Consider the following 115,343-nt stretch of genomic DNA (forward strand, 5'->3'; position numbering starts at 1 on the left):
GGCTCCCAGTAGACGACTGGGTTGATAGGCCGGATGTGGAAGCCCTGTAAGGGGTGGAGCTGACCGGTACTAATAGGCCGAGGGCTTGTCCTCAGACGCTCGCGTTCACTGTGTGGTTCCCGGGTAGCGAACAGCTATCGCCGGTGACGGACCGATGTATCGGTCCAACCACGATAAAGAGACACCTCTTAACTAAAAAGTGTGTTTCGCTGAATACCCGATAGGGTTTCGGTGGTCATAGCACGAGGGAAACGCCCGGTTACATTCCGAACCCGGAAGCTAAGCCTCGTTGCGCCGATGGTACTGCAGGGGGGACCCTGTGGGAGAGTAGGACGCCGCCGAACAATCATTCAAAGGCCGTGGCCCCAGCGATTCGCTGGGGCCACGGCCTTTTTGTTTTTCTCGAACGCAGGTAATCCGGTCTCTCGGGACCTCCGCCCAGACGCGGTGCTGTCCCGGATGCCGGACAATGGAGATGGTGCGCGGCCACGAGGCCGGCATCGAACCGCTCCGGGCGCTGGTGTCGCCCGAGGTAGCGGTGGAGCTGAAGTAGCAGAAGGAGTCACCACGATGCCGAACCCGCCCCAGGACCGACCCGAGCGCCGACCGGAAGACGGCCGCGGCTACGAGCCCCGGTCCCGCGGTGGTTTCAACCGTGACGACCGTGGCCCGCGCCGCGACGACCGCCCGAGCAGTGGCGGCGGCTACGACCGTGGCCCGCGTCGCGATGACCGTCCGTCCGGTGGTGGCTTCAACCGTGACGACCGTGGCCCGCGCCGCGACGACCGCCCGAGCAGTGGCGGCGGCTACGACCGTGGTCCCCGTCGTGACGACCGTCCCTCCGGTGGCGGTTTCAACCGCGATGACCGTGGCCCGCGCCGCGACGACCGCCCGTCCAGTGGTGGGTTCCGTCGTGACGACCGCCCCTCCGGTGGCGGCTTCAACCGTGACGACCGTGGCCCGCGCCGCGACGACCGTCCCTCCGGCGGTGGCTTCAACCGTGACGACCGTGGCCCGCGCCGCGATGACCGCCCCTCTGGTGGTGGGTTCCGTCGTGACGACCGCCCCTCCGGTGGCGGCTTCAACCGCGATGACCGCGGCCCGCGCCGTGACGACCGTCCGTCCGGTGGTGGGTTCCGTCGTGACGACCGCCCCTCCGGTGGCGGCTTCCGTCGCGATGACCGCCCCTCCGGTGGCGGTTTCAACCGTGACGACCGTCCGTCGGGCTTCAACCGTGACGACCGTGGTCCCCGTCGTGACGACCGTCCGTCCGGTGGCGGTTTCAACCGTGACGACCGCGGCCCGCGCCGTGACGACCGTCCCTCCGGTGGTGGCTTCAACCGCGATGACCGCGGCGGCCGGCCGTACGAGAACCGCGGTGAGAGCCGTGGCGGTGGGCGCTTCGAGGGGCGTCGTGACGAGTACCGTCGCGACGACCGCGGCGGCTACGACGACCGTCGGGGCAACTACGAGCCCGTCAAGCGGCTGCCGATCCCCGAGGACGTCACCGGCTTCGAGATCGATGCCGACGTGCGCCAGGAGCTCAAGAGCCTTCCGAAGACCCTCGCGGACGACGTCGCCCGCAACCTGGTGATGGTGGCCCGACTGCTCGACACCGAGCCGGAGGAGGCCTACCAGTACTCGCGGGTCGCGCTGCGACTGGCCTCCCGCGTGGCCGCCGTGCGTGAGGCGGCCGGCTTCGCCTCGTACGTGACGCAGCGTTACTCCGAGGCGCTCACCGAGTTCCGTGCCTCCCGTCGGATGACCGGCCGGGTGGACCTGTGGCCCGTGATGGCCGACTGCGAGCGCGGCCTCGGCCGTCCCGAGCGCGCGCTGGCGATGGCCGGCGAGCCCGAGGTGAAGCAGCTGGACAAGGCCGGTCAGGTCGAGATGCGTCTGGTCGCCGCGGGTGCCCGTGGTGACATGGAGCAGTTCGACGCCGCCGTGGTGACGCTGCAGAGCGCCGAGCTGGCCTCCAACGCGGTTCACCCGTGGAGCGCACGGCTGCGGTACGCCTACGCCGACGCCCTGATCGCTGCCGGCCGGGCCGACGAGGCCCGCGACTGGTTCGCCAAGGCGGCCGACGCGGACACCGACGGTTCGACCAACGCCTCGGAGCGGCTGGCCGAGATCGACGGCCTGGAGTTCGTCGACGCGCTCGACCCCGAGCTGGCCGGCGAGGAGGACGCGGCCTCCGAGGACGAGGGCGACCGCGAGGTCCGGGCGAAGTCGAAGGCTCCGGCCGGCGGCGTGCCGGACGAGCGGGAGATGTTCGAGGACGAGGAAGACGTCGAGGAGTACTACGACGAGGACGACCTCGAGATCGACGAGGACTACGACGGCGAGGCGCCCAAGCGCGCCGCGTCCGCCGACGAGCGCGACGAGCGCTGAGCGTCCCGCTGATCGGCGGTCCTGATCGGTCCTGACCGGTCCTGACGAAGGCCCTGCCGTACCCCTCCCGGGTGCGGCAGGGCCTTCGTCGTTTCCGCCGTGCCGCCGAACGCCTGCGGACGGCCCGGCGGCCCGGGCTCAGCCCAGTTCGAGGTTGCGGATGACCAGGCCGGTGGCCGGCTTCGGGCCGAAGGAGGTCGACTTCCGGGGCATCGTGACGCCCTGCTCGGCCAGCCGCCGCACGACGCTCTCCTTGACCGGGTGCAGCAGCACGGCGGTGCCGCCGGTCCGGGCGGCCTCCCGCTCGGCGCCCGCGGCGGTGTGCAGGTAACCGATGTCGTCGGGGCCGTCCGGGACGTGCCAGGTGTGGTCGAGCAGGGTGGAGTGCAGGACGGTCGCGTCCAGGTGGCGCCACTCCTCGGGCCGGTCGTGCGCCACGGTCGCGTCCAGCAGGGCCTCGTCCGGCTCCCCGACCAGCCAGAACCGGCCGTCCCCGCCGGTCAGCAGGAAGGCGTTGCCGCCGTGCCGCTTGAGCTCGGCGAGGGCCTCCAGGGCGGCGGACAGCGGCCCCGCGACCTCCTTGACCTGCCACTGGTCGCGCAGCCGCTCCACGGCCTCGGCGATCGGCAGGCGGTACAGCACGCGGTGGATGGCGCGGACCCGCAGCGGGTAGCGGGCGGTGTCGACCAGCAGCACCAGCCCGCGGTCCCAGGGGCTGCGCGGCAGGTGCCGGTGCTCGCGCTGGAGCCGCAGGTACATCTCCCAGCGGTGGTGGCCGTCGGCGATCAGCGCGCGGCAGGTCGCCAGGTCGCGGGAGATCTCGGCGATGTCGGCCGGCGAGGTGACCGCCCACAGCCGGTGGTGGGTCCCGTCGGTGGTGGTCGTGGTGAGCAGCGGCTCGCCCTGCACCGTGCGTTCGATCACGCCGGCCGCCCCGCCGTTGCCGCGGTAGGTGAGCAGCAGCGGTTCGAGGTTGGCGCGGGTGGTGCGCATCAGGCCCACCCGGTCGGCGACCGGTTTGGGCATCACGTCCTCGTGCGGGAGCACCACACCGCCCTCCGGGCCGCTGACCGCGAGGGCGCCGATCAGGCCGCGCTGCAGTCGGCCCCGGTCGGGGCCGTCCTCGGCGGAGCGCTGCTCGTAGACGTACAGCGCGGGCACCGGGTCGGGGGCGAGGACCCCTTCGCGCTGCCAGTCGCGCAGCAGTCGGGCCGCGTGGCGGTAGCGGGTGTCGCGGTCGGGACGGTCCCCCGCGTCCTCGGGTTCGGGGCGCGGCAGGATCAGCCGGACGACGTTGTGCGGGTCGGCCGTCTCCAGGTCGAGGCGGCGGCCGGGGTCGACCACGTCGTACGGGGGCGAGGTGACGGCGGCCAGCGCGCCGACCCGGTCGGGGTCGTACCGCAGGCCGCGGAAGGGGGACAGGGACAGCCCTGCGGTGGCGACGTGCCCGGGATCGCCGGGGCCGCCCTGCGGAGACTCCGCTCCGCTTTCTGCACTGGGTGCACTCATTCTGGGCATCGTAATCGGGTACACGTTGTTCAGAGATCAGAACACCCGGCCGACCGGCAGGTCGGGGCATGGGATGGACCGGGAGCGAGGTAGGGCATGAGCGGCGGGCAGGAGCGGGTGGGCGGCGGCGGACCCACCGAGGGCGGTGGTGTGCCCGAGCAGGGGCGGCCGGGCGAGCCGTCGGGGGACGTCTACGAGTGGTACCGGCGCGGTGCCCGACTGCTGGCCGAGGGGCACCCCGCGGCCGCGGAGCAGTTGCTGGCCCGGGCGGCGGCCGCGGAGCCGCAGTCGCACAGCATCCGCGAGGCGCTGGCCAGGGCGCAGTACGACGCGGGTTCGTACGCAGCCGCGCTGGAGAACTTCCGGGCCGTGGCGATGGCCGACCCGTCGGACGACTACGCTCGGTTCGGCTGGGGCATCTCGGCGGCGCGGCTCGGCGACTTCGAGACCTCCGTCAAGCACCTGGCGCTGGCGGTGGCGATGAGCCCGGACACCGCGCACTACCGGGCGGCGCTCCGGCAGAGCAGGGCCACCCTGGCGGCCCGCGCCGGCGCGTACGGGCCGCTGCTGCCCGGTGCCCCCGGTTACCAGGAGCCGCCGGCCGACGGTGCGGCGCAGCGGGACGGTGGTGGCGGCGTCCCGGCGGACGGGAGCACGACCGGCACGGGCGTGGTTGACACGGGCGTGGACGACACGAGAGCCGCCGGCCACGGCGGTAGGGCCGGCCACGGCGGCGGCGACACAGCGGAGAACGAGGAAGAGCACGAATGAGCGACACGGCAACCACCCCGCGGCGGACCGTACCGGGCGGCAGTGACCGCCCGCTGACCGAGGCGTACGACACCGCGCTGCTGGACCTCGACGGGGTGGTCTACGCCGGCCCGCACGCGATCGAGCACGCGGTCGGGGCGCTGGACGCCGCGCGGGCCGCCGGGATGCGCCTCGCGTACGTGACCAACAACGCCTCGCGTCCGCCGCGGGCGGTGGCCGGGCACCTGACCGAGCTGGGCGTGCCGGCCGAGCCGGAGGACGTGATCAACTCGGCGCAGGCCGCCGCCCGGCTGGTCGCCGAGAAGGTGCCGGCCGGCGCGAAGGTGCTGGTGGTGGGCGGCGCCGGGCTGGTGGAGGCGGTGACCGAGCGCGGGCTGGTGGCCGTCCGCTCGCTCGACGAGGGGCCGGCCGCGGTCGTGCAGGGCTACGACCCGTCGGTGGGCTGGCCGCAGCTGGCGGAGGCCTCCTACGCCGTCCAGCAGGGGCTGCCCTGGGTGGCGTCCAACACGGACCTGACCATCCCGACGGCCCGCGGGATCGCGCCCGGCAACGGGACGCTGGTGGCCGCCGTCCGGGCGGCGACCGGGGTGGAACCCGAGGTCGCGGGCAAGCCGATGCCGCCGATGCACCGCGAGACGGTGCTGCGGACCGGCGCCCGGCGCCCGCTGGTGGTCGGCGACCGCCTGGACACCGACATCGAGGGGGCCCACAACGGCGGGGTGGACAGCCTGCTCGTCTTCACGGGCGTCACCACCCCGGCCCAGGTGCTGACCGCCCCGGTCGAGCACCGGCCCACCTACCTGGCCGCCGACCTGCGCGGGCTGCTGTCCGCCCAGCCGGCCGTGACGGCGACGGCGGACGGCGGATTCGTCTGCGGTGGCTGGACGGCCTCCGTCGAGGGGGGCGTGCTGCGGCTCGCCGGGGTGGGGGAGGACCGCTACGACGGGCTGCGGGCGCTGTGCGCGGCCGCCTGGACGGCGCTGGACGCCGCCGCGGAGAGCGGCGAGGGCAGTGGCGGCGGCGTGCCGGACGGGCGCAAGGCGCTGGCCGAGCTGGGCTTCTGACGGCGTGGGCCGGTGCGGGTGGGGATCCTCCGCACCGGTCGCCGCCCGCACGGGTCGCCTTCCGAAGCCGTCCGCCCCTGCCGGTCGGAGGCCTGCCGGTCGGAGGCCGCGTCGCCGGTCGGGACCGGGACCGGGCCCGGGCCCGAGGCGCGGGGCCGGGTCAGAGCAGGGTGCGCAGCCGGAGCAGGTCGCGGAAGCCCGCCTCCAGCTTCACCCGGCCGCCGGCCCAGGCCGAGGCGAAGTTCAGGCGTCCGCCCACCAGCGCCACCAGGTCGTCACCGGACATCGCGAGCCTGATCTCGGCCCGCTCGGACGGTGCGCCGGGCGCCTGGGTGACGTCCTGGATGCGGCCCTCACGCAGACGGCCGTGGAAGGTGACGTCCAGGTCGGTGATCCAGCAGGTGAGGGAGCGGTCGAGGGCGGCGGCCTTGCGGACGTCGCCGGTGGAGTTCGCCATGTTCCGGCTGAGCTGCTCCAATGCCTCGCGGCACTCCTCGGCGTTTGCCATGACTGCGGTCCACTCCCGGTTCTGCGGTCTTCGGAGCTTCACGCTATCGCAGCCCTGCGGGGGGATCGCCTGCAGCGGGCCGGGGCACCTTGGCGGTAGCGTCGTCAGTGGGCGCCGGGTCCGGTCCGGCGCGCTCGTCCACCACGCAACGATGTACGAAGGAGGCGCCCGGATGCTTCGGGACACGGTGCGGGGATTTGTCACGGTCGCCTCCGGGCTGGCCGAGGAGGTCGGCAAGCGGGTCGTGCTGACCGCCGCCGAGCTGCTGGAACGCAGTGGGATCGACCTCGCCGAGGTCGAGCGGAAGGCCCGTGCGGCCGGTCAGTTCCCGCCCTCGGTCAAGTCCCTGCAGACGCTGGCGGAGGAGGCGGTGACCGCCGGCCGTGCCGGGATCGACCTCGCGACCGGAGTCGCGCGCAGCGAGATGGAGAAGGCCTTCGAGAAGGTCGGCGACCAGGTGACCAAGGTCGGTGTCGTACTGGCCTACCTGGAGAGCCGGCTGCGGGACGTCGAGGAGGAGAGTGCCCCGGCCCAGCGGCCGGCCGACCGCAACGGTGTGGCCGCCGCGCGGGCCGACGGCCTGTTCGGCCACGGCTGGGAGCAGGACGGGCAGGACGGGCAGGACGGGCAGGACGGACAGGACGAGCCGGGCGAGCCGGGCGAGTCCGGTGGCCGTGGCGGCGAGCCGATAGTGGCCGAGCGGGTGCCGGTGGACGAGGACGGGGACGTCGCGCAGGAGCGGTCGCAGGACGAGCGGCAGGACGAGCGCGCGCGCCCGGCCGCCGCCCGGCCGAAGGCCCCGGCGAAGCAGCCGCCGGTCGGGACCGACGCCGCGGCGCCCCCGGCGGAGCCGGCAGCCGGGCGGAAGCCGGCCGCCAAGCGGTCGACCGCCGGGAACGCTCCGGCGAAGCCCTCCGCCGCGAAGCCGACGGCCGCGAAGCCGAGCACGGCCAAGAAGGCCGCGGCGAAGAAGCCCCCCGCCGGGAGGCGGACCGCCGCGGGCGGGGCGGCCGCTCCCCAGGAGCCCGCGCCGCAGAAGTCCCCGCCCCAGAAGTCCGCGCCGCAGAAGTCGGTTCCGCAGAAGTCCGCCAAGAAGGCGGCCGTGAAGAAGACCACGGTGGCCAAGGCCTCCTCGGCCACCCAGCCGGCGCCCAGGAAGGCGGCTCCGGCCGGCGCCGCCGCCAAGCGGGCGGCCACCAAGCGGACGACCGTCCGCCGGAGCACGAGCAGCAAGGGCCCTGATGCCTGACCCCGTGACCGCGCCGCCCGGTGCCCCGGCGCCGCCGCCGGACGCCTCGGAGGCGCCGCCCGGTGTGGCCGGCGCCGTTCCGGCGGCCGGGCGGGGCCCCGAAGCGCTGCCGCTCGGTGTGGAGTTCCAGCCCACCGGCCATCCGGAGGTGGACGGCGCGCTCGGCCGGCTGGTGGCCCTCGACGGGGTGCCCACCGAGGCGCACGTCCCGGTGTACGAAGATGTTCACCGGCGCCTCGGCGAGACCCTGGCCGCGCTCGACCACACCTGAGCCGCCGCGGCGTCCGTACCGGCGACCCCGTACCGGCCACCGGTGACCGGCACATCCAGTACAAGCAATCCGAACAAGCGAGCAGCACCTGGCAGCAGCTCACCGCGGTGGACACCGCGGCGGGTGGTGGCAGGCAGCGGTAGGAGCTGAAACCCAGTGGCAGTGGCACGACGCCGTCTCGACGCGGAGCTGGTCCGTCGCAAGCTGGCCCGGTCGCGTGAGCACGCGTCCGAGCTGATCGCGGCGGGCCGGGTGACCGTCGGCGGCACGACCGCGACCAAGCCCGCGACCCAGGTCGAGACCGCGGCGGCCGTCGTGGTCGCCGCGGACGAGAACGACCCGGACTACGTCTCGCGCGGCGGCCACAAGCTGGCGGGCGCCTTCGCGGCCTTCGTCCCGCAGGGCCTGGTGGTCGCCGGTCGGCGGGCCCTGGACGCCGGGGCGTCCACGGGCGGTTTCACCGACGTGCTGCTGCGTGCGGGCGCCGCGCACGTCCTCGCGGTGGACGTCGGCTACGGGCAGCTCGCCTGGTCGCTGCAGAGCGACGAGCGGGTCACCGTGATGGACCGCACCAACGTGCGCGAACTCGACCTGGAGCGGATCGGCGGCGCCCCGGTCGACCTGGTGGTCGGCGACCTCTCCTTCATCTCGCTCGGACTCGTGCTCCCCGCGCTGGCGGCCTGCGCCGCCGCCGACGCCGACCTGGTGCTGATGGTCAAACCGCAGTTCGAGATCGGCAAGGAGCGGCTGGGCAGCGGCGGGGTGGTCCGCAGCCCCGAACTGCGGGCCGAGATGGTCCGTCAGGTGGCCGGCCAGGCGTGGGCGCTCGGACTCGGGGTGCGGGCGGTCACCGCCAGCCCGCTGCCCGGACCGTCCGGGAACGTCGAGTACTTCCTCTGGCTGCGCCGGGACGCCCCGCAGCTGGACCCGGCCGAGGCGGACCGGGCCGTCGCCGAGGGCCCCCGATAGGGTGCTCTGCGGACGTCCGGTCGTCATGCTGAGTGGCGACCGTACCGGGCCGGGGGCGACCCGAGCCCCCGACCGGCGACCCGGTAGGCGTAGGGAGAGGGCAGCATGAGCGAGGAACGTACGGTCTTCCTGATCGCGCACACCGGTCGGGAGACCGCGCTGCGCAGCGTCGAGGGACTGGTGCACGGCCTGCTGAAGGCGGGGATCCGGATCCGGCTGCTCGCCGCGGAGGCGGTCGACCTGGACCTCCCGGACGGGGTGGAGCGGGTCGTCGGGGGCAAGGGCGCGGCGGACGGCTGCGAGCTGATCCTGGTCGCCGGCGGGGACGGGACGCTGCTGCGCGGTGCGGAGCTGGCCCGCGACCACGGGCTGCCGATGCTCGGCATCAACCTCGGCCGGGTCGGCTTCCTCGCGGAGGCCGAGCGCGACGATCTCGCGGTGGTCGTGGAGCGGGTGGTCGACGCCGACTACGAGGTCGAGGAGCGGATGACCCTCGACGTGCTGGTGCGCACCAACGGTGATGTGATCCACCAGGACTGGGCGCTCAACGAGGCGTCCATCGAGAAGGCCTCGCGGGAGCGGATGCTGGAGGTGGTGACCGAGGTGGACGGCCGTCCGGTGTCCAACTTCGGTTGCGACGGCGTGGTCTGTGCGACGCCGACGGGCTCCACCGCGTACGCGTTCTCGGGCGGCGGCCCGGTGGTGTGGCCGGAGGTCGAGGCGCTGCTGATGGTGCCGATCAGCGCGCACGCGCTGTTCGCCCGGCCGCTGGTGACCTCGCCGCATTCGGTGCTGGCGGTGGAGGTCCAGCCGAAGACGCCGCACGGTGTGCTCTGGTGCGACGGCCGGCGGTCGGTCGAACTCCCCGCCGGGGCGCGGGTGGAGGTCCGCCGGGGCCAGACGCCGGTGCGGCTGGCCCGGCTGCACCGGGCGCCGTTCACGGACCGGCTGGTGGCCAAGTTCGCCCTGCCGGTCACGGGTTGGCGAGGTCGCGCCGGCTCCTGCTGAGTGCGGCGGGCCCGACGTGGGGGCCGGGCAGCGCCCTGCGGCCCGGCCCGGCCCCCGCCCGCGGGTTCGCGGGGTTCGCGCCGGGGCCGGCGGTGGACGAGGTGGACGAGCGGCCCGGCGGGGAGCGCCGGACGCGACGAAGAGGGAGACGTCGATGGGCGGGACGATAGCGGCGGTGAGCCGCAGTGCGGTGCACGGCTTCAGCAAGCCGAACGAGCCGAGCGTCCGGCTGCTGGCCGGACTCGGGGTGGAGGGCGACGCGCACCTGGGCGTGACCGTCCAGCACCGCTCGCGGGTCGCCCAGGACCCGACCCGGCCGAACCTCCGGCAGGTCCACCTGATCCACGCCGAACTGCACGAGGAACTGCGACTGGCCGGGTACGAGGTCGCGGCCGGCGAGCTCGGGGAGAACATCACCACCCGTGGCCTCGACCTGCTCGGCCTGCCCAGGGGCGCCCGGCTGCACCTGGGCGGGCAGGCGGTCGTCGAGGTGACCGGCCTGCGCAACCCCTGCCCGCAGATCAACGCCTTCCGGCCGGGTCTGCTGAAGCAGGTGGTCGGCCGGGACGAGACGGGCGGGCTGGTCCGCAGGGCGGGGATCATGGGCATCGTGCTGGCGGGCGGCGAGGTCCGTCCCGGCGACGCCGTCCGGGTCGAGCTCCCGGCGGGGCCGCACGTGGCGCTGGAGCGCGTGTAGGCCGTGCTGCGGGGCCGCCCCCTCGCCGCCCGCCCCGGCGGGCGTCAGACCGCCAGCGGCTGGCGCCCTTCGGCGGCCGACCAGCGATCGCCGGACTCGGCCGCGGCGGCCACCGCGGCGAGCCGGGCGACGGCGTCCGGGACGGCCGGGGCGGGCACGGTCAGCGGGATCCGGAGGAAGTTCTCGAACGCGCCGTCGGCTCCGAACCGGGTGCCCGCCGCGATCCGTACGTTGCCGCGCTCCCCGGCCTGGGCCAGTGCGGCACCGGAGATCCCGTCCGTGGCCAGCCAGAGGCTGAGGCCGCCGGCCGGCTCGGCGAAGCGCCAGTGCGGCAGCCGTTCGCGCAGCCCGGCGGTCAGGGCGGCGGCGGTGGCGCGCAGCTGCCGCAGCTGGTGCGCGCGGATGGCGGGCAGCTGGTCCCCCAGCATGGCGGTGGCGATCAGCTGGTCCAGGACGGGCGTGCCCAGGTCGGTGTAGACACGGTCGGTGGCGAGCTGGCGCACCAGTGAGGGGGCGGCCCGGACCCAGCCGATCCGCAGGCCGCCCCAGAGGAGCTTGCTCGCCGAGCCGACGGTGACCACCTGGGCGGCGCGGTCCAGGGCGGCCGTCGGCCGCGGCAGCCCGGCCTCGTCCGCGATCCCCCAGCCCAGTTCGGCGGTGGTCTCGTCGGCCACCACGATCGTCCCGGCCGCCCGGGCCGCGGCCAGCAGTTCGCGGCGCTGCTCCTCGTCGATCAGCGCGCCGGTCGGGTTGTGGAAGTCGGGGATGACGTACGCGGCCTTCGGCGCGGCGCCGCGCAGCACCCGGCGCCACTCCGGGAGGTCCCACAGCGGCAGCCGCTCCGGCCCGCCCGGCCAGGCGTGCGGTACGGGGACGAGCCGCGAGCCGTTCAGGCGCAGCGCCTGCAGGGTGTGCGCGTAGCTCGGCGACTCCACCGCGACCCGGTCGCCGCGCCCCAGCAGGGTGCGCTGCACCAGGTGCAGGCCGCTCATCGCGCCGGTGGTGATGAGGATCTGGTCGGGGGAGGTCGGCAGGCCGCGCGCGGTGAACCGGCGGGCGACGGCCTCCTGGAGGACGGGCAGGCCGGTGGGGTAGCAGCCGTGTCCGGCCGCGTAGGCGGGCAGCTGCTCCAGCGCCCGGGCGGCGGCCTCGCCGAGGTAGGGCTGCGGTGCCGGTAGCGCGGCGACCCCGAGGTCGAGCACCCGGCCCTGCTCGTCGGGCGGTACGGGGTGCATGGCGTCGCTCGGCGGCGGCGCGCCCTCGGGCAGGGCCGTCCAGCTGCCGGCGCCCCGGCGGCTGTGCAGGTAGCCCTCGGCGCGCAGCGCCTCGTAGGCGGCGGCGACGGTGGTGCGGCTGACGGACAGCGCGAGGGCCAGCTCGCGTTCGGCGGGGAGCCGGGCGCCGACCGGAAGCCGGCCCGCCGACACCAGGCCGCGGACCTGGTCCGCCAGGGTGCGGTAGGCCGGGCGGTGTCCGGCCGGCTCGGGGAGAGCGGCGCTGCCCAGCAGTCGGGCGAGGGCGGGGGGAGCGACGGTGCTGTGCCATTCGGCCACGGTGATCAGTCCACTTGCTCGTCATTGGCCCTGGAAGTGGACCGGTCGGCCTCCTCATCATGGCACTGCGGCCATCGCGCCCGCCAGTGGACCGGCCGAACCGGCCCCGAGCACCGCAGAACGCCCTCACGCACCACCGCAAGGAGAGCCCCGATGGCCGTCGTCGCCACGCCCGAGCGTGCCCCCGTGACCCTGGCCGGCCGCGCCCTCGGCCGTCGCCTCCCGCAACTGCTGGCCGGCCTGCTGCTCTACGGCTCCAGCATGGGTCTGATGATGCGCGGCGGCCTCGGCGTCAACCCGTGGGACGTCCTGCACCAGGGCCTGCAACACCACCTCGGACTGTCCATCGGCACCTGGGTCACCCTCACCGGCGCCACCGTCCTGCTGCTCTGGATCCCGCTGCGGCAGCGCCCGGGCGTGGGCACCGTCGGGAACGTCCTGCTGCTCGGCGTCGCCATGGACCTCACCCTGCGGGTGGTGGACACGCCCGGGTCGCTGCCCGCCCGGATCGCGCTGCTGGCCGGCGGCATCCTGCTCAACGGCCTGGCGACCGGGCTGTACATCGGCGCGCGGCTCGGCCCCGGCCCGCGGGACGGCCTGATGACCGGCCTGCACCGGCGCACCGGCCGCTCGCTGCGGCTGATCCGCACCTGCATCGAGCTGACCGTCCTGCTCGTCGGCGTCCTGCTCGGCGGCACCGCCGGGATCGGCACCGTCGCGTACGCGCTGGCCATCGGCCCGCTGGCGCAGGCCTTCCTGCGCTGGTGCACCGTGCCCGAGCCGTCGCCCGCGGGGGGTGCGGCGACCGCCGTCGAGGTCAGCGCGGAGCCCCGGAACTGATGAACTTGGGGCCGCGGAGCCGTCGCTCGTCGCGCGGCGGGGCCGGAACCTCGTAAGGTCGTCTCCGTGTTGGACGAGATGCGGATACGAGATCTTGGTGTCATCGACGACGCCGTGGTCGAACTGGCACCGGGGTTCACCGCCGTGACCGGCGAGACCGGCGCGGGGAAGACCATGGTGGTGACCAGCCTCGGCCTGCTGCTCGGCGGACGGGCCGACCCGGGCCTGGTACGCCGCGGCGCGGGCCGGGCCGTGGTCGAGGGCAGGATCGAGCTGCCCGCCGGCTCCCCGGCGGCCGCCCGGGCCCTGGAGGCCGGCGCCGAGCTCGACGACGGCGCGCTGCTGATCAGCCGGACCGTCTCGGCCGAGGGCCGCTCCCGGGCGTTCGTCGGCGGGCGGGCGGTGCCGGTCGGGCTGCTCGCCGAACTCGGCGAGGACCTGATCGCCGTGCACGGCCAGACCGACCAGCAGCGGCTGCTGCGCCCCTCGCGCCAGCGCGGCGCCCTCGACCGCTACGCGGGCGACGCCCTCACCGGGCCGCTCGCCCGCTACCGGGAGGTCCACCGCAGCCTGCGGGAGGTCTCGGCGACCCTGGAGGAGCTGACCACCCAGGCCCGCGAGCGGGCCCAGGAGGCGGACCTGCTGCGCTTCGGCCTGGACGAGGTCGCCGCCGCCGAGCCGGTGGCCGGCGAGGACGTCGACCTCGCGGCGGAGGCGGAGCGCCTCGGCCACGCGGACGCCCTGTCCGCCGCCGCCACGCTGGCCCACGCCGCCCTCGCCGGCGACCCGGCCGAGCCGGACTCGCTGGACGCGGGCACCCTGCTCGCCCAGGCCCGCCGGGCCCTGGACGGCGTGCGCTCGCACGACGAACGCCTCGCGCCGCTCGCGGACCGCCTCAACGAGGTCGGCTACCTGCTGGCCGACGTCGCCGGCGACCTCGCCGGGTACGCGGACGACCTGGACGCCGACCCCGTCCGGCTGGCGGCCGTCGAGGAACGCCGATCCGTCCTGGCCCACCTGCTGCGCAAGTACGGCGGCCCGGACAACAGCCTGGCGGAGGTGCTCGCCTGGGCCGAGGCCGGCGCCGCCCGGCTCGCCGAACTCGACGGCGACGACGAGCGGATCGACGAGCTCGGCGCCCGGCAGGGCGAGCTGCGCACCGAGCTGGCGCTGCTCGCGGCCGAGGTGTCGGCCGCCCGCGCGGCCGCCGCCGGCCGCTTCGCCGAGGCGGTCTCCGCCGAGCTGGCCGAGCTGGCCATGCCGCACGCCCGGGTGACCTTCCAGATCAGCCGGGTGGACGACCCCGCCGGCATCGAGCTGGACGGCCGCACGGTCGCCTACGGCGCGCACGGCGTGGACGAGGTCGAGGTGCTGCTCGCCCCGCACCCCGGCGCCTCGCCGCGTCCGATCGCCAAGGGCGCCTCCGGGGGCGAGCTGTCCCGGGTGATGCTCGCCGTCGAGGTGGTCTTCGCCGGGGCGGACCCGGTACCGACGTACCTCTTCGACGAGGTGGACGCCGGCGTCGGCGGCAAGGCCGCGGTGGAGATCGGCCGCCGGCTGGCCAAGCTGGCGCAGAGCGCGCAGGTGGTCGTGGTGACCCACCTCCCGCAGGTCGCGGCCTTCGCCGACCGCCACCTGGTGGTGGAGAAGACCAACGACGGCACGGTCACCCGGAGCGGCGTCAAGGTGCTGACCGACGAGGAGCGGGTGCGGGAGCTGTCCCGGATGCTGGCCGGCCTGGAGGACTCCGAGCTCGGCCGGGCGCACGCCGAGGAGCTGCTGGCCGCCGCCCGCGCCCCGCGCGGGCACTGACGCCGCCGGCCGCCCGGCCGTCCCGCGGCCGGCCGGGAGGGCGCGCCCGGCTTCGGACGCGCCGCCCGGCCCTCGGCCCGCGGGCGGGCGCGCCGGCCCGCCGCCCGCCCGGCGGCCCCGACGCGCCTCATCGTGGCGCCGACTGTCCAAGAGGGCTGCCGACCTGGCATCGTGGCGCCTGGACACTGGCCTTCCAGTCCCGAGCGCCGCTCGCGGGCCCCACCGGCTCCCCTGCCCGCCACCACGGGCCGGGGCCACCTCCCAGCCACAGCACCGGGAGGACGGGGACCGGAAGCGGCGATCAGTACCTGATCGAGTCGGAGCGAGACGACGTGGACCCATCCGCTGCCCGGACCTCGGCGGCCGCCCCCGAACCCGGGCAGCTGCACGTGGTACTCGTCCTGTCCGCCGGAACCGGCGGCATCGGCGCGCACGTGCGCTCCCTGGCACAGGGCCTGGTCGCGCACGGGGTGACCGTGACCGTCTGCGCGCCCGCCGGGACGGACGCGCTGTTCGGCTTCTCCCGCACGGGCGCCAGGTTCCACCTGGTCGACATCACTCCCACCGCCGGCGCCCGCAGTGACGCGACCGCGATCGGCGAGCTGCGCCGCGCCTTCACCGGCGCCGACGTGGTGCACGCGCACGGCCTGCGGGCCGGGCTGCTCGCCGACCTGGCGCTGCGCACGGCCGGCCGGTTCCCGGGCCTGCGCCCGCAGACGCCGCTGGTCGTCACCTCGCACCAGGCGATACTGGCCACCGGGATGGAGCGCCGGCTCCAGCGACTGATGGAGCGCCGGGTGGCGCGGGCCGCCGACCTGGTGCTCGGAGCCTCCTCGGACCTGGTGGCCCGGGCCCGCGAGCTGGGCGCCACCGACGCCCGGCTGGCCCCGGTCGCGGCCCCGCCGATGCCGCCGGGCGGCCTGGACCGGGCCGGCGCCCGGGCGGCCCTGCTCGGCGGCGGCCCGGAGCGCCCGCTGGTGCTGGCGATCGGGCGGCTCGTCCCGCAGAAGGCCTTCGGGCAGCTGCTGGACGCGGCCCGGGAGCTCTCGGACCTCACCCCGCGGCCGCTGGTGGTGATCGCGGGGGAGGGCGCCGAGGGGCCCGAGCTGCGGGAGCGGGCGGCGGCCGAGGGCCTGCCCGTCGAGCTGCTGGGCTACCGGACGGATGTTCCCGACCTGCTGGCCGCCGCCGACGTGGTCGTGGTCAGCAGCCGCTGGGAGGCGCGCTCGCTGGTCGTCCAGGAGGCGATGCGGGCCGGGGTGCCGGTGGTCTCCACCGCCGTCGGCGGCATCCCCGAACTCGTCGGTGACGCCGCCGTGCTCGTGCCGGCGGGCGACGCCGTCGCGCTGGGCGCGGCGGTGCGCGGGCTGCTCGGCGACCCCGGGCGCCGCGCGCGGCTCGCCGAGGCGGGCCGGCAGCAGGCCGGCACCTGGCCGGACGAGGCGGCCACGGTGGCCCAGGTGCTCAGCACGTACGACGAGCTGGTCCAGCGCGGCTGACCCGGCCCCCGGCGCCCCGGCCCCCAGGCGGCCGGGCCGGCCGGGGGCGGTCGCCCACCCTCCGGCCCGGCCGACGCCGGCGCCGCGTGCAGGGCCTCAGACGGTGGCCTGCTCACCGAGGCCGGCCGCGCTCAGGCCCTCCTCGCGCCCGTCCGGCTGGGCCGACAGGTACGCGCCGCCGCAGGCGGTCAGCCGCAGCGCGGTGTCGATCAGCGGCACGTGGCTGAAGGCCTGCGGGAAGTTCCCGACCTGGCGCTTGAGCCGCGGGTCCCACTCCTCGGCGAGCAGTCCGATGTCGTTGCGCAGCGACAGCAGCTTGCCGAACAGCTCGCGTGCCTCGGTGACCCGCCCGATCATGGCGAGGTCGTCCGCCAGCCAGAAGGAGCAGGCCAGGAACGCGCCCTCGTGCCCGGACAGCCCGTCGACGTTGTTGCCGTCGTCGTCGTGGGTCGGGTAGCGCAGGACGAAGCCGTCCTCGGTGGACAGCTCGCGCTGGATCGCCTCGATGGTGCCGATCACCCGCTTGTCGTCCGGCGGCAGGAAGCCGACCTGGGGGATCAGCAGCAGCGAGGCGTCCAGCTCCCGGCCGCCGTAGTACTGGGTGAAGGTGTTGCGCTCCGGGTCGTAGCCCTTCTCGCAGACGTCCCGGTGGATCGTCTCGCGCAGCTCGCGCCAGCGCTCCAGCGAGCCGTCGTCCGGGGCGTCGGCGGGGGACTGCTCCAGCAGCTTGATGGTGCGGTCGACCGCCACCCAGGCCATCACCTTGGAGTGCACGAAGTGCCGGCGCGGCCCGCGGACCTCCCAGATGCCCTCGTCGGGCTCGGTCCAGTGCTCCTCCAGGTAGCTGATCAGCTTCAGCTGGAGGTGGTGGGCGTGGTCGTTGCGGGTCAGCCCGGTCATGTGGGCCAGGTGCAGCGCCTCGACGACCTCCCCGTAGACGTCCAGCTGGAGCTGGCCGGCGGCGCCGTTGCCGACCCGTACCGGCAGCGAGCCCTCGTAGCCGGGCAGCCAGTCCAGCGAGGACTCGGTGAGCTCGCGCTCGCCGGCGATGCCGTACATGATCTGCAGGTTCTCCGGGTCGCCGGCGACGGCCCGCAGCAGCCACTCGCGCCAGGCGCGGGCCTCGTCGCGGTAGCCGGTGCGCAGCAGCGAGGAGAGGGTGATGGCGGCGTCCCGCAGCCAGGTGTAGCGGTAGTCCCAGTTGCGCTCGCCGCCGATGTCCTCGGGCAGCGAGGTGGTGGGGGCGGCGACGATGCCGCCGGTGGGGGCGTAGGTGAGGCCCTTGAGGGTGATCAGCGAGCGGACCACGGCCTCGCGGTAGGGGCCCTGGTAGGTGCACTGGCCGGCCCACTCGCGCCAGAAGTCCTCGGTGGCGGTGAGCATCTCCTCGGCGTCCGGCGCGCTGGGCGCGTCCAGGTGGGAGGCCTGCCAGGTGAGGGCGAAGGCGATCCGTTCGCCCGCCTCGACGCTGAAGTCGGCGTACGTGGTGAGATCGCGCCCGTAGGTCTCGGCCTCGCCGTCGAGCCAGACCGAGTCGGGGCCGGCCACGGCGACGGTGCGGTGGCCGCCGTCGGCCTGCTCGACCCGGTGCACCCAGGGGACGACCCGGCCGTAGCTGAAGCGCATCCGCAGGGCGGAGCGCATCCGCACCCGGCCCTCCAGGCCCTCGACGATCCGGATCATCTGCGGGACGGAGTCGCGGCCGGCCAGTGGCCGGGGCGGCATGAAGTCGATCACCCGGACGCGTCCGCCCTGGGAGTCCCACTCCTGTTCGAGGATCAGCGAGTCGCCGCGGTAGCGCCGACGGTCGGCGGGTAGGGCCGGGGCGGAGGCGCTCGGCGGGGGGATCCGCAGATCACCCGTATCGGTGAACGCGGCGTGCGGCGCCGGGGTGCTCGCGGCGGCGGGGTCGGTGCCGGTCTCGGCGGGGCCGATCCGCCAGAACCCGTGTTCATCGGTGCCCAGCAGCCCGGCGAAGACGGCCGGGGAGTCGAATCTGGGCAGACAGAGCCAGTCGACCGCCCCGTCCCTGCTGACCAGGGCGGCGGTCTGCATGTCCCCGATGAGTGCGTAGTCCTCGATACGGCCGGCCACGTGAATCTCCAGTTCGCAGGGTGGGCACGACGCGTACGGCGACGGCTTGGAGCGAGCGGGAGCGAGCCCGGCCCGGCCCGCGCCGGGCACCCGTGCGGCCCCGCCCGGGGTGGGGCGGGTCCCTTCGGGGCTTCGCGGGGGGCTGAGGTGGGCCCCCTGCGGGGCGGGAGGAACGGGGTGGCGGGGAGGTCCGGTCGCGCATCGGGGACCGAGGGGTGTGCTGACCCTCCCTCGCCCTCCGCGTGCTCTGCTGTCGGCGATGCGTCCGTGAAGCTTACGTCGGGCGGGTGGGACTGAGCACATGCAGAGTGGCCCGTGTGGCGTCATATTCCGGCCGAAATGCCGTTCTTCGGCGGCGGCCGACCAAGGATCATCCCGATGGGCCATACGGAGGTGATCCTTCCGGGCCGGTCCCCGTGGCCCGGTCGGCAACGCCGCGGCGCACCGGCGGAGCGGGCCGGAAGGCGACCGGTCCGGGGCACTGATACCCTGGTATCCCGTGGACTGGTGGGGTCAAACGCCCCGGACCAGCCGACCGACGACCCCGCCGGAACTCCTCCAGAGACCCGGCCGAGCACGCTCACCGAGCACCTGCTCCGCGTCGCGAGGCGAGCCGAGGGCCCCCGCCCCTAGTCACATCGACACGCGACCCACGGGAGCCCCCTCTTGGCACAGCCCCATTCCGGCAAGGCATCGAACAGCCGCGCCGTGACGACCAAGCACCTCTTCGTCACCGGGGGTGTCGCCTCTTCGCTCGGCAAGGGCCTCACCGCCTCCAGCCTCGGCGCTCTGCTCAAGGCCCGCGGGCTGCGCGTGACGATGCAGAAGCTCGACCCGTACCTGAACGTCGACCCCGGCACGATGAACCCGTTCCAGCACGGTGAGGTCTTCGTCACCGACGACGGCGCCGAGACCGACCTGGACGTCGGCCACTACGAGCGGTTCCTGGACACCAACCTGCACGGCTCGGCGAACGTCACCACCGGGCAGGTGTACTCCACGGTCATCGCCAAGGAGCGCCGCGGCGAGTACCTGGGCGACACCGTCCAGGTCATCCCGCACATCACCAACGAGATCAAGTCCCGGATCCGCCGGATGGCGACCGAGGACGTCGACGTGGTGATCACCGAGGTCGGCGGCACCGTCGGCGACATCGAGTCGCTGCCGTTCCTGGAGGCCGTCCGCCAGGTCCGCCACGAGGTCGGCCGGGACAACGTCTTCTTCGTGCACGTCTCCCTGCTGCCGTACATCGGCCCCTCGGGCGAGCTGAAGACCAAGCCGACCCAGCACTCGGTCGCCGCACTGCGCAACATCGGCATCCAGCCGGACGCGATCGTGCTGCGCGCGGACCGCGAGGTCCCGCAGAGCATCAAGCGCAAGATCTCGCTGATGTGCGACGTGGACGAGGAGGCCGTGGTCGCGGCCATCGACGCCAAGTCGATCTACGACATCCCCAAGGTGCTGCACGGCGAGGGCCTGGACGCGTACGTGGTGCGCCGCCTGGACCTGCCGTTCCGCGACGTCGACTGGACCACCTGGGACGACCTGCTGCGCCGGGTCCACGAGCCGCAGCACATCGTCAAGGTGGCGCTGGTCGGCAAGTACATCGACCTGCCCGACGCCTACCTCTCGGTCACCGAGGCGCTGCGGGCCGGCGGCTTCGCGAACAACGCCCGGGTCGAGATCAAGTGGGTCACCTCCGACGCCTGCGAGACCCCCGAGGGCGCCCGCGAGCAGCTCGGCGACGTGGACGCGATCTGCATCCCCGGCGGCTTCGGCGACCGCGGCGTGACCGGCAAGGTCGCCGCGATCACCTTCGCCCGTGAGAACAAGGTGCCGCTGCTGGGCCTCTGCCTCGGTCTGCAGTGCGTGGTCATCGAGGCCGCCCGCAACCTGGCCGGCCTGCCGGAGGCCAACTCCACCGAGTTCGAGCCCGCCGCCAAGCACCCGGTGATCTCGACCATGGCCGAGCAGCTCGCGATCGTCGACGGCAAGGGCGACCTGGGCGGCACGATGCGCCTGGGCCTCTACCCGGCCAAGCTCGCCGAGGGCTCGATCGTCCGCGAGGTCTACGGCGGCGAGCAGTACGTGGACGAGCGCCACCGCCACCGCTACGAGGTCAACAACGCCTACCGCGCGGACCTGGAGAAGACCGGCCTGGTCTTCTCCGGCCTCTCGCCCAAGGGCGACCTGGTCGAGTACGTCGAGTACCCGCGCGAGGTGCACCCCTACCTGGTGGCCACCCAGGCCCACCCGGAGCTGAAGTCCCGGCCGACCCGCCCGCACCCGCTGTTCGCGGGTCTGGTGGCCGCGGCCATCAAGATCAAGACCAGCGGCGAGTAGTCCGGCCTCCGCTCCATCGGACGGCGGCCGCGCGGACACCCGTGCGGCCGCCGTTCGGCGTACATTAGCGTCGTACTGACGAAAAGGGGAGTCGCAATGACCGACGCAAGGCAGCCGATCCGGGACGTGGCCGAGCAGTGGCGGGTGCTCGACACCGAGACGCCGTTCCGGGGCCGGGTCACCGGGGTGCGCACGGACCGGGTCGAGATGCCGGACGGCACCGCCGCCCGGCGCGACTACCAGGTCCACCCCGGCTCGGTCGCCGTCCTCGCCCTCGACGACCGGCAACGGGTGCTCCTGGTGCGGCAGTACCGCCACCCCGTCCGCCAGCGCCTCTGGGAGCTGCCCGCCGGCCTGCTCGACGTCCCCGGGGAGAACCCGCTGCACGCCGCCCAGCGCGAACTGTACGAGGAGGCCCACTGCAAGGCGGGGGAGTGGAAGGTCCTGGTCGACTTCTACACCTCCCCCGGCGGGTCGGACGAGGCGCTGCGGCTCTTCCTCGCCACCGACCTCGCCGAGGCGCAGGGCGAGCGCTACGCCGCGCACGGCGAGGAACTGGAGATCGAGCTGGCCCGGGTGCCGCTGGAGGAGCTGGTCGACCTGGTGCTCGCCGGCGAACTGCACAACCCCACCCTGGTCACCGGCACCCTGGCGCTGCGGGCCGCACTCGGCCGCGACGGAGGGGCGGCCGCGCTGCGCCCCGCCGAGTCGCCCTGGCCGGCCCGGCCGTTCGACCACGCCCGATCGCACCCCGCCTGATCGCGCCGGGGCCGCCGTCGGACGTTGATCCACGGGGGTGATTTACCGGTTCGTAGGACCGGATGTCAGCCCCGCGGCGCCCCCCGGTCGAACTACGCTTCGCAACAGGGCCCGCGACGGGCCGGCTGCGCTGGGTGACTGGTCGGGAGTGGCGCTGGTGGCGAGGAAGACGGCGACGATGGACGCACGGCCGGGCCCGGACGCAGCCGCGGACCGGCTGCCCGCCGGGCCCGCCGTGTTCGCCGGCAGGCGCACCGAACTCGCCGCCCTGCGGGCCGCCGCCGCCCGGCCCGCCGACGGGCGCAGCCCCGTCCTGGTACTGGCCGGACGGCCCGGTTCGGGCCGCACCACGCTCGCCGTGCGCTTCGCCCGCACCGTCGCCGCCGACTACCCCGACGGCCTGCTCTTCGCCCGGCTCTCCGCCCCCGACGGCAGCCGGGCGGCGCCCGGCCAGGTCGCCCGCCGGCTCCTGGAACAGCTCGGCGCGGACGTCGACGCCATGCTGCTCCCCGGCGCCGCCGAGGAGGGGCGCGAGGACCCGGCCTGCGTCCGGCTGCGGGCGGCACTGGCCGGACGCCGGGTGCTGCTGCTGCTGGACGACGTCAAGGACGCCGGCCAGCTCTGGCCGCTGCTCGCGGACGAACCCGGCTGCCTGGTGGTCGCCACCACGGCCGGGCCGCTCACCGGCATCGAGGACATCGACCCGTGCATCCTCGGCGGCCTCGAACAGCCGGTCGCGGTCGGGCTGCTCGGCGAACTGGTCGGCGGGAACCGGATCGGCTGCGACCCGGTCGGCGGCGCGGACCTGGCCGAGGCCTGCGCCTCCCGCCCGGCCGCCCTGCGGCTGATGGCGGGCTGGCTGCGCGCCCACCCCAAGGCGGCCGTCACCGAGGCGGCGCGCGAGCTGACCGCCGCGACCACCGTGACCGGGGCGGCCCGCCCCGCCGGCGGGCGCGCCGGCGCCCCGCGCAAGGGCCGGCGCGGCGACTCCGGCCCCGGCGACAGTGCTCCGGGCAACGGCGCGCCGGGCGGCGCACAGGGTACGGGCGGTACGGCTGCGGCGCCGGCCGGGGCACCCGTCAACGGGAGGCCCGCCGGCGGTGGACCCGTGGGCGGGACTCGGGGCCGGGCCGGGGCGGCCGGTGGCGGCGCCCCCGGCGGGCGCGCGACGGGCCCGGGCGGCGGGGGCCCGCAGCACGGCGCCGCGGACAAGGGCAGGCCGAAGGACGGCAGCCCCGCCCGTGACCGCGCGGCCGGCGGGGCCCCCGCCAACGGCGCCGCCGCGCCGGGCGGGCCGGTGGACGGCACGCCAGCCGGGGGGCGACCGGGGAGCGGGAAGCGGGGCAACGGGAAGCCGGCCGGCCGGGCGGGCCAGTCGGGCCCGGCCGGTGGCGCGGCGCCGGGAACGCAGCCACCGGGACTGCGGACACCGCCGGTGGCGCCCGCCGCCGGCGCCGCCGGCACGCCGCTCGCCGGGCCGCCCGCCGAGGAGGACGGAGACCTCGACGACCGTTCGTCGGCCTGGGTGCCGCCGGAGCGCGGGCCCGCCGAACCCGTCCCCGTGCCGGACGACGACCCGCTGATCGGCGCGTTCACCCTGCTCTACGCCACGCTGCCGGCCCCCCAGGCCCGGATGCTGCGCACCCTGACCCTCGCCCCGGCCCAGATCGCGGACCTGCGCACGGCGTCGGCGCTGGTCGGCTGCCCGGCACCGGAGGCGGCGGCCGCACTGGCGGCGCTGGCCGCACTGGAACTGCTCGGCGAGGAGCCGGCCGCCGTCGACGGCACCCCCCGTTACCGGGTGCCGGGCCGGCTGTACCCCCGGCTGGTCCAGCTGCGCGAGGCCGCCGACCGGCCGGCCGAGACCGAGCTGGCCAGGGCCCGACTGCTGGAGCGGCTGGTCCGGCTGGTGGACTCGGCGCGGGCCCTGCTGGACCCGGCGGGCGGGCCCGGCCCCGAGCCGCTGCCCGGGCCGCTGCGGCTGCGCGGCGTCGCCCAGGCCAGGCAGTGGCTGCTCGGCGAGCGGGACCTGTTGCTGGGCGCGGTGGCGGACGCCATCGGCCAGGGCGACCTGGACGGCTCCGCCGGCCGGCTGGTCACCGCGCTGCTACGCGCGCTGCCGCTGACCGGCGCCGCCGCTCCCATCGACCTGCACCAGCTGCACGAACTGGTGCTGCGGGTCGCCGAACGCCACGGCGCCCCCCGGCGGGCCGCGGCGGCGCTGCTCAACCTCGCCGACCTGCAGGCCGCGGCCGGGCACTGGGAGCCGGCGGCGGAGCGGTTCCGGGCCGCGCTCGACGCCGCCCGCGAGGCGGAGGACGAACCGGCCTGCGCACGGGCGCTGGAGGGGGCGGCCGGCTGTCATCGCGCGCTGGGCGATCCGGTGCGCGCCGCCGACGCGTACGGGCGGGCCCTCGCACTGCGGCAGGGGCTGGGGGACCAGCGCGCCGAGGCCCGGCTGCTCGCCAGGGTGGCCGAGGCCCATGTGGCCCAGCGCCGTTTCGAGGAGGCCGAGCGGGAGTACCGGGCCTGCCTGGCGGTGCTGCGCCGGATCGGCGACGAGCGGGGCCGGGAGGCCGTCGCGCTGGCCGTGCAGCGTCTGCGCGAGCAGGTCGATGGCGGTTGGTGACGATCGGCTTCGGAGTAATGTCCCGGATGCCTTTTTTGCACGATTTCGGTAGGGAAGTGGCCAGGCAAGCCTACGAACCTGCCAATGTGTCCGGCTGATTTAGTCAGTTTGGAAGGCTGACACGCCGCCTGGGCTTCATTACACTCGAACCTAGTCGCGCAGCGAACTGTGCCCCGGTGTCTTCCGGAGGCTTCCGCGCGCGTCGCCCACCGGTCTTCCCCCGGCTGGGACCCCAGGTAAGAGGGACGTGTTTAGCCGTGACCAAGGTCGGCATCCCCCGCGAGGTCAAGAACCACGAGTACCGCGTGGCCATCACGCCCGCCGGCGTGCATGAGCTGGTCCGTAACGGACACGAGGTCTACATCGAGGACAACGCCGGTGTCGGCTCCTCGATCCCCAACGAGGAGTACGTGGCCGCCGGCGCCACCATCCTCCCCACCGCCGACGAGGTGTGGGCCACGGCCGACCTGCTGCTGAAGGTCAAGGAGCCGATCGCGCAGGAGTACCACCGCCTGCGCAAGGGCCAGACCCTCTTCACCTACCTGCACCTGGCCGCCGACCGGGCCGGCACCGACGCGCTGCTCGCCTCCGGCACCACCGCCATCGCGTACGAGACTGTGCAGCTCGCCAACGGCGCCCTGCCGCTGCTCGCCCCGATGTCCGAGGTCGCGGGCCGGCTCGCCCCGCAGGTCGGCTCGTACCACCTGATGCGTCCGGCCGGCGGCCGCGGCACCCTGCCCGGCGGCGTGCCCGGCACCCACCCGGCGAAGGCCGTGGTCATCGGCGGCGGCGTCTCCGGCTGGCACGCGGCCACCATCGCCATCGGCATGGGCTACGAAGTGACCCTGCTGGACCGCGACATCAACAAGCTGCGCGAGGCCGACAAGATCTTCGGCACGAAGATCAAGGCCATCGCCTCCAACTCCTTCGAGCTGGAGAAGGCCGTCCTCGACGCCGACCTGGTGATCGGCGCGGTGCTGATCCCCGGCGCCAAGGCTCCCAAGCTCGTCACCAACGAGCTGGTCTCCCGGATGAAGCCGGGCTCCGTGCTCGTCGACATCGCGATCGACCAGGGCGGCTGCTTCGAGGACTCGCGTCCCACCACGCACGACAACCCGACCTTCCAGGTCCACAACTCGGTCTTCTACTGCGTGGCGAACATGCCGGGCGCCGTCCCGAACACCTCCACGTACGCGCTGACCAACGCCACGCTGCCCTACATCGTGGAGCTGGCCAACCGCGGCTGGAAGGACGCCCTGCGTCGGGACGCCGCGCTGGCCAAGGGCCTGAACACGCACGAGGGCCAGATCACCTACGCCGGTGTCGCCGAGGCCTTCGGCCTGGAGTCCGTCGCCCTGGAGAGCGTGCTCGCCTGACACGCCCCCGGTCCGGCCCGCCCCGTGGGGCGGGCCGTCGGCCCCCGGTCCGCTCCCTCGGGCCGGGGGCTTCGGCATGCCCGCGAACGGCCTGCGCAAGATCACGGGTCGGCGCGCCAGGGGGGTCGCGGCCGGTCCGTGGCGGTCACCGGGCGGCCATCGGACGGTTACGCGCTGTTCACCGCCGGGCCGTCGCGCACGTGTCGTCAATTTCTGTGGGTCGCGTCACCCGACCGCAGAAACGTTAGGGTCAAGGCCCCGCCCATCCCTTGACAGCGGGTGGCCCGATAGTCGACACATCATGCCCACTACCGTGGATTGTGTTGCTGCGAACGCCTTAAACGGCCTAGAGTCGCAAACCGTCGGCATGCTGCCACGCTGACGAATCGACATAGAGTCCTGGATGCCCAAGGAGGTAAGACGACTTGTGAATGAGTCGACATTTGCTCCCGGGGGTGGTCGGCCAGGACTGGCGGGGCACGCCGCCGGACAGTCGAGCGAGGGGCCCGGGGCCCGACAGGCCACGGTCGGCTCGGCCGAGGTCGGCTCGGTCGCGGTCCGCACCTTCGAGGCCCGCCAGGCCACCGCCCAGGTCGCCGAGTACGACGCCGACCTCCCGTCACACGGCCTGGCCTACGGCGAGTTCGCCTACGGCGCCTACGACGACCCGGACGCCGAGTACGAGCCCGATCCCGAGTACGCCGCCACCCTGGCCCCCGACGCCGCGCGCCAGCGCCGCGAGCGGGTGGGCCCGACCGGCCGGCCGCTGCCGTACTTCCCGATCCCCGCGCCGCTGGCCGAGCACGGCCCCGCGCAGATCATCGCGATGTGCAACCAGAAAGGCGGCGTCGGCAAGACCACGTCGACCATCAACCTGGGCGCCGCCCTGGCCGAGTACGGCCGCCGGGTGCTGCTGGTCGACTTCGACCCGCAGGGCGCGCTCTCGGTGGGCCTCGGGGTCAACCCGATGGAGCTGGACGTCACCGTCTACAACCTGCTCATGGAGCGGGGCCTGACGGCGGATGAGGTGCTGCTGAAGACCGCGGTGCCCGGGATGGACCTGCTGCCCTCCAACATCGACCTGTCGGCCGCCGAGGTGCAGCTGGTCAGCGAGGTGGCACGGGAGTCGGCACTGGCCCGCGCCCTCAAGCCGCTGCTGCCCGACTACGACTTCGTCATCATCGACTGCCAGCCCTCGCTGGGCCTGCTGACGGTCAATGCCCTGACGGCCGCTCACAGCGTCATCGTTCCGCTGGAGTGCGAGTTCTTCGCGCTGCGCGGTGTCGCCCTGCTCACCGAGACGATCGAGAAGGTCTGCGAGCGGCTCAACCCCGAGCTGCGCCTCGACGGCATCCTGGCCACCATGTACGACTCCCGCACGGTGCACAGCCGTGAGGTGCTCGCACGGGTGGTCGAGGCGTTCGGCGAGCACGTCTTCCACACCGTCATCGGCCGTACCGTGCGCTTCCCGGAGACCACCGTCGCCGGCGAGCCGATCACCACCTACGCGACCAACTCGGTCGGCGCCGCCGCCTACCGCCAGCTCGCCAGGGAGGTGCTCGACCGGTGCCGCCCCGCCGAGTGAGTCTCCCGGGTGCCGACGAGCTGTTCCGGACCACCGGCGGGATGGCCCTGTCGCCGTCCCTGAGCCGGCCGGCCGAGGCGCCCAAGACGGAGACCGCACGGGCCGCGGGCGGAGCCGAGGAGGCCGACCGGGATCCCCGCGGCGGCCGCCCCGGTGCCGAGCGCCCGGGCGAGCGGCCCACCGTACCGGCGCCGTCGTACGGCCAGCCGGGGTCGGGGCAGCCCGCCCAGGGTCCGTCGGCGCCGGGCCTGCCCGCGCAGGGCGCGGGCCAGGGCCAGGCGGGCCGCCAGCACGGCGCGGCCGAGGACGAGACGGGCGCGGGCGACCCCGCCCGTCGGGCCCGGCCGCGCGGCCGGGCGCCGCGCCGGCCCAGCGGGCGCGAGCGGCACGACGAGAAGATCACGGTGTACGTCTCCGCCGAGGAGCTCATGGACCTCGAACACACCCGGCTGGTGCTGCGCGGTGAGCACGGCCTGGCGGTCGACCGCGGCCGGATCGTCCGGGAGGCCATCGCGGTCGTCCTGGCGGACCTGGAGCAGCGCGGCGAGGCCAGCATCCTGGTGCGGCGGTTGCGCGGGCGCTGAGGGCGCCGGGCGTTGCCGGGTCGGCGTGTCGGCGGCCCCGGACCCGGTGGGACGGCGGGTCCGGGTGAAGATGGACCGTCATGCCGAGCACGAACGAGATCCCGGCCGCCGCGGCCGCCGGCGCAGCCGAACCCGCAGCAGCGCAGCAGCGCGCGGGCTTCCGGGTGCGGCTGGAGAACTTCGAGGGCCCGTTCGACCTCCTGCTCGGCCTGATCGCCAAGCACCGGATGGACGTCACCGAGGTGGCGCTCTCCCGGGTCACCGACGACTTCATCGCCCACATCCGCGCGATGGGCCCGGACTGGGACCTCGACGCCGCGACCGAGTTCCTGGTGGTCGCCTCCACCCTGCTCGACCTCAAGGCCGCCCGGCTGCTGCCCGCCGCCGAGGTGGAGGACGAGGAGGACCTCGCCCTGCTGGAGGCGCGCGACCTGCTCTTCGCGAGGCTGCTGCAGTACCGCGCCTACAAGCGGGTGGCCGCCGTGTTCGGCGAGCGCTGGGCCGCCGAGCTGCTGCGCAGCCCCCGGACGGTCGGCCTGGAGCCGCACCACGCGCAGTTGCTGCCGGAGGTGGTGATCACCGTCGGCCCCGAGGGCCTGGCCCGGCTCGCCGCGAAGGCGATGACCCCCAGGCCCGCGCCGGTCGTCTACGTCGACCACATCCACACTCCGCCGGTGAGCGTGCGCGAGCAGGCCGCCCTGGTGGTCGCACTGCTCGGCTCTCTCGGCGAGGCCACCTTCGCCGAGCTGGTCGCCGACGCCCCGGACACCCTGGTGGTGGTCGCCCGCTTCCTCGCCCTGCTGGAGCTGTACCGCGAGCGGGTGCTCGCCTTCGAACAGCCGCAGGCGCTGGGGGAGCTGCTGGTCCGCTGGGTGGCCGACGGCGACCGGACGGCCGTCGAGGTGACGGACGAGTTCGACCGGCCGCCGGACGGACCGGCACCGGACCGCCCGTCGGACGTCGGTCCGGGCGGCGGCGCGACCGGCAGTACCGGCAGCACCGGCAGCACCCGTAGGACGCGCAAGGACGGTGACCCGCGATGACCGCAGCCGAGCACCCCGGCCCCGAGCACCCCGGCCCCGACCCCGTGGGGACCGCCGGATCCGCGGACCCGGCCCTGCCGGCCGCACGCAGGCCCCCGCGGCGCCCTCTGGGGCTCCCGGGCCGCCCGCGGGCCGCCGAGTGGCAGGAGCCCGCCCACGGCCCCGTGACGGGCGCGTGGGAGGGCGCGACGGACGCCCCCGAGCGTGAGGACGTGCCCGCACTCCCGGCGCCCGCGCCGGCGGCGCCCACGGTCGTCGCACCCGCACCCGCACCCGAACCCGCAGTCGCGGCGCCCGTGCCCCCGCCGGTGACGGAGGCGGTGCCCGCGACTCCGCTGCCCGTGACCCCGGTTCCCGCGCGCCTGCCGCACCAGACGGACCCGGTGGCGGCCGACCCGCCCGTCCGGCCCGCGGCGCCCGTCCCGTGCGAGGAGCCCGTCCGTTCCGCCGAACCCGAGCGTTCCGAGGAGCCCGTGGGGCCGGCGGTGGCCCTGCGGCCGGCGCTGGAGGCGATCCTCATGGTCGTCGACGAGCCGGCCGGTGAGGCGCACCTGGCCCAGGTGCTGGAGCGCCCCCGGGCCGAGGTGGCCGCGGCACTGCGGGAGCTGGCCGCCGAGTACACCGAGCAGGGCAGGGGCTTCGACCTGCGGCTGGTCGCCGGGGGCTGGCGCTTCTACACCCGGGCGGAGTGCGCGCCGGCCGTCGACCGCTTCGTCCTGGACGGCCAGCAGGCCCGGCTCACCCAGGCCGCGCTGGAGACGCTGGCGGTCGTCGCATACCGGCAGCCGGTGTCCAGATCACGGGTATCCGCCGTCCGTGGTGTGAACTGCGACGGTGTGATGCGTACCCTGGTACAGCGAGGACTGGTGGAAGAGACCGGGTCCGAGCCCGAAACAGGTGCGATCCTGTATCGGACGACGAACTACTTCCTGGAACGGATGGGGCTGCGCGGCTTGGACGAGCTGCCGGAGCTCGCGCCCTTCCTGCCCGAGGTCGACGACGTGGAAGCGGAGTCCCTGGAGGGCACGATGATCGCGGATGCGGTCGCCGCCGCTACCGCGCAATCTGCGGTCCGCAGCGGTGAGACCGATCGGGCTGCGTCTGATCGGTAGGGGGCGGTGAGGTCGGCCGAGACGACTTGCACATCCCAGACGGAATCGACGTACGGACTTTTTGATGCGTAGCAGTGGCAACGGCAGGAACAGCAGCGGCGGCGGCAGCGGCAGTCGCGGCGGACAGGGTGGGGCCCGGGGCGGCAGCTCCTCCGGGGGCGGCGGTTCCTACGGCGGCGGCCGTGGTGGCCAGCAGGGCGGCGGTTCCTACGGCGGCGGCCGTGGTGGCCAGCAGGGCGGCGGCTCGTACGGCGGCGGCCAGGGTGGCGGCTCCCGTGGCGGCTCGGGCGGCGGTTCGTACAGTGGCGGCTCCCGTGGCGGGTCCGGCGGTGGCGGTTCGTACGGCGGCGGCTCCGGCGGTGGCTCGTACGGCGGCGGCTCCGGTGGCGGTTCGTACGGCGGCGGTTCGCGCGGTGGCTCGGGTGGCGGTTCGTACGGCGGCGGCTCCGGCGGCGGTTCCCGTGGCGGCTCGTACGGCGGCGGCCAGGGTGGCGGCTCCCGTGGCGGTCAGCAGGGCGGCGGCTCCGGCGGCGGCTCCTACGGCGGCGGTTCGTACGGCGGCGGCCAGGGTGGCGGTTCGCGCGGCGGCTCGGGTGGCGGCGGCTCCTACGGCGGCGGCTCCCGTGGCGGCTCGTACGAGCGGCGCGACGACAGGCGTGACGACCGCCGGGACGACCGGCGCGACGACCGCAAGCAGTACCCGGACCGTCCGCTGCGGCCGGAGGAGCGCAAGTACGACCGCCCGGAGTTCGGCTCCGGCGGCCACTACGGCGCGCGCAAGGCGCTGCCGCAGAGCCAGCGTCCCCGGACGCAGGCTCCGCGCAAGGAGGGCCAGGGCGCCCCGGGCGACCCGCGCCGTCAGCCGCAGCGCTCGCGTGAGCTGCAGGCCAAGATCGAGGACGCGGTGCTGGCCCGGCACGACAAGCCGGCCGTGAAGCTGCCGAAGACCTTCGACGAGCCCGAGGGCGAGCGCCTGCAGAAGGTGCTGGCGCGGGCCGGCATGGGCAGCCGCCGGGCGTGCGAGGAGCTCGTCACCCAGGGCCGCGTCATGGTCAACGGCAAGCTGGTGACCGAGCAGGGCCGCCGGGTCGACGCGCAGAACGACGAGATCAAGGTGGACGGCCTGACCGTCGCCACCCAGTCGTACCTGTTCTTCGCGCTCAACAAGCCGGCCGGCGTGGTCTCCACCATGGAGGACCCGGACGGGCGCCAGTGCCTCGGCGACTACGTGACCAACCGGGAGACCCGGCTGTTCCACGTGGGCCGTCTGGACACCGAGACCGAGGGCATCATCCTGCTCACCAACCACGGCGAGCTGGCCCACCGGCTGACCCACCCCAAGTACGGCGTCACCAAGACGTACATGGCGGCGATCCAGGGCCCGATCCCGCGCGACCTGGGCAAGATCCTCGCCCAGGGCATCGAGCTGGAGGACGGCTTCGCCCGTGCCGACAGCTTCAAGGTGCTCTCGAACGTGGGCAAGAACTACCTCGTCGAGGTGACCCTGCACGAGGGCCGCAAGCACATCGTCCGCCGGATGCTCGCCGAGGCGGGCTACCCCGTCGAGAAGCTGGTCCGCACCCACTTCGGCCCGATCGCCCTGGGCGACCAGAAGTCGGGCTGGCTGCGCCGGCTGACCAACCCCGAGGTCGGCCAGCTGATGAACGAGGTCGGCCTGTAGGCCGGTGCGCACCCCTGACCCGGTCCGCACCATAGGACAAGGTCACCGCGGGAGTCTCCTCCCTGCTGATGAGGGCCTCCCCGCCGTTCGGCGGGGAGGCCCTCACGCCATTCGGCGGCGGGATGTGAACCTGGCCGCACCGCCTTGTCAGCCGGTTGATCCGTGGCAGAGGATTGCCACCTGACATCGACCCGCCGGGTGGCGGGACTGCGCCACATCGGGGCACAGAGCCGAAACGGGGGAGGAACGCCGTGTCCGAAGCACTCAGCACGTTGGGACTGGCCGAGCCGGACGGGTTGGTCTACACGGCGCTGGTGGCCAATCCGCAGTCGACCGCGGAGGACCTGGCCGCCCAGTGCGGCCTGACCCTCCAGCAGAGCGGCCGGGCCCTGGACCGGCTGGCCCAGCACGGCATGGCCACCCGCGCCCCGGTCGACCGGCAGCGGTTCCTGCCGGTCGCCCCCGATGTCGCCATCGGCACCCTGATCGGGCACCGGGAGGCGGAACTGCGGCACGCCCGCGCCGAGATGCACCGCCTGATGGACGCCTTCCGCGAGGCGTCCCGGTACACCGACCCCGCGCACTCGGTGGAGGTGCTGACCGGCGGCGAGGCGATCGCGCAGCGGCTGGAGCACATCACCGAGACCAGCCAGTACCAGGTGCGCGGCTTCGACTGCCCGCCGTACATCCAGGACCCGGTGGCGGACAACCCGGTGCAGCGTCGGCGGCTGAAGGAGGGCCTGCGGCTGCGGACGATCTACGACCGGGAGGCGGTGGCCTGGCCCGGCCGGCTGGAGAAGAACATCCTGGTCGGCGTCGAGGACGGCGAGGAGGCCCGGGTGCGGCCGGTCCTCCCGATGAAGATGATCATGTCGGACGACCGGATGGCGATCGTCCCGATCAGTGTCGGGGACAGCGTCCTGGACGCGGCCTACGTGATCCACCCCTCCGCGCTGCTCCAGGCCCTGGACACGCTCTTCGAGGCGGAGTGGGAGCGGGCCGTCCAGCTCCAGGCGGCGATCGGCACGGCGGACGGTTCGCTGGAGCCCGAGGCCGACCACCGCAAGCTGCTCGGACTGCTCGCCGCCGGCCTCACCGACGAGTCGATCGCGCGCTCGCTCGGCTGGAGCGCCCGGACCACCCAGCGCCGGCTGCAGAGCCTGATGCGCGAACTGGGCGCCACCACCCGGTTCCAGGCCGGCATGGCCGCCCGGGAGCGCGGCTGGCTGTGAGCTCCGGCCGGCCGGTCGCCCAGGGGGCGACCGGGGAGCGCCCCCGGCTGCGGCCGGCGCCCGGGCGCGGTCGGCCTCAGCTCCAGGGGGACAGGCTCGCCCAGCGGCCGTTCGGGCCGCGCTCGACCTTCTCCAGGCCGACCACCGCGCTGCGGTTCAGCCGCCCGTAGATGTGCGGGTAGAGCACGCCCGGCGTCGCGTCGGGCGGCGGAGCGCCGTCGGGCGCCTCCCACTTCACCATCGGCTCCACCAGCGACTCCTCGATCAGCAGCACCATCAGCGGGCCGGGGGAGTCGGCGAAGAAGGCGTTGGCGACCGCGAGCGCCGTCCGCTCGTCCGCCGCGCAGTGGATGAACCCGTCGGTCAGCAGCGAGGCGGTGGCGTACGGCCGCCCGGGGTCGGTGAGCCAGTCGTCCAGGGGGGCGAGGTGCAGGATCATCCTCCTGTTCTACCCCGAACCGCCGTCACATCGGCCACTCGTGGACGGGCTTGCCCCGGGGTGTCACGGTCCGCTCGCCCCGCGGCGCGCCGGCCGCCGCCGCCCGGCCCCGCCGCGTGCGGGGCCGGCCGGCCAGGTCGGGCTGGGCCGGGCGGCGGGTCGCGCCGTCACCCCGCGGCGGCCCTCACAGGCCCGTCACCCGGGCCGAGGAGGACACCTCGTACACCAGCGTCACGGTCCGCCGGGCGCCCGGGGCCAGCGTGAGGTCCCAGCGGACGATGCCCTCGGCGTCGAAGGCGTCCGGGGCCGGGGTGCAGCGCTCCTTGCGCAGCTTCACCTCCACCGCCGAGACCTCCGAGACCGGGACGCGCTCGCGGACCGTCACCACCCGCTCCTCGCGCTCCTCGGGGCCCGAGAAGCGCGAGACGTACAGCCGGACCGTCCGGGTGGAGACGTGGCGCTGGGTGAGCCCGGCGGTGGAGTCCCGCTCCTCCGTCTCGCGCACCACCCGGTAGTCGTCCGCACTGCCGAAGGCCAGCTCCGCGTCGGCCCCGGCCGCGGTGAAGCCCAGCTCGCCGCGGCCGGTGAACCCGCTGCCGCGCACCAGCTCGACCGGCCCCGCCAGCAGCGCGTGGCCGGCCCCGTTGCGGAACCGCACGACCTGCGTCACCAGCGGCGACAGCTCGGGCGCGCAGGCGTACTCGCTGCTCGCCGGGGTGCTGAAGGCGCTCAGCGGCACCCGGTGCGCCCGGCCGTCGGACGGGACGGTGGCCGGGGTCGGCGCCGGCAGCACCCGGACCTCGCCGCCGTCGTCCACGCCCGGCACGGCGGCCGACGGCCCGAGGGTGCTGATCGCCTCCTCGCGCAGTTCCACCTCCACCGTGCGGCGCTCCTCGGCGCTCCGGTCGCGCAGGCTCAGCCGGTCCTCGGTGATCCGCGGCGGGTCGGTGGCCAGCGCGGAGCGGGCGGTGGAGAGGGTCAGCCGCACGCCCGTCCAGTCCTCGCCGGTGCGCTGCCAGACCACCGCCTCCGACTCCAGCCGCAGCGTGCCGCCGACCAGCGTGGCCCGGTAGGACGGTCTCCAGAGCGCGCAGGGGACGAGGTGGGTGACGGTCAGCGGCGCCGGGCCGGCCCGCTCCGCCTCGACGGTGAGTTCGAGGTGGGCGGTGAGCTCGGCGGGTTCCTCCTCGGCCCGGTCGAGCGCGGCGGCCGCCTCCTCCCGCTCGCGCGTCAGCTCCCGGAGCCGCGAGCGGGTGGCGCGCAGCTCCTCGCCGTAGCGCTCCCGGTCGGTGTCGACGCGGTCCAGTTCGCGGGCCCAGCGGGCCCGCTCGACCTCGCCGAGGCCGGCGCCCTCGCCGATCTCGCGCAGCAGGTCGGCCGAGAGCTGGGCGAGCAGGGTGAGCCGGGCGTCCAGCCGCTCCTGCTGCCGTTCGTTCTCCCGCACCCCGGCGTCGAGCTCGTGCAGGCGGTGCCGCAGCCGCGAGTCGTCCGGGCCGGGCGCCTCGGGGGCGCGCGGGGTCCAGGCGCGCACCACCCGGAGGTCCAGCACCCGTACGCCCGGCCGGGCGCTCTCGGCGCGCAGGGTCCGGTCGACGGCGAGGGCGGTGACCGGGCCCAGGCGCAGCCGCTGGACGCCGGCGGCGAGCTCGACGGTGGCGGTGCGCTCGACCTGGCCGCGGTCCTCCAGGCAGGTGACGGCGGTGACCGGGAAGGGCAGGGCCGGGACGGATCGGGGCGGCACCGGGACAGGGGTCAGGGGGGCCATGGGTCAGTTCCTCCGGTTTCCGCCGACGATGGCCTTGCCGGCCGGGATTCGGATCTCGTAGCCGCCGTCGAGCTCGGCCCGGCCGCCGGCCGGCACCTCGACCCGCCACAGCCGGCTGCTCGACGGGAGGTCGTCCGCGGCGTCCTGCGGCGCCTGCCAACCGGCCCGCTCCTCGATCCTGATGTCCGTCTCGGACGGGACCGGGACCCGCTCGCGCACCTCCACCGTGACCGGGTGGCCGAGCCGGTTGGCGACCTCCACGTGGACCTTGTGCTCCAGCACCGTGCTGCTGTTCAGCACCCCCGCCGTGGACTCGCGCAGCTCGGTGCGACGGGACACCTCGATGCTCTCGGTGACCCCGAGCCCCAGCCGCCGGGTGCCCCCGCGGGCCAGCGAGGACAACCCCGCCGTCAACAGGTAGTCGCCGTCCACCGTCACCTCGACCGGCCCGGCCAGCAGGGCCTGCGGCGAGTCGTTGGTGATCACCAGGGTGCCGTAGACCCGCTCCTCGACGGACGGCACGCAGATGTACTCCGGCCGCAGGGCCACCTCGACCTCGCCGACCGTGACGGTGTGCCAGGTGCCGTCGGAGGGGATGTCCGCGGGCGCGGCGGCGTCGAAGCGGTGGTCGAAGGAACCGGCCGACACCCGCGGCGGGACGGCGTGGCGCGGCAGCGGCAGCGCGGCCACCCGCTCCGCGCGGCCGAGCGCAGCCGGGTCCGGTCGACCCGTCGACCCGGTCGGCGCCGGCCGCAGCTCGCCCCGGTGGCCGGAGCCCGGCTCCGGGCCCGACAGCCGCAGGGCGGGGTAGTCGAGCAGGGCCGGGTCCGGGGCGGGCGGCCCGGCCGGCGCGCCCGCCTGCCGGGCGCCGGGCGGCGGACCACCGGGGGCGGCCGGGGCGAGGTCGGCCGACCGAGCGGCGCTCCGGCGGGCCCGGGCGGCCGGCTGCGGTGCCGGGGCCGCGCCGCCGAACCCGGCCGGAGCCTGGGGAGCGCCGTAGCCGACCGGCGGAGGCGGCGGCGCGCCGTAGCCGCCGGGCACGGGCGGTGGTGCCGCGGACAGGGCCGGGGCCGGGGCGAAGGGCGCGGGCGGCGGTACGGGCGGCCCCCCGACCTCCAGCGTGCCGCCGCGGGGGCCCGAGGCCACCGGCCGGGCCGACACGGCCACCGGTGCGGGCCGCTGGGCGGCCGGGCGCGGGCCCGCGGCGTCGTAGGCGGTGAAGAGCTCGGCCAGGCCGCCCGGCGGCTCGCGCCAGCCGGTGGGCGGCGGGGCCGGCTGGCTGCGGCCGATCCGCAGCGACCGCAGCCGGGGCAGCTCGGTACGGCGCTCCAGGTCGGCGCTGGAGAGGGCCAGCCGCACGCCCGTCCAGTCCTCGCCGGTGCGCTGCACCACGGAGGCGCGCAGCAGCAGGCTCCCGCTGCCGGCGCCCTGGCGGTGGTCCAGTCGGTAGGCGGGCACCCAGCGGGCCCCCGGTACGCCGTACTCCAGCTCGATCTCCAGCTCCGCACCGGGGGCGGCGGCGGGCGCCCCCTCCGCGCCGTCCGGAGGGCCGGGCGGCCCGGTCACGGTCAGCAGGACGGTGGCGCCGGTCTCCACCGGCCGGCTCGGTCCGGCCGTCGAGGAGCGGGCCACCAGGTCGGTGAGGACCTCGGTCTCGTGCTCGGCCAGCCGCAGCTCCCGCACCAGCTCCTCGGCGCGGGCGTGCAGCGCGGTGAGGCGCTCGTCCACGAAGTCCGCGAGTTCCAGCCAGGCGTCGGACGGGGTCCGGCGGTGCGGCTCGTCGCGGCGCCGGGGCGGCGGTACGGCGCGCAGCGCGGCGGTCTCGTCGATCCGAGTGCGGACCAGCCCGTGGCGCTCCCGGACGGCGCTCTCCCGCTCGCGGGCCTCGTCCAGCCGGCGCCGGAGCTCCGGCAGCTCCGTCCGGTCCCGCAGCTCGGCCCGGGGCTCCAACCGGGCCTCGGTCACGCTCCAGCCGGGCGCGCCACCGACCACCGAGGCCCGCAGCGACCGTCCGTCCAGCACCTGCGGCAGGCCGGTCAGCCGCACCCGCCGGTCGGGCGGCACCACCCCGCGGGCCCGTCTGCGGCACACCGCCCCGACCGCGTACACCACCACCGAGTCGAGGACGGACTCCCAGCTCCCCCCGGCGGGACCGCCGCCGTCCGCGACCCCCGTCCCGTCCCCGCCTCCGTCCGCCGTGCCGTTCCCGTCCGCCCTGCCGACCGCTTCAGCCGCCACCCCGATGTCCCTTCGTCCGCATCGCCGCTCCGGGCGCACAGTCTGCCGCCCGGCGGCCCCGCTGTCCCCGGATTTGGCCTGCGCCGGGCGTGTGCGCCCGGCGGCCGGCGCCGCCCCGCGCGCCCACCGCGGGGGCGGCGCCCCCTGGCGGGCGGCGGGGCGGGCGGATGCGAGAGGATGGGCGGGCACCGCACCCGGCCAGCCCGTCAGGAGACGTACCCGCCATGCGCACTGTCGCCGTCGTCGGCACCGGACTGATCGGCACCTCCGCCGCGCTCGCCCTCACCGGCCGCGGGCTCACCGTCCACCTGGAGGACGCCGACCCGGACGCCGCCCGCACGGCGGCCTCGCTCGGTGCCGGCACCACCGAGCCGGCGGACGGCCCGGTCGACCTGGCGATCATCGCGGTGCCGCCCGCGCTGGTCGGCAAGGTCCTCGCCGACTGCCAGCGGCGCGGTCTGGCCCGCTGGTACACGGACGTGGCGAGCGTCAAGGCGGGTCCGCGGGCGGAGGTCGCCGCGCTCGGGCTCGACACCGTCCACTACATCGGCAGCCACCCGATGGCGGGCCGCGAGCGCTCCGGACCGCTGGCCGCCCGCGCCGACCTCTTCGAGGGCCGGCCCTGGGTGCTCACCCCCACCCCCGAGACCGACACCGAGACGCTCAACGCGGCGCTGGAGGTGGTCGCGCTCTGCGGCGCGATGCCGATCGTGATGGACGCGGCCGCCCACGACCGCGCGGTCGCGCTCGTCTCGCACGCCCCGCAGCTGCTCTCCTCGCTGGTCGCGGCCCGGCTGGAGCACGCCGACGAGACCGCCGTCCGGCTCTCCGGCCAGGGCGTGCGGGACGTCACCCGGATCGCCGCCTCCAGCCCCGCGATGTGGGTCGACATCCTCTCCGCGAACGCGGGCGTGGTCGCCGACGTGCTGGAGGACCTCGCCGCCGACCTCGGCGACACCGTCACCGCCCTGCGGGCGCTGCAGGGCGCCGACGAGGGGGAGCGGCGGGCCGGCGCGGCCGGCATCGAGGCGGTGATGCGGCGCGGGAACAGCGGGCAGGCCCGGATCCCGGGCAAGCACGGCGCGCCGCCCACCCGCTACGAGACGGTCGCCGTCGTCCTCGGGGACCAGCCGGGCGAGCTGGGCCGGCTGTTCGGCGAGGTCGGCGCGGCCGGGGTCAACATCGAGGACGTCGACATCGAGCACTCCTCCGGGCAGCAGGTCGGCTTCGTCCAGCTGTCGGTGGCCCCGGCGGCGGTCAAGCCGCTCACGGCCACGCTGCGTGCGCACGGGTGGAGCGTCCGGGACTGAGACCACCCGGGCGGTCACGACCGCGGGCCCGGCACGGCAGCCGCCGGAGCACCCTCGTCCGCCCGGACGGGGCGGCCGGACGGGGCGGTCGGACCGCGGGGAAGCCGGCCCGGGGGGCGGCCGAACGGGGTACCGCCGGGGGTGTCCGGCCGCTGCGCCGACCGGGTGACGCGCGCTGCGGCCAGGGCCCGGAACGGAGCGGCGAGTGCTCCGGCGCCGGTCGACTAACCTTGAGGGAGACATCCCCAGGTTTAGAGAGAGGTTCGCCCCGTGGACACTGCCGACCGAGCGCACGCCCCGGTCGTCGTCGCCATCGACGGACCCTCCGGCTCCGGCAAGTCGACCGTCTCCCGGGCGGTCGCCGCCCGGCTGGGGCTCAGCTTCCTGGACACCGGCGCGATGTACCGCGCGATGACCTGGTGGATGCTCGCCAACGAGGTGGACGTCGACGACCCCGAGGCCGTCGCCGTCGCCTGCTCCAAGCCCGTGATCGTCTCCGGCACCGACGCGGCGGGCCCGACCATCACGGTCGACGGCCTGGACGTCTCCGGCCCGATCCGCGGCCCGGAGGTGACCGCCCGGGTCAGCGCCGTCGCCGCCGTCCCGCAGGTGAGGGCCCGGCTGGTGGAACTCCAGCAGGGCTGCGCCGAGGTCGCCGAGCGCGGCATCGTCGCCGAGGGCCGGGACATGGGCAGCGTGGTGTTCCCGGACGCCACCGTCAAGGTCTTCCTGACCGCCTCGGCGTCGGCCCGGGCCGGACGTCGGGCGGCCGAGCTGCGGGAGAAGGGGGTCGACGAGGCCACCATCACCGCGATGGCGGCCGATCTCGCCCGCCGGGACGCCGCCGACTCCTCCCGGGAGACGGCACCGCTCGCCCAGGCCGCCGACGCCGTCCTGGTCGACACCAGCGAGCTGACCCTCGACCAGGTGATCGCCACGATCGCCGCGCTGGTCGAGGAGCGGGCCGGGCTGTCCGCGGTCTGACCACCGCCGGCCGGACCGGGCGGTAGCCCGACACCGGCCGCTCCGGCGCACCACCCCGCCCCTGCACCACCTCCGCACCACCCACGCACCACCCCTGATCTTTCGCGCTGCCCGCAACGAGGGCAGGTACGCACGGCACGTCCCTGGGAAGGGCCGTGCCGGGAAACGGAAAAACGAACATGACCGAAGACACCGCCACCGACATCGGTGAGCTGGACGCCGCCGACTACGCCGAGTTCATGGCCCTCGCGGCCGAGGAGGGCCTCGACGGCGAGGAGCTGGACGGCGAGGGCGCGCACGTCCCGCTGCCGGTGCTGGCCGTCGTCGGCCGCCCGAACGTCGGCAAGTCGACCCTGGTGAACCGCATCATCGGCCGCCGCGAGGCCGTCGTCGAGGACAAGCCCGGCGTCACCCGCGACCGCGTCTCCTACGAGGCCACCTGGAACGGCCGCCGCTTCAAGCTGGTCGACACCGGCGGCTGGGAGCTGGACGTCCTCGGCATCGACGCGATGGTCGCGGCCCAGGCCGAGCTCGGCATCGAGAGCGCCGACGCGGTGCTCTTCGTGGTGGACGCCACCGTCGGCGCGACCGACACCGACGAGGCCCTGATCAAGCTCATCCGGCGGGCCGGCAAGCCCACCGTGCTCTGCGCCAACAAGGTGGACGGCCAGTCCACCGAGGCCGAGGCCGCCTACCTCTGGTCGCTGGGCCTCGGCGAGCCGTACCCCGTCTCGGCCCTGCACGGCCGCGGCTCCGGCGACCTGCTCGACGCCGTGATGGCCGCCCTGCCCGAGGCCCCGCCGCAGACCTTCGGCGTCGCCACCGGCGGCCCGCGCCGCGTCGCGCTGATCGGCCGGCCGAACGTCGGCAAGTCCAGCCTGCTGAACAAGGTCGCCGGCGAGGACCGGGTGGTCGTCAACGAGCTGGCCGGCACCACCCGCGACCCGGTCGACGAGCTGATCGAGCTCGGTGGCAAGACCTGGAAGTTCATCGACACCGCCGGCATCCGCCGCCGGGTCCACCTCACCGCCGGCGCCGACTTCTACGCCTCGCTGCGCACCTCCTCGGCGCTGGAGAAGGCCGAGGTCGCCGTCGTCCTGGTGGACGCCAGCGAGACCCTCGCCGAGCAGGACACCCGGATCATCTCGATGGCCGTCGAGGCCGGGCGCGCCGTCGTCATCGCCTACAACAAGTGGGACCAGATGGACGAGGAGCGCCGCTTCTACCTGGAGCGCGAGATCGAGAAGGATCTCGTCCAGGTGCAGTGGGCCCCCCGCGTCAACGTCTCGGCGCTGACCGGCCGCCACATGGAGAAGCTCGTCCCGGCGATCGAGACCGCGCTGGCCGGCTGGGAGACCCGCATCACGACGGCCCGCCTGAACGCCTTCCTCGGTGAGCTGGTCGCCGCCCACCCGCACCCGATCCGGGGCGGCAAGCAGCCGCGCATCCTGTTCGGGACGCAGGCCGGCATCCGTCCGCCGCGGTTCGTCCTCTTCGCCTCCGGCTTCCTGGAGGCGGGCTACCGCCGCTTCGTGGAGCGCCGTCTGCGCGAGGAGTTCGGGTTCGTCGGTACGCCGATCTCCATCTCCGTGCGGGTGCGCGAGAAGCGCCGCCGCAAGTAGGACGCTCAGGGGCCGTCCGGCAAGATCCACCGGACAGGCCCCGGGCGGGCCCGTCGCCCACCGGCAGTCGTCGGCGGGCGGCGGGCCCGCGTACAGGAGGCCCTGGCACCCGAGGTGCCAGGGCCTCCTGTCGTTCCGTCCGCCGGTGGTTCCGTCCGCGCCCGGGGGCGGGCCTCAGGACTCCGTCGAGCTCCGGCCCGGGGGGAGGGAGAGCCGGTTGCGGTGCCGACCGCCGGCCCCCGTGGTCTGCACCGGGCCGAGGTAGCCGGCCGCCACCCAGCCCTGGCCGTTGCCCAGCTGGCCGCCCTGCGAGCCCGAGGGCGACGCAGAGCGCTGGGCCGGCGCGTGCCCGGAGGACGTCAGGCCGCCCGTGCCGCCGCCCTGCTGCCCGCCCTGCTGGCCACCGGACTGCCCGCCGAGCTGGGGGCCGCCCTGCTGCCCGTTCTGCTGACCCGGCATGAACTGCGGCGCCCCGAGCGCCTGCCCGGCGTACGTGAGGAACGCCTGCTGCTGGGGCGGGTACGAGCGGGCTTCGGACCGGCTCGGGTACGGCTCCCGGACGGCGAACCCGGCGAAGCGGAGGTCCTCCTCACCGGAGCGGTCACCGGGCAGCGCCCGGAACAGCCGGCGGTACTCGGAGTACAGCTCGTCGTAGATCGGCGTCGTGGAATGGGGGTGCTCCGCGTCGTACGACGGGCGCATGGCCGGGATCGGGCGGCTGGTCACGGTGGTGGGCTGACGGTGGGCTGCGGCGACGTCGTAGCTGTACACGTAGGAGCCAACGAGCGAGAACGGCAGGGGATGCGGGTCCGGGCCGCTCGCTGCCGGGCGGCCCGGACCGACTCGCCGGGGAGCCCGGACCGACGCGCCGCGCGGATCAGGTGCCCGCCAGCGGGAGCGAGGCGCCGACCACCTGACCCTGCGCGGCGGCCCGCTCCAGCGCCACCCGGAGCAGGTCCTCACGCGGCTGGCGGCCGACCGTGCCGGCCGGTACCGCGTACATGGTGACCTCGGCCTGCTTGCCGGCCGCCACCCGCCAGGCATCGGTGACCTGCAGCGGCTGGTGGGCCTGCCACCACCCGGTGCTCCCGCCGGCCGCGGCCGGCTGCAGGATCGCGTGCAGCTGCCCCATGACCATCAGGACCGACCAGCCCGACAGCTGGGCGGGCGTCGCGTCGATGTCGGTCAGCGGCTGGAAGCCCGCGTCCTGCAGCAGGCTGAGGAACTCGTCCGTGCCCGAGGTGTTGCCGGGCCGCCCGACCGGCCCGGTGGGCTCGACCACCAGGGCGGCGTGGCCGGTGCCGCCGTGCATCACCAGTCCGCAGGTGATGCCGAGGACGGCGGCCTGCCCGGCGGGGGCGGGGGCGGCCGGGGCCTGCACGGCCTCCGGAGCCGGGACGACGGGGGCGGGCTGCGCCACCGGGGCGGGCACCGGCGGCTGCGCGGGCGCCGGCACCTGCGCCTGGTTGATGCTCCGGACGGCGCCGAGCAGCTGCTCCTCGGACACCGGCACCACCTGGGAGGGGATGCAGCGGGAGTGCGCGAAGGCGAGTACCGCCGTCTCGTCCCCGATGAACAGCACGGTGCTGGTGGGCTCCACCATGGTGTCGCCCGCCGTCCGGCAGGACGTGCACTCGTAGGTGTCGGGCGCGTGGTCGCCGCCCAGCAGGCGGTCGGCCTCGTCGTCGCCGATCTCGGATCGAACCTCGTCGCTGACATCGAGCATGTGCGGCACGAAGACTCCTCGGGTTGTTGCGGGGGTGACGGGGGCGCCCCCGGCCGCCATTACCAACGGGCCCCTGTGTCAGGGGTCACGGGTGGGTGCCGGACCTGACGCGAATTGCCGCAAATCCGATGACGGAGGGTGCTCGGGGCGTCGCAATATGTCGATCTCGGGTGCGAATCGCGCTCGCCGGAGCTATGAGGTGGGTCACGGTCGGGCGATGTTTGATCTAGGAAATAATGGCTAAAAGGTGCATTTCGTGCACGATTCCGAGATCATTACCGCTGGTAACACTCCGCTGAGCTGGGAAGTCCTCGAACTGTTTGGTTCCCGGGCGAAGCGCTCGTAGCTTCATTCCCGGTGCAACGAGCACCACCCGGGTTCACCCCCCACCGCACGGCCCGCCGGCTCACCCCGGCGCCGGACGTGCCCATCGCAGCGACCGGAACGAACGGGTCGTCGGTGTGCGGAGGGCTGCCGGGGCGGCGCGGCGCGTCCCATACGTGCCCGGCCGCTCATCGAGTAGGCGAGTGAAACACGGCCCGTCGAGGGTCTGGTTCCGCATGCCCGCCCGGGGCTGTCGAGAGGAACCTCATGACCTTCCGTAACGAGACCGCCGCTGCCACCGCCCCCTCCGCCAAGCGCAACCGCGTGCGGATGGTCGTCATGGCCGGCGCCCTCGCCGCCCTGCCGGTGGCCGGCCTCGTCACGGCCAACTCGGCCTCCGCCGCGTCGGTGGCCACCTGGGACGCCGTCGCTCAGTGCGAGAGCACCGGCAACTGGAGCATCAACACGGGCAACGGCTTCTACGGCGGCCTGCAGTTCACCTCCAGCACCTGGGCCGCCTTCGGTGGCACCGCGTACGCCCCGCAGGCCAACCTGGCCACCAAGGCGCAGCAGATCGCCATCGCCGAGAAGGTGCTCGCCGAGCAGGGCCCCGGCGCCTGGCCGGTCTGCTCCGTCAAGGCCGGCCTGACCAAGGGTGGCGCCCCCGCCGCCGTGGACACCGCCGCCCCGGCCGCCGCCAAGCCCGCCACTCCGGCCCCGGCCGCCCCGGCGAAGCCCGCCGCCAAGCCGGCCACCTCCTCGGACGCCGTCGCCGCCGCCCCGGCTCCGAAGGCGTCGGAGCCTGCCAAGTCCTCGGCCGCCGACTCCGCGAAGTCGTGGAAGTCCGCCCCGGCCAAGAAGGCCACCGGTGGCAACTACACCGTCAAGAGCGGCGACACCCTGAGCAGCATCGCCGCCGCCAAGGGCCTCGACTGGCACACCCTGTACAGCAACAACGCCCAGGTCATCGGCGGCAACGCCGACCTGATCTTCCCGGGCCAGACCCTCACGGTCTGATCCGCCGCCCGGTCGGTCGCCTGATCTGCCGGTCTGCTGCCTGATCTGGTGTCGGACCTGATCTGCCGATCTGCTGCCTGATCTGGTGTCGGACCTGGTGTCCGACCTGCTGTCGGATTCGCTCCGGCGCGCACCGGACGGCCGCTCCCTGCACGGGGAGCGGCCGTCCGGCGTTTCGCGTTTCCGGGGGTGGGAGCGGCCCTTTGGTGAGGGGTCAGGGGTGAGGGGCAGGGCCGGGGCCGGGGTGCCTGCCGGGCCCGGGCCGCTTCGTCCGGGCGGGTGGCCCCGCGTCCGTTCGGCGGCGCTGCGTAGCCCGGACGGCAGGCACCGGCGGCGTGTCACGGCCGGTGACCGGGACCGCCGCCTACGCTCGGCTGCTGTGCCTTCCTCGGATTGAGCGACAAGCATTCTTGACCCTCGCGGTAGCACTCTGGCTGACCGCACCGGTGTGGGGCTCGGTGCCGGGCCCGGCCGCGGCGGTTCCGCCGCCCGGCGGACCGGGGCAGCGGTCCTCCCCGGCCCTGACCGTCCCGGTGGCCGTGCCCCGCCCGGTGTCCGTCCACCACCCCTCGCCCGTCCCCGGCACCGAGCCCGTAGAAGGAGTGCCCGTCGAAGGGGCCGGTCCGCCCGGGGGCCGTACGGCCCGTGGGCGCCACCCGGGCCCGGGAGACGGCAGGGGCCCCGGAGACGGCACGGCTCCCGGCGACCACCGGGTCCACGCGGCTCCCTTCCGCCCGACCGTCCACGACGGGGTGTGGGACGAGCTCGCCCAGTGCGAGAGCAGCGGGGACTGGGCGGCCGACACCGGCAACGGCTACTACGGCGGCCTGCAGATCTGGCCGCCCACCTGGGCGGAGACCGGCGGCCCGAACTTCGCCGACCGCCCGGACCACGCGACCCGGCGCGAACAGATCTTCGTGGCGGAGGAGATCCTCCGTCGCCAGGGCTGGGAGGCGTGGCCGCACTGCTCGCTGGCCATCGGCGCCCAGCACATCCCCCCGAGCCCGCGACCCGAGCCCGGCGCCGGCCCCTCTCCGGATCCGGATCCGGATCCGGGACCTGAGTCGCCGCCTGAGTCGGGGTCTGAGACGGACCCTGGGTGGGGGCCTGAGCCCGGGTTCGAGGCGGACCCTGAGCCGGACCCCGGCGCGGGGCCCGAGACGTGGTCCGGCTCGTGGCCTGACGCGGACCGGCACCGCCCGGCTTCGGGGCCCGGCGGGTGAGCGGGTCCGGTGCCCGGTCCGTGGCCGGTTGTGGGGCCGGCTCCGGGCCCGAGTCGGGGCGGGCGCGTCGCTGCGGTCGGTTGCGGTCGACCCCGGGCGCGGGAATGCGTCGGGCCGCAGGAGAATTCGACTGGACGAAGGCGGCAGCCGTGCGGAGACCTCGCCCGGGCCGCCAGGGAGAGGAATCGTACTCATGGGTAGCCCCGTCGACCAGCTGGTCGAACTGCTCGACCTGGAGCAGATCGAACTGAACATCTTCCGCGGCCGCAGCCCCGAGGAGGAGCTGCAACGCACCTTCGGCGGCCAGGTCGCCGGCCAGGCGCTGGTCGCCGCAGGGCGCACGGTGGAGGGCGACCGCCCCGTCCACTCACTGCACGCCTACTTCCTGCGCCCCGGCGTGCCCGGAGTGCCCATCGTCTACCAGGTCGACCGGATCCGGGACGGCCGCTCCTTCACCACCCGCCGGGTGCTCGGCATCCAGCAGGGCCGCTCGATCTTCGCCCTCACGGCCGACTTCCACGTCCCCGAACAGGGCGGCATCGAGCACCAGGACGCGATGCCCGAGGTGCCCGCCCCCGAGGACCTGCCCAGCGCGCTGGAGGAGGTCGGCGCCAGACTCGGCGAGCTGCCGCCGTTCATCAGCCGCCGCCAGCCCTTCGACATCCGCTACGTCGACCGGCTCCGCTGGACGAAGGAGGAGCTGGCCGGCGTCGAACCCCGCAGCGGCGTCTGGCTGCGCACCAACGGCGCCCTGCCGGACGCGCCGCTGATCCACGTCTGCGCGCTCACGTACGCGAGCGACATGACCCTGCTGGACGCCGTCCGCGCCCCCGTCGAGCCGCTCTGGGGCCGACGGCACTTCGACATGGCCTCGCTCGACCACGCGATGTGGTTCCACCGCCCGTTCCGCGCCGACGAGTGGCTGCTCTACCAGCAGGAGTCACCCGTCGCGCACGGCGCCCGTGGCCTCGCCCGGGGGCAGATCTACGACCGCAGCGGCCGGCTGGTCGTGTCGGTGATGCAGGAGGGCCTCTTCCGGCCCCTGCCGGAGAAGTAGCCGGACCCGGGGCGGACCCGGGGGCGGTTCCGGGGGCCGCCCCGGGGCCCGGGGCTCGGCCGGTGAGCGTGGACGGTGGTCGCGGCGGGCTGACCTGCGGGGAATGTTCCGCCCCCGGAGTGAGCGTTGAGGCTGTTGACGGCAGTCGAACGCTGCCTGCCGGATCTACCTGCCCGATCTACCTGCCGGATCCAACGGTCCGATCCAGCGGACCGGACCGGGACCGGACCTACCGGACTGGAGGCTCTCGATGACGGAGACCGCCGCAGAGGCGTGGATGCACTGGAGCGACGGCCGGGCGGCGGCCGTGAGTGCGCCGCACGGGCAGCTCGCACTCACGGGCACGCACTGGTTGGAGCCGGAGCCGGGCGAGGTCCCCGGCCTGCCGGGCCTCTGGTGGAGCGACGCCGAGGGCGTCCGGCTGCGCGCCGTGGCCGCCGACGGAATCGCCCTGGACGGCCGCGGCGGCCCGGCGGGGCCGGTGGAGGGCGAGGTGCTGCTCCGTCCCGACACCGATCCGGCCGCCGACGCGGCGACGCTGGGGGAGCTGCGGCTGATCCCGATCGAGCGGGAGGGGGAGATCGCCCTGCGGGTCTTCGACCCGGACGCCCCCGCGCGTCAGGCGTTCGCCGGCATCGCGGCCTATCCGTACGCGCCCGAGTGGGCCGTTCCCGCGGTCTTCACCCCCTTCGAGGCCGATCGCCCGCTGGTCGTGCCCAACGCCGACGGCCGCGAGCGCCCGCTGAACGTCACCGGCCGGATCGCCTTCACCGTGGCCGGTGAACCGCACACCCTCACCGTCAGCCGCTCCGCCACCGGACTCAGCGGCGTGATCGCGGACGCCACCAGCGGCAAGGACACCTACCGCTTCCGCTTCATCAACCTGCCCCTGCCGGACGCGGACGGCCGTACGGTCCTCGACCTGAACCGCGCCTACCTGCCGCCCTGCGCCTTCGCCGACCACTTCATCTGCCCCTTCCCGCCGCCGGGCAACCGCCTCGCCGTCGCGGTGGAGGCGGGGGAGAAGCACGTCCTCACCCGTTAGCGGGCGGAGCGGGGTCGGGTTCGGGGCCCGTCCCCCTGCCCGTCCGGCCGCTGTTCGGCCTGCGTGCGTGTCCACCCGCCTGCCGGGCGTCTCCGACGCCGCCACCCACCCCGGTGGGAGGCGGCGCGGAGAAGGAGTCGACTATCTATTGCTGTGTCGACGAATCAATCCTCAGCGAGTGAGTCCCTGGTCCGATCCCAGCCCCAGACCCCGTCCGACGGGGCGCCTGCGGCGGCGCCGCCCGCCGCCCTTCCCGCGCCCGGCGGCAGCGCGTACGACGCCGGCGAGGAGGCGGGTGCGGCCGGTTCGACCGGTGACGGTGGTGGAGGCGCTGCCCGGGACGCCCCCTGGTACCGCCGAGCCGCGAAGGGTGCTTTCGCCGACCTGAGCCCACTGCGTGAGAACCCCGACTACCGGCGGGTCTGGTTCGGCCAGGCGGTCTCCTCGATCGGCCAGCAGATGACGGCCGTCGCGGTCTCCGTCCAGGTCTACGACCTGACCGGCTCCACCTTCGCCACCGGGCTGGTCGGACTCTGCTCGCTGTTCCCGCTGATCGCCTTCGGTCTCTACGGCGGGGCCATCGCCGACACCGTCGACCGGCGCCGACTCGGCCTGATCGGCGCGGCCGGCCTCGCCCTGGTCTCCGCGGTCCTGGCGGGACAGGCGTTCGCCGACCTCGCCCAGGTCCTGGTGCTGTACGCGGCGGTGGCCTTCCAGGCCGGATTCTTCGCGATCAGCTCGCCGGCCCGCTCGGCCATGATCCCGCGACTGGTGCCGAGCCATCAGCTCCCCGCCGCCAACGCCCTCAACACCGTGAGCATGAACCTCGGGCTCACCGTCGGCCCGATGATCGGCGGCGTGCTGATCGGCGCCTACGGCGCGCAGTCCGCCTACCTCGTCGACACGATCGCCTTCACGGCCACCCTGTACGCGATGTGGCGGCTGCCCGCGATGCGCCCGCTCGGCGACCGCAAGGGCCGGGCCTCCGTCCTGGACGGGCTGCGCTTCCTGCGCGAGCAGCCCAACCTGCGGACCAGCTTCCTGGCCGACCTGGCCGCCATGATCTTCGGGATGCCCCGGGCCCTCTTCCCCGCCATCGCGGTCGGCTTCTACGGGGGCGACGCCCGGACCGTCGGCCTCCTGGTCTCGGCCCCGGCGGTCGGCGCCCTGATCGGTGCGCTCTTCTCCGGCTGGATCAGCCGGGTGCACCGCCACGGCGCCGCCGTGCTGGCCGCCGTGGCGGCCTGGGGGCTGGCGATCGCGGCCTTCGGCCTGCTCCACAACCTGTGGCTCGGGCTCCTCATGCTGGCCGTGGCCGGCGGCGCCGACACCGTCAGCATGATCTTCCGCAACACGATGATGCAGGTCGCAGCCCCGGACGAGATGCGCGGCCGCCTCCAGGGCATCTTCATCGTCGTGGTGGCCGGCGGTCCCCGCCTGGGCGACTTCGAGTCCGGAACCGTCGCCTCGCTCACCTCCCCGGCCGTCTCCGTCGTCACCGGCGGCCTCGCCTGCGTCGCCGCGATCATCCTGCTCGCAGCCCGCCGCCCCGCCTTCCTCCGCTACGACGCCCGCCACCCCACCCCCTGACCCCACCCCGCCACCCCGCTCGCCGGCCCACCCCCACCCCGCTCCCACCAGCCACGCCGCCCCCGGAAACCTGGCAGCGAGCACCCCTCCACGTGCTGTATTGTTTTCCACGTCACCGGGTCACCGGGGGCAAGGTCGAGAAGCCGAAGAGCAGAGCCGCAAGGCACCTGCCCCGAGGATCCGAGACCACGGGACGTGGCGCAGCTTGGTAGCGCACTTGACTGGGGGTCAAGGGGTCGCAGGTTCAAATCCTGTCGTCCCGACAGGAATGTCGGAGCCCCGCTGACTGGACGGAAGTCCAGGCCAGCGGGGCTTTTGCCGTTTGTGCAGCAAGGTCAGCGGATGAGCCGCAGGTGGCGGCCGGGAGAGTCCTGCGGGACCGCTTCGGGACCAGAGGCCCGTCGAGGGCCGCTCAGGTGAGTGCTCAGTGCCTCGCCAGCCTGGTCGATCGAGCGCCGGTCCGGGGACAGATAGCGCTGGGTCGTGGACAGCGATCCGTGTCCGGCGATCTTTTGCAGGACGTGCAGCGGGACCCCGGCATCCGCCATCCAGGTCAGGCCCGTGTGCCGCGGATCGTGGCGGCGCAGGTGCTCGTAGCCCATTTCGACGACCACCTCGTCCCAGTGGGTGGCGTCCCGCAGCACCGCCGTGGAGATCCGACCGTTCCGCGGACCGGTGAACAACCTCGCCATCGGGTCCGGGCCGATCGCGTCGAAGTGGCCGGCCACCCGGTCGCGGACTTCCGGGGCCAGTGGCATCGTCCGGCGGCGCCTTGCGTCCGTTCCTAGGAAGTGGGTGATGAGGTGTCGGTGTCCGGCAGCATTCGGACGATGCGCCCCTTCCCCTGACGAACCTCCAGGACGCCGGCTCCTTCGAGTTGTGCAAGAACCCGACGTACCGTTCCGCGTGATGCGGAGGTCATTTCGCAGAGCCGGCTCTCCGGGGGGAATGAATCGCCCGGCGTCAGACCCTCATCTGTGATCACTCCCACGACCAGGTCATAGACCGTGGGCAGTGGGGAGGAGCCAGCGACGGTGGTACGGCACGCGCCTTGCTGCGACCGGATCAGACCCTCAGCCGCGAGCACCCTGAGGGCTCGCCTTACAGTGCTTCGCGCCGCGCCGAATCGTGCCGTCAGCTCGGCTTCGGACTGCAGCGTTGTGTGCTCGGAGCCGTCGTTGATCTCTGCGCGAAGCGCATCGGCAATGTGCAGGTAGGTGCCGCGAGGGCTCCGCTTGGTCACTGACTAACCTTCCTCCACGCTCTCCAGCCACCTTGAAGGATGCCTCAGCTGGGGCGGAAGCATCGAGCGTCTGCAGGTCTGGCCACAAGACGTGCTTTACCTTGGCCCCGCGTGCGGCCGGTCCACACAGCAAGCATGACCTTGGCGTGACACTGAACCGCCCTGGCTTGGACGGTTAACCGCCGGGGATCTACTGGGGCGGGCCCGAGGCAATCTGACCTGTCCAGTCAGCTCTCCCGAGGCTCTCCGGCATAGTTGGCGAGGTTGTGGGCGGTGTCGAGGGTGTCGGGGTGATTGGGCCCGAGGGTGCGTCGACGGCGGTTGAGGGTGTCCTGGGCGAGGTCGTGGGCGGCTTGGGTGTCGCCGAGATTGGCGAGGTTGTTGGCGGTGTCGAGGGTGTGGGGGTGGTCGTGGCCGAGGATGCGCCGGCGGCGGTCGAGGGTGTCCTGGGCGAGGTCGCGGGCGGCTTCGGTCTCGCCGAGGATGGCGAGGTCCACGGCGAGGTTGCTGGCGGTGTCGAGAGTGTCGGGGTGGTCGTCGCCGAGGATGCGCCGGCGGCGGTCGAGGGTGTCCTGACCGAGGTCGCGGGCGGCTTCGGTCTCGCCGAGAGTGGCGAGGTCCACGGCGAGGTTGCTGGCGGTGTCGAGAGTGTCGGGGTGGTCGTCGCCGAGGATGCGCCGGGAGCGGTCGAGGGTGTCCTGACCGAGGTCGCGGGCGGCTTCGGTCTCGCCGAGGGCGGCGAGGCGGACGGCCAGGCTGTGGGCGGTGTCGAGGGTGTGGGGGTGGTCGTCGCCGAGGATGCGCCGGGAGCGGTTGTGGGTCTCCTGGGCGAGGTCGTGGGCGCCTTGGGTGTCGCCGAGGGCGGTGAGGCGGTTGGCGAGGTTGTTGGCGGTGCTGAGAGTGTCGGGGTGGTCGGGCCCGAGGATGCGTCGGCGGCGGTCGAGGGTGTCCTGGTCGAGGTCGCGGGCGCGTGCGGCGTCGCCGACGGCGCTGTGGGCCGTGGCGAGGTAGGTGGCGGTCCAGAGGGTGCCCTCGTGATCGGGGCCGAGTTGTGCGCCCCACACCCGGTGCAGTTCCTCCAGCCGGGGCAGGGCGCTGGGGGCGTCGCCGCGGTCGATCAGGTACCAGCAGGCGTTGCGGACCACGTCGCGGGCCGCCTCGATGGTGATGACGTGGGGGTCGACGGCCAGGAGGTGGGGACTGAGGCCGCGCCATCCCGGCCAGGTGGTGGGCGTCCTGACGTGGCCGGGGTTGGCCGCGGTGAGGAGGGCCTGTGCTCCCCGGGCGGCTTCGGCGTGCTGGTCGTCGTCGAGCTGGTCGCGGACGAGGGCCTGGGTGAGGCGGTGGAGGTGGAGGGTGCCGTCCTGGACGCGGGCGAGGGCGTGGCGGGCGAGGGCGCCCATGGCGCGGTTGGCGGCGAGCGGGTCGCGGAGGAGGGCGGCGATCGGCTCGGGCGTGTCCTCCACCGGCGTCGTGGTGCAGGTGTGGAGGGGGAAGGGTTCGGCGGCGAGGAGGGCGCAGGCGTGGAGGAGAGCGGCCGCTTGGGGGTTGTCCTGGGCGAGGCGGTGGGCGCTGAGGCGGGTCTGGGCGGCGAGGGAGAGGGGGTAGTCGTCGGGGCGGTTCTCGTCCAGCAGTGCGCTGGTCTGTTCGGCGAGGAGGCGGTGGTACTTGGCCAGAGGAAGGCCGTCGGTGAGGGTGGCCGCTGCCTGGGCGAGGGCGAGGGGGAGGTCGTCCAGTTGCTCGGCGAGGTAGTCCGCGTCGGCCTCGGTGAGGGTGGGGACGCGGTCGCGGAGCAGGGTGGTGGACTCGGTGCGGGTGAAGACGTCGACGTCGAGGGAGACGGCGTGGCTCTGCCAGCGGGGGTCGCGGGAGGTGATGAGGACGTGGCCGGTGCCGCCGGGGAGGTAGGGGCGCAGGGTCTGCGGGTCCTCGGCGTTGTCGAAGACCAGGAGCCAGCGGCTGCGGGTGCGCAGTTCGGCGGCGAGTGCGTCCCAGGCCTCGTCAGGGGTGGCGTCGGCGGGGGCGGCGCCGAAGCGGGTGGCGAGGTCAGCGAGTTGTCCGCCGATGAGCGCGGGCTCCTCGGCCCGGATCCACCAGGCGAGTTCGTACTCGCCGGCGAAGCGGTGGGCGTACTCGATGGCGAGCTGGGTCTTGCCGACGCCGCCGCGGCCGTGCAGGGCCTGGACGGCCACCGTGTTCCCGCTGTTGAGGCCGGTGCGCAGGCGCACGAGGAGGGTGTCGCGGCCGGTGAAGGCGGCGTTGCGGGCGGGGATGTTCCACACCCGGGGCAGGCTGCCGGGCAGCCGCGGTCCGTTGGCTCCGAGTCTGCGCAGGCGGCCCGGCCCGGATCCTCCGGGGAAGGCGGGTGCCTCGGTCGGGCGGCGGGCGCCCGCGACGGCGTCCAGGAGGGCGGCCCGGGCCTGCTCCGCGTCCAGGCCGACCAGGGAGCGGGAGAGGATCGGTGCGAGGATGCGGGGTGGTTCGGTGGTGTCGAGGCGGATCGGGATCATCCTGTCCCTGGCGGCGAGGACGGCCGTCCACTCATCGGTGGTGAAGCGCCGGGGTTCGAAGTAGGCGGCGGAGAACAGGGCGACCATGCGGCCGTTCTCCAGGGCGGCGTTCATCTTCAGGACGAAGTTCTCGCCCGCGCTCCAGTCCCAGTAGTCCAGCTCGGTGGTGTGTCCGGCGTCCTCCAGCTGCCAGGCCACCCACTCCGCCCACGCCCGGTCCGCCCCCGCGTGGCTGATGAAGAAGTCCACCCGCCGGTCGCCACCCTCGCTGACCATCCCACCCCGCAACCCCATGACGCCCACCGCACTTGGCCACGACCCTAGACGCACGGCCACCACCCACGGGCGAACTTGACCGCACAGCCAGTCCTTGGTGTCAGATGGCGGAACACCGGCAAGCCTTCACCAGGCGTGACCGGACGGCAGTTGGGGCTGTAGCGGGTGTGGTGGCAGGTGCCGCGGCGGTGCCTGCCCGAGTGGTCGGCCCGACCGTCATCCGATCGGTGGCTGCCCTAGAAGTAGTGAGTGGCCGTCAGGAGTGATGTCCGGCAGGCTGATCCTGTTCCTGTCGAGCCACCGTGTGTACCGCCATTCCAGTGCGCTCTCGTGGGGGAGCTTGGGGAGGGTCAGCCGGGAGGTGGTGATTCCGAGCTGCGCCGGCGTCGGGCCTTGGGGGCGGACCAGCACCTGGAGGGTGGTCGGGTGGATGGCGAAGAGGTGGGCGTCGAACGCTCGGTGGAGAGCTGCGTTCATGGGGAGGCCGTTGCGAGGGTCCGAACTGCCGTTCTCGGCGTCGGGGCGCAGGTGCTCTGCTTCGATCATCTGGGGGACCGCCACGCCGGACAGGGGGCATCGAGGTCCGTACCGCTGGAAGACCTCGATCTTGAAGCGGGCTTGGTCGGGCCGGGTTACGACGGTTCCCGTGCGCTGGCGGCGGCGGTTGCCTTCCAGTTGGAAGGCGTGGTCTTCCGAGTGGTCCTTGTCGAGGATCTGGTCCGGCGCCCGGTCTCCGAACTTGACGAAGAAGAGCCTGCTCTCGTCCTCCCAACCGGCGACCCAGCCGAGCCGTACCGAGGCCAGTGGGCCGTGCTCGGAGATGAGGAAGACAGGCAGTTGGTGGGAGGCCGTTGCCTTGGTGGCGTCTGTCTCGGCGATGTCCTGGCCGGCCCGTTTGGTCTCGGGGTAGGGGTGGAGAGTCCCTTCGTCGTCCACCCCGTCCCGGTGGTCGATGTCCGTGTGCAGGAGACCCACGGCCAGACCGGATGGGCTCAGCTTCTCGGTGCGGGCCTTGTCGACCCAGACGCACTGCTGCCCACCGTAGGCGTTCACCGCGCGCAGGTCGCCCGTGGCGAGCAGGCCTTCGCGGTCTGTCCGGGCGCGCAGGTTCTTCCAGATCGTGAAGCGCCAGGCCCGTTCCTCCTCGATGGTGGAGGGTGCGCCGGACAGGACGGTGAAGCCGAGACGTCGCAGAACGGCGTTGGTGCTCGCCTCCCCGCCGTGGAAGTCGTTGTAGGCCAGGGGCTTCCCGTACTGGTAGCCGTGGGCCACCCCTGCGATCGCCTTCGGGTCGTAGAGACGGTCGGCATGCTGGAGGTAGTAGCGGGTGGACGACTTGAAGCCGTGGCGGTCAAGGAAGTCCTTCTGGCCCAGGTCGTCGAACTCCTCCAGGGCGCTCAGGACTGCAGCTGCGTCCGTCAGGTCTCGTATCCCCACGTCTCTCCTCGGGCTGGTGCGTGGGCATGAGCATAAGGGCCTTGGGTGGAGACCGAGTTGGCGACCAGCGGCAGCAGGTTCGATCGGTTGGGTCACCTCCGCCGCGTCGCGCCGTAGACCCTCGTGCGGGCCATGGCGCAGTCAGGGCCCGCACGTCCCGGCGGGCGCGTCCGTCGAACAGGCGGGTCCCGCCGTCGGGGCGTTCAGACCTCGCCGTAGAGGGTGAGGACCACGCCCTCGACCTCCATGCGGCTGTGCTTGATGAGGTCGCCGCGGCGCAGGGCGGCGAGGCAGCGTTCGAGGCGCTCGGTCTCTCCCGGGGTGAGTACGGCGGCGGCCAGGTCGCGCAGGCCGGTCAGTATGGCGGAGGTCAGGGCTTCGGGGCGCGGGCCCGACAGCAGGACGACGGGCCGGCCCGTCCGGTCGCGGACGATCGCGGTGTTCGAGCCTCCGTGGACGACGAGCAACATCGCCTCCGTGTCCGACGAGCACGCAGCACGTGCCGGAGGCTCGTGCGGCTCACAGCCTCGGGTAGGAGAAGACGATAGCCCCGATCTCCCGATTTTTATCCTTTTCCACCCTCGAACAGCGGTATGTCTTGCCCGAGTTCACGGCAGGGCGGGTGCATGTCACTCCGCGGGGCGTCACCGGCCGGCGCCGTACGGGCGTGCTACTCCGGTCGTGGGCCGCGCCGCAGCAGGGAGTCCACGAGTGCGGCCACGTGCTGCCGGTCGGTGGGGGACAGTTGCTGGAGGCTGGCGATGAGGGTGGCCACCTCGGGGTCGGTGGTCGCTCCGGGCTCGCCCTCCGCGTAGAGGTAGATCCCGCAGGTCTCGGCGGCGGCGCGCCGGACCGTCTCCAGTGGCAACTCCAGCCCGGCGGCGAGGCGTTCGAGCGTCGCGGGCTGCGGCATCCGGACCAGGCGCTCGGCCGTGGCGAGGTGGTGGACGGTGGAGCGGGGAAGGCCGCCGCGACGGGCGACGTCGCCGTAGGACCAGCCCTGCGCGTCCAGTTGCCGCCTCATCATGCGCTGCAGTGCATTGTCCACGGGATGGTGTGCTTCCTGCTGTCGGAGCCGGCGGAACGCGTCCGGGTGGCCCCGATTCTACGGGCGTACGGCGCGTCGTCCATGCGATCACGCATCTCACCTGCCGATTTCCCCCCATCGAGCGGTGGTGACGCGCCGTGTCCGTGTCTGTACTTGCAGTTGCCCCCGGGGACCGACTAGCGTCCAATCTCGTCGGACAGAACGTCCGATATGACTGGACAGGAGTCGGGGAACCTCCCCGACCCGACAGAGAGGCACTGCCATGAGCATGAACGTCACCGAGCTCAACGCCGAGACCGTGGAGCTGCTGCCGAGCCGCGAGGCGCTGGGACGGCTGAAGTTCGTGAAGGTCCACGCCAACGTCGCCTTCGTCCACGCGCACAACGAGTCGTGGGCCGTGAACGACTACTCGCCGCTCGCGGTCGCGCAGTCCGAGGCGGCGCAGTCGATCAACGTCTACCAGCGGTAATACCCCGCACGTGAGCGGACCGCGCCCCCTCGGCGCGGTCCGCTCACGAGGAAGGACGGGTCCAGCGTGGCTGGAGACCTACCCACGGCGGCCGACGGCCACCGGCCGGCGGCGCCGCTCCCCGTGCCGCGGCTGACCACCGGGCTGCTCCTGCACGGCGAGTACCAGGGCGGCGGGTTCACCCAGCCCCGCTACCTCGCTCGCCGCGGGGACGGCCAGGTGGTGCAACTGACCCTGCTGCTGCACCTGGTGGCGGGATCGATCGACGGCGTCCGGGACACCGGGGCCATCGCGCACCGGGTCAGCGCCGGCTGCGGACGCGAGGTCAGCGCGGACAACGTCGGCTACCTCATCGAGCACAAGCTCCGGCCGATGGGGATCACCGCGCCGCCCGACGGCGACGGCCACCCGGTCGACGCCCCTCGCTCGGACCTGCTGCTGGCCCTCGCCGGCCGCCGCGTCCTGCTGAGCGAGCCCCGAGTCGCCCGGATCGCACGGTCGCTGGCCTGGCTGCACCGCCCGTGGGTGGTGGCCGCCGTCCTGACGGCCGCCGTCGCCCTGGACGTCTGGCTGTTCGCCTTCCACGGCGCGATGGGCCCCGTGCTGCAGGTGCTGGACCAGCCCGTGCTCCTGCTCGCCGTGTTCGGCCTCACGGTCGCCTCGCTGCTGTTCCACGAGTTCGGACACGCGTCGGCCTGCCGGTACGGCGGAGCGCGGCCGGGCCCGATCGGCTGCGGCCTGTACGTGCTGTGGCCCTCGCTCTACACCGACGTCACCGACGTGTACCGGATCGGCCGGGCCGGCCGGCTGCGCACCGACCTCGGCGGCGTCTACTTCAACGTCGTCTTCATACTCGGCCTGGCCGGGGGCTACGCCCTCACCGGCCGGCCGCTCTTCCTGGCCGCGGTGCTCGTCGCGCACGTCGAGATCGTCGAACAGCTCATGCCGGTCGTCCGTCTGGACGGCTACTTCATCCTGGGTGATCTCGCCGGCGTCCCCGACCTGTTCGGCAAGATCCGGCCGACGCTGCTGAGCATGCTGCCCGGACGCCCGGTCAGGCCCGAGGTCGCCGACCTGAAGAGGTCCGCCCGCGCGGTGGTCACCGGGTGGGTGCTGACCATGGTCCCGCTGCTCGCCGGCGAGCTCGGCTACGTCCTGTGGCACCTGCCGAGGATCCTCACCACGGCCGTGCACTCGCTCTCCGCGCAGGCCGCCGACACCCTCGACGCCTTCTCGGCCGGGCGGTTCTCCGCCGGGGCGGTCGGCGTCATCGGGACCTTCGCCCTGCTGTGCCCGCTGGTCGGAGGTGCCTACCTCGCGGTCCGGACCGTCGCCCGGCTGCTCCGCCGGATCCTCGTCCGCCCGGCCCCGCGGCGACGGGCGCACGCGGCTCCGCCCCGCCCCAAGCCAACCGCCCCGCACGCCTCGGCCGAACCACTGCCGGACCCCGTGCGCACCCTCAGGAGGTCTTCGTGAAACACCGTACTTCGCAGCGGAGTTCGATCATCGGCCGGACGGCCGGACGCCTCGGCGTGCTGAGCGTCGCGTGCCTCGCCGCACTCGCCGTCGCCGCCCCCGCCGACGCCGTCCCGTTCTCGTCCCGCTCCGGCCGCGGCGTCGCGGCGTTCGCGGACGGCGCGACCACGCACGCCAACCGCGTCCACCCGGACCAGTACGAGGACTCGTTCACCGTCCACGAACTCGGCACCGTGTTCAGCGTCGCCGCGAACAACCGGGCCACCGCCGTCTCGGCCGGCTGCTCGTCCCGGCGCCCGTGCCGGTCGATCGCGCTGTCGTTCCAGATCGTCACCATGGCCGGGGACGACGTCCGGCTCAACGCCACCAACCTCGGCCGGGCGATCAACGAGCAGTGCCCCGGCTGCCAGACCCTGGCCGGCGCCTACCAGTTCGTCGTCTCCACCGCGCAGCCGTTCGCGCTCAGCCCGGCGGCCAGGACGCAGCTGGCCGCCGTCCACCGCCGGCTGGACGCGCTGGACACCTCGAACGACCCGATCCCCGTGGTCAAACAGCGCGCCGACGACCTGGCCGCCCAGGTGAAGGCGCTCCTCGACCGCGAGGCGTCGGCCGCCCCCGGGGGCGGGTCGACGAGCCCGCTGGCGAAGTCCGGCCCGAGCGTGACCATGCACCGGCACTACGACGGGGCGAACTGAGCGGGGCACGGTCCGGAGTACGCGGGCCGCCGGGTGTGTGCGCACGGCACGCACCCGGCGGCCCGCGCCGAGCGTTCCGGGTTTCCGCCCGCAGCTCCTGCCGGTCGACCGGCAGGGTGCCCCGGCCGGGTGACCGGGCCTGTGTGCGGGGCGGGGCGGGGCGGGCACGGACGGGACGCGGTGGCTCAGAGGTGTGGATTCGGGCCGATCAGGGCGAGGCGGAACGCGTTGGCCCCGGCCTGGAAGCGGCTTTCGGCGTTGAGCGCGAGGAGGATGGCGGCGATGTGCCGTCTACAGGTGCGCAGGGAGACGCCGGTGCGGCGGGCGATCGACTCGTCCTTGGCGCCGGCGGCCAGCAGTTGCAGGATCTGCAGCTTCAGGGGGTCGTCGGCCAGGTTGTCCGGGTCCGTCGAGGAGTCGTCGACGGGTTCCTCCGCCCCGACGGTCGGCAGCGGCGGTGCGGAGGGGGTGCAGGGCGTAGGCGGCGTGTACCGCTCCGCGGGCAGTGCGGCGGACCAGGCGGTCTCGAAGAGGAGCCGGGCGAGCCGGACGGCGGCCGGTTCGCGGAGGATCGCGACGGCCGGTTCGCCTTCCGGCGCGGCCTGCGGCACCAGGGCGATCCGGTCGTCGACCAGCAGGATCTCCTGCGGGAGGCCGGGGCTGCTCCGCACCTCGGTCGCGCCGGTCCTCGGGCGGGCCGCCAGCAACTGGCCGGCGCGGGCCGCGTCGGGTATCGAGTCCAGCAGGGCCCGCACCCGCACGCCGCCGGACAGCTCGGCCAACTCGCGGCCCAGTAACGGGGCGAAGACGGACGGCCGTCCGCCGTCGGACCGCAGCCAGCCCACCTCGGAGCGGCAGTCGGCGGCCAGCGAGTGGAGCAGCGCGGAGAGTGCTTCGCCGCCCACGGCGCGTTCGGTGGCCGGCCCGTCGAAGGCGACCGACACCTGCTTCTGCATCGTGAGCAGGGAGTCCAGTCGGCCTCCCGCCAGGTCGAGCACCGACCGCCAGTAGTTGCTCTCGCTGGCGAGCATGGCGTGCAGCCCGGACGCCGCCGCTTCGGCCGGGGCCGGCCACCGGGCGGCCGCCCGGACGGCGGCGGGGGTGGCGGCGGGGGCGGCGGGGGTCGCCGCGGGCGCCGCGCCGGCCGGCCGGGTCCGATCGGGCGCGGGTTCGAGCGGGGCGCATCCGAGGGGGGCGTGGCCCGGAAGTGCGGGGCCGGGAAGTGAGTGGCCAGGAGGTGCGGGGACAGGAGGGTTGGGGCCAGGAGGTACGGGACCGTGGGGAGTTCGGCACTGGCAGGTGCTGGGGGCGAACGCCGTTGCTGCCATGTCCGCTGCTGCCGCGCGGATGTGCGTCAAGACTGCTCCTGGATGAGGGTGAATGGACGAGGTCCGCGGTCGCCGCTCCTGTGGTGGTGGGGCGGCGACGTTGTCGAGGTCCTGGGGAGAGGAGCCTCGGCGGCGGCCGCCGAGTCTGTGGCGAGGAGCTTCGGCGACGTCGCCGAATCTATGGCGCGCGGATTCGCCGAACATCGGCAGAACTACCTAACTCATATACGTAGTGATGATCAGTCGCCTAGGGTGAGCCCTGGTCGGGCGCGGCCCCGACGGCCGGAGGAGCTCTACCGGACCCGGCGCTGGTGCGAGGTGGGGCGGGGCGGGGCCTGTGAACGTACCGGACACTTGCTCGGGGCGGCCGGACGGGCTGGTGGGCCGGGAGGCCGAGCTCGGACTGCTGGAAGGCGCGGTCGGTCGACTGCTGAGCGGTCTCGGCGGAGTCCTGGAGATCACCGGTGAGCCGGGCATCGGCAAGACCCGCCTGCTCCGGGAACTGTCCGCCGACGCCCGGGCGCGCGGCGTCCAGGTCCTGGAGGGCCGGGCGACCGAGGCCGAGACCGGGCTCGGGCTCGGGATCTACCAGGACGCGCTGGGCGACCGGTTCCGTGCCGAGGCGGCCGGCCGACTGCTGCCGTCCGGCCTGGCCGACTCGCTCCGGCCGCTGCTCGGCGACGACCCCGCGGACGAGTCCTGGTCGGACCGCCCCGCCCCCGTCGGAGCCGAACGGGCGCGGACGCACCAGCGGATGCGCTCGCTGCTCGGCCGGTGGGCCGAGCAGGCACCGACCCTGCTGATCCTGGACGACGCCCACTGGGCCGACCCGGGATCGGTGGAGCTCACCGACCATCTGATCCACCACCGGGTGCGCGGGCCGCTGCTGCTGGTGATCACCCACCGCCCCCGGCAGACGGCGCTGCGGTTACTCGACGTCCTCGGCCGGGCCGACCAGAGCGGCCCGGCCGAGCGGATCGAGGTCGGGCCGCTGTCCGCCGCCGAGTCCGCCGCCCTCGCCCGCCCGGCGGGCGCCGCCGGGCAGCGGACCGGGCAGCAGAAGAATGCCGGGCCGGCCGACGGCCGCTCGCGCCGCTGGCACGAGATGCACCGGGAGAGCGGCGGCAACCCGCTGCTGCTGCTCGCCCTCGCCGACCTGGCGGCGGACGGTGGAGCGGCCGACGCCCGCCCGCCGGGCACCGGCGGTGGGACGCTCGGCCGGCCGGCGGCGGTGCTGCTCGGCGAACTCGCCCTGGTGCCCGAGGACGGCCGGCTGCTCACCGACGCCGCCGCCGTGCTCGGCGAACGCTTCCTGGTCGAGGCGCTGGCGGAGGTCGCCGAACTCGGCACCGAGCGGGCCCACCACGCGGCCACCGCCCTGATCCGGCGCGACATCCTGCGCCCCGTCCCGGGCACACCGCAGTTGACGTTCCGTCATCCCGTCCTGCGCAGACTGGTCTACCAGCACGCCGACCCGGTCTGGCTGGTCGGCGCGCACCGCCGAGCGCTCGCCCGGCTGACCCGGTGCAGCGCCCCGGCGGTGGAGCGGGCCCGGCACGGCGAACGATGTCTCGTCGACGCCGACCCGCAGGTCGTACAGGTCCTGGAGGAGGCCGCCGAGACCGCGCTGCGGACCGCTCCGGGCGACGCCGCACGCTGGTTGGGGGTCGCCCTGCAGGCCATCCCCGACACCCCCGCCGAACGCGACCGCCGGCTCCGGCTGCAGCTCGCGCGCACCCTCGCCCTGGCCACCTCGGGGCAGTTGTCGGAGAGCCGCGACCTGCTGCACGAGGTGCTGGCCCGGATCCCGACCGACCAGCTGGACCGGCGGATCGAGACCGCGATGCTGTGCGCCCGCACGGAACGTCTGCTCGGTCACTACGCCGAGGCCGAGGCCCTGCTGCGCGACGAGCTGCCCAGGATCGAGGGCTGGTCCTCGCCGCAGGCGGTCGCGCTGATGACCGAGTACGGCACGGTGGCCCTGCTCACCGGAGGTTTCGCGGACGCCGACCCGTACGTCGAACGGGCGGTGCGGATGGCCCGCGACCTCGGCGACCCGCCGGCCGAGGCGACGGCCCTCGCCGTCCGCGGCCTCGGCAGCATCTGCCTCGGCCGGGTCGAGCAGGCGCGCCGGGAGCTGACCGCGGGCGCCGCGCTGGCCGACCGGCTCTCCGACGCCGACCTCGCCCGGGAGCCGGAGGCGCTCGGCCAGCTGGGCTGGGGCGAGCTGTTCGCCGAGCGCTACGCCGACGCGGCCCGCCACCTGGACCGGGGCCTGCGCCTGATCCGCCGCAACGGCCAGGACCACGTGGTGCCGCACCTGCTGCTGGGCATCGGCTTCCGGCACCTCTGGACGGGCGAGCTGCGGCAGGCCGAGCGGACCGCCGAGGAGGCCGAGGAGCTCGCCCGGCAGCTCGGCAGCCGTGAGCTCGGGGCCCTGGCGACGGCCCTGCGCGCGGCGGCGACGGACTCGCAGGCCCGGCCCGCCGCCGACGGCTCGGCCCTGGCCCTCGCGGAGCAGGCCGTCCGGTCCGCGCCGAGCGGGGGCTGGTGGAGCCGGAGCACGGTGGCCGTCCACGCGCAGGCCCTGCTGGCGGCCGGTCAGGCCGACCGCTGCGCCCGCGTCCTGCTGGACGCCGGGGGCGGCCCCGAGCTGCCGCTCACCCAGGTGATCTTCCGTCCGCTCTGGTACGCCCTGCTGTCCGCCGCCGCGCTGGCCACCGGCGACATCGCGGAGGCCGACGCCTGGGCGGTGCTCGCGGACACGGTGGCCAACGGCCTCGGACTCCGCGGCCCGCAGGGCTTCGCACGGCGGGCCGGCGGTCTGGTGGCCGCCGCCAGCGGCGAGCCGGCCCGGGCCGTGGAGTACCTCGCGGCGGCGGCCGAGTGGTTCCAGGAAGCCGGGTTCGCCGTCCAGCGTGCGCTGACGCTGGCCATCGGCGCCCCGATCGCGGCCGCCGTCGGGGACCGCCGCCGGGCCGACGCCTGGCTGGACGAGGCCGACCGGCTGGCCGCCGAGACCGGCGCCCGCTCGGTCGCCGGGCAGGCCGCCGCCGTCCGCCGGGGCCTGGCCGCGAAGTCCGGGACGGCCGGGCAGGCCCCGCCGGACACCGCTTCCAGCCTCGCCCTGCTCACCAGACGGGAGCGGCAGATCACCGCGCTCGCGGTCGCGGGCACCCGCACCCGGGAGATCGCGGACCGTCTGTTCCTCAGCCCGCGCACCGTCGACGCCCACCTGGCGAAGGTCTACCGCAAGCTCGGCGTGACCTCCCGGACGGCACTGGGCGCGCTGCTGGCCGCCGAGGGCGGCCTGCAGGCGCTCGGCCCGGACGGCTCCCGGCCCCGGCACGGGCAGTCCTAGCACGGGCGCAGGTCGAGCATGGGCTCGGCGTACCGGGTGGCGCCGCAGGCCGTCAGGAACACCGGGGACTCCGCCTCGGGCAGGCGCAGCAGGTCGGCGAGCCGGTGTTCGTCGAAGGACCGCGCCGGGCGGGCGAACAGGCCGTGCGCCGCCGCGCCCAGGGTCAGCCCGTGCGAGACCCAGCCGCACCAGACCTGGAGCAGGCCCCAGGCGGCCGGACCGAGGTCCTCGACCAGCGCCCGCAGGTCGGCGGAGAAGACCCACAGCGCGGTGGCGTGCCGGACGCCGCAGTCGTTGGCCGGCGTGAGCGGGTAGCCGAAGAGCGCCTCCAGCCGGCGCGGCAGCTCCGGGTCCGCCTCCGCCAGCTGCAGCCCGCCGTCGGCGAACCCGTACCGGCCGGTGGGCAGGCCGGCCAGTCGCTGGGGCACGACGGTGAGCCGGACCCGGGCGGCCACCTCGCTCAGCGCGTCCGGCGCCGGGGCCGCCGCCCAGGCCAGCAGGTCCCGCAGGCAGTCCTCGCCGCGGGTGACCGGCCGGGCGGAGAACCCGCTCAGCGGCCGCGGCACCCGGCCGGCCGACCTGTTCCACCACACCCGGGCCCAGTCCTGGTCGGCCTTCTCCGATCCGGGCCGGGGCAGTTCCGGGAGCGCGTGACCGGCGCCGGTGGGGCCCGCGGGCCCGGTGAGCCGGGGGGCCACCACGGCGGCGGTCTCGGCGAGGCTGGGATGGCCGGTCTCCCGTGCGAGCAGGGCGTCCAGCTCGTCGTCGAGCGCCCCGCCGCCGACCGGCTCCAGCGGGCCGGCCGGCGGCAGTCCGCCCACCTCGTGCAGGGTGACCACCACCGGCGCCGACCAACTCCCCGGACCGGTCGCGGCCACCAGCCGGGCGGCCAGGGCCACTTCGGGCCCCGACACCCGAACCGAGGCCCGCAGGCCGAACAGCTCGGCCGTTGCCAGCAGGCTGCGCAGGTTGATGCCGACCTCCAGGTCCGCCAGGGCGCAGCGCAGCACCCCGTAGGGCGTCGGCAGGTCGGTGTGGCGGCCGGCCAGCACGATGTTCAGGTCGTCGCGGGCGGGACGCGGGGCCGGGGCGTCGGCCGGGTCGAGGTCGACCACGGCGTGCCGGTACGGGTCGAGGTACCCGGCCGGGCCCTCGGCCGGCACCGTGAAGACGTGCACCGGGAACTTGCTGCGGACGGAGGCCGTCACGCGGTGGTCGTTGGCGGGATTCGACGGCTCCCGGCGCAGCGGTCCGAAGGCCGCTGCCAGCACGGCGCCCACCCGTCGGTCGCCACCCGCCTCGGCGGCGGCGACCCGGCCGGCGGGGTAGAGGGTGGCGGCCAGCAGGTCGTGCGCACCGGGGGGCAGCGGTCGGCCGCGGTCGGCGCGGGCCGACCGCGGGGGCAGGCAGGCGGTGGTGGGCACCCGCTCGTCCACGACGATCGGATCGTGCAGCAGGCCGCGCAGCGGCCCCTGACGCAGCGCGAAGCGGAGCACGTCGGCCGTGCCGGTCACGATTCCTCCGGGGCTCGGGTGCGGGCGGTGGGCGGGTCGGCCAGCCAGATCAGGCCGCAGGGCAGCGGCACGGGGCCGAGCACCGGGTCGGCGGTGAGCCTGCGGGCGTGGACCGCCCGACCGCGCAGCACCTCGGGGGCGCGGAGCGCGGCATCGAGGGCGGTGAGCTCCGCCGGGTCGGCCCACTCCAGGGCCCTGGTGCCGACGGTCGCGAGCGCGGCCCGGCCGTGCTGGAGCCCGGCCAGCGCGCGGGCCAGGGCGGCCTGTGCGGCGGCCTGGGCGGACGGCCCCCACTCGCGGGCGAGGCGTTCACCGGTGTCCGCGTGGGTGACGGTGACCAGGGCCCAGCCGGTGTCCGGGAGGGTGCGGTGGGTGAGCAGGGCGGGGTGGTCGAAGTAGTCGGTGAGGGCCCGGACGAGCGATCGGGCCAGCGGTGTGGCCAGGTCGGAGCCCGGCAGCGGCGGGCCGTCGTCGGGGGCCTCCGCGGCGAGGACCCGGAGTAGGCCGTCGAGCAGCCAACGTTCGGGCGTGGTACCGGCGGCGGCCGTGCCCGGGTGGGCGGGATCCGGCCTGGCGTCCTCGGTCGTCGCCCGGAGCAGCCGGAGCAGCGCGTCCCGCCGGGCGTCCTCGGGTTCCGTTCCCCAGCCGACCAGCACCGGCTGCCCCGGCAGTGCGACCGCTTCCACCGCGGCCAGCCGGAAGGGCAGTTGGGGCAGATCGAGATCGTCCCGCCACTGACCGAGTCCGGACCACGGGGTGGTGAGCAGCTCGTCCGGGGTGCGGTCCGCTGGGGTGGGCGGGTCGTCGGCCTCCGCCGGTGCCGGCTGGGTGCCGGGTGACCAGCGGGGGCCGGCCGGGCGGACGGTGAACGGGTGGAGGGTGGTCCGGAGGGTGCGTCCGTGGACGAGGTGCAGCTCGGGGGTGTCGAGGCCGGTCGCGCCGAGGTGGTCGAGGAGGCCGCGGGCGGCGAGCGAGCCCGCGAGGGTGGCGGCGTGCAGCGCGGGGGCGCGCCCGGCGGGGTGGCGGCGGGACCAGGCGGCGGCGCGTTCGGCCGCGGCGCGGAAGGCGCGGGCCTGCGGCACGCCGCGCAGCACCGGGCCGACGATCTGGTGGCCGTCCCCGGCCGCGGCCGGGAGGTACGGGGTGTCGGCCGGGAGGAGGGCGGCGAGCCCGGACAGCTCCTCGGGTGCGGCGGCGACGAGGACGGCGGCGGCGGTGCGGGGGCCCGGCCGGCCGGTGACCGTGCCGACGCCCAGGTTCAGCAGCCCGCGGGTGGCGCTCCTCGCGGCCGGACCTTCGCCCAGGACGGCCACCTCGGCCGCGCGCAGGGCGGCGAAGGCGGCGTACGGCTCGGTGCAGTGCTCCTCGTAGTGGGCCAGCGCGTCCCCGTACCGTTCGGCGGTCTCGGGGTCGGGCACGGGCCCGCCGGCCCGGTCGAGGTCGAACAGCAGGCCCTGGCCGAGCAGCGCCGCCAGGACCTGCCGCAGGGCGACCCGCTCGGCCGGCTCGCCGACCGAGCCGAGCAGGTCCGCCGCGTCGGCGCCGTCGGTGAGTTCGCCGAGCCGGTCGTCCAGCAGCCGCTGGAGGGTCGGCGGGGCGGCCAGGACGAAGGTGCGGTCGCCCCGCGCGCAGTAGAGGCCGCGCGCCACCGGCACGAAGTGCGCGCCGGGCCGCAGTTTCACCCTCACGGCCTGGCCCCGTCGTGGAAGCGCCCGCCGGGCGCGCGGTCGAATTCGAGGACCCACTCCAGGGCGTGCGCGCCGTCCTGCACGCCGACGGGAAGCTCCTCCAGGTAGCCGCCCGGCGGGAGTCCGCGGACGGTCTCGGCCAGCAGCGCGCTGCCGAGGTCGACGTAGCGGGTGCGGTCGGGCGCCGCCGGGAGCACGCCGAGGAGGCCGTCGAGGTCGGTGCCGGCCGGGCGGGGTTCGACCAGCAGCAGTTCCTCGGGGGCGTCGTGGCGGGCCCGCCAGTCGGCGAGCGCGCAGAGCAGTCCGGGCCCGGTGGCGGCGGGCAGGTCCTCGCCCGGGTACCAGCGGCGGCCCTGGAGGACCACCCGGCCCGCCGTCAGCCCGGGCAGCGAGACCGTGCCGCCGGTGCGGTGCGGGTCGGTGGCGGCCTCGCCGAGCGGGTCGAGCCGGAGGCGGCCGGTGCCGTGCAGCCAGAGTGCGATCCGCATCGCCGGCGCGAGCCGGTCCGGCCTGGCCAGGGCGGGGGAGTGCACGGCGACCGGCGCGCCGTCCGGGTCGAGCAGCTCCAGGGTGTCGGTGCCGGGGTCGTGGGCCAGGGTGAGGCCGAGCCAGCCGACCGGGTCGATCCGGTCGGGGAGGAGCGGCGGGCGGTGGTTGCCCTCGAGACCGTGCAGCCCGCGGTCCTCCAGCAGGACGGCGGGACCCGCGGCGCGGTTCAGCCGCTCGGCGATCCTGGCGCGGGCCCCGCCGCCGAGCGCGTGATCGGCGGCGGTGTACCGCAGGGCGGAACTCCCGCCGCCGGGGTGGTAGCCCCGGACCGCGAGCCGGTCACCGATCGGCCGCACCAGCACCGCGTACGAGGCGTGCGGGCGGCGGAAGCGCTCGGGGAGCCCGTCGGCGAGGGCGGCCAGCTCCGCCGGGTCGATCCCGACCTCGGCGGGCGCCCCGGCCGCGGTCCGCTCGCCGAGCAGCGCCCGGGCGGCGGCGCGCAGCCGCAGTAGTTCGGTGAGGGAGCCGTCGGCGGGGCCGAAGTCCGTACTGGTGGCGGGGGTCAGCAGCGGGGCCCGGCGGGCGACCACGGCGACCAGGTCGGCGGCGCAGTCGGCCAGCCGGACGCGGGCACCGGGGCCGAACCGTTCGGTGAAGGCCGCGACCAGCAGGGCCCGGGCGTCGTGCACCCGGTCGGACAGGGCGGCGAACTCCAGCACCCGGGCCAGGTCGTCCAGGGCCGCCCGGTGCGGCGACGCGGCGACGGCGACCGGTGGCAGCACGAACTCCTCGGTGACCCGGAGTCCGACCGGGTGCGAGAGCAGGGCGTTGAGCGCCTGCTGGTCCTCGGCCAGTCCGGCCAGTCCGGCCAGCCCGTTCGGTTCGTCCGCTCCGGCCTGGGCGTCGGCCGGCTGCGGCCGGTGCCCCGCGGCGGTGTCCAGCCGCTCCTGGACACCGAGGAGCAGCTTGGCCGCGCCGGGGTGGCGGTCGGCCAGGAGCTCGGCGGCGGCTGCCGCGGGGCGCTCGTCCTGACCGTCGAACTCCGCCGCGCCGACGAGGAGTTGCAGCTTGACCGCCTCGCCGACGAGGGTGGTCGCGGCCTCCGGCGTCAGTGCGAGTTCGGCGGCCACCTCCCGGATCAGCACCTCGGCGGGCAGTGGACCGAGCTCGACCAGGCCGAGCAGGGCCCGGACCTTCCTGGTCACCGTGGTGCCGATCAGCCGGAGCTGTTCGCCGTCGCGGCGGTAGAACCGGACCTGGGCGTGCCGGTACCGCAGGGTCCAGTTGGCGCGCAGCAGCGGCGGGAGCGACCCGGCCGGGTCCGGGCCGGCCAGCAGCGCGTCGACCGCCATCACCAGCTGCGGGCGGTCCAGCGCGAGGACGGAACGGCCGCGGGCGGGGTCCGGGCCGGGCCGGTCCAGCGGGGCGCCCTGCTCGTCCCAGTGGCCCAGGGCGACGGCGGTGTGCGCCGTCGGCGGACCGAGCAGCAGCATCGCCCGGGAGAGCTGCTCCAGGACGGCGGGCTCCGGGGCGGTGTCGTCCTGTTCGGCGGGCGGCTGCTCCGGCGGGTCGGCGGCGAGGCGGCCGCTCACCGGGCCGCCGGGCCGCCCGGCGGTGAGCGCCGATCGGAAGCCGTCCGCGAGCAGCGCCGAGCGCAGTGCGGCGCGCTCCTGCCGCAGCGCCTCGTCGTGGGCGCCCGCCACCTCGCGTTCGGCCGCCGCCCGGTCCGGGGCGGTGGCCAGCGCGGTCAGGGCGGCCCGCAGGGCGGGCGAGGTGAGGCGGCGGCCGGGGACGCGGCCGAGCAGGAGGACCGGGGTGTCCGCGGGGCCGCCGGCGGTCGGGGCGGTCATGCGGTGGCTCCGGCGGGTGCGGCGGCGAGCCGGGGGCGGACCTCGTCGGCGAAGAGTTCCACCGAGCGCAGGGCGTCCGTCCCGCCGAAGCCGCCGAAGTCGACCTGCCAGAGGATCCCGTCCACGGAGACCCGCTCCTGGAAGCGGCCGATCTGGTCGGCGACGTGCTCGGGCGAGCCGACGAACGCCGTCCCGGTGGCCCGCAGGTCCTTCGCGGTCAGCGTGCGGACCACGTTGCCCAGCCCGGTGTACTGCAGGTAGTCGGTGGAGACGGTCTCGTCCCAGGTGTCCAGGGCGGAGGCCCAGACCTTCAGGTACTCGTTCAGGTGCGGGTCGGCCAGCTCGCGGGCCTTCTGGTCGGTCTCGGCGACCAGCAGCGGCAGGCTGGCCATGACGCGCGGGGTGCCGTCCGGGTGGTGCGCGGCGAAGGCCTCGCGGTAGCGGGCGGTGAGCGAGGTGTCGAACTCCCGGCCGGTCGGCGTGATCAGCAGGCCGTGGCCGAACCGGCCGATCCGGTCGAAGCTCTCCGGGGTCTGCACCGCGGCGACCCAGAACGGCGGTCGCGGGCTCTGGGTCGGCCGGGGGAGCACGGTGGCGTTGCGGAACGAGAAGTACGGGGTGTCCTCGGTGACGTTCTCCTCGGTGAGCAGCCGGTGCACCGCCTCGATCGTCGCCTCGAAGCGCTGCCGGCTGCCGTCCATCGGCACCTGGAAGGTCTGGAACTCGTGCGGCAGGTAGGCGCGGGCGAAGCCGACCTCCAGGCGCCCGTTGCTGATCGCGTCGACCATGGCGATGTAGGAGGCGAGCTTCACCGGGTGGTGGAAGACCGGCAGGGTGCAGCCGGTGATCAGCCGGATCCGCCGGGTCTGCGCGGCCACCGCGGCCAGGAAGGTCAGCGGGCTCGGGCAGTAGCCGCCGTAGGCGTGCAGGTAGTGCTCGGTCATCTTGACGTAGTCCATCCCGGACTCGTCCGCCAGCCGGCAGAGGTCGAAGACCTCCCGGTAGTAGTCGACCGGGGACTTGGTCCCCGGTGAGGAGTCGGGGAGGAAGGAGACGCCGAAGCGCATGGTGTTGCTCCTAACATGGCGTCAGTCGAAGCCGGTCGCCGTCGGACGGGTTCGGTCGGGTTCGGTCGGGGGCAGTCCGTGTCGGACGGTGCTGGACGGGGTCAGTCCGTTTCCGTCGGGGCGGGCGGCCCGAGCAGCACCGCGGTGTACGCCTCGGGGCGCAGGTGGGCGGCGGCGGCCGCGCGGACCTCGTCGTCGGGGACGACGCGCATCCGGTCGGCGACCCCGTCGGCCCAGTCCACGGGCAGGCCGGCCAGGACGGGCCCGTACAGGCTGTCGGCCAGGCCCTTCTGGGTGGAGCGGACGAGCGCCTGGACCCCGAGTGCGTAGCCCCGGGCGGCGGCGATCTCCTCGGTGGTCGGCGGCCGGTCGCCGGAGATCGCGGCCAGTTCGGTCAGGGTGCCGTCGACGGCGGCGCTCGCGTGCTGCGGCGCGCTGGCGAACTGGACGGTGCCGAGCGCCGCGCCGGTCCGCTGCTCGATCGCCGACTGCCCGCTGTAGATCCAGCCCTCCTGTTCGCGCAGCCGTTGGACCAGGCGGGCGGAGAAGTAGCCGCCGAAGACCTGGTCCGCGAGCAGCAGCGCGGGGTAGCCCGGATCCGTCCGGACGAGGGAGGGCGCGGCCAGCCGGGCCTCGCACTGCCGGGACCCGGCGACCGGGACGGCCAGGGCCGGCTCCCCCCGGTGGGCCGGGGCGGGCAGCGGGGCCATCCCCACCGCACTGTGCCGGGCCGACCAGCCGCCCAGGGTGGTCGCCAACTCCTCGACGACCCGGGCGGGGTGGACGTCCCCGACCAGGATCAGGGCCGAGCCGCGCGGCACCAGTCCGGTCCGGTGCAGCTCGGCGACCTCGTCCCGGTCGACGGCCGCGACCTGGTCCGCGGTGGGGGTCTCCCGGGTGGCCGGGTGATCGCCGAAGCAGCGGCGGAGCAGCGCCGCTCGCGCGGCCCGGGCCGGCATCGACTCGGTGAGCCGGACGCGGTGCAGCAGCCGCTCGCGTTCGGCCTCCAGCGTGGCCGGCTCGTACCCGGCGCCGGTGAGGCAGTCCGCGAGCACGGCCAGCAGCCGGGGCAGGCCCTCGACCAGTACCTGACCGGTGATCCGCAGCTCCTCGGGCCCGACGACGGCCTTCAGGCTGCCGCCCACGGCGGCGAGTTCGTCGTCGACGGCGGTGTGGTCGGCCCCGGCGCCACCGGTCAGCAGGGTGCAGGCGAGCAGCTCGGCGGCGGCCGTGTGCCGGCCGGTGGAGCCGCCGAAGGGCACGCCCAGGCGGAGTTGGACCACCGGGGCGGTGGCCCGGCGGGCCGCCACCACGCGCAGTCCGGTGGGCAGGACGGTGTCCACCACGTCCAGCGGCTGTGCGGGCCGCGGCGGGGCGAGCGGGGGCAGCGTGGCCCCGGAGCTGCCGGGGGTCATCAGTCGGCCTTCCGTTCGGGTACCAGCTGGAGCACGGCCGGGTGGCGCCCGGCCAGGTCGGCCGTCACCCGGCGCACGTCCTCGGCGGTGACGGTGGCGAAGCGCCGCGGTGCGTCGAGGACGAGTTCGCCGTCGCCGTGCAGCAGTTCGTAGCCGGCCAGCCGTCGGGCGCGGACCCCGACCGGGTCGGTGTCGGAGTACCAGGTGGTCTGCAACCTCCGCACCGCACGCAGGAGTTCGTCCTCACTGGGGCCCTCGGTCGCCAGTTCGGCGAGTACCTCGTCGATGGCCTGGGCCGTCTGTCCGGCTGCGACGCCGGGCAGGCAGACGGCGTTCACCAGGAAGGCGTCCGGGTCCCGGGAGTCGAAGGGGCCGGAGAGGCCGGCCATCGCCATCACCTGGGTGGCCAGCCGGCGTTCGCGGATCAGCGAGCGGCGCAGCCGGCTCGACTCGCCGTCGCCGAGGACGGCGGCGGCGACCACGGTCGCCAGGTAGTCGGGCGAGTGCGGCGGCGGCATCCGGCGGCCGACGGCGATCGCGGGGAGCGGGGCGAGGCGGTCGGTGCGCTCCAGCGCGCGGGGCCCGGCGAGCGGCGGTTCGGCGAGCTCGGGCGGCGCAGCGGCCGCCCGGGGCGGGATGGCCCAGAAGTGCCGCTCGGCCAGCTTGACCACCTCGTCCGGGTCGATGCCGCCGCAGACGGCGAGCACCGCGTTCGCCGGGGCGTAGTGGCGGTCGAAGAAGTCCGCGCACTCCTCGACCGTCGCCGCGCCGAGCGACGCGTGGTCGCCGTACCCGTCATGGGTGTTGGCGAAGGAGTCGAAGAGCACCGGCGGCAGCTGGAAGGTGGGGAAGCCGCCGTACGGACGGCTGGTGACGGTGCGGCGGATCTCCTCGGCGATCACCGAGGCCTGGGTGCCGATCGCCTCCGGGGTGATCCGGGGCGATCGCATCCGGTCGGCCTCCAGGAAGAGGCCGAGCTCCAGGGCCTCGGCCGGCATCGCCTGGAAGTAGCTGGTGTGGTCGCGATGGGTGGTGCCGTTGAAGACGCCGCCGTTGGCCTGGATGTGCCGGGCGTGCTCCTGGGCCGTGAGGTTGGCGCTGCCCTGGAACATCAGGTGCTCGAAGAGGTGCGCGAAGCCGGACCGGGACTCGGAGCGGTAGCCGACCCCGTAGGCGACGGCCAGGCCGACGGCGGGGCTGCCCGGGTCCGTGATCACCACCAGCCGCAGGCCGTTGGCCAGCCGGTGCCGGTGCACCTGGGCGGTGGCGGGCCGGGCCGCCGCGGTGGGCGCCGTCACGAGCTGCGGCGGATCGCGCGGGCGGCGAACCAGGTGGCGAGGGCCGCCAGCCCGGCCGCCACGGCCACTCCGACGAGAGTGTCGCTGCCATTGAACTCGCCTGCGAACAGGGCGCGTTCGGCTGTCACGATGTGCGAGATCGGGTTGGCCTCGGCCAGTCCGGAGAGCCAGCCGGGTGCCAGCGCGAGCGGCAGCAGGACTCCGGAGAGCAGCATGGTGGGCAGCATCAGGGTGTTGAGCAGCTGGCCGTACGCCTCCTCGTTGCGCACCAGCAGCGCGAGCCCGTACGCGAGGCCCGACATCGCCAGGCCGACCACGGTGACCAGGGCGAACGCCGCCAGCACCCCGCCGATCGGCGCCCGGAGCCCGGCGACCAGCGCGCCCAGGGTGAGCAGTACGGCCTGGACGGTGAGCACCACGGCGTCCCGGAGCATCCGGCCGAGCAGCAGGCCGGGCTCGCCGGCCGCGGAGATCCTCATCCGGTCCAGTACGCCGGAGCGGACCTCCGAGATGATGCCGAAGCCGACGAACACGGCGGAGAAGAGGCCCTGTTGGACGAGCAGGCCGGGGACGAAGACCCGCCACGTGTTGCCCCCCTCGAACCCCGGCGCCTGGCCGATCCGGTTCAGCAGCGGGCCGAACAGGGCCAGGTAGAGCAGTGGTTGCATCAGGCCGAAGACCACCCAGGCGGGCTTGCGGAGGGTGTAGCGCATCGAGCGCTGGAAGATGATCCAGCTGGTCGCGGCGGTGGTCACGTGGTCACCTCGGTGGTCGGCGTCTCGGTGGCGGACGGGATCTGCTCCCCGTCGGAGGGCGCGGGCAGGGCGGGGCGGCCCTCCTCGCGCAGGGAACGGCCGGTCAGGCGCAGGAAGACGTCGTCCAGGGTGGGGCGCTTGACGGAGACCGACTCCAGGTCGACGCCGGCGAGGTCGAGGGCCCGCAGCAGCTCGGGGAGCAGTCGCTGGGCGTGCGCCACGTGGAACTGCACGCCGTCCGGCGTGGTGTCCAGGTCGCAGCCGGGGACGAGCCGGGAGACCACGGTCGCGGCGTCGCTGATCCGGCTGGTCTCCAGGCTGACCACGTCGCCGCCGATCCGGCCCTTCAGCGCCTCGGCGGTGTCGGAGGCGATCACCCGGCCGCCGTCGATCACGATGATCCGGTCGCAGAGCAGGTCGGCCTCCTCCAGGTAGTGCGTGGTGAGGAAGACCGTGGTGCCGTGCTCGGTGCGCAGCCTGCGCAGGTGGTCCCAGAGGTTGGCCCGGCTCTGCGGGTCCAGGCCGGTGCTCGGCTCGTCCAGGAAGAGGACGGCGGGGCGGTGCACCAGCCCGAGCGCGACGTCCACCCGGCGGCGCTGGCCGCCGGAGAGCTTGGCGACCGGCCGTCCGCTGAAGGCGTCGAGTTCGAACTCGGCGGTCAACTCGGCCGCGCGGGCGGCCGACTGGGCGGGCGTCATGCCCTGCAGTCGGGCCTGGGTGCGCAGTTCGTCGGCGACCAGGTGCTCGGAGCCGCCGGAGGACTGGCCGACGTAGCCGATCGCCCGCCGGACGGCGGCCCGCTCGCGGACCACGTCGTGGCCGGCCACCGAGGCGGTGCCGCCGGTGGGTGTCAGGAGGGTGGTGAGCATGCGTACCGTGGTGGTCTTGCCGGCGCCGTTGGGGCCGAGGAAGCCCACCATCTCGCCCGCGGCCACCTCCAGGTCGATACCCCGGACGGCGTCCACCGTCCCGTTCCGGACGGCTTCGACGGTGCCGATGCGGGTCCGGTACGAGTAGCTGAGGCCTTGCGCACTGATCACAGAGTTCCTCCGGTCCTGAGTCGAACAGGACGCCGCGGGGTCGGATGGACGGATGACGGTCCAGCCCTGGGCGGTCCGTCGGCGTCGCCGCGCCGGCAGCGGCCGGGCACCGCGCCACTCTTGCCAATTCCGCACGGCGGAGTCCAGCGTCCGGTGGGGCCGGAGGCGGCGCCTGACAGCAACGTGCCAAGCGCGCCGTGGTGGATCCGCCGGATTGTCCGGAATTGGCGGCGGGGCGGCCCGGTTGATATTCCATGTCCACGACAGAAATATTCCAGGGCGGCATTTTGCTGCCGTTCGAATTCCTTGCCCGGATCTCCCGGTACGCAGTTAGCTCATGGCCAGTCGCCGGCAGCCCGCCGGTCGATCCGAAAGGAACCCGCCATGAGCACTGCTGTGGACTTCGCCGCGTTCGACGTCAACGAGCTGGCCGTCCTGGACGCCAACGACGCCGTCGCGCTGCCCGACATGGGCGCCTCGGTCATCATCATCATCGCCTACACCGAGGACGGCGAGGAGATCCTCACCGAGGACTCGCTCAACTCCGCCGCCGCCGGCAGCGGCTCGCTCAGCACCTCCTCCTCCTGCTGCTGATCCCGCGCAGCTGACCACCCCCGACTTCTCGTAGTCGGGTGCCGGCAGAGCCGGTGACACCGTACCGAACGGCCGTCAGCGATCGTGCCGCCGGTTTCACGCCGACCGACCGATTCGTGCATTTCCTGGAGTCGTCATGCGAACTATCGATCCGGGCCTGGCCATACGGGTTTTCGACTATTCGGACAATCCGCGGGAGCTGCTGCGAGAAATCAGCGAGCCCCTGGTGCAGCTGAAGGGCTCGCAGCAGCTTCCCGTGGTCCACGTGCGCCGAGGCTGGCTGCACGGCTCGCACCTCCTCCTCGTCCTCCGGCCCTACGGCGAACGGGCCGTCGACGCGGCCGAGTTCGTCGCCACCGCGACCGCCCTGGCCGCCGCCCGCGACGCGAGCGCCCCGGACCGGGAGACCTACCTGCGCCGCGCGCAGGACCTCGCCCGCTGGGAGAACGTCCGCGACGAACTGCTGCCCTGCCACCCGCAGGGCACCGTGCTCGCCGAACCGCACCGGGCGCGCACCGACTCCCCGGCGCTCTCCCAGGCCGTCGACCAGATCATGGGACGCTTCCTCGAACCGACGCTCGCCTCGCTGACCGTCCCCGAAGCCGACCTGCTGCCGCACCTCGCCCACGTCCTCGCGCTGCTCGCCCGCACCCACCCGCGCGGCATCAGCGCCGGTGCGCTGCCGTACCGCTCGCACGCCGAGGGCGTCGTCTCGGTCACCGGGAAGCACGCCGACCTCAAGTCCGCCTTCGCCGCCCGCTACCGCAGCGACCGCCAGGTCTTCCTCGACGCCCTCCAGGCACCCGTGCAGAGCGAGACCCTGCGGTCCTGGGAACGGGCCATGCAGTACGCCTGGGGAGTGGCCGAGGCGCACACCGCCGGCCAGGCCGTCGACGACCGCGTCCTCCAGGGCGCGGCGGGCGGCGGCGACTGGGAGCACCCGCTCGGCACCCCGGTCCGCAGCGACTTCATCGGCGAGGTCCTCGGCGGCGGCATGCTGCGCAAACCCTCCTACCGCCACATCGCGCACCGGATCGTGCTGAACGTCCTCTACACCAGCCTGACCTGCTTCGGCATCACCCCGATGCAGCGGTACTACCTCTGCTACGGACTCGGCGAAGGGGCCGACGAGTTGACCGGAGTGTCGTCCATCGAGCGGGTGCGAGCCTTCAGCAGGGAGCTGGCGTGACCGAGTCCTGGAACCTGGCCGACACACCGATGTACCGGGTGAATCCCACCCCGGGGCTGCGCCTGGGCGGCGAGCGGCTGGGTACCGCCCTGCGGGCCCTGTTCGCCGCGCACCGGGACTGCCGGTCGCTGGCCGACGAGGTCTGCGAGGAGCTCTACCGGCTCGCCGGGGACGCCACCGGCCGCGAACGCCACCGCCTGCTGCGGCTCAAGCGCGCCGCCTTCAACGACCGCGCCCCGGACGCCGCCGACCTGCGGGGCAACTGGCAGACACCGCTCCCGCCGGCCGTCACCGCCTGGCTGGCCGCCAGCGAACGCGGACAACTCGCCCGCACCGCACTGGAGGCGGGCCTGCCGGGCTTCCTGGCCGAGGAACGCGAACGGCTCGCCCAGGCGGTCGGCTCCGAGCCCTTCCAGCTCTCGCTGGCCCTCAACTCCCCCCAGGTGCTGGACGCGGCCCAGCGCTACCGCGCCTCGCCCGGGCGGCCGACCGCCCGTCAACGCAAGTCCGAGCGCGGACTGCTCCAGCACCTCGCGCGCGCCCAGCTCCGGGTCAGCCCGCTGTCCCGGCTCACCGCCGTCGGATTCGCCGACTGGTCCGAGGACGGCCGCCGCCTCGACGAGGCCGCCTTCGACCGCCGGCGCGCCCACTCCGTGCTCAGCCCCGACCGGGCGCTCTTCTCCAGCCTCGTCAACGGCATCGCGTCCCCGCCCCGCCCGGGTGAGGTGCCCGCCGTCGTCCAGCGCAACTCGCTGCTGAGGCAGGAGGGCAACCACATCCGCTTCCGGCACGTCGTGGACGGCCGGCGGAGCGTGCTGGCGGCCGAGCTCAACGAGCAGCTGACCGCCTTGCTGAAGCTCACCGTCCTCGGCCCGCTGCCGGTCGGGCTGCTGACCGCCGAGATCGCCCGCCGGTTCTCGGTGCCCGAGTCGGACGCCGCCCGGCTGGTCGACGCCGCCGTCGCCACGCAGATCCTGGTGGCCGCGCCGGTCCTCGACGAGCAGGCCGCCGACCCGCTGCCGGCCGCCGAGAAGCTGCTCGTCGAGCACCACCCGGAGGCCGCCGCGGCGATCGCCGCGATCGCCGCCGACCTCGACCTGATGACCCGTGACTCGGTCGGCGGCCGCCGGGCCGCCCTCACCAGGATCCGCGCCGCCGAGACCACGCTGAACGAGCTCAGCGCCTGCCCCGCCAAGCTCCAGATCAACGAGGACTACCTGCTGGAACCCGGCGCCGTCTCGCCCGAGGGCTACCGCGCCGCGCTGGCCGACCTCGCCCCGGTGACGGCCTTCCAGAGCCTGTTCGACCGGCACCACGAGATCCGCGCCCTGCTCACCCGGGCCTTCACCGACCGCTTCGGCGTCGGTGCGCGGGTGGACCTGCTCGACCACGCCGACGAACTGGTCACCCTGGTCCGCGGCCGGGAACTCTCGCTCACCCGGGCCACCGCCGAGGAGTGGGGCCCCGCCGACGGTTCGCTGGCCGAGCTGCGCCGCCGGCGCGCCGCCGCCCTCGCCCTCCTCGCCGCCCGGCTCCGCGAAGCCGGCGACGCCGCCGAGGCCTCGGTGGACCCCGGCCTGCTCGCCTCGCTCGCGGACGGCCTGCCCGACCGCTTCCGGCTCCCCGCCGCGTCCTACGGCCTGCTGGTCCAGCCCGTCGACGGCCGGCTGGTGCTGAACGCCTGCTACACCGGGCACGGCCAGCTGGCCACCCGCTTCCTCGGTGCCCAGGCCGAGCTCGGCAGCGACGCCGCGGCCCGGATCGGCCACCGCCTGCGGCACGGGTTCGGCTCCGACGGCGTCCGGCTGGTGGAGGACCGCGGACTGCACCGGGCCAACATCAACCACCGGATGCGGCTGCTCGACGAGACCTTCGCCCCGGCGGACTGGCTCGGCGCCACGCTGGCCCACGACCCGGTCACCGACCGGCTCGATCTGCTCGACCGGGACGGGCGGCCGATCCGGGTGATGTCGCTGGGCATGAAGTGGGTCGAACTCCAGCCCACGCCGATCACCCTGGCCGTCTGGCTGTACGACACCGGCCGGGTCGCCTTCGACCCGATCGGGCAGCTGCACACCCAGCGCCGCGACCTCGACGGCGGCACCGTCCGCTACCCCCGGCTGGTCGCCGGGGACGTGGTCCTGCAGCGCCGCCGCTGGTACCCCGGGGACGACCTGCCGTCCGTGGCGGCCGGCGAGCCGGAGGACGAGGCGGCCCACCTGATCGCCATGACGCGCTGGCGGGCCGCCCACGACATCCCCGAGGAGATCGTGATGAAGACCCCGCTCGGCATGCCGGCCGGCCGGTCGCTGTCCGGCGAGGCCGCCGCCGTGGCGCTCACCCGCTACCTCAAGACGCGCAGCCGGGAGAAGCCCCAGTACCTGGACCTGGGCAGCGCGCTGATGGTGCGGGTGCTGCCGAAGTTCCTGGAGCGCCGGAGCGCCGGGTTCTTCGAGGAGGCCTTGCCCGGGGTGCGCGGCGGGGTCACGGCCGGTGAGTGGCTGCTGGAGTACGACATGGTGGCCGGCAGCGGCGCTGGCACCGGCACCGGCAGCGGCACTGGCATGGGCGCCGGCACCGGCCTCGGGTCCGCGCAGCCGCAGGCCGCGTCCGCCGGGGAGGGCGCGTGAGGGTCAAACTGCGCCCCGGTACGCACTTCGCGCCCGTCCGGCAGGGCGTGCACGTCGCCCGGGGCGGCGAGTCCTTCGTCCTCGCGGGGCCGCCGACGCTGTACACCGTCCTGGACAGCCGGCTGGCGGAACTCTGCGACGGGACGGACGTCGACGCCCTGGTCGCGGCCTTCGGGAGCGAGTCCGCCCGCCCCGTCCTCGACCGGATCCTGCGCGCCCTGGTCGACCGGGACGTCCTGCTCGACCTGGACACGCTGACCACCCCGGCACCCGACGCGGCCACCGCGGCCCGCTACGCCGAGACGCTTGCCTACCTGGAGGCCCACAGCACCGACCCCTACGGGGACTTCGCCCGGCTCCGCAGCGCTCGGGTACGCGTACTGGGCGGCGGACCGGCCGCCGAGACGGCGGCCCGGTCGCTGCGGCGGCACGGGGTGGCGGACGGGAGCGCCGCCACCGACGGCCCCGAACCGGCGGAACCGGGCTGGGCGGTGCTGATCGCGGACCACGAGCACCCGCCCGGCCCACCCGCGCCGCTGCCGCCCGGCACCCGGGTGGTCGCCGTGCACGCCGGGGAGCACGTGGCCCTGGTGGCCGAACTGGACGACGCCACCGGTACGGCCGCCTTCGAGGCCGCCGCCCACCGCGCCGCGGCCTGGGTGGCGGGGGACCGGGAGGCGGCCGCGCCGCGCCCGCTCAGCGCGGTGCTCGCGGGAGCGCTGGCGGCCCGCGCCGTCCTGGCCGGCCTCACCGGTATCGACCGCTCCCCCCGGAGCGCCACGGTGATCCACGGCCGGCAGCTCCGGACCGCCCGCATCCCCCTCCCGGACGGCCCCGCCGAGGCGCCGGCCGCACCGGCACCCGAAGGGGCGCCCGGCACGTCCGGGGACGGCGAAGGACTCGGCGTCGCGGTCCTGCCGACGCAGGACGTCGACCCGCCGGCGACCGAGGAGCTGCTGTCGGCCTGGGCCCCGCTGACGACCCGCTGGGTCGGGCCGGTGCGGCGCGGACGCGACCTCGACCTGGACCAGCTGCCCTTCTCCCTGGAGACCGTCGAACTGCTCACCGGCCCCGCCCCCGCCCGGGCCGCCGGGTGGGGGCCGGACCGCGGGGCCGCCGGCGTCGGCGCGCTGCTGGCCGCCGCCCGCCTGCTGGCCGGGGCCGACGGCGCCGCCGGGACGACCGAGGGCCGCTGGCTGCTCGACGGCGTACTGCGCCGGCTCGGCGCCGAACTGCTGCTCGGCCGTCCGGGTGGCCGGCTCGACTGGGACGGACTCGGCAGCACCGAGGGCCGGACACGGCTCGGCCTGCTGGAGTCCTGGTTCGGTCGTTCGGTCGAACTGACGCTCCGTCACTGCCCGGTGCTCGACTGGTCGCTGGTGACGGTCACGGAGCAGGACGGGACGGTGGCCGCGACCGAGTGGGGCGACACCCCGGCCACCGCGGCCCGCTCGGCGCTCGGCGCCGCCGTCGCCCGCGCCCAGGCCGACCCCGAGGTCCGCGGGCTGCTCGAACAGCCGGTCGGCACCGCGGTGCTGGAGAGCTGCCCGGCGACCGCGGTGCGCCTCGCCCTGAGCCGCCTCGGCACCGAAGAGGCCGTCCGGGGCCGTACCGTCCGCGCCCGGCGACTGACCCACGACCCGGTCACCGGACCACTCCCACTCCACTGCGGGCCGGTGCGGCTCTCATGACCGAGGACACCACGGTGACAGAGGCCCCCGGACTCCCGACGGCGACCGGGCCCCGGATCGGCCCCGGCGCGCCGGACTCCTGGGACTGGCGGACCTGGGCCGAGCGACTGGACGGCTGCCTGCTGACCGCCCGCGGCGAGCTCGATCTTGACTGGGAACGCCGGGCGATGGCCGCCGCCCGGGCGAGCGGCAGGGACCTGCTGTCCGTCCGGATCGGCGCCACCGAGATCCAGATCGGACCACGCTGGACCCCGGACGGCGACCTGGCCTGCCCGGGCTGCGCCGCCGCCGCCGACGGCTACCGCCGCTGGGAGTCGGAGAAGCGCCCCGAGAGCGACCGGCGCGAACGCGAGCAGGCGGCCGCCCACGGCGGCGAACCCGAGGCGCGCACCCCCGACCCCGGTCGGACGGTCCCCGTGTCGCCGTGGCTGGAGGCCGTGGTCGGTGCGGTGCTCACGACGGAGGCCGCACCCGGACCGGGTGAGCTGGTGGTCGTCTCGCGGACCGGCACGGTGGCCCGGCACCGGGTGATGCGGACCTTCCGCTGCCGTCTGTGCGGGGGCGGCCCACCGCTGCTCGCCCCGGCCGCCGACGCACCGCCGGCCCCGCCCCGGCCGGTGCGGCGTCCGACCACGGTCGAGGTGCCGACCCGGCAGAGCGCCCCGCCCTTCGGGATGGACCCGGACCGGATGCGGACCGCGTTCGCGGACCCCCGCTTCGGCCCGGTGGTGCGGATCACCCGCTTCTCGTCGGGCAGCTTCCCGATGAGCGAGGTCGACGTCCTGGCCGGGACACCGTCCGGTCTCGGCCGGGGCATGCGGTTCCGCGAGGCCGAGGCGGTCGGCATGTACGAGGCGATGGAGCGCCAGGCCGGCTACCCGCACGCGGCGACCGTCGTCCCCGAGGCGACCCACCGGGAGCTCGGCGCCCTCGCACTCGACCCGGCGACCCTCGGCGGCTACACCGAACGCCAACTCGCCTCCCCGCTGAGCAAGGTGCGGCGGTACACCGAGGACACCCCGCTGGACTGGGTGTGGGCCCGGCCGCCGACCGGCGGCGAACCGCGCCTCGTCCCGGCCGAGATCGGCTTCTACCGGTACGGCTACCGGATCCGCGGGGCGGAGGGGGAGAGCCGCCGCGGCGCCTTCCTGGAGTCCTCCAGCGGCTGCGCCCTCGGCGCCACCTTCGAGGAGGCGGCCCTGCACTCGCTGCTCGAACTCGCCGAGCGGGACGCCTTCCTGCAGGCCTGGCACCTGGCCCGGCCGCTGCCCGCCGTCGATCCGGCCACCGTCCGCGACCGCCAGTCGCGGCTGCTGCTCAGGATGGTCGAGCAGCACGACTACGACGTCCACCTGCTGGTCGCCACCGCCGACATCCCGGTGCCCGCGGTCTGGGCACTGGCGGTGCGGCGCGACGGGGGAATGCCGGCCAGCTTCAGCACGGCCGGCTGCCACCCGGATCCCGAGCAGGCGGTGCGCTCGGCCCTGTGGGAGCTGGCCCAGTTGGTGACGGGCGGGCTGAACTGGGACCCGAAGCCGCTGGAGCCGCTGATCGACGACCCCTGGCAGGTCGAGGAGTTGGCGCAGCACTGGCGCCGCTACACGTTCCCCGAGCTGCTGCCCCGGGTCGAACGGGTGCTCGGCGGCCCGGTGCTCCCGCTGGCGGAGGCCTTCGGCGGCTGGCCGCACCCCCTGATCCGGGCGGCGGGCGGCGACGTGACGGGTGCGCTGGAGTACGTGCTCGACCTCTACCGGGCGGCCGGGCTCGACACCGTGCTGGCCGTCGACCAGTCCACCCCCGACCACTCGGCGCTCGGCCTGTCGGTGGTCAAGTGCGTGGTGCCCGGCATCCTGCCGATGTGCTTCGGTCAGGCGCACCAACGCCTCACCGGCCTCGACCGGTTGCTCTCGCGGCTCGACGCCGATCCGGCCGACCTGCCCCTCGACCCCCACCCCTTCCCATGACCGCACCCGCACCCGCAGCCCTCTCCACGGCCGCATCCACCGCCACCCGACCACCCGGTGCGCCGACGCTGGCCGACGTCCGCCGCTTCGCCTTCCGGCAGGGCCCCGGCAAGGGGCACCTCGGCGAGCAGCACCCGGTGGACGACCGGACCGAGACCACCAGCGCCCTGCCGCCCCGGTGGGCCCGCTCGGCCACCGGTGTCCCGCTGCCGCTCGGCACCCACGAGTTGCTGGCCGCCACCCCGTACCCCGGCCCCTGCGAGCCCGGGACGCTCGCGGCGCCGGCCGCGCGGGACCGGCTCGGGCACCTGCTGACCACCGCCTTCGGCCTGCAGCGCCGCGAGCCCTCGCACCGCTACGCCGACCACCGTTCGGTCGCCTCCGGGCGCGCGAAGTACCCGGTGCACGCCTTCCTCGCCCAGGGGTCGGCGGTCCGCTACCTCGACGTGTACCGGCACGCGCTGGTGGACGTGACGCCGCCCGAGGGGGTGGGCGGGGTGTCCGGGGACGGCACCTCGGTGCTGCTGGCCGCCCGGTACAGTGACCTGCCCGCCGCCTACGGCCGGATGCGGTACGCCGTCACCGAGGTCGAACTCGGCGTCAACCTGAGGTCGTTGTGCGTGGCGGCCGACCTGTTCGGGGTGCCGGCCCGGCTCGCCCTGGACGTCGGGAGCAGCGCCGAGGCCGAGGCCGTGGTCCGCTCGGCCGGTGCCGGCACCTGGTCCGCCCCGCTGGCGGTCCGGCTCGGCGGCCTCGGCCCGGCCGGGCCGAGCACCGTGCTGCCCGGCCCGGCCGGGAGCGCCTCGGACGACCGCGACCGTCTGCTGGAGCCGGCCGATCCCTCGGTCCGGGACATGGCCGCCGTCAGCGCGCTGCGGCACGGTCTGCGCCACGACCTGCCGACCGACCCGCCGCCACCGGCCCGTGGACTGCCCGAGGGCGGCCCGGCCGGCGGCACCGACTGGGCACAGGTGCTGTGGAACCGCACCGCCGGCCGGATGCCGGACCAGCTGTACGGCTTCGCCCTGCGGCCCGCCGAGGTCTCCGCCGACTGCCTCGCCGATCTGCTGGCCTGGGCCGACCGCCCCCCACCGGACCGCCTGCTGGCCGAGGTCGCCGACCGGATCCGGCTGAGCGTGGCCCTGCAGGGCGTCGGCGGTCTGCCGGCCGGCGTCCACCTGGTCCAGGGCCGAGAGCTGATGCTCAGTCATCTTCGACCCCGGATCATGGCTGCGCTGCAGCCCGGATTCGCCCAACAGCCCTCGCCGAACACCGACTCCGGGATGCGCCACGCGGCGATGGTCTGGGTCCACTCCGTCGACGTCGACGCGCTGCTCGACGACTTCGGCCCCGCGGCCCTCGGCCTGCTCCAGCTCTGCCTGGGCTGGAGCGTGCACGGCCTCTGCCTGGCGGCGGCCGCGCACGGACTGGTCGCCCGCCCGGCGCGGTCCTTCGTCGAGTACCACGTGCAACCCCTGCTCGGCCTGCGCCGCGAGGAGACCCCCGTGTTCATGACCGTCTGCGGGACATCCCGCTTCACCGAACCGATGCTGGACCTGCGCCCATGACGACTCCCGACGCCCAGGGCCGATGGCGCAGTTGGCACCTGCACGCCGACTCGCTGCGCCCCGCCGCACTGGAGAGCCTGCTGCTCCGAGCCGTGGTCCCGGTGGTCGAGGAGCACACGGCCGGCCAGGAGCCGGGCGACCCGCCCCGGCCCTGGTTCTTCATCCGCTACTGGCAGGGCGGCCCGCACCTGCGCCTGCGGATCGCCGACCTGGACGGTCCGGCGGCCACCCGGATCACCGCGGAGCTGACCGCCCGGGCGGACGCCGTCAACGCCGAACTGCCGCCCGAGGACCGGATCACCCCCGCCGCGTACCGGCAGGTCGCACAGCCGCTCGCCGACCTCGGCGAGGGCGGCCGGCAACTCGACCTCGGCGAGCTGCTGGCACCGGGTGTCCACCCGGCGCTCTACGAGCCGGAGATCCGGCGCTACGGCGGGCCCGAACAGATGGCGCTCAACGAGGAGTTGTTCCACGCCTCCAGCGTGGTGGCACTGCGCGCCTGCCGGGCCCGCCCGGGGCACGGCCGGAACATCGCGGACGGGTTGGAGGCGATGGCGGCGACCCTGTCGGCCTGGCCCGGCGACCGGTCGGCACTGCTGCGCGCGGTGCGGGACGGCTGGACCGAGTGGTCCGGCGGGCCGGGCCGGGCGGCAGCCGGGGAGGCGGGGGAGGCCGCCGAACGCATCGCCCGCGGCGTCGCCGAGCAGGCCGACCGGCTGCGCGCGAGCGCCGGGGCGCTGGCCGCCCTGGCCGACGGCGCGCCGTCCCGCTGGAGCGTCTGGACGACCAGGCTGCGGCCGGCCGCCGAACTGTGGACCGAGGCCCACGGCACCCCCGGTGCCGGCCGGATCTTCGGATCCCAACTCCACATGACCCAGAACCGGTTGGGGGTCGGCGCGGGCCGCGAGGGCATGATGGCCGCGATCCTGCTGGACCTCCTCGGGCAGCACGGCGGCGCAGCGTGACGCGACCTCGGCCCGGTGGTCGTACGGTGATCGAACTCGTCGACGTGCACAAGCACTTCGGCGAGGTCACGGCGGTCAACGGCCTGAACCTGCGGGTCGGGGCCGGCGAGGTGGTCGCCTTCCTCGGGCCGAACGGCGCGGGCAAGTCCACCGCCATCGACCTGCTGCTCGGCCTGGCCAGGCCCGACTCCGGCACCGTCCGGGTCTGCGGCCGCGCACCCGTGGACGCCGTCCGGGACGGCCTGGTGGCCGCCGTCCTGCAGAGCGGCGGCCTGCTGCGCGACTTCACGGTCGCCGAGACCGTCCGCTACGTCGCCTCCGGGTACCCGACGGCCGCACCGGTCGACGAGGTGATGGCGGTCGCCGGTCTGACGTCGATCGCCGGACGACGGGTCGGCAAGTGCTCCGGCGGCGAGCAGCAACGGCTCCGCTTCGCGCTCGCCCTGCTGCCGCAGCCGCAGCTGCTGGTCCTCGACGAGCCGACCACCGGCATGGACGTCGAGGCCCGGCAGGACTTCTGGAAGGTCGTCCGCCGCGACGCGGACCGCGGCCGGGCCGTGCTGTTCGCCACCCATCACCTCGACGAGGCCGACGCGCACGCGGACCGCATCGTGGTCGTCCGGGAGGGCGTCGTGGTGGCCGACGGCCCGGCGGCGCAGATCAAGAACCTGGCGACCGGCCGCCAGGTCCGGGTGCTCTGGCCCGGAGCCGAGCCGGCCGCCGTCCGGGCCCTGCCCGGCGTCGACTCCGTCGAGGTGCACGGCGATTCGGTCGTGCTGCGCACCCGCGACTCCGACCGGGTCGCCCGCCATCTGCTGAACCACACCGCCGCCCGGGACGTGGAGATCACCGCCACCCTGGAGTCGGCCTTCGTGGCACTGACCGGCCGCGGCTCCTCCCCCTCGCCCGCCGGAGCCGCCGAGCCCGACCCCGAGGAGCGCGGATGACCCCCGGCACGGCCGACCCCGAGGCCCCCGCCCGCCCGCGGTACGGCGGATTCAACACCGTGGCCCTGCGCCTGGAGGTGCGACGGGTGCTGCGCAACCGGCGCACCCTGGTCTTCGCGCTGGGCATGCCCGCCCTGTTCTTCCTCTCCTTCGGCCTGCCGCAGGCCGGGCAGGCCGCGGCCGGGACGGAGCTGCGCCGGCTCACCATGGTCAACATGGCGGTCTACGGCTCGATGCTCGCCGCCACCTCCTGCGGCGCCGCCGTCGCGATCGAGCGAAGCCTCGGCTGGACGAGGCAACTGCGCATCACGCCGCTGCTCCCGCTCGCCCACCTCGCGATCAAGGTGCTGACCGCGATGCTGCTCGGACTCCTTTCGGTGGTGGTGGAGTTCACCCTCGGCGCGGCCTCCGGCGTGCGGGCCCCACTGCGGGTCTGGCTGCTCTGCGGCCTGATCGCCTGGCTCGGCTCCGCGGTCTTCGCCGCGCTCGGCCTCTTCGCGGGATTCGTGCTGCCCTCGGAGAACGTCATGCAGTTCGTCGGCCCCGCGCTGGCCCTGCTCGCCCTGTGCGGCGGCCTGTTCGTCCCGCTGCCCCTGCTGCCGGAGGCGGTCCGCTCCTTCGCCGAGTTCACCCCCGGCTACGGAGTCGGCCAGCTCGCCCGCCTCCCGCTCACCGGCGGCCCGGTCGGCGGCGCCCTGGCCAACCTCACGATCTGGGCGACGGTCTTCCTCGCGGGAGCCACCTGGCTGTACCGCCACGACCCGGCCCGGTAGCCGAACGGCGGTGGGGTCAGGTCGTGGCGGGCAGCTCGTGGCGGGCCGGGCCGGGCAAGGCAGGGCCGTGCAGGGCCCCGGAGTGCGCCGCCGTCCCCGTCCCCTGTCCGCCGGTTGCGGCCGGTCAGCGGGCGATGGTGGCGTGCATCTCCCAGACCAGGATCTCCGCCGGCTCGACGGCGGTGACCTTCTGCCCGCCGGTCGCGGTCAGGCGTACGGCGTCACCGGTGTCCAGCGGGCCGGCGCCCTCCAGCACGACCTTGCCCCGGGGGACGAAGAGGTGCAGGAAGGGGGCGTCCGGCAGCTCGACGCTCTGGCCGGGCTGCAGGCGGGCGACGAGCAGCGCCGCGTGGCGGTTCCTGATCCGGATGGCGCTGGCGCCGTCGTACCGGTCCATCCCGGAGGCGACCGGTACCAGGGCACCGGACAGCAGCACGTCGTCGATTTCGCGCTGCTCGTAACCCGGCGTGATGCCGCGCTCGTCGGGGAGCACCCACATCTGGACGAAGTGGACGGGGGCGGTGTGGGCGTCGGCGCCGCTGAGGCGCCAGGAGTCGTTCTTCTCCGAGTGCAGGATGCCGCTGCCGGCGCTCATCCGCTGGGCGAGCCCGGGGTAGATCATGTCGGAGTGGCCGGTGGAGTCCTGGTGGACCAGGGACCCCTGCATCACCCAGGTGACGATCTCCATGTCGCGGTGCGGGTGGGTCTCGAAGCCGCTGCCCGGCCGGACGATGTCGTCGTTGTTGACGAGCAGCAGCCCGTGGTGGGTGTTGGCGGGATCGAAGTGTCCGCCGAAGGAGAAGGAGTGCTTGGAGTCCAGCCAGTCGATCTTCGTGGCCTGGCGCTCGCCGGCGCGGCGGACGTCGATCTGCGGACGGTGCGCGGTGGTGTTCAACTCGTGCTCCCTTCGGGCGGCCCCGGGATCTCGCCGGGCCCGGGCGGTGCCTCGCGGCACTCTGTACGACCCAACATGGTTAAGTATTCAACTATTCCGGGACTGTCGTGGCGGGAGGGGTTCGTAGCCCGCGCCGCTCGACCGCGCTGCGGGACCGGGGGCGGGGAGAGCGGCTCCCCGCCCCCGATCGGTCTCAGCCGAGCCGGCCGCGGGCCTTCAGCGGTGTGGCGGGGAGCTGCGGAGCGGGGACGGGAGCGCCGTCGTAGCCGTGCACGGTGCCGAAGCGGGCACCGGACATCCAGTCGGTACGGGCCCGGGTGATCTCCTCCCCACTGCGGCCGATGAAGTTCCACCACATGACGATCTCCTCCTCGAACGGCTCGCCGCCCAGCAGGAGCAGCGAACCGTCGGCGAGTGCGCGCAGCGGCAACTCGCTGCGCCCGCTGCCCAGGTAGAGCATCGAGCCGGGCTCCAGGCGGACGCCGTCCACCTCGGTCAGGCCGGACATGGTCAGCACCGCGTACTCGAAGTCCGGCTCCAGCGGGAGGCGCGTCGAACCGCCCTCGCGCAGGGTGAGGTCGACGCCGACCAGCGGCGTGTGGACGGTGCCGGGTGAGGTGGCGCCGTCCAGGGAGCCGAGGATCACCGTGCCGTGCAGTCCGGCCGCGGTGATCTCCGGGAGGTCGGCGTGGTGCTCGAAGGCGGGGGCGGTGTGCCGGTGGGCGTCGGGCAGGGCGACCCAGAGCTGGGCGCCGTGCAGCAGCCGGGCGTGCTCGCGCGGCGACTCCTCGGAGTGCGAGATGGCCCGGCCCGCGGTCATCAGCCCGAGTTCGCGCGGACGGACGGTCTGCAGGCTGCCCAGGCTGTCGCGGTGCAGCACCTCGCCCTCGTGCAGCCAGCTGACGGTCTGCAGGCCGATGTGCGGGTGCGGCGGGACCTGCATGCCGGGCTCGTCGGCGATGTCGTCCGGGCCGTAGTGGTCGACGAAGCACCAGGCGCCGACCATCCGCCGCCCGAGGTTGGGCAGCAGCCGGCGCACGACGGTGCTGCCGCCCAGCGCGGTCTCGCGCGGTGCCAGCAGTTCCCTGACGGGCCCGGCCGGCACCCGATCCCGCCCGCCGCGCACGGCGGGGGCGCTCTGGTCGGACTCGCTCATGGCCGGTGTGCTCCCTTGGCGTCGGTGGAGACGATGGGCGTGGCGCCCGCCACGGCCAGGGTGACGGGCGTCCGATCGGCGATGTCCAGCAACCGGGCGCGCTGCGTCTCGTCCAGGCCGCCGACCAGGTCGATGCGTCGGGTGATGCGCGCCGTCCGGTCGGGGCCCTTCTCGTAGCCGAGGTGCACCCGGACGGTCTCCAGCGGCCACTGCTTGCGCTGCGCGTACATCCGCAGGGTGATCGCGGTGCACGAGCCGAGCGCCGACAGCAGCAGCCCGACCGGCGTGGTGACGGTGTCCCCGCCGCCGACCGAGGCCGGCTCGTCGGCCGCGAGGTGATGCCGCCCGGAGCGGATGTCCACGCGGTAGTCCGCGCCGGTGCTGGTGGCCAGGAGGGCGGCGGACCGGACGAACTCCGGTGCGGCGGCGGTGTCCGGCGGGGTGGCGGTGGTTGCGGTGGCGGTGGTGACCGCGGCGGTGGCGGCCTGGTCGGCGGTCACAGGCCGAAGCGGGCGCGCTGGGCCTCGGGCACCAGGTCCACGTAGTCGGGGTGCTTGGTCAACCAGCCGCGGATGAAGGGGCAGTACGGGAGCACGTCCGCGCCCCGCTCCCGGGCGGCGTCGAGAGCGGCGCGGGCCAGCACCCCGGCGAGGCCGCGACCCGCGAACGCGGGGTCGATCTCGGTGTGGATGAACGCGAGTTCGTTCTCGTGTCGGAAGTACTCGGCGAAGCCGGCGAGTTCACCGTCCTCGGTGATCTCGAACCGCGAGCGGTCGGGGTTGTCCGTGACGGTGGTCGTCGTCATCGTTCCTCCAGGTTCGTGGGCGGCGGGCGTCCGGCCCACCCGGAGGTAATTTAGCATTCAACAAATGATCGATCAAGGAAGCCGGGAGACGTGGGTCCGCGGCGCTGCCCCCCGGCACGCCGTGGGGGCCGCGAACCAGGTGGCGAGGGCCGTCCGCAGGCCCTCCGGGTCGCGGTCGGTGTCGGCGGCCCAGGCGACGTGGCCGTCGGGGCGCAGGAGGACGGCCTCGGCCTCGATGCAGGGGGTGGCCTGGGCGAAGACGATGGTGACCTGGTCCTCCAGGCCCTCGGTCTCGGCCGTGTACGGGGTGGCCAGACCGCCCGTCAGGTCCAGCAGGACGCCCTGGCCCGCCCGCAGCAGGGCCGGGATGCTGGTGGCGCCGTCGGCCGTGACGAGCTCGGCGTGCGGCAGGCGGCGGCCGGTCAGCGGGTGCGCGTCCTCCTGGTCGGAGGGGTAGCGCACCGAGAGGCCGGTGACCAGGTCGAGCAGGTAGCGGCGGACGTTGTCGAACTTCGTCAGCTCGCCGATGATCGCGCGCAGCGGCGCCATCTCCTGCGGCGGGTGGCAGAGCGACACCTGGGCCCGGACGTTGTCGCACGCGGCCTGGCCCACCGGGTGGCGCTCGGCGTGGTAGGTGTCCAGCAGACCCTTCGGGGCGCGCCCTCGGAGGGTGGCGGCGAGCTTCCAGCCGAGGTTCACCGCGTCGTGGACGCCGGTGCCGATGCCCTGCCCGTTGAACGGGTAGTGCACGTGCGCCGCGTCGCCGGCCAGGAAGACCCGCCCCTGGGAGTAGCGCTCGGCGTTGCGGGTGGTGTTCGGGTAGCGGGTCAGCCAGCGGATGCCGGTCGCCTTGAGGTCCACCCCGGTCAGCCTGACGGTGGCCTCGCGCAGCTCCTCCAGGTCGACCGGGACGTCGTCGGCCGGCGGCTCGTAGCCGAACTCGGCGGACATCACGCGGAACAGGCCCGGCTCCAGCGGAGCGCCGAGGAAGTGCCCGCCGGTGGGCCGGTGGTGGACGCCGATGTGCTCGGCCTGCAGCTCCGAGTGCTCGATCTCCACCTCGCCGACGATGCCGTGGAAGACGGCGTCCACGCCCTCGAACTCGATGCCGGAGAGGGTGCGCACCACGCTCTCCCGGCCGTCGCAGCCCACCAGGTAGGAGCCGCGCAGCTCCTCGGTGGCCCCGTCGGCGCCGCGCAGCTCCACGGTCACCCCGTCCTCGTCGGGGCGGATGCCGGTGAGCTCCACGCCCCGGCGGAACTCCACGCCGAGCTCGCGGGCGCGCTTCTCCAGGCGGGTCTCCAGGCGCTGCTGGAGCAGCAGCAGGGTGTTCTCGTGCGGGCGCCCGGGGTTGGCGGACTCCATGAAGACGAAGCCGAAGTGCTCGGTCGGCAGCGGGAAGGCGCCCTCCCGCAGCTCGTCCATCAGGCCGCGCTGGTCGAGGAGTTCGATCGTGGTGGCGTTGACGGCGACGCCGGGGGCGTCGATACGGGGCTCCGGGGTCCGCTCCACGACCACGGCGTCCACTCCGAACAGCCCGAGCTCGCAGGCCAGCATGAGCCCGGCCGGTCCGGCGCCCGCGATGATCACCTTGTCGGTCATGAGTTGATCCCTTCCATCGATACGGTGGCGACGTGCCGCGCGAGTTCCGCGGCCGTCGGGTTGTCGAAAAGTGCGCTGGGGGACAGCTCCAGGCCCGTGGTCTCCTTCAGCCGCCGGATCAGCTCCAGGGCGGCGAAGGACGTCATGCCGAGGTCCATCAGGTTGTCCTCGGCGCCGACCTCCTCGGCTGCTCCGTGGCCGAGCACGGTCCGCAGCTCCGTGACGAACAGCGCCGTCAGCAGGACCTCGCGCTCCTCGACGGAGGCCGCGGCCAGCCGGGCCGGCAGGTCCTGGGCGTCTCCCGGCCCGTCCGCGGGCTGCGCGGGAGCCTCGGCCCCCGGGCCTTGCACCGCCGCGGTGTCGGTGACGACGAGCACGGGCTCGTCGTGGCCGAGCAGCGGCCAGAGTGCCTGCAGCGCCTCGGCCGGGCTGGGGCCCTCCGGTGACCAGGGCCCCCACGTCACGGCCGTGGCGGCCTGGCCGAGCGCCCGGCGCCGCCGGACGGCCGCCTCGGCCGCCTGCCCCGCCGGAGCGGTGTTCAGGCTCAGGTACGAGGACACCTCCAGCGGGCGGGTGGCCTCGTCGAGTGCCGCCGCGCCCTCCTCGCCGATCTGGACGACCGCCAGCGGGCCCTCGGGCACCGCCGGTGCGGCGAGCGGATCGGCGACGTACGTGACGGGGACGCCGAGCGCGGTCAGCGCCGCCTCCTCGTACCCCTGGCCGGTGACGAACAGCCGCGTGACGCCGTCGGCGACCAGCTGCCGGGCGACGGCCGTGGTGCACTCGGCGTCGCCGGCGCCGATCCATCCGGCGGCGGCGGCCGGGCGCTGACGCCGCTCGGGTGCGAAGCGCGTCAGGTGGGCGGCGAACAGGCCGCCGCCCCGGACGGCGAACCGCTCCTCGGCGCCGGTCAGGGCCTGCGCGAGGAGGGCCGCGGTGCGGGCGCCGTCCTGGTCCCGGGCCGGGAGGTCGACCACCCGGTGGCCGGCGGCGAGGGCCGCGTCCCACCGGCGCGCCTGCGCCTCGTCGGGGACGGGGTCGGTGGAGCCGACGGCGGTCGCGCCCCGGGTGAGCACCCAGGTCGGCGCGTCCGCCGGGGACGTCGGCGGTACGTCGGCCGTCGGCGGGACGATCACCGCGCGCAGCGGTGCGCCCTGCCCAGCGGGGGCGGCGCCCTGCCCGGCCTGGCCGGCCGGGATCCGGACGAGGTCGGCGCCCCGCCCGGCGAGGGCGGCCAGCAGCGGCTCGTCCTGCTCCGCGGGCGCGAGGACGGCCCAGCCGCCGGTCAGGTCGGCCCCGCCCGTCGGGACGGCCTGCCAGCGCGGCGCGTACGTCCAGCGGCGCCGGCGCCGCCAGCCGGCCAGCAGCGGCAGTGCCGCCGCGGCGGCCGCGGCGTCCTCCGGCCCCAGCCCCAGGGCGGCGGCGAAGCCGGCCTGGTCCTCGCCGTCCACGGCGGCCCAGAGCAGCGCGTCGGCGTGGTCGGCGGTGTCGCCCTGCGCCGCTCCGCCGGTGGCGTGCTGCGCGGAGAGCCAGCTGCGGCGCCGTTCGAAGGCGTAGGTGGGCAGGTCGGTACGGGTCCCGCCGACCAGGGCCGTCGCCCAGTCCACCGTGAGGCCGTGCACGTGGGCGGTGGCGGCGGCCAGCAACAGCGCGGCCGGCTCGGGCAGTTGCGGGCGCAGTGTCGGGAGCACGAGTGGCTCGCCGTCGGTGGTGCACTCCTTCACCAGCGGGGTGAGCGCCGGGTAGGGGCTGAGCTCCAGGAAGGTGCCCGTGCCCGTGCCGTGCAGGGTGGTGATGCCGTCGGCGAAGCGGACGGCGCCGCGCAGGTGGTTCACCCAGTAGTCGGCGTCGTACGCCTCGACGGGCTGGCCGGTGAGGTTGGAGATGACGGGGATGCTGGGCGGGTTATGGGTGATGGTCTCCGCGGTGGTGCGGAACTCGTCGAGGATCGGGTCCATGTGGGCGGAGTGGAAGGCGTGGCTGACCTTGAGTTCGGAGGTCCGCCTGCCCTGGGCCTTCCAGTGCGCCGCGACGGCCGCGACGGCCTCGGTGTCACCGGAGACGACGGTGGACGTGGGGGAGTTGACGGCGGCGACGCCACTGCCGGGGACGAGGGTGGCGAGCACCTCCTCCTCGGTGGCCTGGACGGCGATCATGGTGCCGCCGTCGGGGGCCGACTGCATGAGTCGGGCGCGCTCGGTCACCAGGGTGCAGGCGTCGGCGAGGGTGAGTACTCCGGCGCAGTGGGCGGCGCTGATCTCGCCGATGGAGTGGCCGATGAGGGCGTCGGGGGTGATGTTCCAGCTGCGGAGGAGGTGGTGGAGGGCGGTGTGGAAGGCGAAGAGGGCGGGTTGGGTGTATTCGGTGCGGTTGAGGCGGGTGGCGTCGGGGTCCTCCCACATGACTTCGCGCAGTTCGGGGGTGAGGTGGGTGAGGGCTTCGTCGAAGGCCTTGGCGAAGACGGGGTGGGCTGCGTGGAGTTCGCGGCCCATGCCGGGCCGCTGCGACCCCTGACCGGAGAAGACGAACGCGAGCCGGCCGCCGCGGGCGTCGGCGGTGGCGCTGACCGCAGCCGGCGAGGTCTCCCCGCGCGCCAGCAGGTCCAGCGCGCGCAGCCGGTCCTGCGGGTCCTGCGCCACGATGGCCGCCCGGTGGCCGAAGACGGCCCGGGTGGTCGCCAGCGAGAAGGCGATGTCGGCCGCCGGAACGTCCTGCCCGGGCCCGCCCTCGGCCACGAACTCGTGCAGCCGGCGGGCCTGTTCGCGCAGGCTGGACGGTGTCCGGGCGGACAGCAGCCAGGCCGTGGCGGCCGGCGCGTCCGCGGCCGGCTCCGGAGCGCGGTGCCCGCTCCCGTCGGGCGCGTCCGCGGCCGGCTCCTCCAGGATGACGTGGGCGTTGGTACCGCTGATGCTGAAGGAGGACACGCCTGCCCGGCGCGGCTGCTCGCCGCCCGGCCAGTCGACCGCCTCGGTGAGCAGCCGGACGTCGCCGGCCGACCAGTCCACGTGCGTGGTGGGCTGCTCGGCGTGCAGCGTCCGCGGCAGCACCCCGGCCCGCATCGCCATGACCATCTTGATGATGCCGCCGACCCCGGCCGCGGCCTGGGTGTGGCCGATGTTGGACTTGAGCGAGCCCAGCCAGAGCGGCCGCCGGCGGTCCTGCCCGTAGACGTCCAGCAGGGCCTGTGCCTCGATCGGGTCGCCGAGGGTGGTGCCGGTGCCGTGCGCCTCCACCGCGTCGACGTCGCCGGGCAGCAGCCCGGCGCCGGCCAGCGCGGCCTGGATGACCCGCTGCTGGGACGGCCCGTTGGGCGAGGTCAGACCGTTGCTGGCGCCGTCCTGGTTGACCGCCGAGCCCTTGACGACGGCGAGCACCCGGTGGCCGTTGCGGCGCGCGTCGGAGAGCCGCTCCAGCAGGATCAGGCCGGCGCCCTCGGAGAAGCCGGTGCCGTCGGTGGCCGCGGAGAACGCCTTGCAGCGTCCGTCCGGGGCCAGGCCCTGCTGGCGGCTGAACTCGATGAACACCCCGGGGGTGGACATCACGGTGACGCCGCCGGCGAGCGCCAGGTCGCACTCGCCGCTGCGCAGCGCCCGGGCCGCCAGGTGCACGGCCACCAGGGAGGAGGAGCAGGCGGTGTCGATGGAGACGGCCGGCCCCTCCAGTCCGAAGGTGTAGGAGATCCGGCCGGAGGCGACCGAGCCGGCGGTGCCGACCCCGAGGAACCCCTCGACCTCGCCGAGCGAACCGGACGCCGAGGCCGCGGACTTGGCGTCCGAGCCGTAGTCGTCGTACATGACGCCGGTGAAGACGCCGGTGCGGCTGCCCTTGAGGGTGGCCGGGTCGATGCCGGCCCGCTCGAAGGTCTCCCACGCCGTCTCCAGCAGCAGCCGCTGCTGGGGGTCGGTGGCGAGCGCCTCGCGCGGCGACATCCCGAAGAACGCCGGGTCGAACTCCCCGGCCTCGTAGAGGAATCCGCCCTCGGTGGAGTAGGTGGTGCCGAGCTTCTCCGGGTCCGGGTCGTAGAGCCGGTCCAGGTCCCAGCCGCGGTCGGCGGGGAAGGGGCCGATCGCGTCGGTGCCGCTCGCCACCAGGCGCCAGAGGTCCTCGGGGGAGGCGACTCCGCCCGGGTAGCGGCAGCCCATCGCGACGATCGCGACCGGCTCGCTGTCCCGTTCCTTGAGCGCGCGCAACTCGGCCCGGGTGCTCTGCAGTTCGGACGTGACCTTCTTGAGGTAGGTGACTATCCGCTCGTCGTCCGTCATGAGTGTCCGTCCGCCCTTCAGGAGAGACCGAGGTCGTTGTCGATGAATGCGAAAATCTCGTCGACCGTCGTCGCGGCCTCGATCTTCTGTGCGGCCTGGGCGTTCTCCTCGGCCCGGGCGTCCGGCTGCGGCTCACCGCCGCCGGCGGAGTCCGTGAGGGCGCGGGTCAACCGGGTCAGTCGCAGGGCGAGGGTGGCGCGTTCCTCCTCCGCCGGGGCGATGCGCCGGAGCGTCTCCTCGATCCGCTCCAGTTCGGACAGCAGCGCCACCACGGGGGACGGCGGTGCGAGGCGGGTCAGCAGGTGCGCGGCCAGCGCGACCGGCGTGGGGTGGTCGAAGATCATCGCGGCGGGCAGCCGCAGACCGGTGGCCGAGTTGAGCCGGTTGCGCAGCTCCACGGCCGTGAGGGAGTCGAAGCCGAGGTCCTTGAAGGCGAGTTCGGCGTCGACGGACTGCGCCGAGGCGTGTCCGAGCACCCCGGCGATCTGGTCGCGGACCAGCTCGCCGAGCAGGGCCAGGCGCTCCGGCTCGTCCAGCGGGGCCAGCCGCTCGACCAGCGGCGTGCCCGCCCCGGCGGCGGCCTCGACCGGCACCCGTACCAGGCCCTGGAGCAGCCGTGGCAGCGTCCCGGCCCGGGCCTGTGCGCGCAGCCCCGCGAGGTCCAGCCGGGCCGGTACCAGCACCGGCCGGTCGGCCGCCAGCGCCGCGTCGAAGGCCGCCAGGCCCTCCTGCGAGGGCAGGGCGATCATGCCGCCGCGCCGGGTGCGCTCGACGTCGGCGCCCTGGGTCATCTCGCTGGTCTGCTCCCACAGGCCCCAGGCCAGCGAGGTGGCGCGCAGCCCCGCGGCCCGCCGGGTGGCGGCCAGCGCGTCCAGCACGGCGTTGGCCGCGGCGTAGTTGGCCTGCGCCGGACTGCCGATGACGCCGGCGGCCGAGGAGAACAGCACCAGCGCCGCCGCCGGGTGCGCCCGGGTCAGCTCGTCCAGGTGCAGGGCCGAGTCGGCCTTGGCCCGCAGCACCGAGTGCAGCTGCTCGGCGGTCATGGCGTGCACCACCGCGTCGTCCAGGGTGCCGGCCGCGTGCACGACCGCGGTCAGCGGGCGCTCCGGCGGCAGGCTCGCCAGCAGGGCGGCCAGTTGCGTGCGGTCGGCCGCGTCGCAGGCGGCGACGGTGACGCTCGCGCCCGACTCCTCCAGTTCCGCGGCCAGTTCGGCCGCCCCCGGGGCGTCCGGGCCGCGCCGGCCGGCGAGCACCAGGTGCGCCGTCTTGTACCGGGTGACCAGGTGCCGGGCCAGCAGCGCGCCCAGGGTGCCGGTGCCGCCGGTGATCAGGACGGTGCCCTGCGGGTCGATCTCCACCGGGGTGGTGTCGTCGCCGGGGCGCAACTGGGCGAGGCGCGGCGCGAGCAGCCGTCCGGTGCGGCGGGCGAGCTGGCTCTCGCCGCTCGCGACCGCCGAGGCGACCACGGAGAGGTCGGGCGCCTCGTCGCCGGCCGGCAGGTCCAGCAGGACGAACCGGTCCGGGTTCTCGGTCTGCGCGGAGCGCAGCAGGCCCCAGACGGCGGCGCCGGCCAGGTCGCCGACGCCCTCCTCGGCGTCGGCGGCGACCGCGCCGCGGGTGACGAACACCAGCCGCGAGTCGGCGAAGGCGTCCTCGGCCAGCCAGCCCCGGACCAGCTCCAGCGCCTGCTCGGCCGCCGCGTGGACGGCCGCCACCGGGTCGCCGGCGGCGCCGCGTACGGTGACCGCCACCACCTCGGGCACGGCGGGGCCGGCCGCCAGCGCGGACAGCGCGCCGTCCAGCAGGTGCACCTGGCCGGCGGCGCCGGGCGCGGCCGCGACCGGCTGCCACACCGGCTCGTACAGCGGGCGCTCGCCCGCCGAGAGCATCTCGGCGGAGACCGGGCGCACCGTCAGCGCGTCGACGGACAGCACCGGCGTGCCCTGTGCGTCGGCCACCGTGATCCGCATCGACTCCGGACCGGCCGCGGTGATCCGCACCCGCAGCGTCCCCGTCGGCTCCACGACCGCGCCGTGCAGTCGCACCCCGGACCAGGCGAAGGGCAGCCGCAGCGGGCCCTCGGTGCCGTCCGCGCCGACGATCAGCGGGTGCAGGGCGGCGTCGAGCAGCGCCGGGTGGACGCTGTAGCCGCCCGCGTCGCCCTCGCCGGGCAGCGCGATCTCGGCGTACAGGTCCTCGCCGTGCCGCCGCAGGGACCGCAGGCCGCGGAAGGCCGGGCCGTAGTGGTAGCCGTGGTCGGCCAGGCCCTCGTACGCGTCGGTGAGGTCGACCGGCTGCGCGTCCTCGGGGACGCTGACCGGCTCGGGGGCGCCGGCGGCGGTCGCGGCGAGGGTGCCGGCGGCGTGCTCGGTCCAGCCGTCCTCGCCCTCGGTCGGCCGGGCGTGCACCGACACCGGTCGGGCCCCGGACTCCTCCGGCGCGCCCACCAGCACCTGCACCTGGACGGCGCCGCTCGTCGGCACCACCAGCGGTGCGCGCAGGGTGAGTTCCTCCACCCCGGCGGCGCCGACCAGGCCGGCCGCGTGCAGCGCGAGGTCCAGGTAGGCGGTGCCGGGGAGGATGCGGGTGCCGTGCACCGCGTGGTCGTCCAGCCAGGGGTGGGTCCGCGGCGACAGGCTGCCGGTGAGCAGCAGCTCGTCGCGGTGCGGGTGGCGGCTGGTGGCCAGCACGATCGGGTGCGAGCCGGGGGTGAGCCCCAGCCCGCTCGGGTCCCCGGCGGTGCTCGGCTCCGCGCTGAGCCAGAACCGCTCCCGCTGGAACGGGTAGGTCGGCAGTTCGGGCAGCGCGGGGAGGCCGGTCGGGGCGCCGCCGAACAGCGGGGCGAAGTCGAACGGCACGTCCCGGACGTGGCCTTCGGCGGCCGAGACCAGGAAGCGGTCCAGGCCGCCGTCGCCGCGGCGCAGGGTCGGCAGGACGACGCCGCTGACGCCGGCGGCGGCCAGCGCGTCGTCCACGGCCGCGGTGAGCACCGGGTGCGCGGTGGTCTCCACGAAGGTGCGGTGGCCGCTCTCCAGCAGCAGCTCCACCGTCTCGTGGAAGCGCACGGTGTTCCGCAGGTTCCGGAACCAGTAGTCGGCGTCGAGCGCGGCGGTGTCGAGCAGGCCGCCGGTGAGGGTGGAGTAGAACGCCACCTCGCCGCTGCGCGGGCGCAGGTCCTTCAGCAGGTCCAGCAGTTCCTCGCGCAGGCCGTCCACGTGCGGCGAGTGCGAGGCGTAGTCCACCGGGATCTTGCGGGCCCGCAGGCCTTCGGCCTCGCAGCCGGCGACGATCGCGTCCACCGCCTCCGGGCTGCCGGAGATGACGGTGCTCAGCGGGCCGTTGGTGGCCGCGACGGTGGCGGCGCCGGCGTACGGCTCCAGCAGCTCCCGGACCCGCTCGGCGGGCAGGGCGAGGGAGGCCATCGCCCCCGTACCGGCCAGCACGGTCAGGGCCCTGCTGCGCAGTGCCACGACCTTCGCGGAGTCCTCCAGGCTGAGCGCTCCCGCCACGTAGGCGGCGGCGATCTCGCCCTGGGAGTGGCCGATCACGGCGTCCGGGCGGACCCCGTGCGAGCGCCACAGTTCGGCCAGCGAGACCATGACCGCCCACAGGGCGGGCTGGACGACGTCGACGCGGTCCAGCGGGCCGTCCAGCTCCTCGGTCAGCGACCAGTCCACGTGCGGGGCCAGGGCCTCGGCGCAGGCCAGCATGTGGGCCCGGAAGACCGGCTGTTCGGCCATCAGGCGGGTCGCCATGCCCGTCCACTGCGAGCCCTGGCCGGGGAAGACGAAGACGGTGCGGCCGATCTCGCCGGCCGGCCCGCCGGTCACCACGGTGGGCAGCGGACGGCCTTCGGCCAGCGCCGCGAGTCCGGCGAGCAGTTCGTCCCGGTCGGCACCGACCACGGTGGCCCGGCGCTCGTGGCCGTGCCTGCCGGTGGTCAGGGCGCGGCCGAGCGCGGTGGCCGACAGGCCGGGGTCGGCCGTGGCGAAGGCGTGCAGGGCGCGGGCCCGGTCGCGCAGGGCCTGCTCGGTGCGGCCGGAGAGCGGCCAGGCCAGCGCGGCCGGCTGCTCGTCGGCCGTGCCGTCCGCGGGCCGTGCCGGGTCGGCCGCCGCGGGCGGCTCCTCCAGGACGACGTGGGCGTTGGTGCCGCTGATGCCGAAGGAGGAGACCGCGGCGCGCCTGGTCCGGCCCTCGGCGGCCCGCCAGTCCACGGGTTCGGTGAGCAGCTCGACGGCGCCCGCCGACCAGTCGATGTGCCGGCTGGGCTCGCTCACGTGCAGGGTCCTGGGCAGCACCTGGTGGCGCATCGCCATGACCATCTTGATGACGCCGGCGATGCCGGACGCGGCCTGGGTGTGGCCGATGTTGGACTTGATCGAGCCCAGCAGCAGCGGCCGGTCCTCCTCGCGGTCGCGGCCGTAGGTGGCGAGCAGGGCCTGCGCCTCGATCGGGTCGCCCAGGTTGGTGCCGGTGCCGTGCGCCTCGACGGCGTCCACGTCGCCGGTGGTCAGCCCGGCGGCGGCCAGGGCCGCCCGGATGACCCGCTGCTGGGCCGGTCCGCTGGGCGCGGTCAGGCCGTTGCTGGCGCCGTCCTGGTTGACCGCGGAGCCGCGGACCAGGCCGAGGATCCGGTGGCCGTTGCGCTGGGCGTCCGACAGCCGCTCCAGCAGGACCAGGCCCGCGCCCTCGGAGAAGCCGGTGCCGTTGGTGTCGTCGGAGAAGGCCCGGCAGCGGCCGTCGGGCGACAGCCCGCGCTGGCGGCCCAGCTCGACGAACAGCCCGGGGCTGGACATCACGGTGGAGCCGCCGGCGAGCGCCAGGTCGCACTCGCCGCCGCGCAGCGACTGGGCGGCCAGGTGCAGGGCGACCAGGGAGGAGGAGCAGGCGGTGTCGACGGAGACGGCCGGGCCCTCCAGCCCGAGGACGTAGCTGACCCGGCCGGAGGCGACCGAGGTGGTGGTGCCGGTGGCGAGGTACCCCTCCAGGTCGGCCGGCACGTCGGTGACCGTCGCGCCGTACTGCTGGGGGATCACCCCGGTGAAGACGCCGGTGCGGCTGCCGCGCAGGGTGGCCGGGTCGATGCCGGCGCGCTCGACGGTCTCCCAGGCGGTCTCCAGCAGCAGCCGCTGCTGGGGGTCGGTGGCGAGCGCCTCGCGCGGGGACATCCCGAAGAACGCGGGGTCGAAGTCGGCGGCGTCGTAGACGAATCCGCCGTGCCGGGTGTTGGTGGTGCCGGGCTGCTCCGGGTCGGGGTGGTAGAGCCGCTCCAGGTCCCAGCCGCGGTCGGTGGGGAACTCCCCGATGGCGTCCGTGGAGCTCGCCACCAGGTCCCACAGCTCGTCGGGCGAGGTCACGCCGCCGGGGTAGCGGCAGCCCATCGCGACGATGGCGATCGGCTCGTCCCGGCCGGCGGAGGGCCCCGCCGGGGCGAGCGGCGCGGGCGTGTCGGCGCGGTTGCCGGCGATCTCCTCGCGCAGGTGGGCGGCGAGCGCGGCCGGGGTGGGGTGGTCGAAGACCAGGGTGGCGGAGAGCCGCAGTCCGGTGGCGGTGCTCAGGCGGTTGCGGAACTCCACGGCGGTCAGCGAGTCGAACCCGAGCCCCTTGAAGGCCAGTTCCATGTTCACCACGTCCGCCGAGGCGTGGCCGAGCACGGTCGCGACGTTGGCCCGCACCAGGTCGCGGACGGCCCGGGTGAGCTCCGGCTCGGCCAGCCGCGACAGCTCGCCGGCGGCGGAGGCGCCGGCGGCGGCCGAGGCCGACGGGCGGCGGGTCCGCACCAGGCCGCGCAGCAGCGGCGGCAGCACCGGCAGCCGGCGCAGCCGGGCGGTGTCCAGCAGGGCCGGGACGACGGTCGGCACCCGCAGGTCGAGCGCCGCGCTGAACAGTTCGAGGCCCTGCTCGGAGCCGAGCGGGGTCAGGCCGGTCTGCCGGATCCGGGACAGCTGTGCGGCGTCCAGGTGCTCGGTGATGGTGCTGGTCTGCTCCCACAGCGGCCAGGCCATGGCGACGGCCGGCAGGCCCCGGGCGTGCCGCAGCTGCGCCAGGCCGTCCAGGGCGGCGTTGGCCGCGGCGTAGTTGGCCTGGCCGGGGTTGCCGAGGGTGCCCGCGAGGCTGGAGAACATCACGAACGCCGCCAGGTCGGCGTCCGCGGTGAGGCGGTGCAGGTGCAGCGCCGCGTCGGCCTTGACGCGGACCACCGGGGCCAGCCGCTCGGGGGTGAGCGACTCCAGCAGGACGTCGTCGGCGGTGCCGGCGATGTGCAGGACGGCGGTGAGGGGGTGGTCGGTGGGGATGTGGGCGAGGGTGTCGGCGAGGGCGTTCTCGTCGGCGGTGTCGCAGGCGGCGAGGGTGACGGTGGCGCCGGCTGCTTCGAGTTCGGCGGCGAGTTCGGTGGCGCCGGGGGCGGCTGCGCCGCGGCGGCTGAGGAGGAGCAGGTGGCGGGCGCCGTGTTCGGTGACGAGGTGGCGGGCGGTGAGGGCGCCGAGGGTGCCGGTGCCGCCGGTGATCAGGACGGTGCCCTCGGGGTCGAGCGCGGCCGGGATGGTGACGACGAGCTTGCCGGTGTGCTTGGCCTGACCGAGGTGGCGGAACCCGTCGGGGGCGTGCCGGATGTCGAACGCGGTGACGGGGAGCGGCTGCAGGGTGCCGTCCGCGAACAGCGCGCCGAGCTCGGTGAGCATCTGCTGGATCCGGTCGGGGCCGGCGTCCATCAGGTCGAAGGGCAGGTAGTCGACACCGGGGTGCTGGGCGCCGATGGCCTCGGGGTCGCGGATGTCGGTCTTGCCGATCTCCAGGAACCGGCCGCCGTTCGGCAGCAGGTCGAGGGAGGCGTCGACGAACTCGCGGGCGAGGGAGTTGAGGATGACGTCCATGCCGGCGCCGGCGGTGTGGCCGAGGAACTGGCGGTGGAAGTCGGTGGTGCGGGAGTTGGCGATGTGGTCCTGGTCGAGGCCCTGTCCGCGCAGGACGGGCCACTTGCCGGGGCTGGCGGTGCCGTAGACCTCGCCGCCGAGGTGGTGGGCGATCTGGGTGGCGGCGGTGCCGACGCCGCCGGTGGCGGCGTGGATCAGGACCTTCTCGCCGGGGCGCAGGTCCGCGAGGTCGGTGAGCCCGTACCAGGCGGTGAGGAAGACGATCGGGGTGGCGGCGGCCTGCGCGAACGACCAGCCGGCCGGCACCCGGGTCAGCAGCCGCGCGTCCGTCACGGTGGTCGGTGCCATCGCCCCGGTCAGCAGGCCCATCACGCGGTCGCCGACGGCCAGGCCGGTGACGTCCGGCGCGATCTCGGTGACGACGCCCGCGCCCTCGGAGCCGATCGGCGCGTTGCCCGGGTACATCCCGAGCGCGATCATCACGTCGCGGAAGTTCAGGCCGGCGGCGCGGACGGCGATCCGGACCTCGCCCGCGCCGAGCGGCCGGCCGGCCTCCTCGTCGGGCAGCAGGGCCAGGTTCTCCAGCGTGCCCTGCTCGGTGACGTTCAGCCGCCAGGCGTCGCCGGCGGGGACGCTCAGCCCGCCGTCGGTGTGCCGGACCAGCCGCGGCACCAGCAGCCGGCCCTCGCGCAGGGCGATCTGCGGCTCGTCCGAGCTGAGCGCGGCGGCCAGCTGCGTGCCGAGCGCGGCGTCCAGGTCGGCGTCGTCGCGGTCGGTGTCGACCAGCAGGAAGCGGCCGGGCTGCTCGGACTGCGCCGAGCGCACCAGGCCCCACACCGCGGAGAGCACCGGGTCGCCGCCGCCGTCGCCCGGCAGCACCGGGACGGCGCGGCGGGTGGCGATCGCCAGCCGGCTGTCGGCGAAGCGGTCCTCCGCCAGCCAGGTCTGCAGGAGGGCGAGCACGCGGCCGGTGACGGCCGCGGTGTCCTCCTGCGCGCCGGCCGAGACCGGTACCACCACGATCGCGGGGACGCTCCGCAGTGCGGCGAGGTCCTCCGTGACGACGTGGTCGGCGGGCTCGGCGCCCGCCTCGGTGGCGGGCGCGCTCCACACCACCCGGTAGAGGTTCCCGGCCGTGGCCGGTCCCGACTCGGCGGCTGCGGCGCGGCGCAGCGTGAGTGCGCCGACGGACAGCACCGGCGCCCCGGCCGGGTCCACGGCGTTGATCGCCAGGGTGTCGGTGGCCGCCGACGGGGTGAGGGTCACCCGCAGCGTCGCGGCGCCGGTCGCGTGCAGGCGGACGTCCGCCCAGGCGAAGGGGATGCGGGTGTGCACGTCGTCCGGAGCCAGGCCCAGGGCGTGCAGGGCGGCGTCCAGCAGGGCGGGGTGCAGGCCGAAGCCGGCGGTGTCGGTGCCCTCGGGCAGGGCGACCTCGGCGTACCAGGTGTCCCCGTCGCGCCAGGCGGCGCGCAGGCCCTGGAACACCGGGCCGTAGCCCAGGCCGTGGTCGGCGAGGCGGCCGTACAGGCCGTCCAGGGCGGCCGGTTCGGCGCCCGGCGGCGGCCAGGCGGCGCCGGTCGGGGCCGGCGCGGGCGCGGCGGGCAGCAGGGTGCCGCTGGCGTGCCGGGTCCAGACCAGGTCGAGCTGCTGCTCGTCGCCGTCCTCCGGGGCGGAGTGCACGGTGAGCGTGCGGCGGCCGTCGTCGTCGGCGCCGCCCACCACGACCTGCACCCGGACGGCGCCGGTGGCGGCGAGGACGAGCGGGGCCTCCAGGGTCAGCTCCTCCACCGTCTCGCAGCCGACCTGGTCGGCCGCGTGCAGCGCGAGGTCCGCGAAGGCGGTGCCGGGCAGCAGGATCGAGCCCTGCACCTGGTGCTGGGCCAGCCACGGCTGGGTGGCGGTCGAGATCCGGCCGGTGAGCAGCAGGCCGTCACCCTCGGCCAGGCCCACCACGGCGCCCAGCAGCGGGTGTCCGGCGGCGCCCAGCCCGGCGCCGCCGACGTCCCCGCCGGAGGTCGGGCGCAGCCAGTGGTGGACGCGGTCGAACGGGTACGTCGGCAGGTCCTCGGCCGGCACCTCCTCCGCCGCGGGCACCGTCACGGTGCTCCAGTCCGGGCCGGCGCCGTACGCGTACGCCTTCGCCAACGCGCCCGTGTAGCAGAGGGTTTCGCTCTGGCCGCGGCGCAGGGTGTGGATGGTGGCGGTGCTGTCGGGGGGCAGGGTCTCGGCGGCGAGGGCGGTGAGGACGGGGTCGGGGCCGATCTCGACGTAGGTGGTGGCGCCGCGGCGGTGGAGTTCGGTGACGCCGTCGGCGAAGCGGACGGCGCCGCGCAGGTGCCGCACCCAGTAGTCGGCGTCGTACGCCTCGACGACCTTGCCGTTCAGGTTGGAGACCACCGGCAGGCTGGGCCGACCGTAGGTCAGTCGGGCGGCTTCGGTGCGGAAGTCTTCGAGGATCGGGTCCATGTGGGCGGAGTGGAAGGCGTGGCTGACCTTGAGGGTGGAGGTCTTGCGGCCCTGGTCGCGCCAGGTCTGTCCGAGGGTGGTGACGGCTTGGGTGTCGCCGGAGATGACGACGGAGGTGGGGGAGTTGACGGCGGCGACGGTGGTGCCGTCGGTGAGGGTGGCGGTGATCTCGTCCTCGGTGCCCTGGACGGCGATCATGGCGCCGCCGGCGGGGGCGGACCACATCAGCCGGGCGCGGGCGGTGACCAGGGCGCAGGCGTCGACGAGGGAGAGCACGTCGGCGCAGTGGGCGGCGGTGAGTTCGCCGATGGAGTGGCCGACCAACTGGTCGGGCTGCACGCCGTGGTGGACGAGCAGGCGGTAGAGGGCGCTCTGGAAGGCGAAGAGGGCGGGCTGGGCGTGCCGGGTCTCGTTGAGCGCGTCGGCGTCCTCGCCCCACATCACCTCCTTGAGGCCGGGTTCGAGGTGCGCGAGTGCCGCGTCCAGGGCGGCGGCGAACACCGGGTGGGCGTCGTAGAGTTCGCGGCCCATGCCGAGCCGCTGCGAGCCCTGGCCGGAGAACAGGAACGCCGTCCGGCCGCCCTCCACGGCCGTGCCCCGCAGGACGTCGGTGGCCTCGGCGCCGTCGGCGAGCGCCGCCAGGGCGGCCAGCAGGCCCGCCCGGTCGTCCGCGAGGACGGTCGCGCGGTGCGGGAAGTGGGCCCGGGTCAGGGCGAGGGTGCGGCCGAGTGCGGCGGGGGCCAGCTCCGGGCGGGCGGCGGTGAAGGCGTGCAGGTGGGCGGCCTGGGCGCGCAGCGCGGCCGGCGACTTCGCGGAGAGCGGCAGCAGGGCCGGGCCGGCCACGCCGACGGCCGGCGCCGGGGCGCTCTCCTGCGGGGCGGGCGTCTCCTGCGGGGCGGCCGGGGCCTCGTCCTCCGCCTCGACGGGTGCGTCCTGCGGGGCCTGCTCCAGGATGATGTGGGCGTTGGTGCCGCTGATGCCGAAGGAGGAGACGGCCGCCCGGCGCGGACGCTCGGACTGCGGCCAGTCCACCGCCTCGGTCAGCAGCTCCACGTCGCCGGCGGACCAGTCGATGTGCGGGCTGGGCTCGGTGATGTGCAGCGTCTTGGGGATCACCCCGTGCCGCATCGCCATGATCATCTTGATCATGCCGGCGACACCGGCGGCGGCCTGGGTGTGGCCGATGTTGGACTTGATCGAGCCCAGCCACAGCGGCCGGCCCTCCGGACGGCCCTGCCCGTAGGTGGCGATGACCGCCTGCGCCTCGATCGGGTCGCCCAGCGTCGTACCGGTGCCGTGCGCCTCCACCGCGTCCACGTCCGCGGTGGTCAGCCCGGCCGCCGCCAGCGCCGACTGGATCACCCGCTGCTGGGCCGGACCGCTGGGCGCGGTCAGGCCGTTGCTGGCGCCGTCCTGGTTGACCGCGGAGCTGCGGATCAGGCCGAGCACCCGGTGGCCGTTGCGCCGGGCGTCCGACAGCCGCTCCAGCAGCAGCAGACCCGCGCCCTCGCCCCAGCCCGTACCGTCCGCCGAGGCCGAGAACGCCTTGCAGCGGCCGTCGGCGGAGAGCCCGCGCTGCTTGCCGAACTCCACGAACGGGCTCGGCGAGCAGATCACCGTGACACCGCCGGCCAGCGCCAGCTCGCACTCGCCGCTGCGCAGCGACTGCGCCGCCAGGTGCACCGCCACCAGCGACGCCGAACAGGCGGTGTCGATGGAGACCGACGGGCCCTCCAGGCCGAAGGTGTACGAGACCCGGCCGGAGGCGACCGAGGTGGTGGTGCCGGTGGCGAGGTACCCCTCCAGGTCCTCCGGCACCGGGCGGGCGTCGGAGCCGTAGTGCTGCGGGATCACCCCGGCGAACACGCCGGTGCGGCTGCCGCGCAGGGTGGCCGGGTCGATGCCGGCCCGCTCGAAGGTCTCCCACGCCGTCTCCAGCAGCAGCCGCTGCTGGGGGTCGGTGGCCAGGGCCTCGCGCGGGGACATCCCGAAGAACGCCGGGTCGAAGCCGCCCGCGCCGTCGACGAACCCGCCGTGCCGGGTGTACGTGGTGCCCGGGTGGTCCGGGTCCGGGTCGTACAGCCGGTCCAGGTCCCAGCCGCGGTCGCGCGGGAACTCCCCGATCGCGTCCGTGCCGGACGCCACCAGCTCCCACAGCTCGTCCGGGGAGGCGACGCCGCCCGGCAGCCGGCAGCTCATGGCCACCACGGCGATCGGCTCCTGGCGTTCGGCCTCCAGCTCGTGCAGCCGTCGGCGGGCCTGCCGGAGGTCGGCGGTGGCGCGCTTCAGGTATTCGCGGAACTTCTCTTCATTCCCCATGCGGTTCAACCCTCAAAAGACGTCGGAGTATCCGGGGCGGCCTGGTTCAGGAGATCCCTAGAACCCGAGTTCGCTGTCGAGCGCGTCGAAGAGCTCGTCGTCGGTGGCCGTTTCGAGATCGGCCTCGGACTCGTCGGCGGACAGCGTGCGCAGCAGTGCCTGGAGGCGGGTGGTGACGGTCCGGTGGTGCTCGCCGTCGAGGGCGCCACCGGCGAGGGCGGCTTCCAGCCGCTCCAGCTCGGCGAGCGCGGGCGGCTGCTCCTCCCCGTCGGACGGGGCCAGTTCGTCCGCCACGTGGGCGGCGAGCGCGGCCGGCGTCGGGTGGTCGAAGACCAGGGTCGCGGACAGCCGCAGTCCGGTGGCGCTGTTGAGGCGGTTCCGCAGCTCCACCGCGGTCAGGGAGTCGAAGCCGAGCTCCTTGAAGGTGCGCTGCAGGCCGATGGTGTCCTGGGCGCCGTGGCCGAGGACGGTGGCGATGTTCGCCAGCACCGTCTCCTGCACCAGGGCGCGGCGCTGCCCGGTGCCCAGGCCGGCGAGCCGGGAGTGCAGGGACGGGCCGCTCGCGGTGGCGGCCGCGGCCGTCCGCCGCACCCGCACCAGCGCGCTCAGGATCGGCGGCAGCGCACCGGCCGCCGCCCGCAGCCGGCCGGTGTCGATCAGGGCCGGCACCAGGTTCGGCGTGCGCTGGGCGATCGCCGAGCTGAGCAGGCGCATGCCGCGGTCCGAGGGCAGCGGCGTCAGGCCGGTCTCCCGGATCTTGGACAGCTGTGCGGCGTCCAGGTGCTCGGTGATGGTGCTGGTCTGCTCCCACAGCGGCCAGGCGAGGCTGGTGGTGGCCCGGCCCAGGGTGCTGCGGTGGTGGGCCAGCGCGTCCAGGTAGGTGTTGGCGGCGGCGTAGTTGCCCTGGCCGGGGTTGCCCAGGGTGCCCGCGAGGCTGGAGAACATCACGAACGCCGCGAGGTCCTGGTCGGCGGTGAGGCGGTGCAGGTTCCAGGCGGTGGTGGCCTTGGCGCCCAGCACCGTGTCCAGGTGCTTGGGCGTCAGGTTGTCGATCGTGGTGTCGTCGGCGGTGCCGGCGATGTGCAGGACGGCGGTGAGGGGGTGTGCGGTGGGGATGCGGGCGAGGGCGTCGGCGAGGGCGTTCTCGTCGGCGGTGTCGCAGGCGGCGAGGGTGACGGTGGCGCCGGCCGCCTCCAGCTCCGCGGCGAGTTCGGTGGCGCCGGGCGCGGCTGCGCCGCGGCGGCTGAGGAGGAGCAGGTGGCGGGCGCCGTGTTCGGTGACGAGGTGGCGGGCGGTGAGGGCGCCGAGGGTGCCGGTGCCGCCGGTGATCAGGACGGTGCCCTCGGGGCCGAGCGCGGCCGGGATGGTGACGACCAGCTTGCCGGTGTGCTTGGCCTGGCTCATGTGCCGGAAGGCCTCCGGAGCCTGCTGCATGTCGAACGCGGTGACCGGGAGCGGCAACAGGGTGCCGTCCGCGAACAGCGCGCCGAGCTCACCGAACATCTGCTGGATCCGGTCGGGGCCGGCGTCCATCAGGTCGAAGGGCAGGTAGTCGACACCCGTGTACCGGGCGCCGATGGCCTCGGGGTCGCGGATGTCGGTCTTGCCGATCTCCAGGAACCGGCCGCCGTTCGGCAGCAGGTCGAGGGAGGCGTCGACGAACTCGCGGGCGAGGGAGTTGAGGATGACGTCCATGCCGGCGCCGGCGGTGTGACCGAGGAACTGGCGGTGGAAGTCGGTGGTGCGGGAGTTGGCGATGTGGTCCTGGTCGAGGCCCTGTCCGCGCAGGACGGGCCACTTGCCGGGGCTGGCGGTGCCGTAGACCTCGCCGCCGAGGTGGTGGGCGATCTGGGTGGCGGCGGTGCCGACGCCGCCGGTGGCGGCGTGGATCAGGACCTTCTCGCCGGGGCGCAGGTCCGCGAGGTCGGTCAGCCCGTACCAGGCGGTGAGGTAGACGATCGGGGTGGCGGCGGCCTGCGCGAACGACCAGCCGGCCGGGATCGGCGACACGTAGCGGTGGTCGGTCACCGTGGTCGGCGCCATGCCGCCGGTGAACAGGCCCATCACGCGGTCGCCGACGGCCACGCCGGTGACGTCCGGCGCGATCTCGGTGACGACGCCCGCGCCCTCGGAGCCGAGCGGTGCCTCGCCCGGGTACATCCCGAGCGCGATCAGCACGTCACGGAAGTTCAGGCCGGTGGCCCGCACCGAGACCCGGACCTCGCCCGCGCCGAGCGGCCGCCCGGCCTCCTCGTCGGGCAGCAGGGTGAAGTTCTCCAGCGTGCCCTTCTCGGTGACGCCCAGTCGCCACGGTCCGTCGGGGGTGACCAGACCGGACGGCGTGTACCGCCGCAGCCGCGGCACCAGCAGCCGGCCCTCGCGCAGGGCGACCTGCGGCTCGCCCGACGCCAGGACGGCGCCCAGCGCGGCGCCCGGGTCGGCGTCGTCGCGGTCGGTGTCGACCAGCAGGAAGCGGCCGGGCTGCTCGGACTGCGCCGAGCGCACCAGGCCCCACACCGCCGCCCCCGCCAGGTCGGCGACGTCCTCGCCGAGCTGGGCGGCGACCGCGCGGCGGGTGACGACCGCGAGCCGGCCGTCGGCGAACCGGTCGTCGGCCAGCCACGCCTGGAGGGTCTCCAGCACCGGTTCGAGGGCGGCCCGCGGGTCGTCCCCGGCCGGCGGGCGCAGCACCAGGACCTCGGCCGCCGCGGCCTCCGGCAGGGCGAGCCCGGCCGGGCCGTCGATCGTCAGGTGACGGACCGCCGGCACCTCCTCGGGGGTCGGCTGCGCCGACCAGAGCACCTGGTACAGGTCGTCGGTCGCGGCCGCCGCGGCCGGCTGCCCGGTGGGCAGCGGGCGGACGGTCAGCGCCTCGGCGGTCAGTACCGGGGCGCCGTCGGCGTCGGTGCAGGTGATCGCGACGGTGTCCTCGCCGGCGGGGGTGAGGGTGACCCGCAGGGCGGTGGCGTCGCTCGCGTGCAGTTCGACGCCCGCCCAGGAGAACGGGAGGCGCGGGCCGCCGCTCTCCGGGGCGAGCCCGAGGGTGTGCAGGGCGGCGTCCAGCAGGGCGGGGTGCAGGCCGAAGCCGGCGGTGTCGGTGCCCTCGGGCAGGGCGACCTCGGCGTGCCAGGTGTCGCCGTCGCGCCAGGCGGCGCGCAGGCCCTGGAACACCGGGCCGTAGTCCAGGCCCTGCGGGTCGGGCGAGGCGTACAGCTCGTCCGTGTCGTGGCGGACGGCGCCCGGCGGGGGCCAGGCCGAGGTGCTCGCCGGTGCCGTGGCGGAGTCGGGGACGAGGGCGCCGGTGCCGTGCGGCGTCCACTCCTCGCGGCCGTCCTCGGTCTGCGGGCGGGAGTAGAACGCGAGGGTGCGGCGCCCCTCCTCGTCCGCCGGGCCGACGGTGAGCTGGAGCTCGACCGAGCGGCCCTCGGGGACCACCAGCGGGGCCTGCAGGACGAGGTCGTCCAGCCGGCCGCAGCCGACCTGGTCGCCGGCGTGCAGCGCCAGGTCCACGAAGGCGGTGCCCGGCAGCAGGACGGATCCGCCGACCCGGTGGTCCGTCAGCCACGGCTGCGCGGTGAGCGAGATCCGGCCGGTCAGCACCAGCCCGTCACCGTCGGCCAGCGACAGGGCGGCGCCCAGCAGCGGGTGCTCGGGCCGGCGCAGACCGGCGGCGGAGACGTCGGTGCCGTGCGCCTGCATCGGCAGCCAGTAGGTGCGGTGCTGGAAGGCGTAGGTGGGCAGTTCGAGCGCCTGCCCGGCCGGGGCCGGGCCGAAGAACGCCGGCCAGTCCACCCGGGCGCCCGCGCAGTGCGCCCGGGCCAGGGCGGTGACCGCCTCGGCCGTCTCGGGGCGGTCCCGGCGCAGGGTGTGGATGGTGGCGGTGCTGTCGGGGGGCAGGGTCTCGGCGGCGAGGGCGGTGAGGACGGGGTCGGGGCCGATCTCGACGTAGGTGGTGGCGCCGCGGCGGTGGAGTTCGGTGATGCCGTCGGCGAAGCGGACGGCGCCGCGCAGGTGGCGCACCCAGTAGTCGGCGTCGAACTCCCGGACGACCTTGCCGGTCAGGTTGGAGACCACCGGGATCCTCGCCGGACCGTAGGTCAGTTCGGCGGCCTCGGTGCGGAAGTCTTCGAGGATCGGGTCCATGTGGGCGGAGTGGAAGGCGTGGCTGACCTTGAGGGTGGAGGTCTTGCGGCCCTGGTCGCGCCAGTTCTGTCCGAGGGTGGTGACGGCTTGGGTGTCGCCGGAGATGACGACGGAGGTGGGGGAGTTGACGGCGGCGACGGTGGTGCCGTCGGTGAGGGTGGCGGTGATCTCGTCCTCGGTGCCCTGGACGGCGATCATGGCGCCGCCGGCGGGGGCGGACCACATCAGTCGGGCGCGGGCGGTGACCAGGGCGCAGGCGTCGACGAGGGAGAGCACGCCCGCGCAGTGCACGGCGGTCAGCTCGCCGATGGAGTGGCCGAGCAACTGGTCCGGGACGAGGCCCCAGCTCTCCAGCAGGCGGTAGAGGGCGCTCTGGAAGGCGAAGAGGGCGGGCTGGGCGTGCCGGGTCTCGTTGAGGGCGTCGGCGTCCTCGCCCCACATCACCTCCTTGAGGCCGGGTTCGAGGTGGGCGAGTGCGGCGTCCAGGGCGGCGGCGAACACCGGGTGGGCGTCGTAGAGTTCGCGGCCCATGCCGAGCCGCTGCGAGCCCTGGCCGGAGAACAGGAACGCCGTCTTGCCCGAGGCGGACCGGCGCTGCGTCAGGGCGGGGGACGGCCGCCCCTCGGCGAGCGCCGCCAGGCCCTCGGCGAGCGCGTCCGCGTCCGCGGCGACCACGGCCGCCCGCAGTTCCAGGTGCGAGCGGGTGCCGGCGAGCGCCGCGCCGACGGCCGCGGGCTCGACGCCCTCGGCCCGGCCCAGCTGTTCGAGCAGCCGGTCGGCCTGCTCGCGCAGGCCCGCCTCGGAGCGGGCGGAGAGCAGCCACGGCAGTACGGCGGGCGCCGCGACCGGCGCGCTCTGCGGTGCGCTCCCGGATCCGGGGGCCGGTACGGCCGGTCCGGGGGCCGGCTCGGGGGCCTGCTCCAGGACGACGTGGGCGTTGGTGCCGCTGATGCCGAAGGAGGAGACCGCCGCGCGCCGCGGGCGCCCGGTGGCGGGCCACTCGACGGCCCGGTCGAGCAGCCGGACCTGGCCGGAGGTCCAGTCGACGTGCGGGCTGGGCCGCTCGGCGTGCAGTGTCCGGGGCAGGGTGTGCTGCCGCATCGCCATGATCATCTTGATGATGCCGGCGACGCCGGCGGCGGCCTGGGTGTGGCCGATGTTGGACTTGATCGAGCCCAGCCAGAGCGGCTGGTCCTCCGGACGGCCCTGGCCGTAGGTGGCGAGCAGCGCCTGCGCCTCGATCGGGTCGCCCAGCGAGGTGCCGGTGCCGTGCGCCTCGACGGCGTCCACGTCGGCGGTGGTCAGCCCGGCCGCCTCCAGGGCGGCCTGGATCACCCGCTGCTGCGAGGGGCCGTTGGGGGCGGTCAGGCCGTTGCTGGCACCGTCCTGGTTCACGGCGGAGCCCTTGACCAGGCCGAGCACCCGGTGCCCGTTGCGGCGCGCGTCCGACAGCCGCTCCAGCAGCAGCAGGCCGACGCCCTCGCCCCAGCCGGTGCCGTCCGCCTCGGCGGAGAACGCCTTGCAGCGCCCGTCCGGCGACAGGCCGCGCTGGCGGCCGAAGCCGACGAACAGGCCCGGCGTGGCGATCACCGTGACACCGCCGGCCAGCGCCAGCTCGCACTCGCCGCTGCGCAGCGACTGCGCCGCCAGGTGGACGGCCACCAGCGAGGAGGAGCAGGCGGTGTCGATGGTCACCGACGGCCCCTCCAGCCCCAGCACGTAGCTGACCCGGCCGGAGGCCACGCTGCCGGCGCTGCCGGTGCCGAGGTAGCCCTCCAGGTCGGCCGGGGGGTTGACCGCGCGGGTGGCGTAGTCGTCGTACATCACGCCGGCGAACACGCCGGTGCGGCTGCCCTTCAGGCCGGCCGGGTCGATGCCGGCCCGCTCGAAGGTCTCCCACGCCGTCTCCAGCAGCAGCCGCTGCTGGGGGTCGGTGGCGAGTGCCTCACGCGGGGACATGCCGAAGAAGTCGGCGTCGAACTCGCCCGCCTCGTACAGGAATCCGCCGTGGCGGGTGTACGTGGTGCCGGCGTGGTCCGGGTCCGGGTCGTAGAGGCCGGCCAGGTCCCAGTCGCGGTCGGCGGGGAACTCGCCGACCGCGTCGGTGCCGGCCTCCACCAGCTGCCACAGGTCCTCGGGGGAGCGGACGCCGCCCGGGTAGCGGCATCCCATCGCCACGACGGCGATCGGCTCGTCCGGCGTGACGGCGGCCGTCAGCCGTGCGGCCTGGCGCAGGCGCTCGTTCTCCTTGAGCGCGGCGCGCAGCGCGTTCACAACCTTCTGGTCGGGCGTCGCCATGGGGGACTCCTTCACTCCGTCGTTTCGAAGGCCAGCGACACGAGGTCGTCGACGTCCATGTCGTCGATCGCGACCGTGTCGTCGTCGCCGGGGGCGGGATCATCCGGGCCGTCGCCGCCGTCGGCCAGCCGCGTCAGCAGCTCGACCAGCCCGGCGCTCTTGAGACGGGCGAACGGTACGGCGTCCAGCAGCCTGCGGAGCCGGGCCTCGTCGGACTCCGGGGCCGGCTGGACCTCGCGGACCAGGTGCCCGGCCAGGGCGGCCGGGGTCGGGTAGTCGAAGACCAGCGTCGCGGACAGCTTGAGACCGGAGACGGTGGTCAGGCGGTTGCGCAGTTCCAGGGCGGTCAGCGAGTCGAAACCGAGCTCGGTGAACGCCTTGGCGGCGTCGATGCCGCCGGGCGAGGTGTGCCCGAGGACGGAGGCGACCTCGGCGGTCACCAGGTCCAGCAGCAGGTCGTGGCGCTCGGGCTCCGACAGCTCGGCCAGCCGTTCGGCGAGCGGCACCCCGGCCGGGGCGGCGGCCCGGCGGACCGGCTCACCGGCCCCGCGGACCAGCGCCCGGTACAGCGGCGGCAGGCCGCCCGCGGAGGCCTGGGCGCGCAGCGCCGCGTAGTCCACCTTGGCCGGGACGCTGGCCGCCTCGTCCAGGGCGAGCGCCGCGTCGAACAGCGCCAGGCCCTCGGCCGCCGACATCGGCAGGATGCCGCCGCGGCGGGTCCTGGCCCGGCTCGCCTCGTCCAGGGTGGCGGCCATGCCGCCGTCCGGTGCCCACATGCCCCAGGCGAGCGAGTTCGCCGCCAGGCCGAGCGACCTGCGGTGGGCGGCGAGGGCGTCCAGGAAGGTGTTCGCCGCCGCGTAGTTCGCCTGCCCCGGGTTGCCGGTGGCGCCGGCGGCCGAGGAGAAGAGCACGAACGCGGCGAGCGGGAGGCTCCGGGTCAGCTCGTGCAGGTTCCAGGCCGCGTCGACCTTGGGCCGCAGCACCCGGTGCAACTGCTCGGGCGTCAGGCTGCCGACGGTGGCGTCCTCGATGACTCCGGCCGCGTGCACGATCGCGGTGAGCGGGTGCTCGGCCGGGATGTCGTCCAGCAGCTTCTCCAGGGCGGACCGGTCGGTGACGTCGCAGGCGGCGACGGTCACCTCCGGGGCGAGTTCGGCGGCCAGTTCGGCCACCCCCGGGGTCAGCAGTCCGCGGCGGCCCACCAGGACCACGCGGCGCGCGCCGTGCTCGGCGACCAGGTGCCGGGCCAGCAGCCCGCCCAGCGCGCCGGTGCCGCCGGTGATCAGGACGGTGCCCTCCGGGTCCAGCCCGAGACCGCCGGTGGCCGGGGCCACCTTGGCCCGGCTCAGCCGCGGGGCGTACAGCCCGCCGTCCCGCAGGGCGATCTGCGGCTCGCCCTCGGCGATCGCGATGAGGGCCGCCGCGACCGCGGCCGCCTCCCGGCCGCCCTCGTCGAGGTCGAGCAGCCCGAACCGTCCGGGGTTCTCCGACTCGGCGCTGCGCACCATGCCCCACACGGCGGACGCGGCCGGGGCCGCGCTGCCGGTGCCGCCACCGCGACCGGCCGGCTCGCCGGCGACGGTCACCGCGGCGGCCTGCTCGCCGACGAACACCAGGCGGGCCGCGGCGAGCCGGTCGTCGTCGAACCGCTCCTGGATCAGGGCCAGGGCGGCGCCGGTGGCGGCGTGGGCCGCCGTCACCGGGTCCGTGGAGCGGGCGTCGGCGGGCAGGCAGGGGACCAGCACCGCGGTGGGCACCGGCGCCCCGCCGTCCAGGGCCTGTCGCAGGGCCGCGAGGTCCTCGTACCGCTCGGCCAGGCCGGCCGCGGACAGGCCGCCGACGTCCTCGCCGAGCACCGCCCAGACGCTGCCGGGGGCCGGCTGCGGCTGCGGTACGGCCGTCCACTCCAGGCGGAACAGGTCGTCGTGCCGGGCCGCCGGCAGCTGGTCGGCGGAGACCGGGCGCACCACCAGGGTGTCGACCGTCACCACCGGCGCGCCCGTGGCGTCCGAGACGGTGATCGACACCGAGTCGTCCCCGGTCGGTACGGCGCGCACCCGGACGGCTTCGGCGCCCGCGGCGTGGAAGCGCACCCCGGACCAGGACACCGGCAGCCGCGTCTCACCGGGCTGCTGGAGCAGGCCGAGGACGTGCAGCGAGGCGTCCAGCAGCGCCGGATGGACGCCGAAGCGCTCGGCTCCGGTGCCGTCGGGCAGTGCCACCTCCGCGTACAGGGCCCGGTCCTCCCCGGACTCCCACTGCCAGGCGGCGCGCAGCGCCCGGAACACCGGTCCGTACTCCACGCCCGCGTCGGTCATGGGGC

Annotated in this window: 73 protein-coding genes, 1 tRNA gene, 2 rRNA genes and 2 pseudogenes (1 of these 78 running past the window's edge); 45 read left to right on the top strand and 33 right to left on the bottom strand. The window is 75.1% G+C overall.

The window, feature by feature from the left end:
• The 3 genes from ACFTWP_RS21755 to ACFTWP_RS21765 all read left to right on the top strand — a co-directional run.
• A 23S ribosomal RNA gene (locus tag ACFTWP_RS21755) occupies positions 1-93 on the top strand; the annotation flags it as partial.
• A gap of 134 nt (positions 94-227) precedes the next feature.
• Positions 228-344, top strand: a 5S ribosomal RNA gene (gene rrf / locus ACFTWP_RS21760).
• Positions 345-1,485: 1,141 nt separating this feature from the next.
• Complete coding sequence (locus ACFTWP_RS21765; RefSeq protein WP_380266368.1) at positions 1,486-2,391, top strand: tetratricopeptide repeat protein; 906 nt, start codon at positions 1,486-1,488, stop codon at positions 2,389-2,391.
• Between the two features lie 138 nt (positions 2,392-2,529).
• Here ACFTWP_RS21765 and ACFTWP_RS21770 read toward each other — a convergent pair whose 3' ends face one another.
• Positions 2,530-3,900, bottom strand: coding sequence for a DUF1015 family protein (locus ACFTWP_RS21770; RefSeq protein WP_380266294.1), 1,371 nt, complete (start codon positions 3,898-3,900; stop codon positions 2,530-2,532).
• 96 nt (positions 3,901-3,996) lie between these two features.
• Between ACFTWP_RS21770 and ACFTWP_RS21775 the strand changes: the two genes are divergently transcribed.
• Complete coding sequence (locus ACFTWP_RS21775) at positions 3,997-4,671, top strand: tetratricopeptide repeat protein (RefSeq protein ID WP_380266295.1); 675 nt, start codon at positions 3,997-3,999, stop codon at positions 4,669-4,671.
• Positions 4,668-5,735 carry an HAD-IIA family hydrolase gene (locus ACFTWP_RS21780; protein ID WP_380266297.1) on the top strand — a complete coding sequence of 356 codons (1,068 nt, stop codon included), beginning with the start codon at positions 4,668-4,670 and terminating at the stop codon, positions 5,733-5,735. Before ACFTWP_RS21775 ends, ACFTWP_RS21780 begins: the two co-directional genes overlap by 4 nt.
• Positions 5,736-5,895: 160 nt before the next feature.
• On the opposite strand, the gene ACFTWP_RS21785 is transcribed toward ACFTWP_RS21780, so the two are convergent.
• Positions 5,896-6,243, bottom strand: coding sequence for a sterol-binding protein (locus ACFTWP_RS21785; RefSeq protein ID WP_380266298.1), 348 nt, complete (start codon positions 6,241-6,243; stop codon positions 5,896-5,898).
• A gap of 172 nt (positions 6,244-6,415) precedes the next feature.
• Between ACFTWP_RS21785 and ACFTWP_RS21790 the strand changes: the two genes are divergently transcribed.
• From ACFTWP_RS21790 to ACFTWP_RS21810, 5 genes are all read left to right on the top strand, one after another.
• Positions 6,416-7,492, top strand: a complete 1,077-nt coding sequence (locus ACFTWP_RS21790) for a hypothetical protein (protein ID WP_380266299.1) — start codon at positions 6,416-6,418, stop codon at positions 7,490-7,492.
• Positions 7,485-7,763: a hypothetical protein gene (locus ACFTWP_RS21795; protein ID WP_380266300.1), complete on the top strand. Its 279-nt coding sequence runs from the start codon at positions 7,485-7,487 to the stop codon at positions 7,761-7,763. Before ACFTWP_RS21790 ends, ACFTWP_RS21795 begins: the two co-directional genes overlap by 8 nt.
• Before the next feature lie 162 nt (positions 7,764-7,925).
• The gene (locus ACFTWP_RS21800; protein ID WP_380266369.1) at positions 7,926-8,732 is read left to right on the top strand and encodes a TlyA family RNA methyltransferase; all 807 of its coding nucleotides are present in this window, start codon (positions 7,926-7,928) and stop codon (positions 8,730-8,732) included.
• A 105-nt stretch (positions 8,733-8,837) separates the two neighbouring features.
• Positions 8,838-9,740 carry an NAD kinase gene (locus ACFTWP_RS21805; protein WP_380266302.1) on the top strand — a complete coding sequence of 301 codons (903 nt, stop codon included), beginning with the start codon at positions 8,838-8,840 and terminating at the stop codon, positions 9,738-9,740.
• Between the two features lie 154 nt (positions 9,741-9,894).
• Positions 9,895-10,437: an MOSC domain-containing protein gene (locus ACFTWP_RS21810; protein WP_380266303.1), complete on the top strand. Its 543-nt coding sequence runs from the start codon at positions 9,895-9,897 to the stop codon at positions 10,435-10,437.
• A 44-nt stretch (positions 10,438-10,481) separates the two neighbouring features.
• On the opposite strand, the gene ACFTWP_RS21815 is transcribed toward ACFTWP_RS21810, so the two are convergent.
• Positions 10,482-11,990, bottom strand: a complete 1,509-nt coding sequence (locus ACFTWP_RS21815; RefSeq protein ID WP_380266304.1) for a PLP-dependent aminotransferase family protein — start codon at positions 11,988-11,990, stop codon at positions 10,482-10,484.
• A gap of 153 nt (positions 11,991-12,143) precedes the next feature.
• Here ACFTWP_RS21815 and ACFTWP_RS21820 point away from each other — a divergent pair, with 153 nt between their 5' ends.
• From ACFTWP_RS21820 to ACFTWP_RS21830, 3 genes are all read left to right on the top strand, one after another.
• Entirely contained in the window at positions 12,144-12,830 is a 687-nt protein-coding gene (locus ACFTWP_RS21820; protein WP_380266306.1) for a YitT family protein, read from the top strand.
• A 78-nt stretch (positions 12,831-12,908) separates the two neighbouring features.
• The gene (gene recN / locus ACFTWP_RS21825) at positions 12,909-14,642 is read left to right on the top strand and encodes a DNA repair protein RecN (protein WP_380266370.1); all 1,734 of its coding nucleotides are present in this window, start codon (positions 12,909-12,911) and stop codon (positions 14,640-14,642) included.
• 332 nt (positions 14,643-14,974) lie between these two features.
• Complete coding sequence (locus tag ACFTWP_RS21830; RefSeq protein WP_380266307.1) at positions 14,975-16,141, top strand: glycosyltransferase family 4 protein; 1,167 nt, start codon at positions 14,975-14,977, stop codon at positions 16,139-16,141.
• 96 nt (positions 16,142-16,237) lie between these two features.
• Here the strand turns inward: ACFTWP_RS21830 and ACFTWP_RS21835 are convergent, their stop codons facing one another.
• Positions 16,238-18,235, bottom strand: coding sequence for a glycoside hydrolase family 15 protein (locus ACFTWP_RS21835; RefSeq protein ID WP_380266308.1), 1,998 nt, complete (start codon positions 18,233-18,235; stop codon positions 16,238-16,240).
• 666 nt (positions 18,236-18,901) lie between these two features.
• Here ACFTWP_RS21835 and ACFTWP_RS21840 point away from each other — a divergent pair.
• The 10 genes from ACFTWP_RS21840 (at position 18,902) to ACFTWP_RS21885 (ending at position 32,579) form a co-directional block, all read left to right on the top strand.
• Positions 18,902-20,578, top strand: coding sequence for a CTP synthase (locus ACFTWP_RS21840; RefSeq protein WP_380266309.1), 1,677 nt, complete (start codon positions 18,902-18,904; stop codon positions 20,576-20,578).
• A gap of 96 nt (positions 20,579-20,674) precedes the next feature.
• Positions 20,675-21,337, top strand: a complete 663-nt coding sequence (locus ACFTWP_RS21845) for an NUDIX domain-containing protein (RefSeq protein WP_380266310.1) — start codon at positions 20,675-20,677, stop codon at positions 21,335-21,337.
• Positions 21,338-21,515: 178 nt separating this feature from the next.
• Positions 21,516-23,966, top strand: a complete 2,451-nt coding sequence (locus tag ACFTWP_RS21850; RefSeq protein ID WP_380266311.1) for an AAA family ATPase — start codon at positions 21,516-21,518, stop codon at positions 23,964-23,966.
• 257 nt (positions 23,967-24,223) lie between these two features.
• Positions 24,224-25,342 (top strand): alanine dehydrogenase, encoded by a 1,119-nt coding sequence (gene ald / locus ACFTWP_RS21855; protein ID WP_380266312.1) that lies wholly within the window; start codon positions 24,224-24,226, stop codon positions 25,340-25,342.
• Positions 25,343-25,769: 427 nt separating this feature from the next.
• On the top strand, positions 25,770-26,927 hold the full coding sequence (locus ACFTWP_RS21860) for a ParA family protein (protein WP_380266313.1): 1,158 nt from the start codon (positions 25,770-25,772) through the stop codon (positions 26,925-26,927).
• A 41-nt stretch (positions 26,928-26,968) separates the two neighbouring features.
• Positions 26,969-27,511: a hypothetical protein gene (locus ACFTWP_RS21865; protein WP_380266371.1), complete on the top strand. Its 543-nt coding sequence runs from the start codon at positions 26,969-26,971 to the stop codon at positions 27,509-27,511.
• Positions 27,512-27,591: 80 nt separating this feature from the next.
• A complete protein-coding gene (locus ACFTWP_RS21870) occupies positions 27,592-28,554 on the top strand; it encodes a segregation and condensation protein A (RefSeq protein WP_380266314.1) in 963 nt (320 codons plus the stop codon).
• A gap of 473 nt (positions 28,555-29,027) precedes the next feature.
• Complete coding sequence (scpB, locus tag ACFTWP_RS21875) at positions 29,028-29,666, top strand: SMC-Scp complex subunit ScpB (protein ID WP_380266372.1); 639 nt, start codon at positions 29,028-29,030, stop codon at positions 29,664-29,666.
• 61 nt (positions 29,667-29,727) lie between these two features.
• Entirely contained in the window at positions 29,728-31,347 is a 1,620-nt protein-coding gene (locus ACFTWP_RS21880; RefSeq protein WP_380266315.1) for a pseudouridine synthase, read from the top strand.
• Between the two features lie 251 nt (positions 31,348-31,598).
• The gene (locus tag ACFTWP_RS21885) at positions 31,599-32,579 is read left to right on the top strand and encodes a helix-turn-helix domain-containing protein (protein ID WP_380266317.1); all 981 of its coding nucleotides are present in this window, start codon (positions 31,599-31,601) and stop codon (positions 32,577-32,579) included.
• A gap of 76 nt (positions 32,580-32,655) precedes the next feature.
• Here the strand turns inward: ACFTWP_RS21885 and ACFTWP_RS21890 are convergent, their stop codons facing one another.
• The 3 genes from ACFTWP_RS21890 to ACFTWP_RS21900 form a co-directional block, all read right to left on the bottom strand.
• Positions 32,656-33,018 (bottom strand): DUF952 domain-containing protein, encoded by a 363-nt coding sequence (locus tag ACFTWP_RS21890; protein ID WP_380266318.1) that lies wholly within the window; start codon positions 33,016-33,018, stop codon positions 32,656-32,658.
• 184 nt (positions 33,019-33,202) lie between these two features.
• Entirely contained in the window at positions 33,203-34,783 is a 1,581-nt protein-coding gene (locus tag ACFTWP_RS21895; RefSeq protein ID WP_380266319.1) for a mucoidy inhibitor MuiA family protein, read from the bottom strand.
• 3 nt (positions 34,784-34,786) lie between these two features.
• Positions 34,787-37,021 carry a DUF4139 domain-containing protein gene (locus tag ACFTWP_RS21900; protein ID WP_380266320.1) on the bottom strand — a complete coding sequence of 745 codons (2,235 nt, stop codon included), beginning with the start codon at positions 37,019-37,021 and terminating at the stop codon, positions 34,787-34,789.
• Between the two features lie 224 nt (positions 37,022-37,245).
• Between ACFTWP_RS21900 and ACFTWP_RS21905 the strand changes: the two genes are divergently transcribed.
• The 3 genes from ACFTWP_RS21905 (at position 37,246) to der (ending at position 40,937) form a co-directional block, all read left to right on the top strand.
• Positions 37,246-38,331, top strand: a complete 1,086-nt coding sequence (locus ACFTWP_RS21905; protein WP_380266321.1) for a prephenate dehydrogenase — start codon at positions 37,246-37,248, stop codon at positions 38,329-38,331.
• A 270-nt stretch (positions 38,332-38,601) separates the two neighbouring features.
• Positions 38,602-39,315 carry a (d)CMP kinase gene (gene cmk, locus ACFTWP_RS21910; RefSeq protein WP_380266322.1) on the top strand — a complete coding sequence of 238 codons (714 nt, stop codon included), beginning with the start codon at positions 38,602-38,604 and terminating at the stop codon, positions 39,313-39,315.
• A 179-nt stretch (positions 39,316-39,494) separates the two neighbouring features.
• Positions 39,495-40,937: a ribosome biogenesis GTPase Der gene (gene der / locus ACFTWP_RS21915; protein WP_380266324.1), complete on the top strand. Its 1,443-nt coding sequence runs from the start codon at positions 39,495-39,497 to the stop codon at positions 40,935-40,937.
• Between the two features lie 174 nt (positions 40,938-41,111).
• Here the strand turns inward: der and ACFTWP_RS21920 are convergent, their stop codons facing one another.
• Entirely contained in the window at positions 41,112-41,708 is a 597-nt protein-coding gene (locus ACFTWP_RS21920) for a hypothetical protein (RefSeq protein ID WP_380266325.1), read from the bottom strand.
• Between the two features lie 106 nt (positions 41,709-41,814).
• Complete coding sequence (locus ACFTWP_RS21925; RefSeq protein ID WP_380266373.1) at positions 41,815-42,663, bottom strand: hypothetical protein; 849 nt, start codon at positions 42,661-42,663, stop codon at positions 41,815-41,817.
• Positions 42,664-43,254: 591 nt separating this feature from the next.
• Between ACFTWP_RS21925 and ACFTWP_RS21930 the strand changes: the two genes are divergently transcribed.
• From ACFTWP_RS21930 to ACFTWP_RS21955, 6 genes are all read left to right on the top strand, one after another.
• Positions 43,255-44,004 (top strand): transglycosylase family protein, encoded by a 750-nt coding sequence (locus tag ACFTWP_RS21930; RefSeq protein WP_380266326.1) that lies wholly within the window; start codon positions 43,255-43,257, stop codon positions 44,002-44,004.
• A gap of 752 nt (positions 44,005-44,756) precedes the next feature.
• Positions 44,757-45,227 (top strand): transglycosylase family protein, encoded by a 471-nt coding sequence (locus tag ACFTWP_RS21935; RefSeq protein ID WP_380266327.1) that lies wholly within the window; start codon positions 44,757-44,759, stop codon positions 45,225-45,227.
• A 193-nt stretch (positions 45,228-45,420) separates the two neighbouring features.
• Positions 45,421-46,284 (top strand): acyl-CoA thioesterase, encoded by an 864-nt coding sequence (locus ACFTWP_RS21940; protein WP_380266328.1) that lies wholly within the window; start codon positions 45,421-45,423, stop codon positions 46,282-46,284.
• A 250-nt stretch (positions 46,285-46,534) separates the two neighbouring features.
• On the top strand, positions 46,535-47,329 hold the full coding sequence (locus tag ACFTWP_RS21945; RefSeq protein ID WP_380266329.1) for a DUF1684 domain-containing protein: 795 nt from the start codon (positions 46,535-46,537) through the stop codon (positions 47,327-47,329).
• Between the two features lie 384 nt (positions 47,330-47,713).
• Positions 47,714-48,919, top strand: a complete 1,206-nt coding sequence (locus ACFTWP_RS21950; protein WP_380266374.1) for an MFS transporter — start codon at positions 47,714-47,716, stop codon at positions 48,917-48,919.
• Positions 48,920-49,108: 189 nt separating this feature from the next.
• A tRNA-Pro gene (locus tag ACFTWP_RS21955) sits at positions 49,109-49,182 on the top strand.
• Between the two features lie 72 nt (positions 49,183-49,254).
• Here ACFTWP_RS21955 and ACFTWP_RS21960 read toward each other — a convergent pair.
• From ACFTWP_RS21960 to ACFTWP_RS21985, 6 genes and pseudogenes are all read right to left on the bottom strand, one after another.
• The gene (locus tag ACFTWP_RS21960) at positions 49,255-49,677 is read right to left on the bottom strand and encodes a tyrosine-type recombinase/integrase (protein WP_380266330.1); all 423 of its coding nucleotides are present in this window, start codon (positions 49,675-49,677) and stop codon (positions 49,255-49,257) included.
• 26 nt (positions 49,678-49,703) lie between these two features.
• Positions 49,704-50,162 carry a GntR family transcriptional regulator gene (locus tag ACFTWP_RS21965; protein WP_380266331.1) on the bottom strand — a complete coding sequence of 153 codons (459 nt, stop codon included), beginning with the start codon at positions 50,160-50,162 and terminating at the stop codon, positions 49,704-49,706.
• Between the two features lie 227 nt (positions 50,163-50,389).
• On the bottom strand, positions 50,390-52,948 hold the full coding sequence (gene fxsT, locus ACFTWP_RS21970; protein WP_380266332.1) for an FxSxx-COOH system tetratricopeptide repeat protein: 2,559 nt from the start codon (positions 52,946-52,948) through the stop codon (positions 50,390-50,392).
• Between the two features lie 216 nt (positions 52,949-53,164).
• Entirely contained in the window at positions 53,165-54,385 is a 1,221-nt protein-coding gene (locus tag ACFTWP_RS21975) for an HNH endonuclease (RefSeq protein WP_380266333.1), read from the bottom strand.
• Between the two features lie 203 nt (positions 54,386-54,588).
• Positions 54,589-54,855, bottom strand: coding sequence for a hypothetical protein (locus tag ACFTWP_RS21980; protein WP_380266334.1), 267 nt, complete (start codon positions 54,853-54,855; stop codon positions 54,589-54,591).
• A gap of 200 nt (positions 54,856-55,055) precedes the next feature.
• A pseudogene (locus tag ACFTWP_RS21985) lies at positions 55,056-55,454 on the bottom strand (helix-turn-helix domain-containing protein); the annotation flags it as partial.
• Between the two features lie 247 nt (positions 55,455-55,701).
• On the opposite strand from ACFTWP_RS21985, the gene ACFTWP_RS21990 reads away from it, so the two are divergent.
• The 3 genes from ACFTWP_RS21990 (at position 55,702) to ACFTWP_RS22000 (ending at position 58,073) form a co-directional block, all read left to right on the top strand.
• Positions 55,702-55,902 carry a hypothetical protein gene (locus tag ACFTWP_RS21990; protein WP_380266375.1) on the top strand — a complete coding sequence of 67 codons (201 nt, stop codon included), beginning with the start codon at positions 55,702-55,704 and terminating at the stop codon, positions 55,900-55,902.
• Between the two features lie 66 nt (positions 55,903-55,968).
• On the top strand, positions 55,969-57,378 hold the full coding sequence (locus tag ACFTWP_RS21995) for a hypothetical protein (RefSeq protein ID WP_380266335.1): 1,410 nt from the start codon (positions 55,969-55,971) through the stop codon (positions 57,376-57,378).
• Positions 57,375-58,073 carry a hypothetical protein gene (locus tag ACFTWP_RS22000; protein WP_380266336.1) on the top strand — a complete coding sequence of 233 codons (699 nt, stop codon included), beginning with the start codon at positions 57,375-57,377 and terminating at the stop codon, positions 58,071-58,073. Before ACFTWP_RS21995 ends, ACFTWP_RS22000 begins: the two co-directional genes overlap by 4 nt.
• 185 nt (positions 58,074-58,258) lie before the next feature.
• On the opposite strand, the gene ACFTWP_RS22005 is transcribed toward ACFTWP_RS22000, so the two are convergent.
• Positions 58,259-59,104, bottom strand: a complete 846-nt coding sequence (locus ACFTWP_RS22005) for a DUF6879 family protein (RefSeq protein WP_380266337.1) — start codon at positions 59,102-59,104, stop codon at positions 58,259-58,261.
• Between the two features lie 676 nt (positions 59,105-59,780).
• Here ACFTWP_RS22005 and ACFTWP_RS22010 point away from each other — a divergent pair.
• Positions 59,781-62,762 carry an AAA family ATPase gene (locus ACFTWP_RS22010; RefSeq protein ID WP_380266338.1) on the top strand — a complete coding sequence of 994 codons (2,982 nt, stop codon included), beginning with the start codon at positions 59,781-59,783 and terminating at the stop codon, positions 62,760-62,762.
• Here the strand turns inward: ACFTWP_RS22010 and ACFTWP_RS22015 are convergent.
• From ACFTWP_RS22015 to ACFTWP_RS22050, 8 genes are all read right to left on the bottom strand, one after another.
• Entirely contained in the window at positions 62,759-64,276 is a 1,518-nt protein-coding gene (locus tag ACFTWP_RS22015; RefSeq protein WP_380266339.1) for a hypothetical protein, read from the bottom strand. The genes ACFTWP_RS22010 and ACFTWP_RS22015 overlap by 4 nt on opposite strands.
• Positions 64,273-65,964, bottom strand: coding sequence for a hypothetical protein (locus ACFTWP_RS22020; RefSeq protein WP_380266340.1), 1,692 nt, complete (start codon positions 65,962-65,964; stop codon positions 64,273-64,275). The genes ACFTWP_RS22015 and ACFTWP_RS22020 overlap by 4 nt, the downstream gene beginning before the upstream one ends.
• Positions 65,961-68,303 (bottom strand): hypothetical protein, encoded by a 2,343-nt coding sequence (locus ACFTWP_RS22025; protein WP_380266341.1) that lies wholly within the window; start codon positions 68,301-68,303, stop codon positions 65,961-65,963. Before ACFTWP_RS22025 ends, ACFTWP_RS22020 begins: the two co-directional genes overlap by 4 nt.
• Positions 68,300-69,370 (bottom strand): LLM class flavin-dependent oxidoreductase, encoded by a 1,071-nt coding sequence (locus ACFTWP_RS22030; RefSeq protein ID WP_380266342.1) that lies wholly within the window; start codon positions 69,368-69,370, stop codon positions 68,300-68,302. Before ACFTWP_RS22030 ends, ACFTWP_RS22025 begins: the two co-directional genes overlap by 4 nt.
• Positions 69,371-69,471: 101 nt before the next feature.
• Positions 69,472-70,785: a M16 family metallopeptidase gene (locus tag ACFTWP_RS22035; RefSeq protein WP_380266343.1), complete on the bottom strand. Its 1,314-nt coding sequence runs from the start codon at positions 70,783-70,785 to the stop codon at positions 69,472-69,474.
• Entirely contained in the window at positions 70,785-72,083 is a 1,299-nt protein-coding gene (locus tag ACFTWP_RS22040; RefSeq protein WP_380266344.1) for a M16 family metallopeptidase, read from the bottom strand. The genes ACFTWP_RS22035 and ACFTWP_RS22040 overlap by 1 nt, the downstream gene beginning before the upstream one ends.
• Positions 72,080-72,838, bottom strand: coding sequence for an ABC transporter permease (locus tag ACFTWP_RS22045; protein WP_380266345.1), 759 nt, complete (start codon positions 72,836-72,838; stop codon positions 72,080-72,082). Before ACFTWP_RS22045 ends, ACFTWP_RS22040 begins: the two co-directional genes overlap by 4 nt.
• On the bottom strand, positions 72,835-73,878 hold the full coding sequence (locus tag ACFTWP_RS22050; protein WP_380266346.1) for an ATP-binding cassette domain-containing protein: 1,044 nt from the start codon (positions 73,876-73,878) through the stop codon (positions 72,835-72,837). The genes ACFTWP_RS22045 and ACFTWP_RS22050 overlap by 4 nt, the downstream gene beginning before the upstream one ends.
• Before the next feature lie 384 nt (positions 73,879-74,262).
• Here ACFTWP_RS22050 and ACFTWP_RS22055 point away from each other — a divergent pair, with 384 nt between their 5' ends.
• From ACFTWP_RS22055 to ACFTWP_RS22095, 9 genes are all read left to right on the top strand, one after another.
• The gene (locus ACFTWP_RS22055; RefSeq protein ID WP_380266347.1) at positions 74,263-74,472 is read left to right on the top strand and encodes a hypothetical protein; all 210 of its coding nucleotides are present in this window, start codon (positions 74,263-74,265) and stop codon (positions 74,470-74,472) included.
• Between the two features lie 136 nt (positions 74,473-74,608).
• Positions 74,609-75,661: a hypothetical protein gene (locus ACFTWP_RS22060; protein ID WP_380266348.1), complete on the top strand. Its 1,053-nt coding sequence runs from the start codon at positions 74,609-74,611 to the stop codon at positions 75,659-75,661.
• Positions 75,658-78,291, top strand: a complete 2,634-nt coding sequence (locus tag ACFTWP_RS22065; protein WP_380266349.1) for a lantibiotic dehydratase — start codon at positions 75,658-75,660, stop codon at positions 78,289-78,291. Before ACFTWP_RS22060 ends, ACFTWP_RS22065 begins: the two co-directional genes overlap by 4 nt.
• On the top strand, positions 78,288-79,982 hold the full coding sequence (locus ACFTWP_RS22070; protein ID WP_380266350.1) for a hypothetical protein: 1,695 nt from the start codon (positions 78,288-78,290) through the stop codon (positions 79,980-79,982). Before ACFTWP_RS22065 ends, ACFTWP_RS22070 begins: the two co-directional genes overlap by 4 nt.
• Before the next feature lie 14 nt (positions 79,983-79,996).
• Complete coding sequence (locus tag ACFTWP_RS22075; protein ID WP_380266351.1) at positions 79,997-81,946, top strand: YcaO-like family protein; 1,950 nt, start codon at positions 79,997-79,999, stop codon at positions 81,944-81,946.
• Complete coding sequence (locus tag ACFTWP_RS22080) at positions 81,943-83,514, top strand: hypothetical protein (RefSeq protein WP_380266352.1); 1,572 nt, start codon at positions 81,943-81,945, stop codon at positions 83,512-83,514. The genes ACFTWP_RS22075 and ACFTWP_RS22080 overlap by 4 nt, the downstream gene beginning before the upstream one ends.
• Complete coding sequence (locus tag ACFTWP_RS22085; RefSeq protein WP_380266353.1) at positions 83,511-84,479, top strand: thiopeptide-type bacteriocin biosynthesis protein; 969 nt, start codon at positions 83,511-83,513, stop codon at positions 84,477-84,479. Before ACFTWP_RS22080 ends, ACFTWP_RS22085 begins: the two co-directional genes overlap by 4 nt.
• A 29-nt stretch (positions 84,480-84,508) precedes the next feature.
• Entirely contained in the window at positions 84,509-85,426 is a 918-nt protein-coding gene (locus tag ACFTWP_RS22090; RefSeq protein WP_380266376.1) for an ABC transporter ATP-binding protein, read from the top strand.
• Positions 85,423-86,199 carry an ABC transporter permease gene (locus ACFTWP_RS22095; RefSeq protein WP_380266354.1) on the top strand — a complete coding sequence of 259 codons (777 nt, stop codon included), beginning with the start codon at positions 85,423-85,425 and terminating at the stop codon, positions 86,197-86,199. Before ACFTWP_RS22090 ends, ACFTWP_RS22095 begins: the two co-directional genes overlap by 4 nt.
• A gap of 124 nt (positions 86,200-86,323) precedes the next feature.
• Here the strand turns inward: ACFTWP_RS22095 and ACFTWP_RS22100 are convergent, their stop codons facing one another.
• From ACFTWP_RS22100 to ACFTWP_RS22140, 9 genes and pseudogenes are all read right to left on the bottom strand, one after another.
• Positions 86,324-87,094 (bottom strand): pirin family protein, encoded by a 771-nt coding sequence (locus tag ACFTWP_RS22100; RefSeq protein ID WP_380266355.1) that lies wholly within the window; start codon positions 87,092-87,094, stop codon positions 86,324-86,326.
• Between the two features lie 193 nt (positions 87,095-87,287).
• Positions 87,288-88,250: a pirin family protein gene (locus ACFTWP_RS22105; RefSeq protein WP_380266357.1), complete on the bottom strand. Its 963-nt coding sequence runs from the start codon at positions 88,248-88,250 to the stop codon at positions 87,288-87,290.
• The gene (locus ACFTWP_RS22110; protein ID WP_380266358.1) at positions 88,247-88,750 is read right to left on the bottom strand and encodes an OsmC family protein; all 504 of its coding nucleotides are present in this window, start codon (positions 88,748-88,750) and stop codon (positions 88,247-88,249) included. The genes ACFTWP_RS22105 and ACFTWP_RS22110 overlap by 4 nt, the downstream gene beginning before the upstream one ends.
• Positions 88,747-89,055, bottom strand: coding sequence for a GNAT family N-acetyltransferase (locus ACFTWP_RS22115; RefSeq protein ID WP_380266360.1), 309 nt, complete (start codon positions 89,053-89,055; stop codon positions 88,747-88,749). Before ACFTWP_RS22115 ends, ACFTWP_RS22110 begins: the two co-directional genes overlap by 4 nt.
• A 72-nt stretch (positions 89,056-89,127) precedes the next feature.
• Positions 89,128-90,657, bottom strand: coding sequence for an FAD-dependent monooxygenase (locus ACFTWP_RS22120; protein WP_380266361.1), 1,530 nt, complete (start codon positions 90,655-90,657; stop codon positions 89,128-89,130).
• Positions 90,654-94,916: pseudogene (locus ACFTWP_RS22125) on the bottom strand (type I polyketide synthase); the annotation flags it as partial. The pseudogene ACFTWP_RS22125 and the gene ACFTWP_RS22120, both read right to left, overlap by 4 nt.
• Positions 94,917-94,936: 20 nt before the next feature.
• Positions 94,937-106,588: an SDR family NAD(P)-dependent oxidoreductase gene (locus ACFTWP_RS22130; RefSeq protein WP_380266362.1), complete on the bottom strand. Its 11,652-nt coding sequence runs from the start codon at positions 106,586-106,588 to the stop codon at positions 94,937-94,939.
• A gap of 48 nt (positions 106,589-106,636) precedes the next feature.
• Positions 106,637-113,020 carry an SDR family NAD(P)-dependent oxidoreductase gene (locus tag ACFTWP_RS22135; RefSeq protein WP_380266364.1) on the bottom strand — a complete coding sequence of 2,128 codons (6,384 nt, stop codon included), beginning with the start codon at positions 113,018-113,020 and terminating at the stop codon, positions 106,637-106,639.
• Positions 113,021-113,031: 11 nt separating this feature from the next.
• Positions 113,032-115,343, bottom strand: partial view of an SDR family NAD(P)-dependent oxidoreductase gene (locus ACFTWP_RS22140; RefSeq protein WP_380266365.1) — the 3' portion only. It continues 13,204 nt past the right edge of the window; only the last 2,312 of its 15,516 coding nucleotides appear in the window; the start codon falls outside the window, past its right edge; the stop codon is at positions 113,032-113,034.

Origin of the sequence: Kitasatospora sp. NPDC057015, from assembly GCF_042673745.1 — a bacterium.
In the GTDB taxonomy this organism is placed as follows: domain Bacteria; phylum Actinomycetota; class Actinomycetes; order Streptomycetales; family Streptomycetaceae; genus Kitasatospora.

Bases quoted from the DNA above. Each gene is read 5' to 3' on its own strand.
- ACFTWP_RS21770 (WP_380266294.1), bottom strand. From the start codon at position 3,900: ATGAGTGCACCCAGTGCAGAAAGCGGAGCGGAGTCTCCGCAGGGCGGC.
- ACFTWP_RS21775 (WP_380266295.1), top strand. From the start codon at position 3,997: ATGAGCGGCGGGCAGGAGCGGGTGGGCGGCGGCGGACCCACCGAGGGC.
- ACFTWP_RS21780 (WP_380266297.1), top strand. From the start codon at position 4,668: ATGAGCGACACGGCAACCACCCCGCGGCGGACCGTACCGGGCGGCAGT.
- ACFTWP_RS21785 (WP_380266298.1), bottom strand. From the start codon at position 6,243: ATGGCAAACGCCGAGGAGTGCCGCGAGGCATTGGAGCAGCTCAGCCGG.
- ACFTWP_RS21790 (WP_380266299.1), top strand. From the start codon at position 6,416: ATGCTTCGGGACACGGTGCGGGGATTTGTCACGGTCGCCTCCGGGCTG.
- ACFTWP_RS21795 (WP_380266300.1), top strand. From the start codon at position 7,485: ATGCCTGACCCCGTGACCGCGCCGCCCGGTGCCCCGGCGCCGCCGCCG.
- ACFTWP_RS21805 (WP_380266302.1), top strand. From the start codon at position 8,838: ATGAGCGAGGAACGTACGGTCTTCCTGATCGCGCACACCGGTCGGGAG.
- ACFTWP_RS21810 (WP_380266303.1), top strand. From the start codon at position 9,895: ATGGGCGGGACGATAGCGGCGGTGAGCCGCAGTGCGGTGCACGGCTTC.
- ACFTWP_RS21820 (WP_380266306.1), top strand. From the start codon at position 12,144: ATGGCCGTCGTCGCCACGCCCGAGCGTGCCCCCGTGACCCTGGCCGGC.
- recN (WP_380266370.1), top strand. From the start codon at position 12,909: ATGCGGATACGAGATCTTGGTGTCATCGACGACGCCGTGGTCGAACTG.
- ACFTWP_RS21845 (WP_380266310.1), top strand. From the start codon at position 20,675: ATGACCGACGCAAGGCAGCCGATCCGGGACGTGGCCGAGCAGTGGCGG.
- ACFTWP_RS21850 (WP_380266311.1), top strand. From the start codon at position 21,516: ATGGACGCACGGCCGGGCCCGGACGCAGCCGCGGACCGGCTGCCCGCC.
- ACFTWP_RS21865 (WP_380266371.1), top strand. From the start codon at position 26,969: ATGGCCCTGTCGCCGTCCCTGAGCCGGCCGGCCGAGGCGCCCAAGACG.
- ACFTWP_RS21870 (WP_380266314.1), top strand. From the start codon at position 27,592: ATGCCGAGCACGAACGAGATCCCGGCCGCCGCGGCCGCCGGCGCAGCC.
- ACFTWP_RS21890 (WP_380266318.1), bottom strand. From the start codon at position 33,018: ATGATCCTGCACCTCGCCCCCCTGGACGACTGGCTCACCGACCCCGGG.
- ACFTWP_RS21895 (WP_380266319.1), bottom strand. From the start codon at position 34,783: ATGGCCCCCCTGACCCCTGTCCCGGTGCCGCCCCGATCCGTCCCGGCC.
- ACFTWP_RS21905 (WP_380266321.1), top strand. From the start codon at position 37,246: ATGCGCACTGTCGCCGTCGTCGGCACCGGACTGATCGGCACCTCCGCC.
- der (WP_380266324.1), top strand. From the start codon at position 39,495: ATGACCGAAGACACCGCCACCGACATCGGTGAGCTGGACGCCGCCGAC.
- ACFTWP_RS21925 (WP_380266373.1), bottom strand. From the start codon at position 42,663: ATGCTCGATGTCAGCGACGAGGTTCGATCCGAGATCGGCGACGACGAG.
- ACFTWP_RS21930 (WP_380266326.1), top strand. From the start codon at position 43,255: ATGACCTTCCGTAACGAGACCGCCGCTGCCACCGCCCCCTCCGCCAAG.
- ACFTWP_RS21940 (WP_380266328.1), top strand. From the start codon at position 45,421: ATGGGTAGCCCCGTCGACCAGCTGGTCGAACTGCTCGACCTGGAGCAG.
- ACFTWP_RS21945 (WP_380266329.1), top strand. From the start codon at position 46,535: ATGACGGAGACCGCCGCAGAGGCGTGGATGCACTGGAGCGACGGCCGG.
- ACFTWP_RS21960 (WP_380266330.1), bottom strand. From the start codon at position 49,677: ATGCCACTGGCCCCGGAAGTCCGCGACCGGGTGGCCGGCCACTTCGAC.
- fxsT (WP_380266332.1), bottom strand. From the start codon at position 52,948: ATGGTCAGCGAGGGTGGCGACCGGCGGGTGGACTTCTTCATCAGCCAC.
- ACFTWP_RS21980 (WP_380266334.1), bottom strand. From the start codon at position 54,855: ATGTTGCTCGTCGTCCACGGAGGCTCGAACACCGCGATCGTCCGCGAC.
- ACFTWP_RS21990 (WP_380266375.1), top strand. From the start codon at position 55,702: ATGAACGTCACCGAGCTCAACGCCGAGACCGTGGAGCTGCTGCCGAGC.
- ACFTWP_RS22005 (WP_380266337.1), bottom strand. From the start codon at position 59,104: ATGCTCGCCAGCGAGAGCAACTACTGGCGGTCGGTGCTCGACCTGGCG.
- ACFTWP_RS22025 (WP_380266341.1), bottom strand. From the start codon at position 68,303: ATGACCGCCCCGACCGCCGGCGGCCCCGCGGACACCCCGGTCCTCCTG.
- ACFTWP_RS22030 (WP_380266342.1), bottom strand. From the start codon at position 69,370: ATGCGCTTCGGCGTCTCCTTCCTCCCCGACTCCTCACCGGGGACCAAG.
- ACFTWP_RS22035 (WP_380266343.1), bottom strand. From the start codon at position 70,785: ATGACCCCCGGCAGCTCCGGGGCCACGCTGCCCCCGCTCGCCCCGCCG.
- ACFTWP_RS22055 (WP_380266347.1), top strand. From the start codon at position 74,263: ATGAGCACTGCTGTGGACTTCGCCGCGTTCGACGTCAACGAGCTGGCC.
- ACFTWP_RS22060 (WP_380266348.1), top strand. From the start codon at position 74,609: ATGCGAACTATCGATCCGGGCCTGGCCATACGGGTTTTCGACTATTCG.
- ACFTWP_RS22080 (WP_380266352.1), top strand. From the start codon at position 81,943: ATGACCGCACCCGCACCCGCAGCCCTCTCCACGGCCGCATCCACCGCC.
- ACFTWP_RS22085 (WP_380266353.1), top strand. From the start codon at position 83,511: ATGACGACTCCCGACGCCCAGGGCCGATGGCGCAGTTGGCACCTGCAC.
- ACFTWP_RS22095 (WP_380266354.1), top strand. From the start codon at position 85,423: ATGACCCCCGGCACGGCCGACCCCGAGGCCCCCGCCCGCCCGCGGTAC.
- ACFTWP_RS22105 (WP_380266357.1), bottom strand. From the start codon at position 88,250: ATGAGCGAGTCCGACCAGAGCGCCCCCGCCGTGCGCGGCGGGCGGGAT.
- ACFTWP_RS22115 (WP_380266360.1), bottom strand. From the start codon at position 89,055: ATGACGACGACCACCGTCACGGACAACCCCGACCGCTCGCGGTTCGAG.
- ACFTWP_RS22120 (WP_380266361.1), bottom strand. From the start codon at position 90,657: ATGACCGACAAGGTGATCATCGCGGGCGCCGGACCGGCCGGGCTCATG.
- ACFTWP_RS22135 (WP_380266364.1), bottom strand. From the start codon at position 113,020: ATGGCGACGCCCGACCAGAAGGTTGTGAACGCGCTGCGCGCCGCGCTC.